The sequence below is a fragment of the Agromyces tardus genome (assembly GCF_003710805.1).
In the GTDB taxonomy this organism is placed as follows: Bacteria; Actinomycetota; Actinomycetes; order Actinomycetales; family Microbacteriaceae; genus Agromyces; species Agromyces tardus.
This window is the reverse complement of the sequence record NZ_RHHB01000001.1, coordinates 279,449-390,567: the sequence shown is the minus strand read 5'-3', so window position 1 is coordinate 390,567 and position 111,119 is coordinate 279,449. Positions and strand designations below refer to the sequence as shown.

111 protein-coding genes, 2 pseudogenes and 1 riboswitch (2 of these 114 running past the window's edge) are annotated in these 111,119 nt (G+C 71.8%); of the genes and pseudogenes, 58 read left to right on the top strand and 55 right to left on the bottom strand.

Features of this window, described 5'->3' with window-relative positions; translation table 11 throughout:
• Positions 1–211: the 5' end (the start) of a BMP family lipoprotein gene (locus tag EDM22_RS01870; protein WP_122935383.1), read on the bottom strand. Its footprint begins 845 nt before the window's first position; the window shows 211 of its 1,056 coding nt (coding positions 1–211); it begins with the start codon at positions 209–211; the stop codon falls past the left edge of the window.
• Between the two features lie 26 nt (positions 212–237).
• Positions 238–1,353 carry a mannose-1-phosphate guanylyltransferase gene (locus EDM22_RS01865; protein WP_122935299.1) on the bottom strand — a complete coding sequence of 372 codons (1,116 nt, stop codon included), beginning with the start codon at positions 1,351–1,353 and terminating at the stop codon, positions 238–240.
• 178 nt (positions 1,354–1,531) lie between these two features.
• Here EDM22_RS01865 and sdhC point away from each other — a divergent pair, with 178 nt between their 5' ends.
• The 8 genes from sdhC (at position 1,532) to EDM22_RS01825 (ending at position 9,340) form a co-directional block, all read left to right on the top strand.
• Entirely contained in the window at positions 1,532–1,954 is a 423-nt protein-coding gene (gene sdhC, locus EDM22_RS01860; protein ID WP_122935298.1) for a succinate dehydrogenase, cytochrome b556 subunit, read from the top strand.
• Positions 1,955–1,964: 10 nt separating this feature from the next.
• Positions 1,965–2,411: a succinate dehydrogenase hydrophobic membrane anchor subunit gene (locus EDM22_RS01855; protein ID WP_122935297.1), complete on the top strand. Its 447-nt coding sequence runs from the start codon at positions 1,965–1,967 to the stop codon at positions 2,409–2,411.
• A 7-nt stretch (positions 2,412–2,418) separates the two neighbouring features.
• Positions 2,419–4,230, top strand: a complete 1,812-nt coding sequence (gene sdhA / locus EDM22_RS01850) for a succinate dehydrogenase flavoprotein subunit (RefSeq protein WP_122935296.1) — start codon at positions 2,419–2,421, stop codon at positions 4,228–4,230.
• A gap of 1 nt (position 4,231) precedes the next feature.
• Entirely contained in the window at positions 4,232–4,999 is a 768-nt protein-coding gene (locus EDM22_RS01845; protein WP_122935295.1) for a succinate dehydrogenase iron-sulfur subunit, read from the top strand.
• A gap of 187 nt (positions 5,000–5,186) precedes the next feature.
• Positions 5,187–6,662, top strand: coding sequence for a YihY/virulence factor BrkB family protein (locus EDM22_RS01840; protein WP_122935294.1), 1,476 nt, complete (start codon positions 5,187–5,189; stop codon positions 6,660–6,662).
• A gap of 46 nt (positions 6,663–6,708) precedes the next feature.
• On the top strand, positions 6,709–7,548 hold the full coding sequence (locus EDM22_RS01835) for an exodeoxyribonuclease III (RefSeq protein ID WP_122935293.1): 840 nt from the start codon (positions 6,709–6,711) through the stop codon (positions 7,546–7,548).
• A gap of 17 nt (positions 7,549–7,565) precedes the next feature.
• Entirely contained in the window at positions 7,566–8,576 is a 1,011-nt protein-coding gene (gene trpS / locus EDM22_RS01830) for a tryptophan--tRNA ligase (RefSeq protein WP_122935292.1), read from the top strand.
• A gap of 17 nt (positions 8,577–8,593) precedes the next feature.
• Positions 8,594–9,340 carry an HAD family hydrolase gene (locus EDM22_RS01825; RefSeq protein ID WP_122935291.1) on the top strand — a complete coding sequence of 249 codons (747 nt, stop codon included), beginning with the start codon at positions 8,594–8,596 and terminating at the stop codon, positions 9,338–9,340.
• 160 nt (positions 9,341–9,500) lie between these two features.
• Here EDM22_RS01825 and glpK read toward each other — a convergent pair whose 3' ends face one another.
• The 3 genes from glpK to EDM22_RS01810 all read right to left on the bottom strand — a co-directional run bounded on the left by glpK (position 9,501) and on the right by EDM22_RS01810 (position 13,883).
• A complete protein-coding gene (gene glpK / locus EDM22_RS01820; RefSeq protein WP_122935290.1) occupies positions 9,501–11,015 on the bottom strand; it encodes a glycerol kinase GlpK in 1,515 nt (504 codons plus the stop codon).
• Between the two features lie 91 nt (positions 11,016–11,106).
• A complete protein-coding gene (locus tag EDM22_RS01815; RefSeq protein ID WP_122935289.1) occupies positions 11,107–11,865 on the bottom strand; it encodes an MIP/aquaporin family protein in 759 nt (252 codons plus the stop codon).
• A 251-nt stretch (positions 11,866–12,116) separates the two neighbouring features.
• Positions 12,117–13,883: a glycerol-3-phosphate dehydrogenase/oxidase gene (locus EDM22_RS01810; protein WP_122935288.1), complete on the bottom strand. Its 1,767-nt coding sequence runs from the start codon at positions 13,881–13,883 to the stop codon at positions 12,117–12,119.
• Positions 13,884–14,005: 122 nt separating this feature from the next.
• Between EDM22_RS01810 and EDM22_RS01805 the strand changes: the two genes are divergently transcribed.
• From EDM22_RS01805 to EDM22_RS01780, 7 genes and pseudogenes are all read left to right on the top strand, one after another.
• Entirely contained in the window at positions 14,006–15,037 is a 1,032-nt protein-coding gene (locus EDM22_RS01805; RefSeq protein WP_122935287.1) for a sugar-binding transcriptional regulator, read from the top strand.
• A gap of 95 nt (positions 15,038–15,132) precedes the next feature.
• Positions 15,133–15,277: riboswitch (FMN riboswitch) on the top strand.
• 108 nt (positions 15,278–15,385) lie between these two features.
• Positions 15,386–15,853 (top strand): annotated as a pseudogene (gene ribD / locus EDM22_RS19935) (bifunctional diaminohydroxyphosphoribosylaminopyrimidine deaminase/5-amino-6-(5-phosphoribosylamino)uracil reductase RibD); the annotation flags it as partial.
• 1 nt (position 15,854) lies between these two features.
• Positions 15,855–16,565, top strand: a pseudogene (gene speB / locus EDM22_RS19930) (agmatinase); the annotation flags it as partial.
• 40 nt (positions 16,566–16,605) lie between these two features.
• On the top strand, positions 16,606–17,034 hold the full coding sequence (locus tag EDM22_RS01795) for a YybH family protein (RefSeq protein ID WP_122935286.1): 429 nt from the start codon (positions 16,606–16,608) through the stop codon (positions 17,032–17,034).
• Positions 17,035–17,092: 58 nt separating this feature from the next.
• Positions 17,093–18,481 carry a purine-cytosine permease family protein gene (locus EDM22_RS01790; RefSeq protein WP_122935285.1) on the top strand — a complete coding sequence of 463 codons (1,389 nt, stop codon included), beginning with the start codon at positions 17,093–17,095 and terminating at the stop codon, positions 18,479–18,481.
• A complete protein-coding gene (locus tag EDM22_RS01785) occupies positions 18,474–19,115 on the top strand; it encodes a cyclase family protein (protein ID WP_122935284.1) in 642 nt (213 codons plus the stop codon). The genes EDM22_RS01790 and EDM22_RS01785 overlap by 8 nt, the downstream gene beginning before the upstream one ends.
• A 395-nt stretch (positions 19,116–19,510) precedes the next feature.
• Positions 19,511–20,581, top strand: a complete 1,071-nt coding sequence (locus tag EDM22_RS01780; protein WP_122935283.1) for a PHP domain-containing protein — start codon at positions 19,511–19,513, stop codon at positions 20,579–20,581.
• A gap of 2 nt (positions 20,582–20,583) precedes the next feature.
• On the opposite strand, the gene EDM22_RS01775 is transcribed toward EDM22_RS01780, so the two are convergent.
• A complete protein-coding gene (locus EDM22_RS01775; protein WP_122935282.1) occupies positions 20,584–21,441 on the bottom strand; it encodes an alpha/beta fold hydrolase in 858 nt (285 codons plus the stop codon).
• Between the two features lie 28 nt (positions 21,442–21,469).
• Positions 21,470–22,411, bottom strand: coding sequence for a cytochrome b/b6 domain-containing protein (locus tag EDM22_RS01770; RefSeq protein WP_122935281.1), 942 nt, complete (start codon positions 22,409–22,411; stop codon positions 21,470–21,472).
• A 223-nt stretch (positions 22,412–22,634) separates the two neighbouring features.
• On the opposite strand from EDM22_RS01770, the gene EDM22_RS01765 reads away from it, so the two are divergent.
• On the top strand, positions 22,635–23,453 hold the full coding sequence (locus tag EDM22_RS01765) for an EI24 domain-containing protein (protein WP_245989099.1): 819 nt from the start codon (positions 22,635–22,637) through the stop codon (positions 23,451–23,453).
• On the opposite strand, the gene EDM22_RS01760 is transcribed toward EDM22_RS01765, so the two are convergent.
• Together EDM22_RS01760 and EDM22_RS01755 are read right to left on the bottom strand one after the other, a co-directional pair.
• On the bottom strand, positions 23,440–24,150 hold the full coding sequence (locus EDM22_RS01760) for an NAD-dependent deacylase (RefSeq protein WP_245989097.1): 711 nt from the start codon (positions 24,148–24,150) through the stop codon (positions 23,440–23,442). The genes EDM22_RS01765 and EDM22_RS01760 overlap by 14 nt on opposite strands.
• 34 nt (positions 24,151–24,184) lie before the next feature.
• Positions 24,185–24,379, bottom strand: coding sequence for a hypothetical protein (locus tag EDM22_RS01755; protein WP_122935280.1), 195 nt, complete (start codon positions 24,377–24,379; stop codon positions 24,185–24,187).
• Between the two features lie 101 nt (positions 24,380–24,480).
• Here EDM22_RS01755 and EDM22_RS19400 point away from each other — a divergent pair, with 101 nt between their 5' ends.
• Together EDM22_RS19400 and EDM22_RS01750 are read left to right on the top strand one after the other, a co-directional pair.
• Positions 24,481–24,618 carry a hypothetical protein gene (locus tag EDM22_RS19400; protein WP_170963971.1) on the top strand — a complete coding sequence of 46 codons (138 nt, stop codon included), beginning with the start codon at positions 24,481–24,483 and terminating at the stop codon, positions 24,616–24,618.
• A gap of 363 nt (positions 24,619–24,981) precedes the next feature.
• Positions 24,982–26,163 carry a phage tail sheath family protein gene (locus tag EDM22_RS01750; protein ID WP_122935377.1) on the top strand — a complete coding sequence of 394 codons (1,182 nt, stop codon included), beginning with the start codon at positions 24,982–24,984 and terminating at the stop codon, positions 26,161–26,163.
• Here the strand turns inward: EDM22_RS01750 and EDM22_RS01745 are convergent, their stop codons facing one another.
• The 4 genes from EDM22_RS01745 to EDM22_RS01730 are packed head-to-tail and all read right to left on the bottom strand — an operon-like array spanning position 26,164 to position 31,064.
• A complete protein-coding gene (locus tag EDM22_RS01745) occupies positions 26,164–27,828 on the bottom strand; it encodes a glycoside hydrolase family 13 protein (protein WP_122935279.1) in 1,665 nt (554 codons plus the stop codon). It abuts the gene before it with no gap.
• Positions 27,828–28,766 carry a carbohydrate ABC transporter permease gene (locus tag EDM22_RS01740; RefSeq protein WP_122935278.1) on the bottom strand — a complete coding sequence of 313 codons (939 nt, stop codon included), beginning with the start codon at positions 28,764–28,766 and terminating at the stop codon, positions 27,828–27,830. Before EDM22_RS01740 ends, EDM22_RS01745 begins: the two co-directional genes overlap by 1 nt.
• Positions 28,766–29,731 carry a carbohydrate ABC transporter permease gene (locus EDM22_RS01735; RefSeq protein WP_122935277.1) on the bottom strand — a complete coding sequence of 322 codons (966 nt, stop codon included), beginning with the start codon at positions 29,729–29,731 and terminating at the stop codon, positions 28,766–28,768. Before EDM22_RS01735 ends, EDM22_RS01740 begins: the two co-directional genes overlap by 1 nt.
• A gap of 37 nt (positions 29,732–29,768) precedes the next feature.
• The gene (locus EDM22_RS01730) at positions 29,769–31,064 is read right to left on the bottom strand and encodes an ABC transporter substrate-binding protein (RefSeq protein ID WP_245989095.1); all 1,296 of its coding nucleotides are present in this window, start codon (positions 31,062–31,064) and stop codon (positions 29,769–29,771) included.
• A gap of 134 nt (positions 31,065–31,198) precedes the next feature.
• On the opposite strand from EDM22_RS01730, the gene EDM22_RS01725 reads away from it, so the two are divergent.
• Positions 31,199–32,455 (top strand): ROK family protein, encoded by a 1,257-nt coding sequence (locus tag EDM22_RS01725; protein WP_122935276.1) that lies wholly within the window; start codon positions 31,199–31,201, stop codon positions 32,453–32,455.
• A 111-nt stretch (positions 32,456–32,566) separates the two neighbouring features.
• Here the strand turns inward: EDM22_RS01725 and EDM22_RS01720 are convergent, their stop codons facing one another.
• Positions 32,567–33,751, bottom strand: a complete 1,185-nt coding sequence (locus EDM22_RS01720; protein WP_122935275.1) for an epoxide hydrolase family protein — start codon at positions 33,749–33,751, stop codon at positions 32,567–32,569.
• Between the two features lie 127 nt (positions 33,752–33,878).
• Between EDM22_RS01720 and EDM22_RS01715 the strand changes: the two genes are divergently transcribed.
• Entirely contained in the window at positions 33,879–34,829 is a 951-nt protein-coding gene (locus EDM22_RS01715; RefSeq protein ID WP_122935274.1) for a helix-turn-helix transcriptional regulator, read from the top strand.
• 40 nt (positions 34,830–34,869) lie between these two features.
• On the opposite strand, the gene panD is transcribed toward EDM22_RS01715, so the two are convergent.
• Positions 34,870–35,286: an aspartate 1-decarboxylase gene (gene panD / locus EDM22_RS01710; RefSeq protein WP_122935273.1), complete on the bottom strand. Its 417-nt coding sequence runs from the start codon at positions 35,284–35,286 to the stop codon at positions 34,870–34,872.
• Positions 35,287–35,368: 82 nt separating this feature from the next.
• On the opposite strand from panD, the gene EDM22_RS01705 reads away from it, so the two are divergent.
• Positions 35,369–35,827: an SRPBCC family protein gene (locus EDM22_RS01705; protein WP_170963970.1), complete on the top strand. Its 459-nt coding sequence runs from the start codon at positions 35,369–35,371 to the stop codon at positions 35,825–35,827.
• Between the two features lie 38 nt (positions 35,828–35,865).
• On the opposite strand, the gene EDM22_RS01700 is transcribed toward EDM22_RS01705, so the two are convergent.
• Positions 35,866–36,402 (bottom strand): hypothetical protein, encoded by a 537-nt coding sequence (locus EDM22_RS01700; RefSeq protein ID WP_122935271.1) that lies wholly within the window; start codon positions 36,400–36,402, stop codon positions 35,866–35,868.
• Between the two features lie 120 nt (positions 36,403–36,522).
• On the opposite strand from EDM22_RS01700, the gene EDM22_RS01695 reads away from it, so the two are divergent.
• Entirely contained in the window at positions 36,523–37,224 is a 702-nt protein-coding gene (locus tag EDM22_RS01695; protein ID WP_122935374.1) for an endonuclease/exonuclease/phosphatase family protein, read from the top strand.
• 67 nt (positions 37,225–37,291) lie between these two features.
• On the opposite strand, the gene EDM22_RS01690 is transcribed toward EDM22_RS01695, so the two are convergent.
• From EDM22_RS01690 to EDM22_RS01680, 3 genes are all read right to left on the bottom strand, one after another.
• On the bottom strand, positions 37,292–38,179 hold the full coding sequence (locus EDM22_RS01690; RefSeq protein WP_122935270.1) for an intradiol ring-cleavage dioxygenase: 888 nt from the start codon (positions 38,177–38,179) through the stop codon (positions 37,292–37,294).
• 104 nt (positions 38,180–38,283) lie between these two features.
• Positions 38,284–38,913: a class I SAM-dependent methyltransferase gene (locus EDM22_RS01685; protein ID WP_170963969.1), complete on the bottom strand. Its 630-nt coding sequence runs from the start codon at positions 38,911–38,913 to the stop codon at positions 38,284–38,286.
• A 43-nt stretch (positions 38,914–38,956) separates the two neighbouring features.
• On the bottom strand, positions 38,957–39,553 hold the full coding sequence (locus tag EDM22_RS01680; RefSeq protein WP_212591857.1) for a histidine phosphatase family protein: 597 nt from the start codon (positions 39,551–39,553) through the stop codon (positions 38,957–38,959).
• 228 nt (positions 39,554–39,781) lie between these two features.
• On the opposite strand from EDM22_RS01680, the gene EDM22_RS01675 reads away from it, so the two are divergent.
• The 5 genes from EDM22_RS01675 to EDM22_RS01655 all read left to right on the top strand — a co-directional run bounded on the left by EDM22_RS01675 (position 39,782) and on the right by EDM22_RS01655 (position 44,170).
• On the top strand, positions 39,782–40,657 hold the full coding sequence (locus EDM22_RS01675) for a class I SAM-dependent methyltransferase (RefSeq protein ID WP_122935268.1): 876 nt from the start codon (positions 39,782–39,784) through the stop codon (positions 40,655–40,657).
• Between the two features lie 74 nt (positions 40,658–40,731).
• Complete coding sequence (locus EDM22_RS01670) at positions 40,732–40,971, top strand: hypothetical protein (protein ID WP_122935267.1); 240 nt, start codon at positions 40,732–40,734, stop codon at positions 40,969–40,971.
• A 59-nt stretch (positions 40,972–41,030) separates the two neighbouring features.
• A complete protein-coding gene (locus EDM22_RS01665; RefSeq protein WP_170963968.1) occupies positions 41,031–43,415 on the top strand; it encodes an ATP-binding protein in 2,385 nt (794 codons plus the stop codon).
• A gap of 13 nt (positions 43,416–43,428) precedes the next feature.
• The gene (locus EDM22_RS01660) at positions 43,429–43,845 is read left to right on the top strand and encodes a phage baseplate assembly protein V (protein ID WP_122935265.1); all 417 of its coding nucleotides are present in this window, start codon (positions 43,429–43,431) and stop codon (positions 43,843–43,845) included.
• Positions 43,846–43,858: 13 nt separating this feature from the next.
• Positions 43,859–44,170: a hypothetical protein gene (locus tag EDM22_RS01655; protein WP_122935264.1), complete on the top strand. Its 312-nt coding sequence runs from the start codon at positions 43,859–43,861 to the stop codon at positions 44,168–44,170.
• 30 nt (positions 44,171–44,200) lie between these two features.
• Here the strand turns inward: EDM22_RS01655 and EDM22_RS01650 are convergent, their stop codons facing one another.
• The 5 genes from EDM22_RS01650 to EDM22_RS01630 all read right to left on the bottom strand — a co-directional run bounded on the left by EDM22_RS01650 (position 44,201) and on the right by EDM22_RS01630 (position 49,908).
• Positions 44,201–44,656, bottom strand: coding sequence for a VOC family protein (locus EDM22_RS01650; RefSeq protein ID WP_122935263.1), 456 nt, complete (start codon positions 44,654–44,656; stop codon positions 44,201–44,203).
• A gap of 87 nt (positions 44,657–44,743) precedes the next feature.
• Positions 44,744–46,510, bottom strand: coding sequence for a glycoside hydrolase family 35 protein (locus EDM22_RS01645; RefSeq protein ID WP_122935262.1), 1,767 nt, complete (start codon positions 46,508–46,510; stop codon positions 44,744–44,746).
• Positions 46,511–46,590: 80 nt separating this feature from the next.
• On the bottom strand, positions 46,591–47,925 hold the full coding sequence (locus EDM22_RS01640; protein ID WP_170963967.1) for an ABC transporter substrate-binding protein: 1,335 nt from the start codon (positions 47,923–47,925) through the stop codon (positions 46,591–46,593).
• Between the two features lie 94 nt (positions 47,926–48,019).
• Positions 48,020–48,973, bottom strand: a complete 954-nt coding sequence (locus tag EDM22_RS01635; RefSeq protein WP_122935261.1) for a carbohydrate ABC transporter permease — start codon at positions 48,971–48,973, stop codon at positions 48,020–48,022.
• Positions 48,970–49,908 carry a carbohydrate ABC transporter permease gene (locus tag EDM22_RS01630; protein WP_122935260.1) on the bottom strand — a complete coding sequence of 313 codons (939 nt, stop codon included), beginning with the start codon at positions 49,906–49,908 and terminating at the stop codon, positions 48,970–48,972. Before EDM22_RS01630 ends, EDM22_RS01635 begins: the two co-directional genes overlap by 4 nt.
• 118 nt (positions 49,909–50,026) lie before the next feature.
• Between EDM22_RS01630 and EDM22_RS01625 the strand changes: the two genes are divergently transcribed.
• The 3 genes from EDM22_RS01625 (at position 50,027) to EDM22_RS01615 (ending at position 52,802) form a co-directional block, all read left to right on the top strand.
• Complete coding sequence (locus tag EDM22_RS01625) at positions 50,027–51,067, top strand: LacI family DNA-binding transcriptional regulator (protein ID WP_245989092.1); 1,041 nt, start codon at positions 50,027–50,029, stop codon at positions 51,065–51,067.
• A gap of 168 nt (positions 51,068–51,235) precedes the next feature.
• Positions 51,236–51,958, top strand: a complete 723-nt coding sequence (locus EDM22_RS01620) for a histidine phosphatase family protein (protein WP_342768485.1) — start codon at positions 51,236–51,238, stop codon at positions 51,956–51,958.
• On the top strand, positions 51,942–52,802 hold the full coding sequence (locus tag EDM22_RS01615) for an NAD(P)H-hydrate dehydratase (protein WP_122935259.1): 861 nt from the start codon (positions 51,942–51,944) through the stop codon (positions 52,800–52,802). Before EDM22_RS01620 ends, EDM22_RS01615 begins: the two co-directional genes overlap by 17 nt.
• Before the next feature lie 14 nt (positions 52,803–52,816).
• Here EDM22_RS01615 and EDM22_RS01610 read toward each other — a convergent pair whose 3' ends face one another.
• Positions 52,817–53,569, bottom strand: a complete 753-nt coding sequence (locus EDM22_RS01610) for an SDR family oxidoreductase (protein ID WP_122935258.1) — start codon at positions 53,567–53,569, stop codon at positions 52,817–52,819.
• Positions 53,566–54,027, bottom strand: coding sequence for a hypothetical protein (locus tag EDM22_RS01605; RefSeq protein WP_245989091.1), 462 nt, complete (start codon positions 54,025–54,027; stop codon positions 53,566–53,568). Before EDM22_RS01605 ends, EDM22_RS01610 begins: the two co-directional genes overlap by 4 nt.
• A gap of 57 nt (positions 54,028–54,084) precedes the next feature.
• Between EDM22_RS01605 and sigJ the strand changes: the two genes are divergently transcribed.
• The gene (gene sigJ, locus EDM22_RS01600) at positions 54,085–55,035 is read left to right on the top strand and encodes an RNA polymerase sigma factor SigJ (protein WP_122935257.1); all 951 of its coding nucleotides are present in this window, start codon (positions 54,085–54,087) and stop codon (positions 55,033–55,035) included.
• Between the two features lie 79 nt (positions 55,036–55,114).
• On the opposite strand, the gene EDM22_RS01595 is transcribed toward sigJ, so the two are convergent.
• The 3 genes from EDM22_RS01595 to EDM22_RS01585 all read right to left on the bottom strand — a co-directional run bounded on the left by EDM22_RS01595 (position 55,115) and on the right by EDM22_RS01585 (position 61,246).
• Positions 55,115–58,792 carry a glycoside hydrolase gene (locus EDM22_RS01595; RefSeq protein WP_122935256.1) on the bottom strand — a complete coding sequence of 1,226 codons (3,678 nt, stop codon included), beginning with the start codon at positions 58,790–58,792 and terminating at the stop codon, positions 55,115–55,117.
• Positions 58,793–58,961: 169 nt separating this feature from the next.
• Positions 58,962–60,590, bottom strand: coding sequence for a carboxylesterase/lipase family protein (locus tag EDM22_RS01590; RefSeq protein WP_122935364.1), 1,629 nt, complete (start codon positions 60,588–60,590; stop codon positions 58,962–58,964).
• A 98-nt stretch (positions 60,591–60,688) separates the two neighbouring features.
• On the bottom strand, positions 60,689–61,246 hold the full coding sequence (locus EDM22_RS01585) for a CGNR zinc finger domain-containing protein (RefSeq protein WP_122935255.1): 558 nt from the start codon (positions 61,244–61,246) through the stop codon (positions 60,689–60,691).
• A 90-nt stretch (positions 61,247–61,336) separates the two neighbouring features.
• Here EDM22_RS01585 and EDM22_RS01580 point away from each other — a divergent pair, with 90 nt between their 5' ends.
• Entirely contained in the window at positions 61,337–62,623 is a 1,287-nt protein-coding gene (locus EDM22_RS01580; RefSeq protein WP_122935254.1) for an MFS transporter, read from the top strand.
• A 6-nt stretch (positions 62,624–62,629) separates the two neighbouring features.
• On the opposite strand, the gene EDM22_RS01575 is transcribed toward EDM22_RS01580, so the two are convergent.
• From EDM22_RS01575 to EDM22_RS01565, 3 genes are all read right to left on the bottom strand, one after another.
• Positions 62,630–64,153, bottom strand: a complete 1,524-nt coding sequence (locus tag EDM22_RS01575) for an ATP-dependent DNA ligase (protein WP_122935253.1) — start codon at positions 64,151–64,153, stop codon at positions 62,630–62,632.
• 148 nt (positions 64,154–64,301) lie between these two features.
• Positions 64,302–65,477, bottom strand: a complete 1,176-nt coding sequence (locus tag EDM22_RS01570) for an adenosylhomocysteinase (protein ID WP_122935252.1) — start codon at positions 65,475–65,477, stop codon at positions 64,302–64,304.
• Positions 65,478–65,483: 6 nt separating this feature from the next.
• Complete coding sequence (locus EDM22_RS01565) at positions 65,484–65,933, bottom strand: VOC family protein (protein WP_122935251.1); 450 nt, start codon at positions 65,931–65,933, stop codon at positions 65,484–65,486.
• Positions 65,934–66,177: 244 nt separating this feature from the next.
• Between EDM22_RS01565 and EDM22_RS01560 the strand changes: the two genes are divergently transcribed.
• Entirely contained in the window at positions 66,178–66,861 is a 684-nt protein-coding gene (locus EDM22_RS01560) for a hypothetical protein (RefSeq protein ID WP_122935250.1), read from the top strand.
• Positions 66,862–66,885: 24 nt separating this feature from the next.
• Here the strand turns inward: EDM22_RS01560 and EDM22_RS01555 are convergent, their stop codons facing one another.
• Complete coding sequence (locus tag EDM22_RS01555; RefSeq protein WP_122935249.1) at positions 66,886–67,518, bottom strand: dihydrofolate reductase family protein; 633 nt, start codon at positions 67,516–67,518, stop codon at positions 66,886–66,888.
• A 132-nt stretch (positions 67,519–67,650) separates the two neighbouring features.
• Here EDM22_RS01555 and EDM22_RS01550 point away from each other — a divergent pair, with 132 nt between their 5' ends.
• Positions 67,651–68,136 (top strand): DUF3806 domain-containing protein, encoded by a 486-nt coding sequence (locus EDM22_RS01550; protein WP_170963966.1) that lies wholly within the window; start codon positions 67,651–67,653, stop codon positions 68,134–68,136.
• Between the two features lie 38 nt (positions 68,137–68,174).
• On the opposite strand, the gene EDM22_RS01545 is transcribed toward EDM22_RS01550, so the two are convergent.
• Positions 68,175–68,996: an alpha/beta fold hydrolase gene (locus tag EDM22_RS01545; RefSeq protein WP_122935247.1), complete on the bottom strand. Its 822-nt coding sequence runs from the start codon at positions 68,994–68,996 to the stop codon at positions 68,175–68,177.
• Between the two features lie 70 nt (positions 68,997–69,066).
• Here EDM22_RS01545 and EDM22_RS19285 point away from each other — a divergent pair, with 70 nt between their 5' ends.
• From EDM22_RS19285 to EDM22_RS01510, 6 genes are all read left to right on the top strand, one after another.
• Positions 69,067–69,672, top strand: a complete 606-nt coding sequence (locus EDM22_RS19285; RefSeq protein WP_170963965.1) for a TetR/AcrR family transcriptional regulator — start codon at positions 69,067–69,069, stop codon at positions 69,670–69,672.
• A gap of 60 nt (positions 69,673–69,732) precedes the next feature.
• Complete coding sequence (locus EDM22_RS01530; protein ID WP_122935245.1) at positions 69,733–70,413, top strand: GntR family transcriptional regulator; 681 nt, start codon at positions 69,733–69,735, stop codon at positions 70,411–70,413.
• Positions 70,414–70,424: 11 nt separating this feature from the next.
• Positions 70,425–71,447 (top strand): 1-aminocyclopropane-1-carboxylate deaminase, encoded by a 1,023-nt coding sequence (locus EDM22_RS01525; protein ID WP_122935244.1) that lies wholly within the window; start codon positions 70,425–70,427, stop codon positions 71,445–71,447.
• Positions 71,448–71,500: 53 nt separating this feature from the next.
• Positions 71,501–72,460 carry an NAD(P)/FAD-dependent oxidoreductase gene (locus EDM22_RS01520; RefSeq protein WP_122935243.1) on the top strand — a complete coding sequence of 320 codons (960 nt, stop codon included), beginning with the start codon at positions 71,501–71,503 and terminating at the stop codon, positions 72,458–72,460.
• Positions 72,461–72,539: 79 nt separating this feature from the next.
• Complete coding sequence (locus tag EDM22_RS01515) at positions 72,540–73,397, top strand: 3-methyladenine DNA glycosylase (RefSeq protein WP_122935362.1); 858 nt, start codon at positions 72,540–72,542, stop codon at positions 73,395–73,397.
• A gap of 41 nt (positions 73,398–73,438) precedes the next feature.
• The gene (locus EDM22_RS01510; RefSeq protein WP_122935242.1) at positions 73,439–73,789 is read left to right on the top strand and encodes a hypothetical protein; all 351 of its coding nucleotides are present in this window, start codon (positions 73,439–73,441) and stop codon (positions 73,787–73,789) included.
• A 25-nt stretch (positions 73,790–73,814) separates the two neighbouring features.
• On the opposite strand, the gene EDM22_RS19395 is transcribed toward EDM22_RS01510, so the two are convergent.
• Together EDM22_RS19395 and EDM22_RS01505 are read right to left on the bottom strand one after the other, a co-directional pair.
• On the bottom strand, positions 73,815–73,985 hold the full coding sequence (locus EDM22_RS19395; RefSeq protein ID WP_170963964.1) for a hypothetical protein: 171 nt from the start codon (positions 73,983–73,985) through the stop codon (positions 73,815–73,817).
• Positions 73,986–74,133: 148 nt separating this feature from the next.
• Entirely contained in the window at positions 74,134–75,318 is a 1,185-nt protein-coding gene (locus EDM22_RS01505; RefSeq protein WP_170963963.1) for an MFS transporter, read from the bottom strand.
• Positions 75,319–75,447: 129 nt separating this feature from the next.
• Here EDM22_RS01505 and EDM22_RS01500 point away from each other — a divergent pair, with 129 nt between their 5' ends.
• A complete protein-coding gene (locus EDM22_RS01500) occupies positions 75,448–75,921 on the top strand; it encodes a winged helix-turn-helix transcriptional regulator (protein WP_245989090.1) in 474 nt (157 codons plus the stop codon).
• A 96-nt stretch (positions 75,922–76,017) separates the two neighbouring features.
• Here the strand turns inward: EDM22_RS01500 and EDM22_RS01495 are convergent, their stop codons facing one another.
• Both EDM22_RS01495 and EDM22_RS01490 read right to left on the bottom strand, forming a co-directional pair.
• On the bottom strand, positions 76,018–76,950 hold the full coding sequence (locus tag EDM22_RS01495; protein WP_122935240.1) for an aldo/keto reductase: 933 nt from the start codon (positions 76,948–76,950) through the stop codon (positions 76,018–76,020).
• Between the two features lie 24 nt (positions 76,951–76,974).
• Positions 76,975–77,850, bottom strand: coding sequence for an aldo/keto reductase (locus EDM22_RS01490; protein WP_122935239.1), 876 nt, complete (start codon positions 77,848–77,850; stop codon positions 76,975–76,977).
• Between the two features lie 133 nt (positions 77,851–77,983).
• Here EDM22_RS01490 and EDM22_RS01485 point away from each other — a divergent pair, with 133 nt between their 5' ends.
• Complete coding sequence (locus EDM22_RS01485) at positions 77,984–78,868, top strand: LysR family transcriptional regulator (RefSeq protein WP_122935238.1); 885 nt, start codon at positions 77,984–77,986, stop codon at positions 78,866–78,868.
• 30 nt (positions 78,869–78,898) lie between these two features.
• On the opposite strand, the gene EDM22_RS01480 is transcribed toward EDM22_RS01485, so the two are convergent.
• From EDM22_RS01480 to EDM22_RS01470, 3 genes are read right to left on the bottom strand one after another with little or no spacing between them, the layout of a single operon-like run.
• Entirely contained in the window at positions 78,899–80,149 is a 1,251-nt protein-coding gene (locus EDM22_RS01480; protein WP_122935237.1) for an alpha/beta fold hydrolase, read from the bottom strand.
• 45 nt (positions 80,150–80,194) lie between these two features.
• On the bottom strand, positions 80,195–80,701 hold the full coding sequence (locus tag EDM22_RS01475) for a GNAT family N-acetyltransferase (RefSeq protein WP_245989089.1): 507 nt from the start codon (positions 80,699–80,701) through the stop codon (positions 80,195–80,197).
• Between the two features lie 50 nt (positions 80,702–80,751).
• Complete coding sequence (locus EDM22_RS01470) at positions 80,752–81,330, bottom strand: TetR/AcrR family transcriptional regulator (protein WP_245989088.1); 579 nt, start codon at positions 81,328–81,330, stop codon at positions 80,752–80,754.
• Between the two features lie 112 nt (positions 81,331–81,442).
• Here EDM22_RS01470 and EDM22_RS01465 point away from each other — a divergent pair, with 112 nt between their 5' ends.
• Together EDM22_RS01465 and EDM22_RS01460 are read left to right on the top strand one after the other, a co-directional pair.
• The gene (locus EDM22_RS01465; protein WP_122935236.1) at positions 81,443–82,882 is read left to right on the top strand and encodes an MFS transporter; all 1,440 of its coding nucleotides are present in this window, start codon (positions 81,443–81,445) and stop codon (positions 82,880–82,882) included.
• Between the two features lie 222 nt (positions 82,883–83,104).
• Positions 83,105–83,407, top strand: coding sequence for a DUF1905 domain-containing protein (locus tag EDM22_RS01460; RefSeq protein WP_122935235.1), 303 nt, complete (start codon positions 83,105–83,107; stop codon positions 83,405–83,407).
• Positions 83,408–83,598: 191 nt separating this feature from the next.
• On the opposite strand, the gene EDM22_RS01455 is transcribed toward EDM22_RS01460, so the two are convergent.
• Both EDM22_RS01455 and EDM22_RS01450 read right to left on the bottom strand, forming a co-directional pair.
• A complete protein-coding gene (locus tag EDM22_RS01455; protein ID WP_170963962.1) occupies positions 83,599–84,390 on the bottom strand; it encodes a bestrophin-like domain in 792 nt (263 codons plus the stop codon).
• A gap of 136 nt (positions 84,391–84,526) precedes the next feature.
• Positions 84,527–85,867 (bottom strand): serine hydrolase domain-containing protein, encoded by a 1,341-nt coding sequence (locus tag EDM22_RS01450; protein ID WP_245989087.1) that lies wholly within the window; start codon positions 85,865–85,867, stop codon positions 84,527–84,529.
• A 68-nt stretch (positions 85,868–85,935) separates the two neighbouring features.
• Between EDM22_RS01450 and EDM22_RS01445 the strand changes: the two genes are divergently transcribed.
• Positions 85,936–86,148, top strand: coding sequence for a hypothetical protein (locus EDM22_RS01445; RefSeq protein ID WP_122935232.1), 213 nt, complete (start codon positions 85,936–85,938; stop codon positions 86,146–86,148).
• Here the strand turns inward: EDM22_RS01445 and EDM22_RS01440 are convergent.
• The 3 genes from EDM22_RS01440 to EDM22_RS01430 are packed head-to-tail and all read right to left on the bottom strand — an operon-like array spanning position 86,145 to position 87,452.
• Positions 86,145–86,672, bottom strand: a complete 528-nt coding sequence (locus tag EDM22_RS01440; protein WP_122935231.1) for an SRPBCC family protein — start codon at positions 86,670–86,672, stop codon at positions 86,145–86,147. The two genes, EDM22_RS01445 and EDM22_RS01440, sit on opposite strands and share 4 nt — an antisense overlap.
• A 3-nt stretch (positions 86,673–86,675) precedes the next feature.
• Positions 86,676–87,002, bottom strand: a complete 327-nt coding sequence (locus tag EDM22_RS01435; protein WP_122935230.1) for an ArsR/SmtB family transcription factor — start codon at positions 87,000–87,002, stop codon at positions 86,676–86,678.
• Between the two features lie 60 nt (positions 87,003–87,062).
• Positions 87,063–87,452 (bottom strand): hypothetical protein, encoded by a 390-nt coding sequence (locus EDM22_RS01430; protein WP_245989086.1) that lies wholly within the window; start codon positions 87,450–87,452, stop codon positions 87,063–87,065.
• 156 nt (positions 87,453–87,608) lie between these two features.
• On the opposite strand from EDM22_RS01430, the gene EDM22_RS01425 reads away from it, so the two are divergent.
• Genes EDM22_RS01425 through EDM22_RS01415 form a run of 3 tightly spaced genes read left to right on the top strand, consistent with a single transcriptional unit; the run spans position 87,609 to position 90,313 of the window.
• Entirely contained in the window at positions 87,609–88,421 is an 813-nt protein-coding gene (locus EDM22_RS01425; protein ID WP_245989085.1) for a DUF2306 domain-containing protein, read from the top strand.
• A 4-nt stretch (positions 88,422–88,425) separates the two neighbouring features.
• On the top strand, positions 88,426–89,640 hold the full coding sequence (locus EDM22_RS01420; protein ID WP_122935229.1) for a sensor histidine kinase: 1,215 nt from the start codon (positions 88,426–88,428) through the stop codon (positions 89,638–89,640).
• 19 nt (positions 89,641–89,659) lie between these two features.
• Entirely contained in the window at positions 89,660–90,313 is a 654-nt protein-coding gene (locus tag EDM22_RS01415) for a response regulator (RefSeq protein ID WP_122935228.1), read from the top strand.
• Between the two features lie 309 nt (positions 90,314–90,622).
• Here the strand turns inward: EDM22_RS01415 and EDM22_RS01410 are convergent, their stop codons facing one another.
• The 4 genes from EDM22_RS01410 to EDM22_RS01395 all read right to left on the bottom strand — a co-directional run bounded on the left by EDM22_RS01410 (position 90,623) and on the right by EDM22_RS01395 (position 93,660).
• Complete coding sequence (locus EDM22_RS01410) at positions 90,623–91,273, bottom strand: GyrI-like domain-containing protein (protein WP_122935227.1); 651 nt, start codon at positions 91,271–91,273, stop codon at positions 90,623–90,625.
• Positions 91,274–91,330: 57 nt separating this feature from the next.
• A complete protein-coding gene (locus EDM22_RS01405; protein ID WP_122935226.1) occupies positions 91,331–91,897 on the bottom strand; it encodes a dihydrofolate reductase family protein in 567 nt (188 codons plus the stop codon).
• 71 nt (positions 91,898–91,968) lie between these two features.
• Positions 91,969–92,889: an RNA polymerase subunit sigma-70 gene (locus EDM22_RS01400; protein ID WP_122935225.1), complete on the bottom strand. Its 921-nt coding sequence runs from the start codon at positions 92,887–92,889 to the stop codon at positions 91,969–91,971.
• A 147-nt stretch (positions 92,890–93,036) separates the two neighbouring features.
• The gene (locus EDM22_RS01395) at positions 93,037–93,660 is read right to left on the bottom strand and encodes a VOC family protein (protein ID WP_122935224.1); all 624 of its coding nucleotides are present in this window, start codon (positions 93,658–93,660) and stop codon (positions 93,037–93,039) included.
• 151 nt (positions 93,661–93,811) lie between these two features.
• Here EDM22_RS01395 and EDM22_RS01390 point away from each other — a divergent pair, with 151 nt between their 5' ends.
• From EDM22_RS01390 to EDM22_RS01380, 3 genes are read left to right on the top strand one after another with little or no spacing between them, the layout of a single operon-like run.
• A complete protein-coding gene (locus EDM22_RS01390) occupies positions 93,812–94,423 on the top strand; it encodes a TetR/AcrR family transcriptional regulator (RefSeq protein ID WP_170963961.1) in 612 nt (203 codons plus the stop codon).
• A complete protein-coding gene (locus EDM22_RS01385; RefSeq protein ID WP_245989084.1) occupies positions 94,420–95,622 on the top strand; it encodes a glycosyltransferase in 1,203 nt (400 codons plus the stop codon). The genes EDM22_RS01390 and EDM22_RS01385 overlap by 4 nt, the downstream gene beginning before the upstream one ends.
• Before the next feature lie 49 nt (positions 95,623–95,671).
• Positions 95,672–96,076, top strand: a complete 405-nt coding sequence (locus tag EDM22_RS01380) for a nuclear transport factor 2 family protein (RefSeq protein ID WP_122935222.1) — start codon at positions 95,672–95,674, stop codon at positions 96,074–96,076.
• Between the two features lie 179 nt (positions 96,077–96,255).
• On the opposite strand, the gene EDM22_RS01375 is transcribed toward EDM22_RS01380, so the two are convergent.
• Entirely contained in the window at positions 96,256–96,975 is a 720-nt protein-coding gene (locus EDM22_RS01375) for a hypothetical protein (RefSeq protein ID WP_138708000.1), read from the bottom strand.
• Between the two features lie 201 nt (positions 96,976–97,176).
• On the opposite strand from EDM22_RS01375, the gene EDM22_RS19925 reads away from it, so the two are divergent.
• Entirely contained in the window at positions 97,177–97,959 is a 783-nt protein-coding gene (locus tag EDM22_RS19925) for a hypothetical protein (protein ID WP_245989083.1), read from the top strand.
• Between the two features lie 132 nt (positions 97,960–98,091).
• On the opposite strand, the gene EDM22_RS19390 is transcribed toward EDM22_RS19925, so the two are convergent.
• On the bottom strand, positions 98,092–98,835 hold the full coding sequence (locus EDM22_RS19390) for a helix-turn-helix transcriptional regulator (RefSeq protein ID WP_170963960.1): 744 nt from the start codon (positions 98,833–98,835) through the stop codon (positions 98,092–98,094).
• Positions 98,836–98,973: 138 nt separating this feature from the next.
• Between EDM22_RS19390 and EDM22_RS19385 the strand changes: the two genes are divergently transcribed.
• Positions 98,974–99,663: a hypothetical protein gene (locus EDM22_RS19385; protein WP_170963959.1), complete on the top strand. Its 690-nt coding sequence runs from the start codon at positions 98,974–98,976 to the stop codon at positions 99,661–99,663.
• A gap of 28 nt (positions 99,664–99,691) precedes the next feature.
• On the opposite strand, the gene EDM22_RS01355 is transcribed toward EDM22_RS19385, so the two are convergent.
• Both EDM22_RS01355 and EDM22_RS01350 read right to left on the bottom strand, forming a co-directional pair.
• Positions 99,692–102,970 carry a glucan 1,4-alpha-glucosidase gene (locus EDM22_RS01355; protein ID WP_138707999.1) on the bottom strand — a complete coding sequence of 1,093 codons (3,279 nt, stop codon included), beginning with the start codon at positions 102,968–102,970 and terminating at the stop codon, positions 99,692–99,694.
• Positions 102,971–103,050: 80 nt separating this feature from the next.
• Positions 103,051–103,605 carry a hypothetical protein gene (locus EDM22_RS01350; protein WP_245989082.1) on the bottom strand — a complete coding sequence of 185 codons (555 nt, stop codon included), beginning with the start codon at positions 103,603–103,605 and terminating at the stop codon, positions 103,051–103,053.
• A 117-nt stretch (positions 103,606–103,722) separates the two neighbouring features.
• Here EDM22_RS01350 and EDM22_RS01345 point away from each other — a divergent pair, with 117 nt between their 5' ends.
• From EDM22_RS01345 to EDM22_RS01335, 3 genes are read left to right on the top strand one after another with little or no spacing between them, the layout of a single operon-like run.
• Positions 103,723–104,589: an alpha/beta fold hydrolase gene (locus EDM22_RS01345; RefSeq protein ID WP_122935216.1), complete on the top strand. Its 867-nt coding sequence runs from the start codon at positions 103,723–103,725 to the stop codon at positions 104,587–104,589.
• Between the two features lie 32 nt (positions 104,590–104,621).
• A complete protein-coding gene (locus tag EDM22_RS01340; RefSeq protein ID WP_122935215.1) occupies positions 104,622–105,419 on the top strand; it encodes a strictosidine synthase in 798 nt (265 codons plus the stop codon).
• A gap of 33 nt (positions 105,420–105,452) precedes the next feature.
• Positions 105,453–106,052, top strand: a complete 600-nt coding sequence (locus EDM22_RS01335; protein WP_122935214.1) for a TetR/AcrR family transcriptional regulator — start codon at positions 105,453–105,455, stop codon at positions 106,050–106,052.
• 87 nt (positions 106,053–106,139) lie between these two features.
• On the opposite strand, the gene EDM22_RS01330 is transcribed toward EDM22_RS01335, so the two are convergent.
• Positions 106,140–108,740: an ATP-dependent Clp protease ATP-binding subunit gene (locus EDM22_RS01330; protein WP_122935213.1), complete on the bottom strand. Its 2,601-nt coding sequence runs from the start codon at positions 108,738–108,740 to the stop codon at positions 106,140–106,142.
• 414 nt (positions 108,741–109,154) lie between these two features.
• Here EDM22_RS01330 and EDM22_RS01325 point away from each other — a divergent pair, with 414 nt between their 5' ends.
• Both EDM22_RS01325 and EDM22_RS01320 read left to right on the top strand, forming a co-directional pair.
• Positions 109,155–109,763: a hypothetical protein gene (locus EDM22_RS01325; RefSeq protein WP_138707998.1), complete on the top strand. Its 609-nt coding sequence runs from the start codon at positions 109,155–109,157 to the stop codon at positions 109,761–109,763.
• Positions 109,760–111,119, top strand: partial view of a hypothetical protein gene (locus tag EDM22_RS01320; protein WP_122935211.1) — the 5' portion only. The gene runs 230 nt beyond the window's last position; the window shows 1,360 of its 1,590 coding nt (coding positions 1–1,360); the start codon lies at positions 109,760–109,762; its stop codon lies off the right edge, out of view. Before EDM22_RS01325 ends, EDM22_RS01320 begins: the two co-directional genes overlap by 4 nt.

The window sequence follows — 111,119 nt, the reverse complement described above, 5'->3', positions numbered from 1 at the left end:
CCTGCACGCCGAGCTCGTCCTCGGCCTGCTGGAGGCCCTCCCATGTCGACTGGTTGAAGGAGCGGTCCTCGAGGCCACCGGAGTTCGTGACCATCCGCACGCAGCCGTCGGCCTCCGCGCCGCCGGATCCCGCCTCGGGTGCGGGCGCGCACCCGAAGAGCACGACGGATGCCGCGACCGCGACCGCCCCGATGAGAACAGCCCTGCGCATCGACATCCGTGTCCCGCTTCCTGTGCCTACAGCACGTCGCTCGAGCCGCCGAGCCGGAGGGCGTCGACGACCGCCTTCACCCGCTGCGCGTGCTCGCTCGTGGTGACGAGCAGTGCGTCGGGGGTGTCGACCACGACGATATCGCGCACGCCGATGAGGCTGATGACCCGATCCGATCGGCTCACCACGATGCCGCTCGACGCGTCGGACAGCACGCGCGCGTTCTCGCCGAGGATCGCGAGCTCCCCGGAGCGGCCCGCGGTGTTGAGCTTGGCGAGGGACGCGAAGTCGCCGACGTCGTCCCACTGGAAGTGACCGCGGATGACGGCGAGTCGCCCGGCCGCGGCTGCGGGCTCGGCGACCGAGTAGTCGATCGCGATCTTCTCGAGGCCCGGCCAGATCCGGTCGACGGCGGGGCCGCGGGTGGCCGGATCGTCCCAGGCCTCGGCGAGCTCGACGAGCCCCGCGTGCAGCTCGGGCTTCGTGCGCGCGAGCTCGGCGAGCAGCCGGTCGGCGCGAGCGATGAACATGCCCGCGTTCCAGAGGTGGCGGCCGCCCGCGAGGTACCGCTTGGCCGTCTCGAGGTCGGGCTTCTCGACGAAGCTCGAGACCGCCTCGGCGTGCTCGGCGCCCTCGATCGCGAGCGGCTCGCCGCACTCGATGTAGCCGAACCCCACGGCGGGCTCGGTGGGCGTGATGCCGATCGTGGCGATGTAGCCGGCGTCGGCGGCCGCCACGGCCTCCGCGACGGCGGCGCGGAAGAGCACGCTGCCGGAGATGACGTGGTCGGCGGCGAACGATCCGATGATGACGCCGGGCTCGCGACGCTCGAGGATCGCGGCGGCGAGGCCGATCGCCGCCGTGGAGTCGCGGGGCTCGCTCTCGAGCACGATGTTCTCGTCGCTCAGCTCGGGCAGCTGCGCCTCGACCGCGGCACGGTGCGCCCGGCCGGTCACGACCATGATCCGCTGTTCGCCCGAGAGCGGCGCGAGCCGGTCCCAGGTGTCGCGCAGGAGCGTCTGGCCGGAGCCGGTGAGGTCGTGCAGGAACTTGGGCGCGTCGGCGCGGGAGAGCGGCCAGAGGCGCGAGCCCACACCGCCGGCAGGGATGACGGAGTAGAACCGATCGATGGGTGCCTGCATCCGTTCAGGATAGCGAGGCGGCGGCGACGGACCCGCCGACCGGGGTGCGCTGTGCACGACGGCCCGGTTAGGTCGACCTAAGGAGCGAGCCCGCGCCGGGCGGGATTAGACTCGATCCCGGGCCATGTCGCCCATCACGCCCGCTTCCGGGCACAGCTCGCAACCAGGAGGGTTGTTCATGCCAGAGAACCCGGCAGGAACCCTGACCGCACCCGAGAAACCGGCGAAGCAGAAGCCGGGCGGCACGCTCTACCGCGGCCGCGAGGGGATGTGGTCGTGGGTGCTGCACCGCATCACCGGTGTCGCGATCTACTTCTTCCTCCTCGTGCACATCCTCGACACGTCGCTCGTGCGGGTGAGTCCCGAGGCCTACAACGCGGTGATCGGCACGTACCAGACGCCGATCATGGGCCTCGGCGAGGTCGCCCTCGTCGGCGCGATCGTGTTCCACGCCTTCAACGGCCTGCGCATCATCCTCGTCGACTTCTGGTCGTGGGCGACGCGCAACCAGAAGGTGCTCTTCTACGTCGTCATCGCCCTCTGGGTGCTCACGATGCTCGCCTTCGTGCCGCGGCACCTCATCAACGTCTTCAGCCACTAGGAGCGCCGAGATGACCGTCATCGACTCCCCGCGCACCCCCGCCCGTCCCGCACGCCGCTCGGGCGTCAACCTCGAGAAGTGGGGCTGGGTGTACATGCGCGCCTCGGGCGTGCTGCTCGTGGTGCTCATCTTCGGCCACCTCTTCGTCAACCTCATGGTCGGCGAGGGCGTGCACGCCATCGACTTCGGCTTCGTCGGCGGCAAGTGGGCGGACCCGTTCTGGCAGTGGTGGGACGTGCTGATGCTCTGGCTCGCACTCATCCACGGCACCAACGGCATGCGCACCCTCGTGAACGACTACACGAACCCGGGCATGGTCCAGAAGGTGCTGAAGGGCGCGCTCCTCGTCTCGGCGGTCGTGCTGCTCGTGCTCGGCACCCTCGTGGTGTTCACCTTCGAGCCCTGCCCCGCCGGCGCACCGGCCGACCTCCTCCCCTCGTTCTGCCCCGCAGCCTAGGAGCCACGTGAATTCCGACACCGCCAGCGCTGAGACGACGATCGTCGACGGCGTGCACCACCATCAGTTCGACATCGTCATCGTGGGCGCCGGCGGCGCCGGCATGCGAGCGGCCATCGAGGCCGGCCCCGGCGCGAGGACCGCGGTCATCTCCAAGCTGTACCCGACGCGCTCCCACACGGGGGCGGCGCAGGGCGGCATGGCCGCCGCGCTCGCGAACGTCGAGGAGGACAGCTGGGAGTGGCACACCTTCGACACCATCAAGGGCGGCGACTACCTCGTCGACCAGGATGCGGCGGAGATCCTCGCCAGGGAGGCCATCGACGCGGTCATCGACCTCGAGAACATGGGCCTTCCGTTCAACCGCACGCCGGACGGCAAGATCGACCAGCGCCGGTTCGGCGGCCACACCCGCGACCACGGCAAGGCTCCGGTGCGACGTGCGTGCTACGCGGCCGACCGCACGGGCCACATGATCCTGCAGACGCTGTTCCAGAACTGCGTGAAGCTCGGCATCAACTTCTTCAACGAGTACTACGTGCTCGACCTCGTGATGACCGACGTCGACGGCGTCCCGCAGCCGTCGGGCGTCGTCGCCTACGACCTCGCCACCGGCGAGCTCCACGTGTTCCAGGCGAAGGCCGTGATCTTCGCCACGGGCGGCTTCGGCAAGATCTACAAGACCACCTCGAACGCGCACACCCTCACGGGTGACGGCGTCGGCATCATCTGGCGCAAGGGCCTGCCGCTCGAGGACATGGAGTTCTTCCAGTTCCACCCGACCGGCCTCGCCGGCCTCGGCATCCTCCTCACCGAGGGCGCCCGAGGCGAGGGCGCGATCCTGCGCAACGCGAGCGGCGAGCGCTTCATGGAGCGCTACGCCCCCACCATCAAGGACCTGGCGCCGCGCGACATCGTCTCGCGCTGCATGGTGCAGGAGGTCGCGGAGGGGCGCGGTGCCGGCCCGCACAAGGACTACGTGCTCCTGGACTGCACGCACCTCGGTGCCGAGGTGCTCGAGACGAAGCTCCCCGACATCACGGAGTTCGCACGCACCTACCTCGGCGTCGATCCCGTCTACGAGCCCGTGCCGGTCATGCCGACCGCGCACTACGCCATGGGCGGCATCCCCACGAACGTCAAGGCCGAGGTCCTCCGCGACAACACCACGGTCGTGCCGGGCCTCTACGCCGCCGGCGAGTGCGCGTGCGTCTCGGTGCACGGCTCGAACCGCCTCGGCACCAACTCGCTGCTCGACATCAACGTGTTCGGCAAGCGTGCCGGCCGCAACGCGGTGGAGTACGTCAACAGCGGCGTCGACTTCACGCCGCTCCCCGACGACCCCGCAGGCGCGATCCGCCGCATGCTCCAGGAGCTCCGCGACTCCAACGGCACCGAGCGCATCGCCGCGATCCGCAAGGAGCTGCAGGAGGAGATGGACCGGAACGCCCAGGTGTTCCGCACCGAGGAATCGCTCACGCACGTGGCATCCGTCATCGCCGGCCTGCGCGAGCGGTACAAGAACATCGCCGTGCAAGACAAGGGGAAGCGGTTCAACACCGACCTGCTCGAGGCGGTCGAGCTCGGCTTCCTCCTCGACCTCGCCGAGGTCGTCGTCGAATCCGCCCGCAACCGCCAGGAGAGCCGCGGCGGCCACATGCGCGACGACTACCCGAACCGCGACGACGAGAAGTACATGCAGCACACGATGGCCTACCTGTCGGGCGACGCCCACTCGTCGGTCGTCTCGGATCACATCCGGCTCGACTGGAAACCGGTGACGATCACCCACTACCAGCCCATGGAGAGGAAGTACTGACGTGACGACCGCCACGCTCGAGAACACGTCGGCCGGCACGGCGGATGCCGCGACGCGGTCGTTCACCGTCACGTTCCTGATCCGCCGCTTCGACCCCGATGTCGACACCGAGCCGCGCTGGCAGGACTTCGACGTCGAGATGTACGCGACCGACCGCGTGCTCGACGCGCTCCACAAGATCAAGTGGGAGCAGGACGGCTCGCTGACGTTCCGGCGCTCGTGCGCCCACGGCATCTGCGGCTCCGATGCCATGCGCATCAACGGCCGCAACCGCCTGGCGTGCAAGACGCTCATCAAGGACCTCGACATCTCGAAGCCCATCTACGTCGAGGCCATCAAGGGCCTGCCGCTCGAGAAGGACCTCGTCGTCGACATGGAGCCCTTCTTCGCGAGCTACCGCGAGGTGCAGCCGTTCCTGCAGTCGACGTCCGCGCCCGCGCCCGGCAAGGAGCGCGTGCAGTCGGTCGCCGAGCGCGCCCGCTTCGACGACACCACCAAGTGCATCCTTTGCGCCGCATGCACGTCGTCGTGCCCGGTGTTCTGGACGGACGGGCAGTACTTCGGCCCGGCGGCCATCGTCAACGCGCACCGGTTCATCTTCGACTCCCGCGACGACGAGGCGAAGGTGCGTCTCGACATCCTCAACGACAAGGAGGGCGTGTGGCGCTGCCGCACGACCTTCAACTGCACCGACGCGTGTCCGCGTGGCATCGAGGTCACGAAGGCGATCGCCGAGGTCAAGCAGGCCATCCTGCGCGGCAAGCCGTAGGCGGGTCCGATTCGTCGAGGGGGCCGGTGCGACCGCACCGGCCCCCTCGCCATGCGCGGCGAGCGCCTCGCGCCCCGCGGGGGGCGCACCGGGCGATGCGGGGCCGCGTCCCGGCCGCGTCGCGGCATCCGCTCGCTATTGTGAGCAGGTGGGCGAACGCGGGCGTGGGCGCGGCGACGGTCGAGCCGTGGATGCGACGGGCTCGCGCCCGGCCGCGCCCGCGCATGACCCGCTCGCATCGGAGCCGCCGATCGGCGAGGCGCCGCAACAGGGCTCCATCGACGCGGCGGGCGCGCGGGGCCGGTTCGACGAGGTGAGCGCGCCGATCCGGGAGGCACTCGACGAGCCGATCGCGAAGGTCGGCGACCTCACGCGACGCACCATGGAGCTCTTCCCGGTGCGGGTCTGGCGGCACTTCCTGGCGCGGAACGGCTTCCTGCTGACGGCGGGGATGAGCTACCAGTCGCTCTTCGCGGTCTTCGCTGCGGTGTACGTCGTGTTCGCGGTCGCCGGGATCTGGTTCTTCAACGCCCAGCAGGCGCTCGAGGCGCTCGTGCTGCTCATCAACACCCTCGCCCCGGGCCTCGTCGGCGACAACGGCGTGATCACGACGGACACGCTGCAGGAGGTCTCGACGACGAGCACGAGCCTCTTCGGGTGGACCGGCGCCGTCGCCCTCGCCGGCCTGATCTGGACCGCCATCGGCTGGGTGACGTACACGCGCATGGCCGTGCGCAGCACCTTCGGCCTCCCGAAGGACGATCGCGCGTACCTCCTGCTGAAGGCACGCGACTTCCTCGCCGCGCTCGCGTTCGGCGCCGCGATCCTCGTCGCCGCGGTGCTCTCGATCGTCGCGACGGGCTTCCTCGACTGGTTCTTCTCGCTCTGGGGCGTGAACGTGTCGGGCGAATCCCCCTGGGTGACGTCCACCATCCAATGGGGCGCGCTGGTGGTGGTGTTCATCATCGACACCCTGGCCCTCGCCGTCCTGTTCCGGTTCCTGTCGGGGGCCGCGGTGCCGTGGTACCGCATGTGGCGCGGCTCGCTGCTCGGCTCGTTCGCGCTCAGCGTGCTCCAGCTGCTCGGCGGCACCGTGCTGTCCTTCGCGAGCGGCAACCCGCTGCTCGCGACGTTCACCGTGTTCATCGGCCTCCTGCTCTGGTTCCGGATCTCGAGCATCATCACGCTCGTCGCGGCCGCGTGGATCGCGATCGAGGCGGCCGACGCGAACGAGTCGCTCCGCAAGGTGACGCCCGAGCAGCTCGAGGCGGAGCGGCGCGCACGCGAGCACGAGGCGCTCGTCACCGCTGCGCGCGTGAAGGTTCGGCACGCGAACCAGGAGCTCGCCCGCGCGCGGTGGTTCGAGCGGATGGGCGCGCGGCGGCAGCTCGGGCGGGCCGAGCGCGAACTGGCCGAGCTCGAGGCATCCGCGCCCCCGCCGCCGCCGGCGAGGCCGACGCACCCGAAGCCGACGCACCCGAAGGCGACGCAGACCGGCACGAGCGCCGGGGGCGGTGCGAGCGGCACCGGCAGCGCGAAGAGCGGCGCGAACGGGAACGGGAAGGGCACTGCGAACGGCGACGGGACGGGGAGTGCGAACGGGAAGGGGAACGGCGCGGGGCAGCCGAAGGGGAACGCGGCGGGCCGCTCGACGGGCGGCTGAACCCCGGGCGCACGGCGACGTCGGAGGGCTCGCCTAGGATCGAATCATGCCGTCGGACTCCCCCATTCGCATCGCCAGCGTCAACGTCAACGGGGTGCGTGCCGCATTCCGCAAGGGCATGGGCGAGTGGCTGGCCGGGCGCGACGTCGACATCCTCGCACTCCAAGAGGTGCGCGCCTCGACCGACGACCTCACCGCCCTCCTCGGTGACGAATGGAGCGTCGTGCACGACCCGGCCACGGCCAAGGGCCGCGCGGGCGTCGCGATCGCGAGCCGCAGTGCGGCGCACATCCATCGTGTCGAGCTCGGCCACGACGACCACGACACGGCCGGGCGCTGGCTCGAGGCCGACTACGAGGTCGGCGACCGCATCATCACCGTCGTCAGCACGTACGTGCCCTCGGGTGAGGCCGACTCGCCGAAGCAGGTCGAGAAGTACCGGTTCCTCGATGCGATGAGCGAGCGGATGTCGCAGCTCCCGCGCGAGTCCGAGCTCGCCGTGGTCGTGGGCGACCTCAACGTGGGCCACCGCACGCTCGACATCAAGAACTGGAAGGGCAACGTGAAGCGCGCCGGCTTCCTGCCCGACGAGCGCGCGTACTTCGACCGGTTCATGGGCGCCGAGGGCGACGAGGGCTACAACGCCGGCGCCGGCTTCGGCTGGGTCGACGTCGGCCGTCGCTTCGCGGGCGAGGTGCCCGGGCCCTACACGTGGTGGTCGCAGCGCGGCAAGGCCTTCGACACCGACACCGGCTGGCGCATCGACTACCAGCTGGCCACCGGGCCGCTGGCCGCCGCGGTCACCTCGTACGCGGTCGACCGCGCTGCGGCCTACGATGAGCGATGGTCCGACCACTCCCCCGTCGTCGTCGACTACGCCATCTGAACAGGACTCCCGCACCCATGAACTCCTCCCGCCCGGTCGTCTTCTCGGGCATGCAGCCCTCGAGCGACTCGCTCCACCTCGGCAACTACCTCGGCGCGCTCGTGAACTGGGTCGCCCTGCAGGACGACTACGACCCCATCTACTGCGTGGTCGACCTGCACGCGATCACCGTCGCGCAGGATCCCGCCGCGCTGCGCGCCAACGTGCGGGCGACCGCCGCGCAGTACCTCGCCGCGGGCGTTGACCTCGAGCGATCGACGCTCTTCGTGCAGTCGCACGTGCCGGCCCACGCCGAACTCGCCTGGGTGCTCAGCACCATCACCGGGTTCGGCGAGGCGAGCCGCATGACCCAGTTCAAGGACAAGTCCGCGCGGCACGGCGCCGACGCGACGACGGTGGGCCTGTTCACCTATCCCGTGCTCATGGCCGCCGACATCCTGCTCTACGGCACGCACCTCGTGCCCGTCGGCGACGACCAGCGCCAGCATCTCGAACTCACGCGCGACCTCGCGGGGCGCTTCAACTCGCGCTACGGCGACACGTTCACAGTGCCCGAGGCCATGATCCCCGCGCAGTCGGCGCGCATCTACGACCTGCAGGAGCCCACCGCGAAGATGTCGAAGTCGGCGGCCTCGCCGGCGGGCCTCGTGAACCTGCTCGACGAGCCTTCCGTCACCGCCAAGAAGTTCAAGAGCGCCGTGACCGACACCGAGCGGGAGATCCGCTTCGACCCCGAGACGAAGCCGGGCATCTCGAACCTGCTCGGCATCTACGCGGCGATCAGTCGGCGCTCGATCGCCTCGCTCGAAGGCGAATACGCGGGTCGCGGCTACGGCGACCTCAAGAAGGACCTCGCCGAGGTGGTCGTCGAGGCGGTGTCGCCGATCCGGACACGCACCCTCGAGCTCCTGCAGGATCCGGCGGAGCTCGACCGGCTGCTCGCGGTCGGCGCTCAGAAGGCCACCGAGCGCGCCGAGCGCACGCTCGCGCTCGTGTACGACCGCGTGGGCTTCCTGCGCCGTCGCTGACGGGAGTCCGTGACCTCGTGACCGCACCGCCCGTCGTGCTCTTCGACCTCGACGACACGATCATGGCCCACCGGGAGGCGGTCGAGGCCGGCATCCTGCTGCACATGCGGCGGCGCGGCTACCGGGGCGACGTCGCCACGGCGCAACGCCACTGGTACGAGCTCGAGGAGCGGCACTACCACGAGTACCTCGCCGGGCTGCTGAGCTTCGAGGGGCAGCGCCGAACGCGTGCCGCGGCGTTCGCGGGGGCGTTCGGCGAGACGCTCGACGATGCCGAGGCGAGCGCCTGGTTCGCCGAGTACTTCGAGGGCTACCGAGCGTCGTGGAGCATGCACGACGACGCGCTGCCCGTGCTCGAGCGCCTCACCGAGGCGGTCCCCGGCGTGCGGCTGGGCATCATCACGAACGGCGAGCTCGACTACCAGCAGTCCAAGCTCGCGCGTCTGGGCCTCGACGGGCGCTTCGAGCACGTCGTCGCGTCGGGATCGGTGGGGGCCACGAAGCCCGACGCCGCCATCTTCGAGGCGGCGCTCGCGCGCTTCGACGACACTCCTCCGGAGCAGGCCGTGTACGTGGGCGACCGGCTCCGCACCGACGCGATCGGCGCCGCGCAGGCGGGGCTCCTCGGCGTGTGGCTCAACCGGCGCGGCGAGCGAGCCGAGGCCGGCGAGTCCGACGAGGCGCGCGCGCTCGGCGTCCGGGAGATCCGCGGCCTCGACGAGCTCGTGCCGATCGCGACCGAGCGGCTCCGCGGCATCCGCTGACGGCCGACGGCGGACGGCGGGCGTTCACCTGCACGTCTGCTGGCGGCCGACCGATCGGCCGCACGGCGCATCCGCGTGCCCGGATACGGAGACGGGCCGGGCCGGGTGCACCCCCATGCACCCGGCCCGTCCCGTTCACGCCGGCATCACGCCGACGGGCTCACAGCACGTCGTCGTCGACCCAGTCGAGGGTCTTCGTGACGGCCTTCTTCCAGTTGCGCACGAGGCGCGCCTGCTCGGCGTCGTCCATCGACGGCGTCCACCGGCGGTCCTCCTGCCAGTTCTTCGCAAGGTCGTCGAGGTCGGCCCAGAAGCCGACCGCGAGGCCCGCGGCGTAGGCAGCGCCCAGCGCCGTGGTCTCCGCGACGACCGGGCGCACGACCGGCACGCCGAGGATGTCGGCCTGGAACTGGAGGAGCGTGTCGTTGGCGGTGGCACCGCCGTCGACGCGCAGCTCGGTGAGGTCGATCCCCGCGTCGGCGTTCACCGCCTCGACGACGTCGCGAGTCTGGAACGCGATCGCCTCGAGGGCCGCGCGCGCGATGTGCCCCTTGTTCACGTAGCGGGTGAGGCCCACGAGCGCGCCGCGGGCGTCGGGGCGCCAGTACGGCGCGAAGAGCCCCGAGAACGCCGGCACGAAGTACGCGCCGCCGTTGTCGTCGACGCTCTTCGCGAGGGTCTCGACCTCGGCGGCCGAGGAGATGATGCCGAGGTTGTCGCGGAGCCACTGGATGAGCGACCCGGTCACGGCGATCGATCCCTCGAGCGCGTAGTGCACGGGCTGGTCGCCGAGCTTGTACCCGACGGTCGTGAGCAGGCCGTTCTTGGAGTGCACGATCTCCTCACCCGTGTTGAAGATGAGGAAGTTGCCCGTGCCGTACGTGTTCTTCGCCTCGCCCGCCTCGAAGGCCGCCTGGCCGAAGGTCGCGGCCTGCTGGTCGCCCAGGATGCCGGCGATCGGGGTCTCGCGGAGCAGCGAGTGCTCGTTCGCCACACCGTAGACCTCCGACGAGGAGCGGATCTCGGGGAGCATCGAGCGCGGCACGCCGAACGCGGCGAGGATCTCGTCGTCCCACTGGAGGGTCTCGAGGTCCATGAACATGGTGCGCGAGGCGTTCGTGACATCCGTCGCGTGCACGCCGCCGTCGACGCCGCCGGTGAGGTTCCAGAGCACCCACGTGTCGGTCGTGCCGAAGAGCAGGTCGCCGGCCTCGGCCTTCTCGCGTGCGCCGGGCACGTTCTCGAGGATCCAGACGATCTTGGTGCCCGAGAAGTAGGTGGCGAGCGGGAGCCCGACCTGCTGCTTGAACCGCTCGACGCCGCCGTCGGCCGCGAGCCGGTCGACGATCGACTGGGTGCGGGTGTCCTGCCACACGATCGCGTTGTAGACGGGCTCGCCGGTCGTGCGGTCCCAGACCACGGCGGTCTCGCGCTGGTTGGTGATGCCCACCGCGGCGATGTCGTGCCGGGTGAGGTTCGCCTTGCCGAGGGCCTGGCCGATCACCTCGCCCGTGTTGCGCCAGATCTCCTTCGGGTCGTGCTCGACCCAGCCGGCCTTGGGGAAGATCTGCTCGTGCTCGAGCTGCCCGGTCGAGACGATCGAGCCCCTCTTGTCGAAGACGATCGCGCGCGACGAGGTCGTGCCCTGGTCGATCGCGAGGATGTAGTCAGCCATCTGAGAACTCCGTTGCTGTCAGTTGCGTGAATGGGTCGGGTGTTGCGGTGAGGTGGTGTGGTGTCGTGCTGGGTGTGCGGATGCCGCGGGCTCAGCCGAGCAGCGGCAGCAGCGGGATCGCCGCCCAGCCGGCGAGCAGGCCGCCGATGATCGGGCCGACGACGGGGACCCACGAGTAGCTCCAGTCGCTCGCGCCCTTGCCCTTGATGGGCAGCAGCGCGTGCGCGATGCGCGGACCGAGGTCGCGCGCCGGGTTGATCGCGTAGCCGGTCGGGCCACCCAGGGAGGCGCCGATGCCGATCACGAGCAGGGCCACGGGCAGGGCGCCGAGCGCGGCCAGGCCGGACGCGTCGCCGTTGCGGCCGAAGCCGATCACCACGAAGACGAGCACGAACGTGGCGATGATCTCGGTGACGAGGTTCCACGCGTACGAGCGGATCGCCGGGCCGGTCGAGAACACCGCGAGCTTCGTGCTCGGCTCGGCTTCACGGTCGAAGTGCTGCTTGTAGGCGAGCCACGTGAAGACCGCGCCGAGGAACGCGCCGAGCATCTGCGCGCCGATGTACGTGAGCACGCTCAGCGCGTTCACGGGGACCCCCTGCCCGAACTCGGTCGCGCCGTTGGCGACGAGACCGAGGGTGACGGCCGGGTTGAGGTGCGCACCCGAGGCGTAGGCGACGATGACGCCGGCGAAGACCGCGAAGCCCCAGCCGAAGTTCACCATGAGGAAGCCGCCGTTGAAGCCCTTCGTCTTCGCGAGCGCGACGTTGGCGACGACGCCGCAGCCGAGGAGCACGAGCATCGCCGTGCCCACGAGTTCCGAGAGGAAATCGATTCCGAGATTGTCCACATTGACCTTCTTTCACTTGGGTTGCAGGACGGCCGAGGCGACTCGTCCACGAGGCTCGGGCCTGTCGGCCCCGATGAAACGTACCGGGCGATTCGGCCGATCAGACGTCGATCGGCGTGCACATCCGTGCAGATTCCCCATGCGGGTCGAGGATCGCCGTCGGGTCGACCGAAGCGTGTCGAGAGCCGATGCGCAGCGGTCTCGATACGCGTGCGGCTCCGCCGCGCGCTCCTCCACCCAGCGGGTCCTCGTCAGTCGACCGGCACGGCGACGGCAGGCTCGCCGAGCACGACGCCGTGGCGCTCGGCGAGCACCGCGCGCGTGGCCTCGACCTCGGCGCGGCGGGTCGCGGCGCTCCAGCGCAGCTCGTCGCCGACGACCTCGGCGAGCTCGTCGAGCAGCGGAGCCGTGACCGTGCCCGTGAACGCCAGGCTCGTGCGCCGGAAGACGACGTCGGCGAGGTGCACGACGTGCTCGGTGCGGGCGATCCAGGCGATCTCGCCGCGCGTGTAGCCGTCGTGGCCCGCGAGGGCGGTGTCCTCCTCGCCGTCGATCTCGGCGAGGAGCGCCTCCGCGCGCGTGCCGTAGCGCTCGAGGAGCACCTCCGCGCGCTCCCGGCCGACCTCGTCGCCGTGGCCCACGATCCACACCCGGCGGGCGTCGTCGGTGGTCGGGTAGCCCGCGCCGCCGCCGATGGGGAGCCCCCACGTCGAGCGGGTCCGGGCGCGCCCGAGGATCCCGAGCACCTCGTCGGAGAGGTGCTCGGCGAGGGCGCGGAAGGTGGTCCACTTGCCGCCGACGAGGCTGAGCAGCGTCGTTCCCGGGCGCTCCGCGACATCCGCCCGCTCGATGCGGTAGTCGCGGCTCACGAAGCCGGGCTGCGTGTCGTCGTGGCGCGGCAGCGGCCGCACCCCCGAGAAGCGGTAGACGATCTGCGAACGGTCGACCCGGATGGCTGGGAAAACGTGCGCGATGAGGTCGAAGAAGTAGTCGACCTCCTCCTCGGTGCAGACGGCGGGCTCGCGCATGTCGTGCTCGAGGTCGGTCGTGCCGACCATGACGCGGCCCTTGAGCGGGTAGATGAGCACGATGCGGCCGTCCTCGTGCTCGAAGAAGATCTCGCGTCCGCCGGTCGCGGCGAGCAGCTCGGGGTGGTCGAGCACGATGTGCGAGCCCTTGGTGCCGCCCATGTATCCGGAGGGCCGGCCGAGCTGCTCGTTGGTGAGGTCGGTCCAGGGGCCCGAGGTGTTCACGACGACATCGGCGGCGAGGTCGAACTCGTCGCCCGTGACGGCGTCGCGCACCCGCACGCCGCGCGCGCCGAGCCCGACTGCCTCGAGGTAGTTCACTGCGCGCGCGTGCGTGCCCGCGGCCAGGCCGTCGGCGAGCACGTCGAGGGCGAGGCGCTCGGGGTCGTGCATGCTCGCGTCGTAGTAGGTCGCGGTGTACTTGACGCCGGGGTTGAGCGCGGGCAGCTCGGCGAGCGACTGCTTCGCTCCGAGGAACCGGTGACGCGGCACCGAGCCGCCGTCGCGCGAGAACGCGTCGTAGATCGTGAGGCCGGTCTTGATGAGCGCCGCACCGCGCTCGGTGGGCTTGCCCTGCCGGTGGGTGAGGAAGCGCAGCGGCGCCGAGAGGATGCCCGCGAAGGTCGAGTAGATCGGCACGGTCGTCTGCAGCGGCTTCACGTAGTGCGGCGCGATGCGGATGAGCGCGTTGCGCTCGCGCACCGACTCGCGCACGAGACGGAACTCGCCGTTCTCGAGGTACCTGATGCCGCCGTGGATCATGTGCGACGAGGCCGACGACGCCCCCGAGACGAAGTCGTCGCGCTCGACGAGCACGACGTCGACGCCCTGCAGGGCGAGGTCGCGGAAGGTCGCGATCCCGTTGATGCCGCCGCCGATGATGACGACGGATGCCTCGGGGCGGGCGCGCAGCGCGGCCACCTCGGCGCGGGTTCCGGGGCGGGCGGATGCGTTGCGGGAGTTCGTCTGCGTCGACGTGGTGGGCGACATCGCTGTCCTTTCGAGCTGGAGCACGGCGGGCTTGCATGTCCGGGCCGGCTGTGGATGAATACATCGTGCGGGCGAGCGAACATGCTTTCAAGCCGCGTGAACAAACGTGCAAGGGGTGCGAGATGGTTGGAATCGGGATCGACGGGGCGGGGCGCGAGGGCGATACGCCCTCCGGGAAGACGCGTGACGCGCTCCGCGCGGCCCACCTCTACTACCTGCAGGACCTCACGATGGACGCCATCGCGAAGGAACTGCACACGTCGAGATCCTCCGTCTCTCGCCTGTTGAGCCACGCCCGCGCCACGGGGCTCGTCGAGATCTCGATCCACTCCCCGCTCGACCTGCCGAGCCGGCTCGAGCAGGAGATCCTCGCGCGACACGAGGTCTCGGCGCACGTCGTGCCCGTTCCCGACCACGCGAGCGACGTCGACCGGCTCGAGCGCGTGGCCCTCTCGGCTGCACGGATTCTCAGCCGGTTCATCGACTCGAACCAGACGATCGGCGTCGCGTGGGGGTCCACCATGAGCGCCATGAGCCGCCACCTCGCCCCGAAGGCGACGCACAACTCCGAGATCGTGCAGCTGAACGGCGCCGGCAACCTGCGCACCACCGGCATCCTCTACGCGAGCGAACTGCTGCGCCGCTTCGGCGACGCCTTCGGCGCACGCGTGCAGCAGTTCCCCGTGCCCGCCTTCTTCGACGACCCCGCCACCAAGGAGGCGTTCTGGCGCGAGCGCAGCACCCGGCGCCTGCTCGACCTGCAGGCGGCCATGGACGTCGCGATCTTCGGCGTCGGCTCGCCGTTCGCCGAGGTGCCGAGCCACGTCTACCAGGGCGGCTACCTCGAGCGCGCCGACTTCGAGGCGCTCAGCCGCGAAGGCGCGGTCGGCGACGTCGCGACGGTGTTCTACCGTGCCGACGGTTCGACCGACGGCATCACCCTGAACACGCGCGCGACCGGCCCCGACTTCGCGGTGCTCCGTCGGGCGCCGCGGCGCATCTGCGTCGTGTCGGGACGCGCGAAGCTGCCGAGCCTGCGCGGCGCGCTCGCCGCGGGGCTCATCACCGACCTCATCGTCGACGAGGGCACGGCGCGCGCCCTCGTCGAGACCTCCGCCGGCGCGCCCGCCGCGACATCCGCGGACCCGGCCTGACCGCGTCGCGCCGGCCCGCGGTCTCGCCGGCAGGTGACGGCATGCGACCGGGGAATACGCCCGCGCATCCTGCGTTGACCTAGAATCGACACGAGAAACGTGCTCCGGGGTCGGTGTAATTCCGAACCGGCGGTGACAGTCCGCGAGCCGGGAGCGTGTGGCCATCGGCCATTCGCGAACGGTTGAACCGGTGGAATTCCGGTACCGACGGTGAAAGTCCGGATGGGAGGCGGCACGTGTCGGCTGCGCTGTGCGCTGCCGACGATTCCGGCCATGCCGGAGCCCCCGGAGCCTGAGAGGCAGGCACCGATGACCACGGCGGCACGCACGGCGACGGATGCCGCGGCGATGCGCCGGGCGTTCGAGCTCGCCGCGCGGGGGCCCGCGCGGGGCGTGAACCCCCGGGTCGGCTGCGTCATCCTCTCGCCCGGCGGCGAGACGCTCGCCGAGGGCTGGCACCGCGGTGCCGGCACGGCCCACGCCGAGGTCGACGCGCTCTCGAAGCTCGCACCGGGCGCCGCGCAGGGCGCCACCGCGATCGTCACCCTCGAGCCCTGCAACCACACGGGACGCACCGGTCCCTGCGCCGTCGCGCTCATCGACGCGGGCGTCGCCCGGGTCGTCTACTCCGTGGCTGACCCCGACCCGCACGCCGCGGGAGGCGCGGCGACGCTGCGCGACGCGGGCGTCGACGTCGAAGGCGGGCTCCTCGCCGCCGAGGGCGAGTCCTTCCTCGACGACTGGCTGTTCGCCGCGCGGCACCGCCGCCCGCGCATCACCGTCAAGTGGGCGTCGAGCCTCGACGGGCGCGCCGCAGGATGCCGGCGACATCGTCGCCAACCCCTTCGACATCGCCGAGGCCGTGCGACAGGTCGAGGCCGGCGCCAGGGCGCTCGCCGAGCACGCCGACCGGCTGGTCGTCATCGGCGGCGACCACACGATCGCCCTGCCGCTGCTGCGCGCCGTGCACGCGAAGCGCGGTCCGGTCGCGGTGCTGCACTTCGACGCGCACCTCGACACGTGGGACACCTACTTCGGCGCGCCCACGACGCATGGCACGCCGTTCCGTCGCGCGTCGGAGGAGGGCCTCATCGACCTCACCGCGAGCATGCACGTCGGCATCCGCGGCCCGCTCTACGCCAAGAGCGACCTCGAGGACGACGAGCGCCTCGGCTTCTCGATCATCACGAGCGAGTACCTCGAGGAGCACGGCCTCGCCGCGGCGATCGACCGCATGCGTGCCCGCATCGGCGACGCGCCCCTCTACATCTCGATCGACATCGACGTGCTCGACCCCGCGCACGCCCCCGGCACCGGCACCCCCGAGGCGGGCGGCCTCACGAGCCGCGAACTGCTGCGGATGCTGCGCGCCCTCGCCGACCGCGACATCGTCGGCGCCGACATCGTCGAGGTCGCCCCCGCCTACGACCACGCGCAGCTCACCGCCGTGGCCGCGAGCCACGTCGCGTACGAGCTGCTGAGCGCGATGGCGCCGCGCGCGGAGCGCGACTCCACGACCGCCCCATGACCCCACCCCAGCGCAGACCCGAGGCGAAGGAGCCGACCCGATGACCACCCAGACCGAACCGAGCCGCGACGAGGTGCTGGCCGCGGCATCCGAGATCGTCGACGCCTTCGCCGCGACCGACGGCGACCGGTACTTCGCGACGTTCGCGCCCGACGCGACCTTCGTGTTCCACACCGAGCCCGAGCGCCTCGCCGACCGCGCGGCCTACGAGCGCCTCTGGGCCGGATGGGTCGCCGACGGCTGGCGCGTCGTGTCGTGCACGTCGACCGACCGGCTCGTGCAGCCGTTCCCCGGCGGCGCGGTCTTCACCCACTCCGTCGAGACCACCGCCGAGACCGGCGACGGCCCCGAGACCTACCGCGAGCGCGAGACCATCGTCTTCCGCGTCGACCCGGCGACGGATGCCGCGGGCCCGCGCCTCGTCGCCGTGCACGAGCACCTCTCCCCCCTGCCCGGCACCGCGGCCTGATCCACCCATCCGCCTCCCCGTTCCCATCCCCCACCCCGAATCCCAGGAGAACCCAGCAATGTCGCTCTACTCCCGTCTCGAGCACTACCTCGAGGAACACTCCGACGACGCCGGCCCCGTGCGCGGCACCCTCTCGCTGCCGCGCATCGGCATGATCTGGCTCGCCGCGAACCTCGTCGTCACGACGCTGCTCACCGGCACGCTCTTCGTGCCCGGCGTCGACTACGGCCTCGTGGTCGTGCTCATCATCGTCGGCACGATCGTCGGCGCCGCCGTGCTCGTGACCGTCGGCAACATCGGCACCCGCACGGGGCTGCCGACGATGGCGCTCACCCGCGGGCCGTTCGGCACGCGCGGCAGCCTGCTCCCGGTCGCGGCCAACGTCGTCATCCTCATGGGCTGGAGCTGGGTCCAGGCGATGCTCGCCGGCATCGCGCTCGACTTCCTCGTCTCGTCGGTCACCGGGTTCTCGAGCCCCGTGCTGTTCGCGGTGCTCTGCCAGACCCTCGTCGTGATCCTCGCCATCTTCGGCCACACGGGCATCGCCCGGGTCGAGCCGTGGCTCGCGGTGCTCATCCTCGGCATCGTCGCCTACATCTTCGTCGTCGCGTTCACGACCTACGCGCCCGCCGAGTTCGCCGCCATCCCCGCCGACCCGTCGCTGGGCTACTCGCCCATCCTCGTGCTCGACGTGGTCATCGCGACCGCCATCTCGTGGACGGTGCTCTCGGCGGACTTCAACCGCTTCGCGAAGTCGAGCCGTGCGGGCATCATCGGCTCCGGCATCGGCTACACGCTCTCGACGGTCGTCTCGATGACGGTCGGCGCCACCGCGATCGGCTACGTCGTGCTCTCGGGCGGCGAGGCGATCCCGTTCGACCCGGTGACGATCGTCACGCCCTTCGGCGCTCCGCTCGCGATCGTCATCTTCCTGTCGGTGATGGCGACGAACACGATGGTCGTCTACGGCATGGTCACCTCGATCGTGAACGCGCAGCCGGGGCGGCACGTGAAGTTCCTGCCGACCGCGCTCATCGTCGGCGTGATCTCGATCATCGGCTCGACGTGGTTCGGCCTGCTCGGCCAGTTCACGACGTTCCTCGTCACGATCGGCGCCCTCTTCGCGCCCGTGTTCGCGATCATGATCGCCGACTACTACATCGTGAAGCGGGGCGCGTACACCGCCGACATCCTGAAGGCGCGCGACGGCCGCTACTGGTACCTCGCGGGCGTCAACTGGGCCGCGATCGCGGTGTGGCTCGTCGGCGCCGTCGCCGCCTACCTCTTCACCTGGGTGTGGCCGACGCCGATCGGCGCCACCATCCCGGCGTTCGTGCTGACCTTCGTGCTCTACCTGCTCGTCTCGCTTTCGGAGCGCTCGACGACGCCGGTGGCCTCGAGCGAGCACCTCTCGGATGCCACGCCGGAGCCGGTCGCGCATGCGTGACCTCAGCCACCCCATCCGCTCGGGCATGCAGGTGTACCCGGGCGACCCGGCGGTCGACCTCGAGCCGGCCCTGGAGCTCGACCGCGACGGCGCCGCCGTCACGACGCTGCACCTCGGATCGCACTCGGGCACCCACGTGGACGCACCCGCCCACACGGTGGCCGGCGGCCGTACGATGGACGCGGTCGCCCTCGACGAGCTCGTGGGCGACGCGCTCGTGCTGCACGTGCCGGGGCTCGCCGACCACGCGACGATCGGCGTCGACGACCTCGGCGAGCTGCCCGGGCGGGTGCCGTCGATCGTCGTGGTCGACACGGGCTGGGCCGTGCACTTCGGCACCGAGCGGGCGCTGCGGCATCCGGCCCTGGGCGTCGAGGCCGCGCGGCTGCTCGTCGAGCGCGGCATGCACGTGCTCGGCGTCGACACGCTGAGCCCCGACCCCACGGATGCCGCGGGCACGACCGACTTCCCCGTGCACGAGGTCGTGCTCGGCGGCGACGGTCTCATCGTCGAGAACCTCGCGGGACTCGACGCGCTGCCCGCACGGGTGCGCCTCGGGATCTTCCCGCTGCGCCTCGCGGGCGACGGGGCGCCGGTGCGCGCGGTCGCGTTCGACCTCCCGCCGGTCGAGTAGGGCGAAGCCCGTCGCCGGTCGAGTAGGGCGCAGCCCGTCGCCGGTCGAGTAGGGCGAAGCCCGTATCGAGACCCCGCCGCTCTCCCCCGGCAGGGGTCTCGATACGTCGCTACGCTCCTACTCGACCGGCGAACGGGTCTCGATACGTCACTGCGCTCCTACTCGACCGGCGAACGGCTCTCGATACGTCACTGCGCTCCTACTCGACCGGCGAACGCGTCTCGATACGTCGCTGCGCTCCTACTCGACCGGCGAACGGGTCTCGATACGTCGCTGCGCTCCTACTCGACCGGCGAACGGGTCTCGATACGTCGCTGCGCTCCTACTCGACCGGCGGGTGCACTCGACCGGCGGGTGCCCTCGACCGGCGGGGTGGCGCGCGGCAGACTGGGGCGATGGATCCGGTGGAGGCGCTCGAGGAGATCGCGCTGCTGCTCGAACGAGAGCTCGCGTCGCCGTTCAAGGCGAAGGCGTTCCGCAAGGCCGCCGCCGCGATCGAGGGCGTGCCGGTCGACGAGCTGCGCTCCCGGGCGGCCGACGGGCGCTTGAAGCGCACGCCCGGCATCGGCGACTCGAGCTACACCGTGATCGCCGAGGCGCTCGCGGGCGAGGTGCCCGCCTACCTCGCCGACCTGCGGCAGCGGGTCGGGGCGGATGCCGCGCCCACGGGCCTGCGGGCGCAGCTCCGCGGCGACCTGCACGCGCACAGCGACTGGTCGGACGGCACGACGAGCATCGCCGCGATGGCGCGCGCCGCGGCATCCGCCGGGCTCGAGTACTTCGCCCTGACCGACCACTCGCCGAGCCTGCGGGTGGCGAACGGGCTCTCGCCCGAGCGCCTCGAGTCGCAGGTCGAGATCGTGGCGGCGCTCAACGCGGGCCATGGCGAGGGCGACGCGGATGACGACGCGGTGGATGCCGCTGCGGCCGGCGCGGGCCTCGGCGTGCGGATCCTCACGGGCATCGAGGTCGACATCCTCGCCGACGGCGTGCTCGACCAGCGCGCCGACCTGCTCGACCGGCTCGACATCGTGGTCGCGAGCGTGCACTCCAAGCTGCGCCTGCCCGCCGCCGAGATGACCCCGCGGATGCTGCGCGCCATCGCCGACCCGCGCACGAACGTGCTCGGCCACTGCACCGGTCGGCTCGTGCAGGGCTCACGGGGCACGCGGCCGCAGTCGGAGTTCGACGCCCGAGCCGTGTTCGCCGCGTGCGCGGAGCACGACGTCGCGGTCGAGATCAACTCGCGACCCGAGCGGCAGGATCCGCCCGACGAGCTCATCGCGCTCGCACTCGAGGCGGGGTGCTGCTTCTCGATCGACACCGACAGCCACGCGCCGGGCCACTTCGGCTTCCTGGCGCTCGGTGCCGCTCGCGCCGAGGCCGCGGGCATCCCGCCGGAGCGCATCGTCACGACGTGGGCCGCCGACCGACTGCTGGAGTGGGCGGGCGCGAAGAAGCGCTGAGCTCAGGAACGAGCCGGCGCGGCGGCCTCGAGCAGCCAGTCCAGCGCGTCGGGCACGACGTCGAGCACCGAGACGTGCCCGTCGTCGAGGCGCGCCCAGAGCTTCGCGCCGGGGATGCGGCCGAGCAGCCACGACGCGTGCCGCCGAGGGATCATGCGGTCGAGCTCGCCGTGCACGAGGAGCGTGGGCGCCGCGACATCCGACACCTCGAAGCCCCACGGCGACGCCAACGCGACGTCGTCGTCGATGAGGCCGTCCGGCCCGAATGCGTCGGAAGCCTGCACGTCGGCGAGCACGGCCGACCACCGCCCCTCGAGGGCCGCCCAGTCGGTCGGCACGAAGACCTCGGGGTCGAACTCCTCCTCGTCGGCGAACGCGGCACGAGCAGCGCGACCCTTGCGAGCCGCCCGCAGCGCGCCGGGCGATCGCATGCCGTCGAACCAGTCGAACGCGTCGGTGTACGGCGCGGGCGAGGCGAGCGTGACGACGCCCGTGACCCGTTCCGGCACGAGTGCCGCGCAGGCGAGGGCGTGCGGCCCACCGCCCGACGTGCCGATGACCGCGAACCGGTCGATGCCGAGCGCGTCGGCCACCGCCACGACGTCGGCGGCGGCCGACGTCACCGAACGCCCGGGCTGCGGGGTCGACCCTCCGTAGCTCGGGCGGGCATACGAGACCAAGCGGATGCCGCGCGCCGCCGCCGCGCCGAGCAGCGGCTCGTACAGCGCGCCCGTGTGCGGCGACCCGTGGTGCCACACGACCGTGAGGGGTGCCACCGCACGCGGGCCGCCGGCCTCGCCGGTGTCGGCGGCGCGCACGCGTCGTCCGTCGGGCAGCTCCACGTCCAGTTCCGTGATCACCCGCGCAACGCTAGGGCATCCGCGCGCTTCAGCCCTGCACGCGGCCCGACTTCGCGGCGATGCGCTTGAGCAGCGGCGGCTTCGCGAGCACCCAGGCGACGGCCATCACCGCGACCGAGAGGGCGAACACCGCGAACCCGAGCCAGTCGTCGGCGTCGCGGGCGGTGTACATCTGGTTGAGCTTGGCCAGGGCGCCGGTGGTGAACACGAGCACGACGTGCACGAACGTGAACGCGAGGAAGAACAGCATGACCGGGTAGTGCACGGCGCGGGCGAGCTTCTCGGGGAAGGCGCGCACGAGCGGCCCCTCGAGCGGCCAGATCGACGAGAGGCGCAGCCCGGTGAGGATCGCGAGCGGCGAGGCGATGAACACGACCGTGAAGTACGCCAGCTGCTGCAGCGAGTTGTAGACGACCCACGAGTTCTCGGTGGGCCAGTCGAGCGACGCGTACTGCAGCGCCGCCGAGATCGCGTTGGGCACGACGGCCCAGTCGGTGGGCACGATGCGCAGCCACTGCCCGGTCGCGAAGAGCAGCACGACGTACGTCAGGCCCACCAGCACCCAGAGCGCGTCGAGCCACAGGTGGAACCAGAGGAAGATGCCCATGCGGCGCGGCTTGCCCGCGGTGCGCGGCCAGCGGGTGTTGTCACGCGTCCAGAAGCCCGGGGGACGTCGCTTGCTGCGCAGCTCGAACCCGGTGCGCACGATGAGCAGCAGGAAGAAGGCGTTGAGGAAGTGCTGCCAGCCGAGCCACGCCGGAATGCCGACGGGCGTGCCCTCGGGCGGCGGCACGATCCCGGGGTACGCCTCGATGAAGGCCTCCACGGCGGGCAGTCCCCGCAGCAGCCGGGCGACGACCACCGCGATCGCGAGCGCCACGACGGCGATCGCGACACCCCCGAGCACCCGCCTGCGCTGCGCCTTCCACCACTCGGCGGCGCGAGCGGACTTCGTCGAGGTCACGGTCATCTCGGGTGGCGGTTCCTTCTGGGGCGAGTGGCGCGGCGCGGGCGGCCATGCGCGCGAGGGCGTGCGGGCCGCCGCTGCGGCGAAGATCGGATGCCACGACGATAGCGCCGCCCGCTGGGAGCGCGCAGCCGGTGCGCAACAACCCGCCACAGAAACGTCCTCGCGCTCGCTCGCGCGCGGCCACGGCTCGGACACGTCGCACGCCCCGTCTAGGCTGGCACGCGTGGTGCGCGGCTTCGTCTCGGGTGTGCGGATGCTCCTGCGGGGGTTCGGCTACTGGCGCCGCGACCCCGGCGTGATGCTGCTCGGGCTCGTTCCCGCGGTGCTCGTGTTCGCGGGCATCGTGGCCGCGCTCGTCGCGCTCGGATTCGGCCTGCCGGCGCTCGTCGACTGGGCGACGCCGTTCGCCGACGACTGGCAGGCCGGCTGGCGCACGGCGTTCCGCATCACCGTCGGCGCGATCACCTTCACCGCGGCCGGACTGCTCGCGGCCGTGACCTTCACGGCCGTCACGCTCGCCGTGGGCGATCCCTTCTACGAGCGCATCTGGCGCTCGGTCGAGCTCGACCTCGGCGGCGACGTGCCCGCTGAGGGCGCGGGGTTCTGGCGTGCGGTCGTCGACTCGCTCGGGCTCATCGGGCTCGGCCTCGTCGCGGCGATCGTCGTCGCGCTCGTCGGCTTCATCCCCGTGGTGGGCGCCGTCGCGGCGCCGGTGCTCGGCGTCGTGCTCTCGGGGCGGCTCCTCGCCGCCGAGCTCAGCTCCCGGGCGCTGCAGGCCCGGGGGCTCCCGGCCGACGTGCGGCGCGCGATCCGCCGCGCCCACCGGGGCGAGCTGCTCGGCTTCGGCGTCGCGACGCAGCTGTGCTTCATGATCCCGCTCGGTGCGGTGTTCACGATGCCCGCCGCGGTGGCGGGCTCGACGATGCTCGCGCGATCGGCGCTCGACGCGGTGCAGCCCGCGCCGGCGGTCGGCCCGGTCGGCCCCGCGCCCGCGGCCGGACCTGCAGCCGGCCCTACCGCGACCGACGTCAGCGCGAGCTGAGCAGCTCGTCGACCCACTCGGGCACGAGCACGCTCGCGGGCCCGAGTCGCGTCTCGTCGAAGAACGGCGTGATCTCGCTCTCGGCGAGGTTGAGCTCGGTCGTGCGCGCCCCGAGGGCGGCCGCCGTGAGCACGAACCCCGCGGCCGGGTACACCGCGCCCGAGGTCCCGATCGCCGCGAAATGCGCGCATCCGGCGAGCGCCGCGTCGATCTCGTCGAGCCCGTACGGCACCTCGCCGAACCACACGACGTCGGGGCGCAGCATCCGCTCGCCGCACGCCGTGCACGCCGGCTCGTCGAGGAGGTCGCCGGGGGCGGGCGATCGGTCGCCGCAGGCGGTGCAGCGCGCGAGGCCGAGCTCGCCGTGCATGTGCAGCACGCGCCGCGACCCGGCCCGCTCGTGCAGGTCGTCGATGTTCTGCGTGACCACGAGCAGCTCGTCGCCGAGTTCGGCCTCGAGCCGGGCGAGCGCGTGGTGCGCGGGGTTCGGGGCGACGGATGCCACGGAGCGCCGCCGCGCGTCGTAGAACCGCTGCACGGTCGCCGGGTCGAGCTCGAACGCCTCGGGCGTCGCGACGTCCTCGACGCGATGGCCCTCCCACAGCCCGCCCGCATCGCGGAACGTGGGCACCCCGCTCTCGGCCGAGATGCCCGCGCCCGTGAGCACGACGAGCCGGATGCCGTTCGAGGAGGTCACCCCTCGATTCTCGCGCGCGAGCGTCGCGATCGCGTCAGCGATCGATCGACTTCTGCTCGCCCGACGGTTTCAGGAGCGAACGCAGCACGGAGTACACGACGACGACGACGACCGCCACGATCACGAGCTTCACGATGAACCAGAGCACGCTGAAGACCACGTCGACGAGGACCCAGGCGATGACCACGGCGGCGATCACACCGAGGACGGTCCAGATGGTGCGGCTCATCCTCCGAGGCTAGCCGACCGCGCGCGCCCCACCGGCTCACAGCCGGCGGCGCTAGTCTTGCGACACGGGGCCGTCCAGGCTCCCGAACAGAGGGCGTCACCGTGTCAGACAAGTCACCGAAGAAATCGTCCAGCAAGACCGCAGCCTCCAAGACGCTCAAGGAGAAGCGCGCCGACAAGAAGGCCAAGGTCGCCGGCCGCGCCGGCAACGACGTCACCGACGCCACGCACCGCAAGTAGCAGGCTCCATCGACGAGCGATCCGCTCGAAGGTCGAATCGCGCCGGTCATCCGCCGGCGCGATCGTCATGTCCGGACCCGGGCCGGGGATGCCGCGGGCGACCACGCGCGCGACGCCGAGGGCGAGGAAGTTCGGCGCAGGTGCATCCGATCGGCCCTCTTCGGCGGAAGTAGGTGATGACGGATCGCAGCGCACAGACCGCGGATGCCGCGGGGCCGGGATGACGACCTCCCCCCGCGGCATCCGCCTGTTCGGCCGCAGTCGGCTCCCCCGCGCCCCGGATGCTTGACACCCGCCGCCCGGAGCGGGAGGCTCGCAGCGAGTCATCCGTCACCACGACGTCGTGAGGCAGGAGGCATGCGCATGACCCCTCCCGATCCCGAAGCGCCTGCCGGCCCGTTCGAGGAGATCGCGAGCGGCGCGAGGCCCATCGAGGGCGTCGGCACGGCCGTCGCCGCGTTCGTCGGCCTCGCCGAGGCCGGTCCCATCGACGTCCCCCTGCTCCTCTCGGACTGGTCCGCCGTCGAGCGCGAGTTCGGCGGCCTGTCGGGCGGGTCGCCACTCGCGCGCGCAGTGCACGACTACTTCGAGAACGGCGGGCGATCCGCCGTGGTCGTGCGGGTCGGCGCATTCGGGGCCGAGGCCGAATGGCAGGGACTCGCGGCCCTCGAGTCGCTCCCCGACGTGAACCTGCTCGTGCTGCCGGATGTCGCGGCTCCGGGGACTCGGATGCCGGCCGAGGCGGCGCGCGCTGTCGTGTCGGAGGCGGCGGCATTCTGCGAGCGCCACCGCGCGATGCTGCTGCTCGACGCCCCCGCCGACTGGACGGGCGTCGACGCCATCGAGGCCGCCGCGGCATCCGACGACGGCCTCGCGGGCGCACTCGGCACCGACAGCGCGAACGCGGCGGTCTACTTCCCCCGCGTCCGCACCGCGGATCCCCTCGGCGGCGCTCCCGTCGCCGTGGGCGCGGCCGGTGCCGTCGCGGGCGTCATCGCGCGCACCGACGCGACGCGCGGGGTCTGGGCGGCACCGGCCGGCACCGACGCGGCGATCCGCGGCGCCGCGGGCCTCGACGTGTCCCTGAAGGACGACGAGCTCGACCGGGTGAACCGCCTCGGCGTGAACTGCCTGCGCGAGCTTCCCGGCGGATCGACCGTGGTGTGGGGCGCACGCACGCTGCAGGGCGCCGACGCGGCGGGGAGCGAGTGGAAGTACGTCCCCGTGCGCCGCTTCGTGCTCTTCCTCGAGGAGAGCATCGACCGCGGCCTGCGCTGGGCCGTGTTCGAGCCGAACGCCGAGCCGCTGTGGCAGTCGGTGCGGCGCGACGTCACGGCGTTCCTCCACGGACTGTGGCGCGACGGCGCGTTCCCCGGGCGCACGCCCGACGAGGCGTTCTTCGTGCGCTGCGGCGAGGACACCATGACGCAGAACGACCTCGACAACGGACGCCTCGTCGTGGAGATCGGGATCGCGCCGGTGCGTCCGGCGGAGTTCGTGATCCTCCGCATCCGGTCGCACGCGAAGCCGGCCGACGACGACTGATCACACCCGCAGCCACACCGCCGTCTCGCCGGGGAGGCGCCCGTCGGCGAGCGGCCCGCTCGCCACGAGCACCTCCCCCGGAGGCAGCGCCGCGGGCGCGGTGCCGAAGTTCATCGCGACCTCCCAGCCGCCCGGGCGCCGGAAGCGCACCACGTCGGCCTCGGCCGACGGCACCCACTCGAGCACCTCCGGCCCCCGCAGCTCGTCGCGCACGGAGAGCGCCCGCCGGTAGAGCGAGAGGGTCGAGTCGTGGTCGCGGTCCTGCACGTCCACGGCGACGTCGCCGAACCACGCCGGCTGCGGCAGGTGGGCGCCGCCATGGCCGAAGCCGAAGGAGGCGCCGGTGCTCGTCCAGGGCAGCGGCACGCGGCATCCGTCACGGCCGATGTCGACCCCGGGGTTGCGGAAGAAGGACGGGTCCTGGCGCTCGTCGGCCGGGATGTCGCCGACCTCGTGCAGGCCGAGCTCCTCGCCCTGGTACAGGTAGGCGGACCCGGGCAGCCCCAGCATGAAGAGCGTCGCGGCGCGGGCTCGGCGAAGGCCGCGCTCGCGGTCGAGCACGGGCTGCGTGCCGCCCGAGAGCAGCCAGGCCGCGCCGTGCCGTTCGCCCGGCTCGGCGGGCTCGGGCAGACCGTAGCGGGTGGCGTGCCGCACCACGTCGTGGTTCGAGAGCACCCACGTCGTCGAGGAGCCCGACTCCGCGGCGAGCGCGAGGTTCGCGTCGACGATGCGCCGGAACGCCGCGGCGTCGAACGGTGCCTCGAGCAGGTCGAAGTTGAACGCCTGGCCGAGTCCGTCGATGCTCGCGTAGCGCGGACGCCGCGACGGGTCGACCCACGCCTCGGCCACCGCCGTGCGGGGCGGTGAGTACTCGTTGAAGACCGCGCGCCACTCGGCGTAGATCTCGTGCACCTCGTCCCGGTCCCAGAGCGGGTGGCCGCCGTCGCGCGGGAGGGCGTCGAGCGTCGCCTGGTCGGGGAGCTCGTCGCCCAGCAGCTTCGCGAGCCCGTGCGCCACGTCGATGCGGAAGCCGTCGACGCCGCGGTCCGCCCAGAAGCGCAGGGTCGTCAGGAAGTCGTCGCGCACCTCGCGGTCGTCCCAGTTGAGGTCGGGCTGCTCGGTCGCGAAGTAGTGCAGGTACCACTGGCCGTCGCCGACGGGCTCCCACGCGGGCCCGCCGAACGCGCTCGTCCAGTCGGCGGGCGGCGACGCGCCGTCGTCGCCGAGTCCGTCGCGGAAGATGTAGCGGTTGCGTGCGCGCGAGCCCTTGGGCGAGGCGAGGGCCTCGCGGAACCACTCATGACGGTTCGACGTGTGGTTCGGCACGATGTCGATGATCACGCGGATGCCCGCGCCGTGGAGCGCGTTCACGAGGTCGTCGAAGTCGTCGAGCGTGCCGAGCCGCGGATCGACGTCCCGGTAGTCGTCGACGTCGTACCCGCCGTCCGCGAGCGCCGAGGGGTAGAACGGGCTGAGCCACACCGCGTCGATCCCGAGGCGCCGCAGGTGCGGCACACGCGAGCGGATGCCGCGCAGGTCGCCCAGCCCGTCGCCGTTCGCGTCGGCGAAGCTGCGCGGATACACCTGGTAGACGGCGGCCTGCCGCCACCAGTCGGCGTCGTGGCGGAGGTGGGCGAGGTCGGAGTGTGCGAGCACGTCGGTCATCAGCCCTTCACCGCTCCCTGGGTCACGCCTTCCATGACCCAGCGCTGGGTGAACAGGTAGACGACGATCGCGGGCGCCATGGCCATCAGGTACGACGCGAACGACACGTTGTAGTTGTTGCTGAACTGCGTCTGGAAGATCGACTGCACGACCGGCAGGGTCTGCTGGGCGGAGTCGGCGATGATGAGCGACGGCATCATGAAGTCGTTCCACGAGGCGAGGAACGCGAAGATCGCGACCGTCGCGCTCATGGGCGCGAGCAGGGGGAAGATCAGCTGGCGGAACGTCTGCCACGTCGTCGCGCCGTCGATGCGGGCGCTCTCCTCGAGCTCGAGCGGGATCGACCGCAGGAAGGCCGTGAACAGCAGGATGCTGAACGAGAGCTGGAACATGATGTGCAGCAACGTCACCCCGACGGGGTTGGCGAGCCCGAGGAGGCCGGTCAGCTGGATCTGGGGCAGGGCGACGACCGGGAACGGCAGGAACATCGCCGCCAGCAGGTAGAAGAACGACCAGCGGAACAGCCGGTGCTCCCAGTTGCGCACGATCGCGTAGGACGCGAGCGAGGCGAGGAGGACCGTGCCGACGACCGTGCCGGCCGTCACGAGGATCGAGATCGTGAAGGCGACCGGGAAGTTCGTCAGCTCCCACGCCTGCGTGAATCCGGAGAAGTCGATGGGCGACGGCAGCGAGAAGGCGTTGCCGTCGACCGCCTGCTCCGTCGTCTTCAGCGACATCGAGACGGTGACGTAGAGCGGCAGGAGCACGGTGAGCGCGCAGAGGAACAGGATGACCATCGTCGTCCAGTTCGTCCGCTCCTGGCCGACCCGACCGCGCCGGCGGCGGGTGGGGGCGGCGACGGCGTCGCGGGTGCCGCGGCCGGCGGCCGGGGCCGGGGTGGTGGAGGCCGGAACGGGCCTCGCTGCTGCCTGGGTCATCAGATCGCCGCCTTTCCGCGGGTGAGTCGGAGCTGGAGTACCGAGATGAGCACGGCGATGACGAAGAAGATCGTCGCGTTGGCCATCTGGTAGGCGTAGTCGCCGCCGGTGAAGCCGGTGAAGATCGTCATCGCGATGCTGCGGGTGGACGTGCCGGGGCCGCCGTTGGTGAGGCCGACGATGACGTCGTACACGTTCAGGTAGTTCTTGAAGCCGAGGATCACGTTGATCACGACGTACCCCGCGACGAGCGGGAAGGTGACCGACCGGAGCTTCACCCACGGCGTCGCGCCGTCGATGTCGGCGGCCTCGTACACGTCGCCCGGGATGGAGAGCAGGCCCGCGATGTAGATGAGCAGGGTGCCGGGGATCGACTGCCACGCAGTCACGATCACGATCGCGAGCCAGGCCAGGTCGGGGTTGGCGAGGATCGACTCCGACAGCCAGGGGATGCCGGTCGCGGCGCCGAGTTGCGGCAGCGAGTTGGAGAACAGGAAGTTGAAGACGTAGGCGATGACGATGCCCGAGATCACCATGGGGATCACGAAGACCGCGCGCAGGCCGGTCTTGAGCCGGATCCGGCTCGTGAGTCCCACCGCGAGGAGGAACGCGATGAGGTTCACGAGCAGCACCGTGACGATCGCGAACCCGAACGTGAAGGCGTAGCTCGCGAGGATCGCCGGGTCGGAGAACGCGGCGATGTAGTTGGTGAGCCCGATGAACTCCCAGTCGCCGAATCCGATGAAGTCCGTGAACGAGTAGAAGATGCCGAGCGCCGCCGGCACCGTGATGGCGAGCGTGAACAGCACGAGGGTGGGGATCAGGAACAGGTAGTACACCGGATCCACCCGGGGCCGCCCCCGGCCGTCGTGGGCGGCGCCCGCGAGGTGGTCGGTGCGGCCGTGCTCCGCGTCGTCGACGAGCGAGCCGGCGGATGCCGCGGCGGGTGCGATGGGAGTCGACATGTCGAACGTCCTCTCGAGTCGTGGTCGGATCGTCGGGTCAGCCGCGCAGCGCGAGGCGGGCCCAGTCGGCGTCGATCGTGGCGAGCGTCGCGGGGATGTCGCCGCCCGTCGCCATCGTCTGGATGTAGTTGTCGATCGGGATGGTGAGCGGGATCGACCGCGAGAGGCCCTGGTAGAACTTGCCCTCGTCGTAGTACTCCTGCATCGGGAGGATGCGCGGGTCCGTGACGGGGGCGGCGTCCGTCGTGGTGCCGAAGCCGAGGAACTGGGCGTTGAAGTCGTCCATCACCTGCTGCTGCATGAGGTACGAGACGAAGGTGCGGGCGGCCTCCTTCTGGTCGCTCGCCTCGGGAACCCAGAGCGCGAGGTCGAGGTTGACCCGCACCTTCAGGTCCTCGGGGTCGTTCGTCACGGGCAGCGGGAAGGTCGCGAGCTCGAGGTCGGGGTTCGTCTTGGCGATCTCGCCGAGCGCCCACGGACCCTGCATGTACATGGCGCCCTCGCCGTTGGCGAAGGCGACGTTGCCGTCGCCGTAGCCTCGGCTCGCGGCATCCTCGTTGGAGTAGTCGGCGAGCTGCTTCATCTGCTCGGTCGGCTCGAGGATCGTCTTCTGGAACGACACGGCGGAGTCGGGTCCGACCTCGGTGCCGAGCTCGTGCATCCGGTCGAGGAAGTCGGCGACGTCGAGCCGGCCGCCGACGCTGTAGTCGAAGAGGCCCTGGCCGAGCGTCCACGGGTCCTTGAACGTGCTGTAGATGGGCGTGACGCCTGCGGCCTCCAGCTTGTCGCACGCGGCGATCAGCTCGTCCCACGTGGTCGGCACCGCGATGTCGTTCTCCTCGAAGATCTCGACGTTGTAGATCACCGATTCGGCGGCCACCGAGTAGGGCAGCACGCTCGTGCGTCCGGGGTAGGTGGCGTACTGGTCGACGAGCTCCTGCACCTCGGGGCGGATGCGCTTCGCCTCGGGCATGTCGGAGAGGTCGGAGAGGGCGCCGCGCTCCATGAACCGGGCCATCTCCATGTTGTAGTTCAGGAGGCCGACGTCGGGCGGGTTGCCGCGGAGGAATCCGGCCGACAGGTTCGAGGCGGAGTCGAGCGTGACGTGCACGTCGGACTGCTCGCTGTTGAACTGCTTCACGACGTCGCGGAAGTACGGGATCGCCTCGGGCTTCGACATGAGGAAGGTGATCTCGGTCGGCCCGCTGCCCGAGACGCCCGCGCAACCGGCGAGGGCGAGGGAGGCGGCGACGACCGCGGCGGCGGCGAGCGCGAGGCGCGCGCGGCGGCGTGAGGGCCGGCCGGCGTCAGGGCTGGTTGGTCTGTGAGGCACGTCGTCTCCCCTGGGAATCCGGACCGCCGACGCCGCGCGAGCACCGCTCGTCAACGCTGACGGAGTATATTTAGGGTGTAGATTTATTTTCTGTCGTAAATAATGACGGAGAGTCCGAGAAAGGTCAAGCGTCGATGGAGAAGACCACCGCAGCAGCGTCATCACCGCAGGTGCTGCGCAGGGCGAACGCCCGCCGCGTGCTCGAGTACGCCTGGCGAACCGGCCCGTTCACGGCATCCGAGGCGATGGACGCGAGCGGGCTCACGCGCTCCACGGTGATCGGCGTGTGCGACGACCTGGTCCAGCAGGGCTGGCTCGACGAACTCGGCGACGCGCGCGCCGCGGGGGCCGCCGGGGCCTACACCAAGGGACGCCCTGCTCGGCGGTATGCCCTCCGGGCGCGGGCGGCCGTCGTCGTCGCGGTCGATGCCGGGGCCGAGCGCATCACCGCGACGGTCGCCGACCTGCGCGGGCACGTGCTCGGCAGCGCTTCCGTCGAGATCCCGGTGAAGAGCCCGCATCGCGTCGAGCGCCGCGCCGACGCCGAGGCCCGTCGCCGTCTCGCTCGCTCGACGGTGCGTGACGCGCTGGCCGCGTGCGACGGCGGCGGCGCACCGGTGCTCGCGATGACGGTCGGGGTCCCGGCGCCCGTCGATGCCGACGGCGGCTCGCCCGCCGACGACTGGTTCTGGGCGCTCATGAACCCCGGGTACGCCGAGCTGTTGGCCGACGAGGCGGGCATCGTGACCATCGAGAACGACGCCAACCTCGTCGCGATCGCGGAGCGGCGCTCTCCGCTGGGCAGCGGACGCACGGTCGACTCGTACGTCGCGATGCTCGCCGGGGAGGGACTCGGGTCCGGGCTCATGATCGACCGGCGCCTCGTGCGCGGCCGACGTGGCGCCGCCGGCGAGATGCGCTTCCTCGATCACGTCGAGGGCGTCGGCTCGGCCGACGGATTCGCGCTCCTCGCCCGGCAGTGGGCCGTCGACGCCATGCGCGAGGGGCTGCCCTCGGGGAGCCCGCTCGACCAGCTCGACCCCCGCACGCTCGGCGAGGCCGACGTCGCGCGCGCCGCGGCCGCCGGAGACCCCGTTGCGGGGGGCATCATCGATCGACTGGCGGAGCGGCTCGCGCGCATCTGCCTCGTGCTCGGCGACCTGCTCGACGTGGACCGCGTCATCGTGGCCGGTGCGACGGTCGCCTCGCTGCCGGCGGTCATCGACCGGGCGGCCGCGATCCTCGACGCGAGCGACGACCCCACGGCACCCGACCTCGTGGCCTCCGCGCTCGGCCGCGACGCCGTCACGGTGGGAGCCATCGAGCACGCGCTCGACCTCGTCCGCGACCGCGCGCTCGACCTGGTCCCGGCGGCGCGGGACGTCGCCTGAGGCTGGGCTGCCGGACGCGGCGGAGGCGACCGAGCGGCAGCATCGGCCCGGTTGCGGCGCACGCCGCCGGGCCGCCATTGCGACCCCGCGGCATGGCCCCGCGGCATCCGCTCAGCACAGCGACGCGAAGAACGCGCGGAGGTCGCCCGCCACGACGGCGGGCACCTCGAGCGCAGCGAAGTGGCCGCCCCGCTCGAAGCGGCTCCAGTGCACGATGTTCGCGTTGTCGCGCTCGGCGAAGACGCGGATCGTCTGGAAGTCGTCGGCGAAGACCGCGACACCGGTCGGGGCGGTGTTCACCCGCGGCTCCGCGGCCGCGGCATCCGCTCGCGCGTTCTCGAGGTAGCTGCGCCCCATGCCCGACGCCGCGTTCGCGAACCAGTTGACGCTGACCTCCATGAGGATCGCGTCGAGCGGCACGAGCGAGGTGCCGTTGCCGAACGAGTTGAACAGCTCGCTGTAGGCCAGGAGCCCGACGGGCGAGTCGCTGAGGCCGACGGCCACGGTCTGCGGGCGCGACGCGTTCATCGCGTTGTAGCCGCCGACGGACTGGAACCACTGCATGTGCTCGAGGCCCGCATGGTCCTGCGGCTCGAGGTGCTCGAACTCGGCCGGGTCGCCCGACGGGAAGGAGAAGAGCTGCAGCACGTGCAGTCCGAGGAAGCCGTCGGGGTTCAGCAGCCCGAGCTCCCGGGCGACCATCGCGCCGTTGTCGGAGCCGTGGACGCCGTAGCGCGCATAGCCGAGCCGGCGCATGAGCGCGTCGTAGGCCGCCGCGACCCGCGCGACGGTCCAGCCCGCCGAGACCGGCTGGCTGAAGCCGTAGCCGGGCGCGTCGGGGATCACGACGTCGAACGCGTCGTCGGCGCTGCCGCCGTGGGCGACCGGGTCGACGAGCTCGTCGATCAGGTCGAGGTAGTCGACGGCCGAGCCCGGGTAGGTGTGGGCGAGCAGCAGCGGCGTCGCGCCGGGGTGCGGCGAGCGCACGTGGATGAAGTGGAGCGGCTGGCCGGCGACCTCGGTCGTGAAGTGCGGCACGGCGTTGATGCGCGCCTCGACCTCGCGCCAGTCGAACCCGTGCTGCCAGCGGTCGATCGCCTCGCGCAGGTAGCGGTTCGGCGTGCCCGCGTCCCAGTCGTCGCCGGGGGCCGGCTGCGGGAGACGCGTGCGAGCCAGGCGCTCCATGAGGTCGTCGAGCTCGGCCTGGGCGATCTCGACGCGGAAGGGACGGATCTCGGCGACGTCGTCGGCGGAGATCGCGGCGGGCTGGGACTGGGGTGCGGTGGTGTTCGTCATGACACTCACGCTATGGTCGAACTAGGAATGTTCGATTCCTAGTTCTGAAGATCGCCTCGACGACCTCGTCCCACGGCGTGGGCGTCGCCCATGCCCGCCCGAACACGCCCGACCGGCAGGAGGACCCGTGCTCGAGACCTCCGCTCGGCTGCTCGCCCTGCTCTCCCTCCTGCAGTCGCGACCCGACTGGACCGGCACCGAGCTCGCCGCCCGACTGGACGTGTCGACGCGCACCGTGCGCAACGACATCGAACGCCTGCGCGCGCTCGACTACCCCGTCGATGCGACGCTCGGAGCCGCTGGCGGCTACCGCCTGGGCGCCGGCGGCAAGCTGCCCCCGCTCCTCCTCGACGACGAGGAGGCCGTCGCCGTGGCGATCGGCCTGCGCGTCGCGACGGGCGTCGCCGGCGTCGCGGAGTCGAGCGCGCGTGCCCTCGCGAAGCTCGAGCAGGTGCTGCCGCCGCGATTGCGGCCCACGGTCGAGGCGCTCGCCACCGTCGTCGACCGAGCGCCCGAGAACACCGGCACGGATGCCCCCGACCCCGAGGTCGATCCGGCCGTGCTCGCGGCGATCGCGGCGGCGATCCGCGACGTCGAGTGGCTGCGCTTCGACGAGCGGGGCGAGCCGCGGCTCGTCGAGCCGTACCGGCTGCTCAGCTGGCAGCGGCGCTGGCACCTCGTGGCCCGCGACCCCGCGTCGGGCCAGTGGGGCACGCACCGCGTCGACCTCCTCACGCCGCGGATGCCGACGCGCCGCCGCTTCTCCCCCGTGCCGCTGCCCGGCGGCGACTACACCGCATTCGCCATGCGCTCGATCGCGGCGAGCGGGTGGAAGGTGCACGCCCGCCTGCGCATCGCGGCGTCGGCGGAATCGGTGCTCGCGCGCATCAACCCGGCCGTCGGCGTCGTCGAATCGATCGACGCCGATGCCTCGGTGCTCGTCACGGGCGCCGACAGCCTCGACACCATCGCCGCCTACATCGGCATGCTCGGCATGGACTTCACCGTCGAGTCGCCGGCGGAGCTGCGTCCGCTCCTGCGCACCCTCGGCGAGCGGTACGCGCGAGCGGCGGGCTGACGCAGGACGGGCCGACCGCCCGACGCCCGCCCGCCCGCCGTCAGACCGCGAGCGGCGGGCGGCTCAGCCAGTCGAACCCGTCGGGCACGTCCGCGGCATCCGCGCTGAGCCCCGTGATGCCGTTGCCCCGGTCGACGTGCACGATCCGGGGCCGCCAGGCCCGGGCCTCGGCCTCGTCGAACTGCGCGTAGGAGATGACGATCACGAGATCGCCCTCGTGCACGAGGTGGGCGGCGGCGCCGTTGATGCCCAACACGCCGCTGCCGCGCTCGCCCTCGATCACGTAGGTCTCGAGGCGGGCGCCGTTGGTCACGTCGACGACGGCGACCTGCTCGCCGGGCAGCAGCTCCGCGGCATCCATGAGGTCACGGTCGATCGTGATCGACCCGACGTAGTGCAGGTCGGCGTGGGTCACCGTGGCGCGGTGGATCTTCGACTTCAGCATCGTGCGCAACACGGCCCCGAGCCTAACGCGCGTCGGAGCCGCGGATCCTCCGTATGACGCTCCGCGGCGGCCGGACCGCGCGACAATGAGGGCCATGACGACGATCGAGCGGCACGAGGACGTGCGCGCCTCCCGCGAACGGGTGTTCGAGCTCATCGCCGACCTGCACGGGTACGACCGGTGGCTGCCGTCGTCGGGCGACTACCGGGGGACGAGCGAGATCTCGCCGCCGCCCGTGCGGGTCGGCACCACCTATCGCGAGACGAGCCCGAGCGGGGTGCGCACGGGCGTCGTGACGGCGCTCGACCCGCCGCGCGAGGCGGTCTTCCGCCAGCCCATGGCACTGCGGCCGCGCTTCGCGGGCACGATCGACTCGACCGTGACGATGCGCGTCTCCGAGCCCGACGCGTCCACGGGAACGGTGCGGGTCACGCGGCTCGTCGAGCTGGGCATCCCGCGACGGCTCGCGCTCCTGCGCGGAATCGTCGTGCGCCGCTACGCCGCCGAGAGCGAGCGGATGCTGCGCGCGCTCGCGTCCGTCGCGGAGGACTGACCGGCGCCTCGCCCGCCCCGCCCACCCCGGCCCGCGCACTACCCGGCGCCGGGCAGTCCCACGCGATCGGGGATCGCCGTGACCACCCGCGGCAGCCACCGGTCGACCTCCGGCCAGGCGCGACCCGTCGGCAGGTGCCGCAGCAGCTCGGCGAGCGATGCGTCGGCCGCCGGCCACGGGATGACCCGGGTCGGCGACGCGCTCGCGAGCACGCCGAGCCACCAGTGCATCCACGTGGTCGGCATGGTCTCGGGGCTCAGCACGACGTAGTAGTCGGGCACGGTGATCTCGTGCCGCCCGACGGCCTCGACCGTCATGGCGATCTCGAGCTGCAGCACCTCGAGCGTCGACTGGTCGTCGAAGAACTCCACCCACGCGGATGCCACGTGGCCGAGCGGGTCGCGGTCGTGCACGACGTACGGCGCGGCCGAGGTCGCCGACCACTTGGCGATCTCGGCGTCGGTCGCCTCGAGGAAGGACGCGCTCTCGACGTTGGCGAGCCCGTCGAGGGCGGTGATCGCGGTCGTCGCGTCCTCGCCGACGACGACCAGGGTGGTGCTTCCCGGTGCCTCCATTTCCGGATTGTACGTCCGCCGGCCGGGATCGGGGCCGCTCCGTTCCCAGCGGGTCGTGGTCGTGTCCGACCCGTGACCTCCGTCCCATCGGATCCCCTCCGATCCGCTTAGGCTGTGACGGTGAAGGTCGTCAGCTACAACCTGCGGAAGCACCGGGCCGTCAGCGAGCTCGCGGCGCTCAACGAGCGATACGCCCCCGACCTGCTCTGCCTGCAGGAGTGCGACACGGCCGACATGCCCGAGCACCTCGCCGACCTCGAGCTCGCCACGGCGACCACCGGCAACCGGCTCGGCCTCGCCGTGTACTACCGGCCCGACCGGTTCGAGTTCCGCGCGGTCCGTTCCTTCGCCCTGAAGAAGTCGCTCCACGACCACGTGCTGCGGCCCGCGAACGAGCGCCTCATCGGGGTGCGCCTGCACGACCTGCAGGCCGAGCGGGAGTTCATGGTGGCCTCGTTCCACGCCGCGCCGCTGACCGCCCTCAACTCGCTGCGCCGCCACCAGATCAAGTCGGCCCTCGACGAGCTGCAGCTGATGGGCCCGGGCCTGCCCACCCTCATGGTGGGCGACTACAACTACCCCCTGTTCAAGGAGAACCTGGCCGAGAAGGTGCGCGAGCACGGCTACGAGCTCACGCTGAGCGACAGCCGCACCTACACGCGCTACAAGTTCTTCCGCGGGCACTTCGACCTCGCGACCTCCGTGGGCTTCGACATCGAGAACGTCGAGACGCTGCCGCGCGGCTCGTCCGACCACCTGCCGATCCTCGTGACCACCTCGTACGCCGTCGCTCCGGTCGAGGGCATCGACGCGTCGATCTGAGCGCAGCCGGCGCTGCCCGACCCGCCGACCCGCCGACCCGACGACCCGCCGGCCCGGCCGACCGGGATCACACCCCGATCGTGAGCGCCGCGGTGTAGCCGTTCGCGACGGATCCCGACATGCTCGCGATCTGGTGGATGCCCTGGTCGTCGCCGAACACGTTGTCGCTCGCGAGGCTCACCTGCGACACGTTCCGCACGCTCGACTCGTAGCCCCCGGTCGCGTAGACGACGTCGTTCACCTCGGCCGGCAGGGCGATCTGCGAGGTCTTCACGATCGGCCCCGAGGCCACGGCGTTCGCGACATCCGAGTAGACCTCGAAGTGGATGTGCGGCCAGCGGCCCGCGTAGCAGGCCGGGTAGATCGACGTGAAGCGCACGGTGCCCATCGCGTCGGTCTCCTGCACGCCGCGCAGATAATTCTCGTTCGCGAGCCCGTCGCTGTAGAGCGAGTACCCGCCGTCGCGATCGCAGTGCCAGAGGTACACGCCGGCGCCCACGAGCGCGCTGCCGGTCGCGGCATCCCGCACCGTGAGCTCGATCGTGAGGGGCACGCCCTCGGCCACCGTGGTCGACGAGCCGAAGCTCGAGCGGATGTCGCTGCGCACGATCCCCGAGTCGTCGAGCACGTTCACGCCGTTCGACCCGTCGCCCGGGTAGGGGCCGCCCGTCTCGTCGGGCACCTCGGCGAGGGGGCCGGATGCCGCGGCCGACGCGCTCGCGGAGGGGCTCGCCGTGGCGGTCGCCGACGCCGAACCGGTCGCGCTCGCGCCCGGCTCGGGCGACGCCGACGAGCAGGCCGCGAGCAGGGCCGTGAGGCCGACCCCGCCGAAGATGCCGAGCGCGAGGCGCCGGTCGACGAGCGTGCGGATGTCGTACACGAGGCCGCGGTGGTCCTCGTCGATCTCCTCGCCGTGCTCGTCGATCCATCGGGGGTCGGTCGGCTTCGTGGTCATGGTGGCTCCCTCTCGTTCGGCCCGCCGCTGCTCGACGCGGGTCTCGTCGGACACCACGCTGCCGGGGCCGCCCCGGCCGCGCCGATGCGTGGGCTGTGCCTCGCCTATGAGTCCTCCGTGTGCGCGGTGGGAGGGTCGGCGGGGCCCGTGTGCCCGCCGAACAGCAGCACGCGCGTCGGTCCGAACGGGAACGACGGCACCCGCACCCGCCGCACGTCGTCACCCGTGAAGCCCGCTGCGACGAGGGCCGCCTCGGTGTCGCGGTCCCAGTGGCATCCGTGACAGCAGCGCCGGGTGATCGGCGTGGCGATGCGCTGCACCGCGCGCTTCAGGGTGTGCGGCGGCGCCGCGACATGGTCGACGAACAGGATCCGGCCGCCCGGCACGAGCACGCGCCGCACCTCGGCGAGCGCGGCGGACTGGTCGTCGACCGAGCAGAGCACGTAGGTGCCCACGACGGCGTCGACCGAGTGGTCGGGCAGCGGGATGCGCTCGGCCTTCGCGGCGAGCGGCTCGGCGCGGTGGCCCCACGCACGAGCGCGGGTGGCGAGTTCGGCGCGGCGCTCGTCGTCGGGCTCGAGGCCGATCCACTCGACGTCGGCGTGGAACGCGCCGAAGTTCTCGCCCTCCCCCGCGCCCACCTCGAGCACCCGCCCGCGGAGCCGCCCGACGGCCTCGCGCTCCAGGTCGTCGAGCGCGTCGTCGTCGATGAGCTCCGGCAGCGCGTCGTCCATGCGGTCATGCGACCACGCACGCTCGCCCGCGTCAAGGGCGCGACTACGCGGCGGCGGCCTCGAGCTCGGGCAGCACCGCGTCGAACGGCGTGCCGCCGACGGTGAGCACCTGCCACGCGGCATCCGCTCGCCGAACGAACGACGACGACAGGTTGTCGAGCCGCGGGTAGTCGCGCGCCTCGTGGCCCGTGATCTCGGCGAGGGTGTGGCGGATGAGCGTGCCGTGCGCGACCGCGAGCACGCGCGCGCCGCCGTGGTCGCGCACGATGCGGTCGAGGCCGCGCAGGCCACGCGGGCCCACGTGCGCGTCGGGTTCCTTGCCGGCGAAGTCGCGGTCGGGCCAGCGGGTGAGCAGCTCGGAGACGGGCGTGCCCTCGGCGGCGCCGAAGTCCTGCTCGGCGAGGTCGTCGTAGCTGCCGCCGAGCGGCAGGCCGAGGGTCGACGCGAGGATCTCCGCGGTCTCGCGGGCCCGCACGAGCGGCGAGCTCACGACCACGTCCCACGGGTCGGCTGCGAACGCGGATGCCGCGGCGAGCGCCTGCCCGCGACCCGTGTCGTTGAGCGGGATGTCGGTGCGCCCCTGCATGAGTCCGTTGAGGTTCCAGTCGGTCTGTCCGTGGCGGATGAGGGCGAGCAGCATGCCCTCCAGCCTAGGCGAGCCCTGCTGGACGGGCGCCGGGGGCCGGGCGGGTGACGGTCCCGCGCGCGGGCGGTCGGGCGGCGGCTGGGCCCGCGTGGACCTCCGCATGCGCGTCCGTGATCTCGGTACCGCTCCGTGCAGATCTCCGTGGAGCACACGGATGACGCGACACGGCGGCGAGCGCACGCTGGGGATACCGAGACATCCGCTCACCCGAAGGAGACACCGATGACCGACATCGCGACCCCCGCCGAGACCGGCACGGCCCAGCCCGTGCGCGTCACCGACACCGACGCCGACCGTGCGCTGAAGGCGAAGCACCGCGCCATGTGGGCGTCGGGCGACTACCCGACACTCGCCTCCGAGCTCATCTGGAGCCTCGGCCCGATCCTCGTCGACGCCACCGGCGTGCACCCGGGCGACCGGGTGCTCGACGTGGCCGCGGGCTCGGGCAACGCCGCGATCCCCGCCGCCCTCCGTGGCGGCGCGGTCGTGGCGAGCGACCTCGCGCCCGAGCTCTTCGAGGCCGGCAGGCGTCGTGCCACCGAGGCGGGAGTGGAGCTCGAATGGCGCGAGGCCGACGCGGAGGCGCTGCCGTTCGCCGACGACGCGTTCGACGTGACGCTCTCGTGCGTCGGCGTCATGTTCGCGCCCCACCACCGGCAGGCTGCCGACGAGCTCGTGCGCGTCACCCGCTCGCACGGCCGTATCGGCCTGCTCAGCTGGACGCCCGAGGGCTTCATCGGCCAGATGTTCAAGACCATGAAGCCGTACGCGGCGCCGCTTCCCGAGGGCGCCCAGCCGGCGCCGCTCTGGGGCGACGAGCAGCACGTGCGCGAGCTGCTCGGCGACCGCGTGACGGATGTCACCGCCGAGCGCCGCACCATCGGCATGGACGTGCTCGCCACGCCCGAGGCCTTCCGCGACTACTTCAAGACGCACTACGGGCCGACGATCGCGGTCTACCACCGCATCGCCGACGACCCCGCACAGGTCGAGGCCCTCGACGCGGCCCTCGCCGAGCTCGCCCGGCAGCACGGCGCCGGACACCCCGGCACCGCCTTCGAGTGGGAATACCTGCTCGTCACCGCGCGGGTGCGCTGACGTGCCCGCCCCGCGCGCCACGCACCCGCACCGCGCACCACGCACCACGCACCACGCACCACCAGGAGAATCCGATGTACCTGAGCGAGGACTACTTCGTCTTCCACATCCATGAGCAGGGCGAGCAGCGCCTGCTGCAGGAGCTCGAGCGCCGTCGCGTCATCGCGGAGCGCGCCACCGAGCGTGCCGCCGAGCTCGCCGCGGCACGCGAGGCCGAGCCCACCGACCCGGCGCAGGGGGTGACGGATGCCGCGCGCCCGCGCCGCGGCATCCGCGCCCTGCTGCCCCGCCGGCCGAGGCCCGCGACGGCGTGAGCGTCATCTCGGTGTCCGCCCCGGTGCGGCGCCGCCGCCGCGCTCCTACAATCGGCACTGTGCCGGGGCAAGCACTGACGCCGCGCGAGAGCGCGATCCTCGCCGCGGTCGGACGGCGGCTGAGCAACCCCGAGATCGCCTCGGAGTTGTTCATCTCGGTGCGCACGGTCGAGAGCCACATCGCCGCACTGCGCCGCAAGCTCGGCGCCGAGCGCCGTGCCGACCTCATCGCGGCGGCCGGCGAGCGGCGCGAGCACGAGGTGTCGGTGCGGGTGCCGCACAACGCGTTCGTCGGTCGCTCCGGCGACCTCGAGCGGCTCGCCGCGGCCGTCCAGCGCCACCACTGCGTGACCATCGCGGGTCCGGGCGGCGTGGGCAAGACGCGGCTCGCCCTCGAGTTCGCGCGGACGGGCGACCGCGTGCCGATCGTGGTCGAGCTCGAGCACGCCGATCCCGACGACGTCGTCGCCCGCATCGCGCGGGTGCTCGACCTCGAGGCGGGGCCGGGAGCCGACGTGATCTCGTCGATCGCGGTCGCACTGGCGTCGCATCCGTACCTGCTCGTGCTCGACAACGTCGATCGCGTGGGGCGCGCGGTGCGCGACGCGGTCTCCCGCCTGGTCGTCGCCGTGCCCGGCCTGCGGGTGCTGAACACCTCGCGCACGCCCATCGGCGACGGCGACGAGTTCGTGTTCCCGCTCGCCCCGCTCGACGTGGGCGGCGCCGACGCCCCGTCGGTGGCCATGTTCCTCGACCGCCTCGACGCGACGGGCACGGCGATGCCCTCCGCCGCCGACCGCGAGCTCGCCGCCCGGGTGTGCGCGCGGCTCGACGGACTCCCGCTCGCGATCGAGCTGGCCGCCGCCGTCGCACGCCACCTCTCGCTCGACGAGCTCAGCGAGCGGCTCGACCGGGACTTCGCGACCCTCGACCGCGCCGAGCCGGAAGGGCGGCACCGCACCCTCGAGACCGCCTTCGACTGGACCTGGGACCTGCTCACCGACGAGGAGCGCGACGTGCTCTGCCGGCTGGGTGCGCTCCCCCGCAGCTTCGACGTCGACCTCGCCACGGCCGTCACGCACGCGGGCGCCGAGGGCGTGCTGCTGCGCCTGCTCGACCACTCGCTCATCGTGCCCGCCGGCGGCACCCCCCGGCGGTTCCGGCTGCTCGCCGTGATGCGCGAGTTCGTGCGGGCCCGCACCGATCCGGGCGTGATCCGGGAGGTGCTCGCCCGGCACGCGGACTACCACGCCGCCGTCGCGTCGGACTTCGCCTCGCGAGCGCGCGTCGACGACAGCGTCGACGCCATGCGCGAGTCGATCCGGCTGTGCTCCGAGGTGAACGCGGCGCTGCGCTGGTCGATCGCGGCCGGGCACCCCGCGGCGCTCCCCCTCGCGACGGCGCTCTCGATCGGCGTCGAGCAGTACGGCTCCGACGTCGACAGCGTGCGCACGATCGCGATGGCGGCGCGCGACGAGCGCGTGCTCGCCGGGGCCGACCCGCAGCAGCTGCTGGTGCTCGGGTTCGCGATCGTGTTCCTCGAACTGCCGCTCGTCGACGACCTCGCCGAGCGCGCGCTCGCGATCGCCGGCGACGACTCGCGCTCCCGGATGGCGGCGCACCACCTCGCGGGCGTCGCCGACGCCTACCGCCACCGCGTCGAGTCGGCCCTCGAGCATCTCGACATCGCCGAGCGCCTCGCCGTGCGGGTCGGCGACGACTGGGACCTCGCGGCGATCCACCACATGCGCGGCATCGCACTGCACGATCCGACGATCGGCGACGACGACGCGGCGCTCGCCGAGCTCGAGACGGCCGTGCGGCTGTACGCGGCCGTCGGCGACGGCATGCACGTCAACAACGCGCGGTACATGATGGCCGCGGTCGCCGAGCAGTCGGGGCGCGAGGTCGATCGCGCGGCCCGGTGGGCGGCGGAGTGCGTCGACTACGCGAGCCGGGTCGGCAACGAGCACGAACTCGCGCACGCGGCCCTCGTGCAGCAGCGGCTCGGGGTTCCGGATGCCGCGCTCACCCTCGATGAGCTCGTCGCGACGTTCCGGCGGGTGGGCGACGCCCGTTGCGCCGTACGGAGCCTGCTGCTCGCCGCGGACCGCGCGTCGGGCGCCGCGGACACCGCGGGCGCCGGCGCGGCCCGCCGCGGCGACCCCGGACGCGCCGTGCCGCTCCTCGAGGAGGCGCTGTCGTTCGCCGACGACGCCGACGACCACGCGCACCAGTCCGCCGCGCTCGGACGCCTCGTCGGCGCCTACTGGTCGCGCGGCGACCGCGTGCGCACCCTCACGACGCTCGGCCGGCTCGCGGCGGTCGCCGGGCCGGATGCCGCAGCCGCCGCCTGCCCGCCCGAGCTGCTCGGCGAGCTCCCCGTGCACGCCGACGCGGGCGCCACCGCACCCACCGCGACCGCGGTCGGGACCCCCAGGTGAACGGAGCCGAGACATGAATCCTCCCGACCCGCAGCTCCGGTTCTTCGGCAAGCACCGCGGTACCTGCGTCGGCAACCTCGATCCCCTGCAGCGGGGGCGGATCCAGGTCGAGGTACCGGCCGTTGCGGCCGGTCCCCTCGGGTGGGCGCTCCCCTGCCTCCCGATCGGAGGCACCTCGGCCGGCGTGTTCGAGCCTCCGGCGATCGGCACGGGGGTCTGGGTGGAGTTCGAGCAGGGCGACGTCGACTTCCCGATCTGGGTGGGCACGTGGGAGCCGCTCCCGGCCGACGAGGTGCGCCTGGCCACCTCGGGCGGCGCGAGCATCACACTCGGCGCCGCCGGCGTCGTGATCGCGAACGGCCTCGGCGCGGTGGTCGAGCTGGCCGGGCCCTCGGTGGACCTCAACAACGGCGCCCTCACCGTCACGTGAGGGCGCGACGATCATGGGTCGGATCATCGACGTCTGGGCGGTGCTCATGTGCCCGCACGGCGGATCGGCCGCACCGACGACGCCGAGCGCCCGGGTGCTCGTCGGGGGCCGTCCGGTGGTCACCGCCGACTCCGCCTACGTCGTCACCTCCTGCAGGCGAGCGGACGCGGCGCCACCGTGCACCTCGGGCCGCTGGGTCACGGGGGCGGCCCGTGTGCTGGTCGGCGGGGTTCCGGTCGCGGTCGACACCGGCGCGTCCGCGACCGATCCCTCGGGCCTGCCCATGCACGTCGTTGCGGTGCAGCACCGCGTGACTGCGCGCTGATCGTCGCGCGCCGCGGCATCCGCGCAGCGCTCAGTCGAGCTCCTCGAAGAGGGTCAACTGCAGCGCCGCCGGCCCGCGGAGGCGCGAGTTCATCGAGCGCCACGGCGTCTCGCGAGGTTCGGCGATGAGCTCGGCTCCCGCGTCGACGAGTTCGGCGGTGACGGATGCCGCGTCGTCGACCTCGAGCGCGACGCGCAGCCGGTCGCTGCGCTGCCCCTCCGCCTCGACACGGTCGATGAAGCGCACCTGTGCCGGGTTCGAGAGCTCGAGCGTCGCACGTCCGGCGTCGAGGATCACGACCTGGGCGCCGTCGTCACCGCTGTACGCCTCCTGCTGCGGCATGCCGAGCACGTCGCGGTAGAACGCGAGCGCCTCGTCGAAGTCCGCCGCCTCGACGACCAGCCGCAACTGGCGCACCCGGCCCCCGCCTGCCTGCGCTGCCGCAGTGCGATCCGCCTGCCCCGTGTCATCCGTGTGCTCGGTCATGCGATATCCCTCCTCGTCGAGCGGCCACGTCATCGGCCATGTGAGGGGAAACACCGAGGCGACCCGTGCTCTTCCGTCTGATCTCCGTCAGATCTCGGTGTGCCCCAGTTCCGGCGCGGCGAGCGTGCGGATCTCGGGCGCGGCGATCGCCTCGAACTCGAGCAGCACGACCTCGTTGGCGCCCGCGCGCGTCACGGGCGCCGGCACGATGAGCGTGCGCTGCGGTCCGCGCCGCCAGTAGCGACCGAGGAGGAACCCGTTGACCCAGGCGAGGCCCTTGCCCCAGTGCAGGGTGTCGAGGAACAGGTCGGCCGGTGCGTCGAGCTCGAGTTCGCCGCGGGCGAGCACCGGCCCGGCGGGGAATCCGGTCGCCGTGCCGTGGGCGGCGAGCGCGGGCACGCGGTCGAGGTCGACGGGCCGCACCGACCAGCCGGTGAGCTCGACGCCGTCGAGCTGCACGCCGCCGATGAGGCCCTTGTGCTCGCCGATGCGCGCGCCGTAGTCGACGCGCCCCTGGTCCTCGACGAGGATCACGAGCTCGCCTCGAGCGTCGGGCAGCACGACGGCCCGCTCGTGCGCGTCGCGCGCCAGCACGCCGACGGGCACCCCGTCGAGCAGCACCCAGGCTCGGTCGCGCACCTCCTCGCCCACCGTGAGCACGCCGGGGCCGCCGCGTACGAGCCGGGTCGCGAACAGGGCGATGCCGCGGTCGTGGCCGAGCTCGTCGAAGGTGGGCACGCGCTCGTGGCGGGTCTCGTCGCCGAGGCGCCCCGCGACCTCGAGCAGCGCGGGTCCGACGGCGAGCGGCGCGACGAGCTCGGGCGCGCTCACGGCGGCATCCGGAACCTCATCGGGCACGTCGGCGTAGCGGGAGATGACCTCGCGGAACGCCCAGTACTTGGCGGTCGGGTTGCCCGCCTCGTCGAGCGGGGCGTCGTAGTCGTAGCTCGTGGTGATCGGCGCGTAGCGCCCCTTGTCGTTGGCGCCGTTCGTGAGCCCGAAGTTCGTGCCCCCGTGGAACATGTAGACGTTCACGGATCCGCCGGCCGCGAGCAGCGCGTCGAGTTCCGCAGCGGATGCCGCGGCATCCGTCGTGTGGTGGTGCGAGCCCCAGTCGTCGAACCAGCCGCACCAGAACTCCATGCACATGAGCGGACCGGTGGGCTGGAACTCGCGCAGCGTCGCGAGGCGCTCGGCCGCGCGCGAGCCGAACGAGGCCGTCAGGTGGAGGCCCGGCAGGCTGCCGTCGCGGAGCATCTGCGGGGTCGGCTGGTCGATCGTCGTGAGGGGCACCGTGACGCCGGCGTCGCGCGTCACGCGCACGAGCTCGGCGAGGTACTCGGCGTCGGAACCGTACGCGCCGTACTCGTTCTCGATCTGCACGAGGATCACGGGACCGCCCGCGTCGACCTGCCGCGGCACGACGATGTCGTAGACGCGACGCAGGTACTCGCTCACGGCGGCGACGTACCGCGGCTCGAAGCGGCGCACGCCGACCCCGGGGTCGCGGAAGAGCCACGCGGGCAGCCCGCCGTTGTCCCACTCGGCGCAGATGTAGGGGCCGGGCCGCACGATCGCGTGCATGCCCTCGGCCGCGACGAGGTCGAGGAAGCGCCCGAGGTCGAGGCCGGCGTCGGCGCGCCAGTCGCCGGGGCGCTGCTCGTGCGCGTTCCACGCCACGTAGGTCTCGATCGTGTTGAGGCCCATGAGCCGGGCCTTGCGGATGCGGTCGGCCCACTGGTCGGGGTGCACGCGGAAGTAGTGCAGTGCCCCCGCGAGGATGCGGTGGGGCCGGCCGTCGAGCTCGAAGTCGGTGGCGCCGATGGCGAAGCGGGAGGGGGCGGTCACTGGCATCCGTTCTGGGGTGTTCTGAGTGTGATCGTGGAATGCGGGAGGCCGGCCGAGCTCGCCCGGCCGGCCTCAGGCGGATGACGCTACTTGTCGACGGTGAAGCCCTGCGAGTTGCCGTACTCGACGAGCTGGTCCTGCCAGTCGGCGAGGCCCTCGTCCAGGTCGACCTTGTTCGCGTACGACTGGCCCACGGTGTCGCCGAAGATGCTGTTGGCGTACACCTGGTAGGGCAGGTACGACCAGCCGGATGCCACGTCCTTCGAGGCCTGGGTCAGCACCTCGTTGATCTTCTGGCCGCCGAAGTAGTCGTAGTCGAGGCCGACGAAGTCGGGGTCCTCGAGGTCGGCCGTGGTCGACGGGAAGCCGCCGCTCTCGAGGAAGATGTCGATCGACTCGGGGTCGCTGTTGAGCCAGCGGAGGAACGCGGCGGCGAGCGCCGGGTTCTTGCTCTGCTTCACGACCGACTGGCCGCCGCCGCCGTTCTCCGCCGCGACGGGGGTGCCGTCGTAGGTCGGCATGGGCGCGACGCGCCAGTCGCCGGCGGCGTCGGGCACGCTCGACTCGAGCACGCCGGGCATCCAGGCGCCGATCACGAGTGAGGCGATCGAGCCGTCGGCGAGGCCCTTGAACCACTCGTCGCTCCACCCGGGGGTGGTCGCGAGCAGGTCCTCCTGCACGAGCTGGTTCCAGACGCCCGTCCACTTCTGGGTGCCCTCGTCGGCGAGGTCGATCGTGATGTCGGTGCCGTCGATGCCGAAGGGGCGGCCGCCGGCCTGCCAGATCATGCTCGTCGTGAAGCCCGAGTCGCCGGTGTCGCTCGCGATGTACTTCGTCGGGTCGGCGGCGTGCAGGTCGCGGGCGGCCTGCACGTACTCGTCCCACGTGGTGGGCACCGCGATGCCGTACTGGTCGAAGACGCTCGCGTTGTAGAACAGGGCCATGGGGCCGGAGTCCTGGGGAAGGCCGACGAGCTTGCCGTCGACGTTGACGCTGCCCCACGTGGAGGCGCTGTACTGGTCCTCCAGGTCGTCGAGCCCGTACGCGCTCAGGTCGACGAGGGAGTCGGCGAGGGCGAACTGCGGGATGGCGTAGTACTCGATCTGCACGACGTCGGGTGCGCCCGAGCCCGCCTTGATCGCGTTCTGGAGCTTGGTGTACTCCTCGGTGTTGGTGCCGGCGTTGACGAGCTCGACGTCGACGTTGGGGTACGCCTTCTCGAACGCGGCGACCTGCGCCTCGGCGCTGGGGGTCCAGCTCCAGTAGGTGAGCTTGCCGCCGGCCTCGAGTGCGGCGTCGAGGTCGGTGGCCGAGCCGGCGGCGTCGGAGCCTCCGGCCGAGCACGCGGCGAGCGAGCCGACGAGGGCTGCGGCCGCGACGACCGACAGGGTCCGCCGGGCGGCGGAACGAGCGATGCTCATGTGATGTTTCCCTTCACTTCGTTGTGCCATGCGATCCGGGGCAGGACGCTCCGGGTGAGCGGTGGGTGGTGGGCCGCCGCGCAGTGCCGCTCGGTCACTGCTTGACGCTTCCGGCGCTGAGCCCCGACTGCCAGAACCGCTGCAGGCCGAGGAACGCGACGACGATGGGGATGATCGTGAGCAGGGAGCCCGTGATCACCAGGTTGTAGATGGGCTGCGCGCCGACGCCGGTCGCCTGCGCGTTCCACTGGTTGAGGCCCACAGTGAGCGGGTACCAGGTGGGATCGCTCAGCATGATGAGCGGCAGGAAGTAGTTGTTCCAGGTCGCCACCACCGTGAAGAGCAGCACCGTGACGATGCCGGGCGCGAGCAGCCGGATCGAGATGGTGAAGAAGGTGCGGAACTCCCCCGCGCCGTCCATGCGGGCCGCCTCGAGCAGCTCGGTGGGAACGGAGTCGACTGCATAGACCCAGATCAGGTAGAGGCCGAACGGGCTGATGAGCGACGGGATGATGATCGCCCACGGCGTGTTCGTGAGCCCGAGCTGGCTGAACATGAGGAAGGTCGGCACGGCGAGCGCGGTGCCGGGCACGGCGATCGCGCCGAGCACGACCGCGAAGATCGCGCGGCGTCCGGTGAACCGGAACTTCGCCAAGCCGTAGCCGGCGAGCGTCGCGAGCAGCGTCGCGCCGCCCGCGCCCAGGACCACGTAGAGCAGCGTGTTGCCGAACCAGCGCACGAAGATGCCGTCGCGGTAGGTGAGCGTCTCCCAGATGTTCTGGAAGAGCACGAAGTCGTCGTCGAACCAGAGACCGAAGCTCGAGACGAGTCCGCTCTGCGTCTTCGTCGCGTTGATGACGAGCCAGGCGAGCGGCACGAGGCTGTAGATCACGAAGATCGACATCATGAGCGTGAAGGCGACCGACTTGCGGGGGCGCAGCGGCGAGTTGCGGTGGCGCCGGGTGCGGCGCGGCGTTCGGCGAGCGGATGCGGCATCCGCTCGCGTCTCGTCGGACGGCCGGACCTCGGGGGCGACGGTCGTGCTCATCGCTCCTCCTTCCGCGAGCCGCGCAGTTGCACGACGTAGGCGATGACGGCGGTGATGAGGCCCATGACGATCGCGACGGTGGCCGAGGCGTTGTACTGCTGGCCGGCGAAGGAGAGGTTGTAGGCGTACATGTTCGGCGTGAAGTAGGTGGTGATGATGTTCGGCGCGAGGGTGCGCAGGATGTTCGGCTCGTTGAAGAGCTGGAAGCTGCCGATGATCGAGAAGATCGTCGCGATCACGATGGCGCCGCGCAGGGCGGGGAGCTTGATGCCGGTGATCACCCGCATGGGACCGGCGCCGTCGAGCTCCGCCGCCTCGTAGAGGTCGGTGGGGATGACGCGGAGCGCCGAGTAGAAGATGAGCATGTTGTAGCCCACGAACTCCCAGGTGACGATGTTGCCGATCGAGACGAGGATCCAGTTGCGGGCGAACGGCGTGACGACCTCGCTGCCGAGCCAGTCGTTGAGGTTCGCGGCGAGCCCGAAGTTGTCGCCGTAGATGAAGCCCCACATGAGCACGGCGACGACGGCCGGCACCGCGTACGGCAGGAAGATCACGATGCGGAAGAAGCCGGAGGCGTGCAGCCGGGCGCTGTCGATCGCGAGGGCCGCCACGAGCGCGAGCCCGAGCATGATCGGCACCTGCACCAGGAGGAAGAGCACCACGCGCCCGAAGCCCTCCCAGAACTGCGGGTCGGCCAGGAGCGCGAGGTAGTTGTCGAGCCCGACGAAGGCGTTGCCGCCGATGAGCTGCTCGCGGAACAGGCTGAGGTACACCGAGTAGACGACCGGTGCGATGAAGACCAGCAGGAACACGATCAGGAACGGCGCCACGAACGCGAGGCCCTTCCACTCGCTCCGGTTGCGCGTTCGGCTGCGCCGGGCGCGCGGCTCGGTGGGCGCCGCCAGTTGCGTCGGAGGGGACGTCGTTGTCATTCGGGATTCCAATCGGGTTGCATGTTCACGTCAACATGCGATGCGGCCACCGTAGCATGTTGACGTCAACATGCGCCAGTCGACGCGTATGATCGCCACAACAGCGAGGGAGACCGCGATGACGACCACCAACCCGACCGAGGCGCCCGCCGGCCGCCGACGCGGGCCGTCGATGGCCGACGTCGCCCGCGAGGCCAACGTCTCCGGGCAGACCGTCTCCCGCGTCTCCAACGGCCGCACCAACGTCGACGCCGAGACCCGCGAACGCGTGCTCGCCGCGATGCGCAAGCTCGGATATCGGCCCAACAGCGCCGCGCGGGCGCTGCGCACCGGCCGCTTCCACAGCATCGGCGTGATCATGTTCACCCTGTCGACCTACGGCAACATGCGCACGCTCGACGCGATCGCCGTCGCCGCGACCGACGCCGGGTACTCCCTCACCCTGATCCCGGTGCCGCATCCGACGCAGGGCGAGGTCTCGGTCGCCCTCCACCGCCTGAGCGAGGAGGCCGTCGACGGCGTCATCATCATCGTGGAGGCGCACCTGCTCGACGAGACCGACGTCGAGCTGCCGCCCGACCTGCCCGTCGTCATCGTCGATTCCCGGGGACGCGACCGCTACCCCGTGGTCGACACCGACCAGGCGCACGGCGCGAGGCTCGCCACCGAGCACCTCCTGGGTCTCGGTCATCGCACGGTGTGGCACGTCGCCGGCCCCGAGCGCTCCTACTCCGCCGAGCGGCGGCGCGAGTCGTGGGAGTCCACGCTCCGCGCCCACGGCGCCGAGGTGCCGCCCGTGCTCGTCGGCGACTGGTCGAGCGAGTCGGGCCACGCGCTCGGGCTCGAGCTCGCCCGCGACCCCGAGGTCACCGCGGTGTTCGCGGCGAACGACCAGATGGCGCTCGGCGTGCTGCGCGCCATGCACGAGTCCGGCAGGGCGGTGCCCGACGAGGTGAGCGTGGTCGGATTCGACGACATGGCCGAGTCGGCGAGTTTCTGGCCGCCGCTCACCACGGTGCACCAGTTCTTCGGCGAGGTCGGCCGGCTGTCGGTCGAGGCCCTCGTGCACGAGGTCGAGGCCGGCGAGCGACGCGGCACGACGCTCGTGTCCACCGAACTCGTCGTGCGCGAGAGCACGGCTGCGCCCCGGCGCGACTGAGCCGCACGGCGGTCCGGCCCTCGGCACGCGCTCGCCCCCGCGGCATCCGGCATCCGGCATCCGGCAGCCGGCAGCCGCCCTACCCCGTCACGGCGCCCAGCGCCATGGGGTTCCGCCGCCCTCCCGGCCGCGAGAGGATCGGAGCGATCTTCGCGAACGGAGGACCACGTGGTGCGAGAGCTGTGGCTGGCCCGGCACGGGGAGAGCGTCGGCAACGTCGCCGCCTCCCGCGCCGAAACCGAGGGCGCGGAGGTGATCCCGCTCGACCTCCGCGATGCCGACGTGCCCCTCTCGCCCACCGGCGTCGAGCAGGCGGAGGCGCTCGGTCGCTGGCTGCACGACCGCCTTCCCGGGATCGACACGCTGTGGAGCTCGCCGTACGCGCGCGCCCGCGAGACGCTCGCGGTGGCACTCGGCGAACAGCACGGGGCGAGCGTCGTGTACTCCGATGAGCGCATCCGCGATCGCGAGCTCGGCGTGCTCGACCTGCTGACCCGCACGGGGGTGCAGGCGCGGTTCCCGGGCGAGCTCGCCCGCCGCCGGCATCTCGGCAAGTTCTACCACCGGCCGCCCGGCGGCGAATCGTGGGCCGACGTGGCGCTCCGGCTGCGCACGTTCTTCGCCGACTTCGAGGCCACGGCGGGCGAGCGGGCGTTCATCATGGCGCACGACGCGGTGGTGATGGTGTCGCTCTACGTGCTCCTCGGGCTCACCGAGGCGGAACTGCTCGAGTTCGCGCAGGCGAACGTGGTGGGCAACGCCTCGGTCACGCACCTCGAACGGGTCGACGGCCGCTTCCGCCTGGTCGAGTTCGGCATGGTCGGGCACCTGCGGGTCGAGGGCGCACCCGTCACGGCGCATCCGGGAGACGAAGATGTCGCCCCGCAGTGAGCCCGTGCGCGTCGACGAGCGGATGCTGCGCGGCTGGCCGCTCCCGCCGCCGGGCGACTCGAAGAACGCCCGCGGCCGCATCGTCGTGGTCGGCGGCTCCGAGCAGTCCCCCGGCGCCGTCATGCTCGCGGGCCTCGCGGCACTGCGCGTGGGCGCGGGGCGGCTGACGCTCGTCACGCCGGAGTCGATCGCCGTGCCGGTCGCGGTCGCGGTGCCCGAGGCGGGCGTGCTCGCGATGGGCGAGGAGCCGAGTCCGCGGCGCCTGCTCACCGACGAGGTGCGCGAGGAGCTCGCGACGGCTGACGCCGTGCTCGTGGGCCCGGGAATCGCGGACTCGCGGCTCGCCCGGCTCCTCGTCGAGGCGGTCCACGTCGCGATGGGCGAGCGAACCGGCCTCGTGCTCGACGCGTTCGCGCTGGGCGTGCTTCCCGAGCTCGACGACCTCGTGCTGCCGCGCCGGGCGGTGCTGAGCCCGAACACGGAGGAGGCGGGGATCCTGCTCGGCCGCGACGTCGACGACGTCGCCGAGGCGGTGGCACGGATCGCCGCGCGGTACGGCGCGGCGACGAGCTGCTACGGCGAGATCGCCGCACCGCACGGCGACGGCCCGTGGCACGTCGATGCGGGCGGCCCGGGACTCGGCACCTCGGGCAGCGGCGACGTGCTGGCGGGCGCCGTCGCCGGGCTCCTCGCCCGGGGCGCCGACGCCGCGCAGGCCGCCGTCTGGGCCACGTACCTGCACGCCGACGCCGGCGACCGCCTGTCGCAACGGATCGCGCCGCTCGGGTTCCTCGCCGGCGAGCTCTGCGCGGAGCTTCCGCACGCCCTCGCCGCCGTCGGCTGACGTCGACGCGCGCCTCACACGGCGGCCGGGACCGCCGCCACCCACTCGTCGAACGTCTGCACGCCGAGGTCCGCGCCGGGGCGCGGCAGCAGCGTGCCGTCGCGCATCGCCCTGCCGTAGGCGCCGGGCAGCGGCACCTCGACGACGCGCTCGCGGCGCCCCGCGCCGGTCAGGTACCGCCGCACCATGTCGGCGAGCCGCTCGACGCGCGGCCCCGCGAGATCGGCCGCCCTCGCCGCCGGTGCGCCCGTCGCGAGGGCGACGAGCCGTTCGGCGACCTCGCGCGCCGCGACCGGCTGGGTCTGCATCCGGGGCACGACGACGACGGGGCCGACCTTCATCCGCCCGACGAGCTGCGCGCAGAACTCGTGGAACTGGGTGGCGCGCAGGATCGTCCACGGCACGGGTCCGGCCGCGACGAGCTGCTCCTGCAGCAGCTTCCCCGCGTAGTAGCCGTAGGGCGCCAGGTCGGTCCCCACGATGGAGAGCGCGACGTGGTGGCCGACACCGGCGTCGACCTCGGCCGCGAGCAGGTTGCGCGTGACCGCTCCGAAGAACGCGCGGGACGCGGCATCCGACAGTGTCTCGGTCGACGACACGTCGATCACCGTGTCGACGCCGGCGAGGGCGTCGGCGAGTCCGTCGCCTGCGACGAGGTCGACGCCGGTCGACCTCGTGAGGATGACGCCGTCGTGGCCGCGCTCGCGCACGATGTCGACGACGTGTCGTCCGACGGTTCCGGTTCCTCCTGCGACGGCGATCTTCATCGGATGGTCTCCTGTTCGGGTTGGGTGGTGCGAATCGATGCGGTGCGGTTGCTTCGCGATCGGGGCGGCACGACGAGCGGCACCGCGAGCACGATGGTCGCCGCGAGCGCGATCGGCTGCCCGATCGCGTCGAGCGGCGGCAGTCCCTGCAGGTGCGCCGCGTGGTAGGCGAGGTGCGGCACCGAGAACACGAGCCAGGCGACGCCCACGGCGACCCCGGCGTCCGCGCGCCGATTGAGTGCTGCGACGATACCCGCGCCGACGAGCGCGAGGTACAGCGCCCCGACGTCGCGGAGGAGGTGCTCGTTGAACGGCCCGTCGGCCGCGACCCACGCACCGAAGCCCAGCCCGGGGAACGATGCGTGGAACTCGTGCGGCAGCAGGAGCGCCCAGACGCCCACGAGGGCGCCGATGGCGTTGAGGATCCAGAGGATGACGCGTCGCGATGTCGTGTTCACACTTGATACGACCGGGTGGCGTCGTGGAATGTGAGGTGCAGGCAGGTGGGAGGAACCATGCGCGAGTCCGAGACCGGGTCCGAGTCCCTCGGCGAGCTCCTCGACGAGCGGAGCCACCTCATGAACCTCGCGGTGCGCATGCTCGGCTCGGCGAACGACGCCGAGGACGTGGTGCAGCAGACGTACGTGCGCTGGTTCCAGCTCAGCGACGACGAGCGGGCGGCGATCGAGCGGCCACGTGCCTGGCTCACGACGGTGGCCTCGCGGATCTGCCTCAACATCCTCGACTCGGCGCGGGCCCGGCGTGAGCGCTACGTGGGCGAGTGGCTGCCCGAGCCCCTGCCGACGGCGACGGATGCCGCGACCGCGTCGGCGCCGGCGATCGATCCGCTCGACCGCATCACCCTCGACGATTCGGTGAGCATGGCGCTGCTCGTCGTGCTCGAGTCCCTGACTCCGGCGGAGCGCGTCGCGTTCGTGCTCCACGAGGTCTTCGCGGTGCCGTTCGCCGAGATCGCGGAGATCGTCGGCCGCTCCCCCGATGCGACGCGACAGCTCGCCTCCTCGGCACGGCGGCACATCCGCGAACTGCGCGTCCGGCCGGCCGAGGCGTCCGAGCACGCACGGCTCGTGCGCGCGTTCCGCCTCGCGTGCGAGCACGGCGATCTCGATGCGCTGGTCGCCCTGCTCGACCCCGAGGTCACGTCGGTGAGCGACGGCGGCGGCAGGGTGCGCGCCGCGCTGCGGCCGATCGTCGGCGCCGACAACGTCGCACGGTTCCTGCTCGGCGTGCTGCGGAAGGCCCCCGACCTCGCGGTCGAGGAGCTCGAGGTCAACGGGGAGCTCGGGCTCGTCGTGCGCGCCGGCGACCTCGTGGTGGGCACCGTGTCGCTCGGCACGGAGTCGGGCGCTGCCGGCGTCGCCGACGGCGAGTGCCGCATCCGCAACGTGTGGATCACGGTGAACCCCGACAAGCTCGTGGCCTGGAACCGCGGCGCCGCGTCCTGACAGCGCGGCGGGCGGCCGCCGCGACGAACGCGACGACCGCCCGATCACCCCGCGGCATCGGCCCCGAGGCATCCGCTCGCTACGGCTCGCGCGAGTGCAGCGACACGATGCGCTGGGCATCGCTCTCGGCCGTGGCCGGCTCCACGCCCTCGGCCGAGACGGTGACGCGCACGCTGAGCTGCTTGCCCGCGTCGTTCGTCTGCGGCGTGTAGGCCTGCGCCGTCGCACCGGCGATCGGCTCGCCGTTCAGGAACCACTGCCACGAGATCTCGCCGTCGCCCGGGTCGATCGTGGCCGTCGCCGACATGGGCGTGCCCACACGCGGTCGCGCGACGAGCGCCAGGCCGTCGATCACCGCGTGCCTGCGGATCGTGACGGTGACCTCCGTGCGGGCGCTGCCGTCGGCCGAGGTCACCGCGATCGTCGCGACCCCGCCGTTCGCGGTGGTCGGCTGCGTGACGCGCACGGTCGCCGCCGAGTCGACGGCGATCCCGTCGACGACGGGCAGTCGTCCGCCGGCGACGTCGACCTCGTACGAGGTGCGCGCCGGGTCGAAGCCCTCGATCGACTCGCCGTCGAGGCGCAGCACCGCGAGGTCACTGACCGCCGCGGGCGAGGGCACCGACTCGAACACCTGCACCTCCGAAACGATCAGGTGCGTCGCCGGGTAGGCGTTCATGATCACGCGCACGCCGGTGGCGGTCACGGGCGCGAACTCGGCCGTCACGATCGGCGCACTGCCGTCGGCGGGCGACGCGACCGGCTTCGCGGTCTCCCAGCCGGGGGCCGCCACCCAGGCGCCGTCGGTGCCGCGAACCTGCACCTGCATCGACTGCGCCCAGCTCGTGGTGCCGTCGCGGTAGAACCGCACCGTCACCTGCTGCACCTGGTGGGGCTTCGCGTACTGGTACGTCAGCGTGCTCTGCGCCGGCTTGGTGCCCGACACCCAGTTCGACCAGCCCTTGTCGTCGAGCACGCCGTTGCGGGTGCGGTCGATCGGGTAGCCGGGCTCGGTCGAGCTCGCCGAGGCGGTCGTGCCGGTGTCGGGGTTGAAGTTGCGCAGGGTGCCCTCGGTCACGAGCACCGCGAGCTGTGCGGGCAACTGCGCGTCGTCGGCGGTCGCGGTTCCCGAGACCCGCACGACGCCGACCTCGGCGAGGTCGTCGGCCGTGAGGGTCGACCAGTCCCACGTGACCGGCACGTCGAAGGCGTTCTCCGAGGCGCCGACCCGGGCCGGCACGGTCGCGGGCGCCGCAGCCTGCACGCCCGCGAGCGAGGCGCCCGCCGCGACGGTGATCGACACGGGATCGGTGGCGGTGAGCCCGCCCACGTCGACGAGCGCGGTCACCGCGATCGGCTGGCCGAAGACGTCGGTCGCGGTGCCGGGCACCTCGACGCGTCCGCGTTCGGCCCACGCCGCGGCATCCGGCAGCTGCCACTCGACCGCGACCGGCGCGCCCGCGCCCCACGGATATCGCGGCACGATCGTCGTCGGCAGCACCGGTTCCACGCCCACCTGGGTGCGCGCGGCGACCGTCTGCTCGTCGAGCGGGGCGAGGTCGAGCGGGGCCCACGACTGGTTGGCGCCGCCGTTCGAGCCGTACACGCCCACGGTCGCGCCCTCCGCGGTCGACTGGCCGCCGACGTCGAGCGCGAGTCCGAGCGCCTCGTTTACGAGCGAGTAGCGAACGCCGTCGGTCGTGTTCACGATCCAGCGGGTCGCGGGCGTCGCGGCTGCGGCATCCGCCGTCACCTGGCGCAGGTCGGTGCCCGCACTCGTCGCACCCAGCACACGGCCGTCGGATGCCTCGAGCACCACGCGTCGCGTCGCCTCGCGGTCGCCCGCAGCCACCTCGTGCACGGTCCACGCCTGACGCGCGGCGAGCGCGGGGTCGGTCGCGAGTCCGGTGATGGTGGTGGCGACCCCCGTCGCACCCGCCGCGGCGGTGAGCGCCTTGCCGCTCTGGCCGCCGACGAGCTGGTAGCGGTGCCCGTCGTTCAGTGCCGGGGCCTCGGCCGCGACCCCCGAGACGCCGTCGATCACGAACGTGGTCACCGACTTGGCCGGCACCGTGAGGGTCGCGGTGCGCGCCTCGCGGTCGATCGCGACGGCGGCGCCCTCGACGAGGGCGTTCGACGTGGGGTCGTCGAGCGAGGCGGCCTGGGTCGTGACCACCGGGGTCACCGTGGCGCCCTCGGCGATATCGCCGAAGTTCGACAGGTCGATCGTGACCTGCTGCGCGGATGCCGCGGTGTTGCGGTGCACGATCGTCGCCCCCGTGCCGTCGCCGCGCACCGCGGCGGTGCTCGAGACGTCGTCGACCGCCATGAGGTGGTCGCCCTCGTGGATGAACTTCGTGAAGTTGCGCAAGGTGTTGAACTTCGAGTTGATCGAGACGCCGCATTCGGGCGCCTTCGTCGAGTCGCCGCCTGCCGCCGCGACGCGGCGCGCGGACTTCCACACCGTGGTGCCAGCCTCGTCGTAGGGCGTGCAGTCGAGGTCGAGGTAGATCGAGCCCCAGTTGGAGTTCTCGCCCTGCGGCTCCATGTTGTAGAGGTCCTCGACGGGCTGCCACAGCACCCACGCCTTCGGCTCGAGCTCGCGCAGGTCGTCCATGACGCGGCCCGCGATGCCGAGGCCGTTCTCGATGCTGAGCGGGTTGTAGCCGGTCACCCAGTTGCCCTCGATCTCGCTCATCCAGAGGTCGGTGTCGGCCTGCTTGGCGAGGTCGCGCACGGTGAGGCGCCCCGAGGTGCCGTACGTGTGCACGTTCATGCGGTCGACCTTCGCGCGCGTCGCGGCGGGGTAGGCGGCCCAGTTCGTGGCGAAGATGCCGGGGTTCGTCTCGTCCATCGCGGCGATCCCGGCATCCGTCGTCGTGGCGGCCGCGTCGAGCTCGGCATGCACCGCGTCGATGAGCGACGCCTGGCGAGCCGGGCCCACGTGCATGCCCTCCTGGCGCCCGCCGACCGGCTTGCCGTTGCTGAGCGTCGTGCCCCAGTAGTTCGTGTTCGGCTCGTTGAGCGGATCGATGGTGTCGACCGAGATGCCGTACTCGTCCTCGAGGTGCTCGGTGACGTTCACGAGGTACTTCGCGAACTGCTGCTGCGCCGCCGGCTTGAGCTGCTCGGACGACGAGTTGAACCCGCCCGAGACGTAGCCGCTCTCGGTCATGAAGTAGGGCGCGGAGTTCGCGAACGTCTCCCAGTGCGTGATCTGGTCGTCGGCGGCGAGCCGCTCGACCCACCAGCGCTGGGTCGCGTCGGCCGACCAGTCGTAGGAATCGGGGTCGTCTGCGTTCCAGGCGGCGAGCAGGGCGCTGCGGTCGGCGTACGTCGTGGCGACGCCGCCGTAGGTGCCCGCGGAGCCGTCGGCGTCGGCAGCCCACCAGCCCTCGACCGCGCCACCCGGCCGCAGGTAGTCGGCCACGTCGGAGGCGTTGCCGCCGCCGATGTTGTAGCGCGCGATGTTCAGGTCGAGTCCGTCCTCGCCGAACACCGCCTGGTAGAGCTCCTCCCGCAGCGCGTCGGGGTAGCCGCCGGTCGCGTTCGCGAACCAGACGAGGCTCGTGCCCCATCCCTCGAACGACTCGCCCTGGTACGCCGGGTTCGGCGTGATCGTGAGCCCGTCGGCGGCCGTGGCCGGTTCGGCCTGCCCGATCGGGGAGGCGAGCAGCGCGCCGGTCGCGAGGGCCGCGCCCGTCGCGAGGGCGGTGAGTCGCCTGAGTGGTCGGAACCGTCTGCCGTGCATCGTCATTGACGTCGTCCTCTTTCGCCGTTGGAAGGTCGGTCGGTGGGTCATGGAGGCATGTTGACGTCAACATGCCCCGCGGTTCGACCTTATATGTTGACGTCAACATTGGGAAGGCCCGGCCGGCCCGGACCCTCGTACGGTGCCCGGCGCCGGCGGCAGGCGCTCGGCGGAATCAGCCCGCGAGCCAGGGGAGGAAGCGATTCCACGCGCGGCGCCGCTCGCGCCGGGGGTCCTCCTCGATCCGATCCTCCTGGTCGATGACGAGCGTCTGCCGCATCCGCTCGTCGTAGCGCGGCCACGTCGCGGTCGGCGTGAGGCCCTCGGCGAATCGCAGCCACGGCTCCCGCATGCGCTTCCCCGCCGCAACGTAGGCGCGGGAGCCGCCGAACGCGGTCATGAGCCGGGCGAGCGGCCGGTCGGTGCTGTCGAACAGGGCGAACATCTCGACGCCGTGGGTCGCGTCGAGGCCGAGCACCTTGAGCAAGCGGGTCGCGAGGTCGAAACGGTACGACCACACCGGGGCGTGCCGCGAATGGAAGTCGGCCACGCGCGTGCTCGGATACCAGAAGCCGAAGTCCCCGCCGAAGTCGGCGGCCGGCCGCCGGGCCGGCAGCCCCGGGTAGGCGCGGTGCATGCTCGCTCGCGCTGGCGCGGGCGCCCGTGCGAACAGCGCCTCGATCCGATCGGGCGTGCGCGGCAGGATGTCGATGCGGCCTCGGAAGATCGAACCCTCCCGGTCGTTCGTGCCGATGATGAGCGGCACCCGATGGGCCCGTCCGTCCCGGAACGCGCGCATCGGATGTCGCGGCAGGAAGTCCCCGTCGACCACCGGTGCCAGGCAGAACGCGCCGGGGTCGGAGTCGGGGGTGCGCGCCTGCAGCACGGCGCACGCCGCGACCAGGTCGATCGTGGAGGCGCCCGCGAGGAGCAGTTGCGGCGACGGCGGAATGACGTGAGCGACGTCGCCCGCCGCACGCGCCGCCCGATCAGCCGCCGTCGCTCCGCCCGCGTCGGGCTCGGCGGCCCCCGACACGATGCCGCGCAGGATCTCCACGTAGTCACCGGCCCAGCGTGCCGTCAGCGACGGCGGGTAGACCGCGTTCGGCGGCGGGCTCTGCGCGATCGCGCGGGCGAAGAGGCCGGATGCCGCGGGCGTCGCCAGGAGGGTCGTCACGGCATTGCCGCCGGCCGACTCCCCGAACACGGTGACGTTGGCCGGATCGCCGCCGAAGGAGGCGATGTTGTCGCGCACCCAGCGCAGGGCGGCGACCTGGTCGCGGAGTCCGAGGTTGCTGACGAACGCGTGCTCCTCGGTGGCGTAGCGGGTGAAGTCGAGGTACCCGAGCGCACCGAGCCGGTAGTTGAAGCTGACGTAGACGATCCGGCCCGTGCGCACGAAGCTCTCGCCCTGCCCCGCGAAGTCCTGCGACGATCCGGAGCTGTAGCCGCCGCCGTGGATGAAGACCATGACGGGTAGCGCGGACGACGTCGACGATGACGACGTGGGGGGCGCCGAGACGTTCACCGTCAGGCAGTCCTCCGCGGCGGCGGAGATCGTCGACGTCGCACGCACCAGCGGATTCGGGTGCGTCTGCGGCGCGACCGCGCCGAACGCGACCGCCGGCCGGATGCCGCTCCATGAGACGACCGGCGCCGGAGCCGCGAATCGCAGCGCGGCCACGGGCGCGGCGGCATAGGGGATCCCGCGCCAGGCGAGCATGCCGCGATCCGCGGCACCGCGCACCGAACCGCCGGTCACGCGGACGTCGAGGTCGTCGCGCGGCCGGCGCGGGTCGGTCATGGCCGCACGCTGCTCACCCTTCCAGTCCACCACGGATCCACGTCGCGCGCGCCGAAGCGTTCCGATCGTGCAGGTGCGGCCTCCGGCCGGTCGGCCGTTCAGTCGCTCGCGCCGGCCCGCTGCCGTCGATAGTGGCGGAGCGCCTTGTCGCGGCCGCCGCACATCTCCATCGAGCACCAGCGTCGGCTGCGGTTCTTCGTGGTGTCGACGAAGAGCCACCCGCAGCTCGGGCACTGTCCGACCCGATCGAGCCGTGGATCGGTGAGGAGCTCGACGGCCGAGCCCGCGAAGGCGGCGCGCAGGGAGGGGCCGTCCCACACGACCGGCCAGTCCCGGCGGAAGGCGCCGCCCTCGGCGACGTACCCGTGGCGCCCGAGCCCCCGCGTGTGCTCCCGCGTCAGGGCGCCCAGCGCTCGGGGATCGATCGGAGCCCCCTGCACGTGCGCTCCGAAGACGGCGACGATCGCCTCGCGCAGGTCGATGAGCGCCGCGCGGTCGGGCCCGGTGAGCGGCTCGACCCGCCCGAGGCCGAGGGTCGCCGCCCACGCATCGGCGGTCTCGGCGTCGGCGAGCCAGTCGCGATCGCCGTCGTGCCGGTCGGGCACCGAGTTCGCGAGCTCGAGACACCGGGCGTTCGCGACATGCTCGAACACCATGCACCCTCTCTTGACCACCGAACGCCTGTTGACAGGATACACAGACCGGCCTACTCTCACCAGTGAAATGACGTTGATTGGTGAAGTGTCGTGACGGCCGCCTTCCGCTGGCTCTGGTTCGGCGCGGGCGCGGCGAACCTCGGCGACGGGCTCGTGCTCACCGCCCTGCCCCTCATCGCGCTGGGCGCGGGAGCGTCGCCCGGCGAGATCGCGCTCGTGACGACGCTGATGACGATCGCATGGCCCGTGTTCGGCCTCCACGCGGGGTGGCTGGTCGACCGCTTGCACGTTCCGCGTGTCCTCGTGCTCGCGAATGCGGGGCGCGCGGTCGCCGTGGGGGCACTGGCCCTCGGCATCGCGCTCGGCGGCCCGATCGTGCCGCTCGTACTCGGCGCCGCGGTCGTCTACGGCGTGGCCGAGACGCTCGTCGACACCTCCCTCATCGCGGTGGTCCCCGCCGTGGTGCCCCGCTCGGCGCTGACGTCGGCGAACTCGCGCATGGAGGCCACCGTCAACGCGGCGAACCAGTTGGCCGGGCCGCCGCTCGCGGGGCTGCTCGTCGGCACCTCCGCCGCACTGGCCGCGGGCACCGGCAGCGCGTTGTACGCAGTCGCTGCGGTCGCCGCGCTCATGCTCGTGCGCCGCGTCACGCGGGGAGCGCCAGCGCCCGCGCCCGCACTTGCGCGCGAGCCCGTGCCCGAGCCCGGGCCTGGGCCCGAGCCCGCGCTCCAGTCCCAGCGACCGCGTGGCCGCGTGCGCGAGGGACTCGCGTTCCTGTGGGGGCATCCGCTGCAGCGCGACCTCACCCTGCTGACCGCGGCGATGAACCTCGTGTGGAGCGCCTGGGCCGCCGTCTTCGTCGTCCACGCCGTGGCGCCGGGCCCGCTCGCGCTCACGCCCGCCGGGTACGGCTGGCTGCTCGCGGCGATGGCCGCGGGTGGCGTCGCCGCCTCGCTCGCGGCGAGCGCGCTTCGCCACCGCGTCGGCACCGGCGCGCTGCTCTTCGCCGATTGCCTGGGCACCGTCGCACTCGTGCTGCCGTCCGCGCTCGGCGCCGACCTCTGGGTGGTGGCGACGGGGCTCGTGGCCGCGGGCGCCGGATCGAGCGTGTGGCGCATCCTCGTCGCCGTCATCCGCCAGCAGGGCACGCCGCCCGCCTTGCTCGGCCGTGTGCACTCCGCGTCGCGCGTCATCAGCTGGGGGGCGCTGCCACTGGGGTCGGCCCTTGCGGGTCTCATCGCGACCCTGGCCGGCGTGACGGCGGCGCTCCTCGCCGCCAGCGCCGTGGCGGTCGCCGTCGCTGCGGTGTTCGTGCCGGTCTGGCGGCGCAGCGCGCGGCTCCCGAGTCCGGAGCCGGCCGAACCCGTTCGGCAGTGATCCCGTTCAGTCGCGCAGCAGCCCGCGCAGCGTCTGGATGGTGTCGGCCTCGGCGGCCGGCTTGTCGTCGCGGTAGCGCTTGACCCGCGCGAAGCGCAGCGCGATGCCGCCCGGATAGCGGCTCGACCGCTGCACCCCGTCGATCGCGATCTCGACGACGGTGACCGGCTCGACCCACACCGCGTGCGCGGTGCGACGCACCTCGATCTGCGGGAACCGCTCGGTCTGCCAGCGCAGCAGCTCGTCGGTGAGACCCTTGAACGTCTTGCCGACCATGACGAACCCGCCCGGCTCGCCGAACTCGCCCGCCGGGTCGAGCGCACCGAGGTGCAGGTTCGACAGCCACCCGGTGCGGCGGCCCGATCCCCACTCGCATGCGAGCACGACGAGGTCGTACGTGTGCACGGGCTTCACCTTGATCCAGCTCGAGCCGCGCCGGCCGGCGGCGTAGGGCGACCCGATCGCCTTGACGACGACGCCCTCGTGGCCCGCGGCGAGCGCGTCGCGCGACACTCGCTCGGCGACCTCGGGATCGGAGGTGACTTCGCCGGGGATGCGGTGCTCCCCCGCGATGCGCTCGAGCTCCGTGCGCCGCGTCGCGAGCGGCTCATCGAGCAGGTCGCGCCCGTCGGCGTGCAGCACGTCGAAGAACCACGGCCGCAGCAGGGCTTCGCGCGCGGCATCCGCCCCGAATCGCGACATGGTCTCCTGGAACGGGCGGGGCGCGCCGTCTTCGTCGAGCGAGAGCGTCTCGCCGTCGAGGATCACGTCGTGCACCGGCAGGCCCCGCACGACCTCGACCACCTCGGGCACGCGGTGGGTGATGTCGGCGAGGTTGCGGGTGAAGACGCGTACGTCGTCGCCCGTGCGGTGCACCTGGATGCGCGCCCCGTCGAGCTTGTATTCGACGGATGCCTCGCCCGTCGCCTCGAGCGCGGCCGCCGCGGTGGGCGCGGTCGCCGCGAGCATGGGCAGCACCGGACGCCCGACGACGAGCCCGATCGCGCCGAGCTCCTCGGCGGAGCCCGTGAGCGCGACGCGCGCCGTCTCGCCGAGGTCGCCCGAGAGCATCGCAGCACGGCGCACCACGTCGCCGGGGCGATCGGCCGCCCGCGCGATCGCATCCGTGAGCACGCCCTCGAGCGCGCCCGTGCGCACCTCGCCGAGCAGCATGCCGCGCAGGTAGCCCTGCTCGCGCGCGGTGGCCCGCTGCGTGATCTCGCGCAGCTCGCGCGTGCGCTCGCCCGCCGATCCGGCGCCGGATGCCGCGGCGAGCCGGTCGAGCATGGCGTCGACGTCGGCGATCGTGAGCGTCGCGGCATCCGCAGGTTCGCCCATTGCCGACGACAGCCCGCGCCACCCGACGCCGACCCGCCCCTGCCGCGGCTTGCCGACCAGGAACCCGACCGCGGTGGCGATCTCGTCGGGCTCGAGCCGTGCGAGGAGGCCGGCGAGCGCGTCGACCTTCGCGAGCCGCGACCGCGTGGCAGCGACCGCCTCGGAGGTCGTCACGAGCTCGTCGAGCAGCATCCCGCCAGTCTGGCACCCGCCGCCGACACCCGGCACGGGCGTGCCCGCGTTCCCTCTCCGGCCGGCTCGCGTCGCAGGGGCAGGCGCCCGCACGCCGACCGCGCAGGCACGCGCGCATCCGTGCCGCGCCCCACTCCCTCCCGACGCGCTAGCGGTCCGCGCCGAGCGCGTCGAGGAACCGTCGCGCGATCAGCCGCTCGAGGTCGCGCGGTACGGGCTGCGCCCCCGGCACGAGGCCGGCGGCCGCCGTCGCGACGCGCTCGAGCGAGAGCGCCTGCAGCAGGAAGCCGAGGTCCATGGCCTCGAGCGAGTTGCCCTTGGGCTCGCGCCCGGCGAGGTTCACCATGCGGCCCTCGGCGAGGAGCGTGATCTCGCGACCGTCGGGCAGGTCGAACCGTTCGATGGCGGCGTCGAGCTGCGAGACGGCGCTCGCGGCCGCGCGCAGGTGCGCGGTGTCGATCTCCCATGGGAAGTGGCCGGCGTTCGCGAGGATCGCCCCGCCCTGCAGGCGCGCGATCACGTCGGGCCCGATGACGTTCGGCGCTCCGGTCGCGGTGATGAAGAACTCGCCCCACTCCGCGAGCTGCGCGAGGTCGCCGACACGGTAGCCGTCGAGGGCCGCCTCGAACGCCTTCAGCTCGTCGACCTCGGCCACGGCCACCTTGCCGCCGAACGCCCGCAGGTACTGGGCGATGCCGCGCCCGCACCATCCGTACCCCGCGACGACGAATCGCCGCCCGGGGATCATGAGGTTCGTGATGCGCATGACGCTCTCGACGACCGACTGGCCGACGCCGTGCCGGTTCTCGCCGATCGCCTTGAGCATGCTGTCGTTGATCACGATCACGGGGAACGGCACCTGCCCGGCGAGTTCGTCCCGCAGTCGGATGCCGCCGCTCGTCGTCTCCTCGGTGCCGCCGACGACCGACTCCGCGTGACCGCTCGCGACCACCCCGGCGGCGAGGTCGGCGCCGTTGTCGAGCAGGATGTCGGGCTTCGCCTCGATGACGGATGCCACGTTCGACATGTGCTGCTCGATCGTGTCGTCGCGGGCGCCGAACACGGTCATGCCCGTGGAGCGCAGGAGCGCGACGATGTCGTCCTGGGTCGACCCGTGGTTGCCGGTCGCCACGACCTCGGCGCCGCCCGCGGCGAGCACCTCGAGCAGCACGGCGGTCTTGGGCTCGAGGTGCAGCGACATCCCGATGCGCCGACCCGCGAACGGCTGCCGTTCTGCGAACTCGCGGCGCGCAGCGGCGAGCAGGGGCATGCGAGAGCGGATCCAGCGCGTGCGCGCCGCGCCCTTCTCCAGAAGCTCGGACATGCTCGCTCAGGCCGCCGGCGCCCCCGGCCCCATCGTGTTCGAGCCGTCCGACATCACCGGCGAGATGAGGCCGAAGAGGTTGCCGTCGGGATCGTGCAGGTACCCCACGCGTCCCACGCCCGGCATGTCGGTGGCGGCCATCGCCTCGGTGGCGCCGAGTTCCTCGGCGATGCCCATGAGCTTGTCGACGCTCCCGTCGATGCCGACGACCATGTTGCATCCGTTCACCGGCGCACCGGCTTCGGGCGCGGGGCCCTCGCGCTGGGTGAGGCCGCCGTTGATGCCCATGCCTGCCGCGCCCTCGACGTTGCCGATCGCACCGTCGCCGGTGTCGATCGACCAGTACGGCATGTCGCCGAACTGCACGAACTTCCACCCGAAGAGTCCGGAGTAGAAGCCGATGAGCCGCTGCGGCTCGGTCGCGTGGATCTCGAAGTGCACGACGAGGTTCGCCATGATGCCTCCCTGAATCGGATGCCGCTCACGGTACGCCCGCCGAGCGGCATCCAGCCACCCCCTTGCGCACGGAATTGGCAGCCTGGGCTGCGGCATGCCACGCATATTCGAGCCTTGCTCGGTATCGCTCAGTGGGAATAGTCTCCTGTCATCCTGAGGCGGCACGGACGGGGGCCCGATGGACGTGGATGGCGACGGTGAGGCCCCTGCCCCGCCGACCGGCCGGCACCGTCGGCCGACCCGCATGGTCTATGCGGTCGGCGGCGCCGTCGGCCTTGCCGTGATCGGTGCGACGGCGAGCGCCTTGATCACGCCCGAGCGCATCGACGCGTTCTTCGGCGCCTTCGGCAGTCATGCGCCGCCGACGGAGACGGCGACCTCCGACGCCGTCGCGTACAAGACCGTGGTGAGCAACGACAAGGCCATCACCGTCGACATCCCCGCGGAGTGGGGTGCGAACCTCTCGAAGTGGGACTGGACGATGGACCCCGGCTCCGCGGTCCGTACCGGAGTCGACACGACCGGGGTGATCGACTTCGCGCAGGACACCGCCTATCTCGGCGCCTCCGCGGCCGCAGCCGAGGCGGAGGGAGCGCCGGCGATGACGGCCGCAGAACGGCGCGATTGGCTTCGGTCGTATGTCGAGCTGGACTGGACCATCGAGGGCTGCGTGCGGGAGCCCGACCCCGTCTGGGAGCGGGCCGGCTGGACGATCGAGGCGACACGGTGGAAGGACTGCGCCACCTACCCCGGTCAGCGCTACTTCGCGTTCGCCGCGACCGACGAGCACGGTGACGTGCTCGTACTGGCCCAGATGTCGCTGACCGACGGAACGCCCGACGAGATCGCCGTGCGGTACGCGGAATCCTTCGTCGTGGACGTCGACAAGCTGCCTGCGCCGTCCTCGGGCGACTTCATCGTGCCATGACCTCCGGGCGTACGGAACGCCGGTTCACACGATCACCTCACGGCCGTCCTCGACGACGATGTCGCCCGTCGCGAGCGGCGCGGGACGCAGCACCTCGTACACGGCGCCGGTGCCGGTGACCCGGCTCTCGACGAGCGTGAACCCCGTGGGCGCCGACCCCTCGGGGAAGAGGCGCTTGCCCGTGCCGAGCACGATCGGGAAGACGATGAGGCGGTACTCGTCGATCAGCCCGGCGTCGTGCAGCGTGTGCAGCAGCGCGCAGCTGCCGTGCACCTGCAGCTCGCGTCCGGGCTGATCCTTGAGCGCCCGCACCGCGTCGACCACGTCGGCCGCGATCACCGAGGTGTTCTGCCAGGTCGGGTCGGTGAGCGTCGTGGAGGCGACGTGCTTCGGCAGGGTGTTGAGCGCGCGCCCCACGTTGTCGTCGGGGTCGGTGATCTGCGACCAGAACGCCGACATCATGTCGTACGTCGTGCGTCCGAGCAGGATCTCGTCGGCCTGCGAGAACCAGCCGTCGACGATGCGACCGAAGTCCTCGTCGACGAGCGGCACCACCCAGCCGCCGGCGGTGAATCCTCCCGTGGTGTCCTCGTCGGGGCCGCCGGGCCCCTGCATGACCCCGTCCAGGGTGACGAAGGTGTGCGCGGTGAGCTTCATGATCGTGTCCTTCCGAGTTCGACTTCGATCCTTCACTCATGCGTCGAATGGCGCCACGCCGGATCGACATGTCCCTCGAACTGAGTGCGGCGGATGTCGCGTGGCGCCGCGGCATCCGGAGAGAATGATCGAATGGCCCTCTTCTCGAGACGTTCGGCGCGCGCCGACGCGCCGACGCCGACGCCGCCGTCGATGCCGCGCCTGCGCGACCTCGACGAGCGCGAGCTCGAGTGGATCGCCGCCCATGTGGAGCTCCTGACGGACGCGGGCACCGACATCGACGACCTCGCGCAGGTACGGGCGGCCTACGACCGGTCGGCCGCGGCGTGGCGGCGCATCAATCCCCCCGAGCGCGACGACCCCACGGTGACCACCAACGCGATCGGGCTCGCGTTCGGCGAGCACCTGGTGCGCCGCACGCCGCTCCGATGGGTGATCGCCGAGGACGAGCACGGCATCGAACTGGCGCTGCACGACGCCCGCACGCGCACGATCCTCTACCCCGCGAAGCTCGTCGCCGAACGCTGGATGGCCGAGGAGCCCGGCGACTTCCTCACCGCGACCGGCGAGCAGCTCGTCGCGAAGCTCCCCGACACGCGTCGCGGCCGCCGCCACTGAGCCCGACGGGCGGATGCCGCGCCCCTACGGGCGACGCATCACAGCGAGGCCCAGAAGCTGCGCAGGTGATCGGCGACCACCGCGGGCTGCTCCAGCGGAATGAGCGTGCGGGCGCCCTGCACAGTGACGGCGGTGGCGTTCGGCGTGCGTGCGGCGGCCTGCAGCGCCTCGTCCTCGCTCCAGTCGCCCCGATCGTCCGACGCGATGTAGAGGCACGGCACCCCGATGGCGGCGAGCTCCGCCGTGACGTCGACCCGTTCGAGGATGAACGAGCGCAGCGCGTTGGTCATGCTTCGGCGGCTCGGGCGCTCGAGGCTCTCGACGACGATGCGGCGGATTCGCTCGTCATGCGCCGATGCGTCGGTGAGCATCGCGCCGACCACGGCATCGCGCACCGGAGAGATCGGGCCGGCAAGGCGCAGCAGGGGCAGCAGCAGGTTGATCTGCGCGCGCTGCGCCTGCGTGATCCGCTCGACCGGCGCGCTGATGGCGACGAGCGAGCGCAGCACTCCCGGCATGGCGGCGAGCTTGTAGCCGACGTGCCCACCGAACGCGTTGCCGACCCAGTCGACGGGGCCCGCCGCTCCGAGGCCGTCGAGCAGGTCGACGGCCGCGTCGGCGGCTTCGGTGATCGTGCTGCGTCTCAGCAGGGCGTCGCTGCGGCCCAGGCCCGGGCCGTCGACCAGCACGTACTCGCGGTCGAGGTCGAGCTCGGGGATCAGGGAATCCCACGTGCTGCTGTCGACGAACATCGACGGCCACAGCACGGTCATGGGGCCGGCTCCGATCCGCCGGATGCGGAGCGCGCCCAGGCGGGTGCGGACTCGCTCATTGCGCTCGATGGTGCTCGGGTCGGTCATGGTGCACTCGATTCTTCTCGTCGGCAATATTGATGTTAATCTCTATCACATGAATGCACGAGCGTACGACATGACTTCGCGTGCCGACGAGGCGCAGCGCACGGGCGACCGCATCGTGGATGCGATGCTGCAGCGCTTCGCTCGGCTGCCGTTCGGTCAGATCCGCCTCGAGGATGTCGCCGCCGACGCGGGCGTCACCGTGCAGACGGTCATCCGCCGGTTCGGCAACAAGGCCGGCCTGCTCGTGGCCACCGTCGAACGGGAACTGGGCAGGATCGCGGCAAGCCGATCGGCGATCGCCGGCGCATCCGCCCGCGAGACGGTCGAGGCGCTCGGCGACCACTACGAGTTCTACGGTGCGCTCATCCTGAAGACCTACGCCGAGGCGGACCTCGTCGACGGAATGGTCGAGCTGGCGAAACGGGGCCGGGAGTACCACGTCTCCTGGTGCCGCAGCGCGTTCGCGGTCGACTCGCCGCCGGGCGCCGTCGGCAGCGCGCAGCGAGAGCGGCGGCTGGCGCAGATCGTCGCCGTCTGCGACGCCCGCACCTGGAGCATCCTGCGACTCGAATCGGGCCTGAGCGCCGAGCAGACCACGCACGCCCTGCTCGAGATGCTGATGCCCCTCATCGCCGACGAGCAGGCAGCGGTGCCCACGGGTCCGGCGCCCGCCTGACCCGGGCCGCTGCCCTTCGTCGACTTGACAGCGGCCGCGGCATCCACTGCAATATATTGCATGCCGCTGCCTGTCCGCTCGAGTGCCGAGCGCCCGAAGTCGCTGCGCGACTACGCCTACGGGCAACTGCGCGACGCGATCGTCTCGGGCGAGCTCGCCCCCGGCGAGCGGCTGCGCGATCCCGAGCTGGAGCAGTGGCTCGGCGTGAGCCGCACGCCGATCCGCGAGGCGATCGCCCGGCTCGAGGCGGCTGGGCTCGTGCACACCCGGCGCGCGAAGCAGACCGTGGTCGCTCCGCTCGACACCCGCACGGCCCTCGCCGCCCAACGCATCGCCGCGGCGCTGCACGAGTTGGCGGTACGCGATGCGGTGGCGCAGCTCACCGCGGCCGACCTCGACGAGATGCGCGCAGCGAACGCCCGGTTCGCGTCGGCGCTGCGGGCGCGCGACGTGGGCGCCGCGATCGCCGCCGACGACGAGTTCCACGACGTGGCAGTGCGGGCGAGCGCGAACCCCCTGCTGCCCGGCCTGCTCGAGCAGGTCACGCCGCTGCTGCGGCGCCTCGAACGCGCCCGCTTCGGATCGCTCGCCGGACGCGGCTCGGTCGCCGACCACGACCGCATCATCGAGCTCTGCGCCGCCGGCCTGCCCGCAGAAGCCGCCGCGGCGGCGCGCGACAACTGGTCGACGCTCGGCCGGCTGCTCCACCTCGACGACGAGTCCACGACCACCCCCACCTGAGGAGCATGACCATGGCACTCGCCGACTTCCCCCGCCACCGGCTCACGTTCGGACCGAGCCCGATCCACCCGGTCGACCGGCTGAGCGCCCACCTCGGCGGCGCCCGCGTCTGGATGAAGCGCGAGGACGTGAACAGCGGACTCGCCTTCGGCGGGAACAAGACGCGCAAGCTCGAGTACCTCGTGCCCGACGCCCTTGCGAAGGGGGCCGACACGCTCGTCTCGATCGGCGGGGTGCAGTCGAACCACACCCGCCAGGTCGCGGCCGTCGCGGCGCACCTCGGCATGAAGGCCGTGCTCGTGCAGGAGCACTGGGTCGACTGGCCCGACTCGGTGAACGACCGCGTCGGCAACATCCTGCTGTCGCGCGTGATGGGGGCCGACGTGCGCCTTTCGCCCGCCGGGTTCGGCATCGGCTTCAAGGAGTCGTGGAAGCAGGCGATCGCCGACGTCGAGGCCGTCGGCGGCACGCCGTACCCGATCCCGGCCGGCGCATCCGATCACCCGCTCGGCGGGCTCGGCTTCGCGAACTGGGCCCATGAGGTGGCCGCGCAGGAGGCCGAGCTCGGCGTGTTCTTCGACACGATCGTGGTGTGCTCGGTCACCGGGTCGACCCATGCGGGCATGATCGCCGGCTTCGCCGACCTCGAGCACAACTTCGGCGGCCGTCCGCGCCGGGTGCTCGGCATCGACGCGTCGGCGAAGATCGACGAGACCCGCGACCAGGTCGCCCGCATCGCCCGCAACACGGCGTCGCTCATGGGGCTCGGTCGCGAGGTGCACGACGACGAGATCACCGTGCTCGAGGGCTGGGCCGGCGACCTCTACGGCATCCCGGTCGAGTCGACCGACGAGGCCATGTTCCTCACGGGCCGCCTCGAGGGCGTCATCCTCGACCCCGTGTACGAGGGCAAGTCGATGGCGGGCCTCATCGACCTCGTCTCGAGCGGCGAGATCCCCCGCGACTCGAACGTGCTGTACGCCCATCTCGGCGGCCAGCCCGCGATCAACGCCTACAGCGGCCGGTACCACTGATCGCCGTCGTCGGCGCGGATGCCGCCCCGGCGGACTCTTGGCATAGTTGACGCATGCAGCGAACCGAATGGGACGTCATCATCGTCGGCGGCGGCAGCGCGGGACTCAGCGCCGCGCTCATGCTCGGCCGCTCGCGCCGCCGCGTGCTCGTGGTCGACGGCGGCGAGCCGCGCAACCGCTTCGCGGCGCACATGCACGGCGTGCTGGGCCGCGATCACTCGTCGCCGCTCGACCTGCTCGCCGCCGGGCGCGCCGAGCTCACGCGCTACGACGACGTCGTGATCGAGTCGGGCACCGTCGTCTCGGCAGCCCCGCTCGACACCGAGGCCATCGGGTTCGAGGTCGTGCTCGAGTCCGGCGAACGGCACACGGCACGACGGATGCTGGTGGCCACGGGCCTGCGCGACGACCTCCCCGATCTGCCCGGTCTCGCCGAGGAGTGGGGTCGCAACGCCGTGTCGTGCCCCTACTGCGACGGCTGGGAGGTGCGCGACCGCCGGATCGCCATGATCGCCACGGACGCGTCGAACACCCACCAGGCGCAGCTCCTGCGGCAGCTCTCGCCGCACGTCACGTTCTACACCCAGGGCGCGAACCTCCCCGACGCCGCGCGCGCCGGCCTCGAGGCCCGCGGCATCGCGATCGAGACACGCGCCGTCGTCGAGGTCGTGGGCGACGACGAGGGCGGTCTCCGCGGCATCCGCCTCGACGACGGCACCGAGCACGAGGCCGACTCGATCTTCGTGGCCCCGCGCCCCGTGCCCAACGATCGCCTGCTGCGCGAGCTCCGCGCGCGCACCATGCGGCAGAACGGCGTCGACTGGGTGCTCGTCGACCCGTCGGGCCGCACGAACGTGCCCGGTCTCTGGGCAGCCGGCAACATCGCGACCGCCGCGTCCTCGGTGCCCGTCGCGATGGCGGCCGGCAACGTCGCGGGCACGGGCATCAACGGCGACCTCGTCGAGGAGGACATCCGCGAGGCGGTCGCTGCCCGGGCATCCGACGACGGCTGAGGCGATGGCGGGCGACGCGCACCGGCGCGCCGCCTACCATCGAGGGGTGACCACGCTCGCCGCCACCACCGCGCCCGTCATGCTCGACGCGCACGACTGGGGCGCTCGCGAGCAGGCGCACGCCGCACGGGCCGACGCCCTGACGGCGGCGCATCGCGAGCGCGCGGCGCGGGGCGAGCGGCATCCGATCGAGGACTTCCTCTTCACCTACTACTCGTACTCGCCCGGTCTGCTCCGGCGCTGGCACCCCGGCGCGGGCATCGAACTGGCGGATGCCGCGGGCACGCCCCGCGCGGAATGGCGCTGGTACGCGGCCGGCACCACCCCGGGCGGCCTCGTGGTCGATCGCGGCGGGATGGAACGCGAGAAGTCGGCGATGCTCGGCGTCGTCGAGCGCATCCTGCGGAACACCGCCGCACGGCCCGGGTCGTATGGATGCTTCGGCCTGCACGAGTGGGCGATGGTGTACCGCCAGCGCGAGCACCGGCATCCGGTGCCACTGCGCCTCGGGCAGGCGGCGACCGACGAGGTCGTCGAGGCGCACGAGCTGCGGTGCACCCACATCGACGCGTTCCGCTTCTTCACGCCGGATGCCACGCCCCGCAACCGCTTCGCCCCGACCCGTGAGACGCAGCCCGAGCTCGAGCAGCCCGGCTGCCTGCACGCCGGCATGGACGTCTACAAGTGGGCCGTCAAGCTCGGCCCGCTCGTGCCGGGCGAGGTGCTGCTCGACGCGTTCGAGCTCGCCCGCGACATCCGGTATCTCGACATGCAGGCCTCGCCCTACGACATGGAGCCGTGGGGCGGCGAGCCCGTGCGCATCGAGACGCCCGAGGGCAAGGCCGAGTACGTGCGGCGCCAGCGCGCCTTCGCCGAGCGTTCGAACGCGTTGCGCCGGCGCATGCTCGAGGCGTGGCTCGGGGCCGATCACGGCTGACCGCCCTTGCCGCTGTCGGCGGCCGGTCGTAGCGTCAGGGCATGGGACAGGACGACCGCGCTCGCGGGCGTGAGCTGCTCGACGAGATCGCGCCGGGGCTGCTCAGCCGGGCGGATGTCGCGAAGGGGCGCATGTTCGGCTCCGAGGGCCTCTCGGTGCGGGGCAAGTTCTTCGCGTTCACGTCGAGCCGGGGCGACCTCGTGGTGAAGCTCGACGGGGAGCGCATCGAGCAGCTCGGGCTCGACAACATGGTCATGCGCGGCCGACCGATGCGCGAGTGGGCGGTCGTGCCCCTCGCCGAGGGCGCCGACCGGTGGCGGGCGGTCGCCGAGGAGGCGTACGGGTTCGTCGACTCGATCACGCCGGGAGGCGATGCGGTCGGGTCGGAGTGAGTCGCGGGCCGCGGGGCGCGCTGGCCTAGAAGTCCTCGTGCGCCTCGCGCAGCTGCCGCAGGTCGTCCTCGGTCGCCTGCCAGCCCTGGAGGGCCGAGTGCAGCTGGCGCTCGAGCCATGCCGCATCCCGCGCTCCCCCGTCCCCGCCGCGCAATTGCGCGAGCCGCTCGGTCGCCGTTCCGCTCAGGTCGTCCATCGCTCCGCCCTCCACGAGCCTGCGTGCCCGGCGGCGGCAGGATGCCGCGGACCTGGGGCCCGCACGAGAGTCATCCTGCCAGCCGCGAGCCCGAAGGTCGATGCCCGGGTGCGACCGGACCCGCCCTCCGAGCCGGAGCTCGCCTCACCTACGCGGCGACGGGCACGCGCTGCGGCGCGTTCGCGACCACGAGCGCTCCGATGCCGAGCAGGAGGATCACCGGGACTCCGAGCTCGAGCGCGAACTGCAGGCCCGACGAGGTGGCGATCACGCCGAGCCCGAGTGCCGCAACGGCCTGTACGAGGTAGCCGACGACGTAGGCCGCGGAGATGACGCTCGCGCGGTGGTGAGTCGGCGCGCTCGCCGTGACGAGGCCCAGGCCGCCCGAGAACATGAGGGCGTAGCCGGCTCCGGCCACGAGCGACGAGGCGATGAAGGCCGGCAGCGAATGCGCGAGCCCAGCGACCACGAGGAGGCCGAGTCCCACGACGGCGAGCAGCGGACCGATCGTGACGGATCGGCGCGCAGGAACGCCGCGCGCGGCGACCGCCACCACGCCGATCGTCACGGCCGAGAGCGAGATGATGGCGCCGTCGACGAACGCGTTGTCGCTGCGCACGAGTTCGCGGGCGATCTGCGCGCCGAGCGCGAGGAAGACCGCGCCCATCGCGTAGGCCGCGGAGACGCCGAGCGTGCCCGCGACGAACGCGGAACGACCCGCCCGCGGCATCCGGGGCAGTCTCGGGCGCCACGGGCCGGCGCTCTCGTCGCGGGTGTGGCGCGGGAGCAGGAACGCGGCGACCCCCACCGCGACCGTGATGGCCGTGAGCACCCAGAAGCTGAGCCGCAGGGGCTCGGGCGCATACTGCACGAGCGCACCGCCCACGATGGTCGCGAGCGCGAGCCCGGTCGCTGTCGCCGCGGTGGTGGCGGGACCCGCTCGCCGCGCGCCGTCGCGCCCGCCGAACTCCACCATGGCGGCCGTCGCGGGACTGAGCGAGAGGCCCACCCCCACCCCCATGAGCGCGCGTCCGATGAACACCCACGTGAGGTCGGGCGCGAGCCCGAACGCGACCGAGCCCGCACCGAGTGCGGCGAGGCCGAGGAGGATGACGGCGCGGCGGCCGATCACGTCGGACAGGTTGCCGAAGACGATGAGCACGGGCACGAGCACGATCGGGTACACGGCGAAGATCGCGGTGGTCACCGCGGGCGGCAACGCCCATTGCTGCGCGTACAGCGGGTACACGACGGTGGGCGCAGCGCTCGCCCACAGTGCGAGACCGGCGACGGATGCCGCGGTCCAGAAGCTTCCACGTTGCGAGAGGGTCACGACGACCGCCTTCCGATCCACCTGAGTTGGTTTCGCCAACTTAGCATGCTGAATCCGTATATCCAACTCAGGCTGCTATGATCGGGCGATGCAGCACTGGGCGAACGGCTGATCAGAGGAGGACGACCGGTGGACGAAGGGTCGGGAACCGGAAGCGTCGAGCGCTGCTCGATCGCGCGCAGCCTCGAGGTACTGGGGCTGAAGTGGTCGCTGCTGATCGTGCGCGAGGCGATGTGGGGCCGAACCCGCTTCGCCGAATTCCGCGCGCGCCTGGGCGTGGCGCCCGACGTGCTCACGGATCGGCTCGGCCGGCTCGTCGACGCGGGCATCCTCGAGCGGCGCCCCTACCGCGAAGACGGTGAACGCGAACGCGAGGAGTACGTGCTCACCGACGCAGGTCGTGCCCTCGTGCCCGTGCTGGCCGCGATGAACGCCTGGGGCGACGAGTACCGGCCGAGCGGGTTCGGGCCGGCGGCGATCTACACCGACCGCGAGACCGGCGAGCCCCTGCGGCTGGCGTTCCTCGCCGCCGACGGCTCCGAGCGCGAGGTCTCCGACGTCGCGGTCGTGCGCGGGCCGGGCGCGCTGATGGCCGCTCCGTAACCGGCGACGCCGACACGGGTCCACCGCCTCGGGAACGACGAACGCCCGACCCCCCGCGGGTGCCGGGCGTTCGCGACGTGCGGGCGGACTGCCCGGTCAGGGCACGCGGTATCCGGCGGCGCGGAACAGCTCGTACCACTCCGCACGCGTGAGCAGCACGTCAGATCCCTGCGCGGCGCCGGCCACGCGCTCGGGCGTCGTCGTGCCCAGCACGACCTGCATGTTCGCGGGATGCCGCGTGATCCACGCCGTCGCGATCGCGATGGCGGGCACGTCGTACTTCGCCGCGAGACGGTCGATGGCGGCGTTCAGCTCGGGGTACTCGGGTGACCCGAGGAACACGCCCGTGAAGAAGCCCGCCTGGAACGGCGACCACGCCTGGATCGTGATGTCGTGCAGGCGGCAGTAGTCCACGATGCCGCCCCCGTCGAGGGTGACCGACTGGGCGAGGCCCTGCATGTTCGCGGCGACGCCCTCGGCGATGATCGGCGAGTGCGTGATCGACAGCTGCAACTGGTTCGCCACGAGCGGCTGCGACACCGACTTCTTCAGCAGGTCGATCTGGCGCGGCGTGTGGTTCGAGACGCCGAAGCGCAGCACCTTGCCGGATGCCTCGAGCTCGTCGAACGCCCGGGCGACCTCGTCGGGCTCCACGAGTGCGTCGGGGCGGTGCAGCAGGAGCACGTCGATGCGGTCGGTGCCGAGCGCGCGCAGCGAACCCTCGACCGACTCCATGATGTGCTCGTACGAGAAGTCGAAGTACGGCCCGGGGCCCACGATGCCGGCCTTGGTCTGCAGGGTGATCTCGTCGCGCTGCGACGGAGTGAGCTGCATCGCCTCCGCGAAGCGGAGCTCGCACCCGTGCAGCTCGTCGCCGTAGATGTCGGCGTGGTCGAAGAAGTCGATGCCCGCGTCGCGGGCGGTGCGCACGAGCTCGCGCACCGCGTCATCCGTCATCTCCTGGATGCGCATGAGGCCGAGGACGACGTTGGGCACGGCGAGGTCGCCGCCGAGGGGGATGGTCTTCATGGTGGGTCTCCTTGGGTCGGTCGGTCAGGCTGCGAGTTCGCCCGCGCCGGAGAGCGTGTCGAGCTCGTCGGCGGTGAGCTCGAGGGCGGCGGCCTGCACCGAATCGCGGATGCTCCCGGGCCGCGACGCCCCCGGGATCGGGATCACGACGGGTGCGAGCGCCAGTTCCCAGGCGAGGGCGACCTGCTGGGGGCTCACGCCCCGCGTCTCCGCGACGCGTTGGAAGGCGCCGTGGCGCTCGCCGACCGCCGCCGCACGGGCGATGCCGCCGAGCGGCGACCACGGCAGGAACGCGATGCCGAGCTCCGCGCAGTGCTCGAGCTCGCCGAGGCTCGACCGGAACGCCGGCGAGAACTGGTTCTGCACCGACACGAGCCGGCCGCCGAGGATCTCGTTGGCCTCGTCGATCTGCGCGACGTTCGCGTTGGAGATGCCGGCGAGCTCGATGACGCCCTCGTCGAGCAGGTCGCGGACGGCGCCGATCGAGTCGGCGTAGGGCACGCGGGGGTCGGGCCGGTGGAACTGGTACAGGCCGATCGCGTCGACGCCGAGGCGGCGGGCCGAGGCCTTCGCGGCCTCCTTCACGTGCTCGGGCCGGCCGTCCTGCGTCCACGAGCCGTCGCCCGGGCGCAGGTGGCCGCCCTTCGTCGCGACGAGCACGCCGGACGTGTCGCCGCCGAAGGAGCGCAGCGCCCGGCCGATGAGCTCCTCGTTGTGGCCCACCTCGTCGGCGTGGAGGTGGTAGGCGTCGGCGGTGTCGATGAGGGTGACGCCGACGTCGAGGGCGGCGTGGATCGTGGCGATCGAGCGGGCCTCGTCGGGCCGGCCCTCGATCGACATCGGCATGCCGCCGAGGCCGATCGCGCTCACGGAACGCGGGCCGATGGTGCGTTGCTGCACGTGGATTCCTCTCGTCTGAGGGTCGTGGCGCGCGCCCGCGGGTCGCGGGCGTGGCGTGCGGATTCACCCTAGGCAGCATCGATTGAGAAGTCCAACGACTTTCGCTCATGCGATTGAGAAGTAGTGTGTATATATGGACCTGCGTCAGATGGAGTACCTCGTCACGCTCGCCGACGAGCAGCAGTTCACGCGAGCCGCGGCGGTCTGCGGCGTGTCGCAGTCGGGCCTGTCGGCGGCGATCCGCAGCCTCGAGGACGAGCTCGGCACCACGCTCTTCAACCGCACCACGCGCCGCGTCGAACCCACCGAGGCGGGGCTCGCCCTCCTCCCCCACGCCCGCACGATGCTCGCGCAGGCGGGCGCCGCGCGCGACGCCGTGCTCCGCGCGACCCACGAGCTGAGCGGCAGCCTGCGCGTCGGCGCCGAGCAGTGCCTCGGCTTCGTGGATGTCTCGGCGCTGCTCGAGCGCGTGCGCCGCCGCTATCCGCTCGTCGACCTCGACTTCACGCAGGCCGGTTCGCTCGACCTGGTGGCCGGGGTGCGCGACGGGAGCATCGACATCGCGTTCGTGGCCGCGGGCGACCACCTCACCCGGGTGCGCCGTACCGAACTGGGCCGCCGGCCCGTCGTGCTGCTCGCGCCGCCGCAGCATCCGCTCGCCGCGCTCGACGCCGTCGACTGGGCCGACCTGCGCGAGACCGACTTCGTCGATTTCCAGGACTCGTGGGCGGTGCGCTCGCTGAACGACGAGATGTGCGCGGCGCACGGCGTGACCCGGCGCGTGGGCTGCACGGTGAACGACGTGCACACGCTGCTCGACCTCGTGCAGCGCGGGCTCGGCGTGGCGCTCGTGCCGCAGCACGTCGCCGCGAAGCCGCAGGCCGCCGGGCTCGCGGTGCGCCCGCTGCCCGCGTCGGCGCCGCCCTGGGTGGTCTCGGTCGTCACGGGCGAGTCGTCGCCGGCGTCGGCGTCGCTGCTGCTCGAACTGCTCGACGCGGAGCTCGCGCTCAGCGCGTGAGCCGCCCGGCGGCGGTCGCAGGGCCCGGCCTCAGCCGAGGAACTCGCGTGCCGGCTCGAGCACCTGCTCCGGGCGATCCTCGAGCAGGGAGTGGCCGGAACCCGCCACGCGAACGAGCCGCGCACCGAAGACCTCGACGTATTCCTCTGCGAAGCGCGCGGCGATGTAGTCGCAGTCGCCGCGGAACACGAGCACCCGCAGATCGGCCGCCCCGGCCTGCGCACGGGTGATGCCGGTGAGATCCGGATGCAGCTGCGGTACCTGGTTCGCGTAGTAGCCCACGCCCCGCGGCGGCGCCCCGACCTGCGACGCCGCGCAGTGCAGGCCGGCGGCCGTGGTGTCGTAGAGCTGCGCGAATCGGCCGTCGAACTCGTCGTCGCCCGCGAACCAGTGCGCCGCTCGCGGATCGACGGCGGTGAGCGCGTACCCGAACAGGTTGCGGGGCGCGAGCGCGAGCAGGTACGTGCCGATCCGGCCGGCGGTGGTGAGCCGCGACTGCGGGGCCTGCGGCGGGGCGACCTCGCCCGCCCAGGGGATCGACCCCGGCGAGAGGAGCACGAGCCGATCGACGCGCTCGGGGTGCTCGACGGCGTACGCCGTCGCGACCGCCGACCCCCACGAGAACCCGATGAGGTCGACCCGCTCGGAGCCGGCCGCGTCGACGACCGCGGCCAATTCGTCGACCGACCGCGCGAACGTGTACCCGGTCGGGTCCGCCAGCCGATCGGATCCGCCGGTGCCGACCTGGTCGTACACGACGAGGGGCCGGCCGTCGGCCAGTCGCTGCAGCATGCGCTCCTCGGCGGCCGACCAGGGCACCCCCGGGCCGCCGGGCACCGCGACGATCGGCACGGCCTCCGCCTCGGTGGCCTCGGTGCGGCGGATGTCGATGAGCGGTGCGTCGGATGCCGCGTCGCCGGCCATGGGCGCGAGATCCAGCCGCAGGAACGACAGCTGCGCGAGCACGACCGCCGCCAGCCAGACGGCGACGGCCCAGCCGAGCACGCGTCGAACGTCACGCCTGCCGGCGTCATCCGCGTCGGGCCGCGCCGCGCCCCGCTGCATCCACCGCCGTCGCCGTCGCCGGAGCACGACGAGCCAGCCCACCGTCACGCACGACGCCCCCGTGAGGAGCAGCGCGCCCGCGATCGCGGCAGTCGGACTCCACCCCGACGCGACGAATGCCACGATCAGCGCGCCCTGCACCGCGGTGACCGCCAGGCAGGCCAGCGCCAGCCCGAACCCGCGCCGAACCCGGCCGCCGCGTGACCGCTCGTGCATGCCGTCCTCCCCGATCCACCCTCGCAAATCGGGCGGCCGGCGGCATCACCCCGTCGGGTGAGCCTCGCGTGAGGAGTCGGTGACGGGGAGCTCGAGCGTCATGAAGACGCTGTTCGGGTCGAGCACGTACTCGGCGAACGGGCCGCACTCGCGGAACCCGTACCTCTCGTAGAGCCGGCGGGCGGGGCGGAAGAACTCCTGCGACCCGGTCTCGAGGCTGACCCGCCGGTAGCCGCGGCGGGCGGCCTCGCCGAGCACGTGCTCGAGCAACAGGGCGCCGAGCCCGCGGCCGCGGGCCGCGGCATCCGTTCGCATGGATTTCAGCTCGCCGTGCTCGGGGTCGAGCTCCTTGAGCGCGACGCACCCGACGAGCTCGTCGCTGTCGGCGATGGTCCAGAAGGCGACCCCGGGAGCCGAGAGGCCCGAGACGTCGAGCGCGTGCACGCTCTCGGCCGGCGAGGTCGCGAACATGTCGGCCAGGTGGTCGGTGAGCAGGCGGATCACGCGTTCGTCGGCGAGGTCGCCCGGGCGGATGGAGGCGGTGGTCGTCACCCGACCATCCTCGCAGCCCCGGCTGCCGGAGACGGCCCCGAAGCCGGGGCTCAGCCCGTCGGCCGCGCGCGCAGCCCGTCGAGCGCCAGGTCGACCACCCGCTCGCGCTGCTCGGCGATGGGGAAGGCGACCCCCGCGACCCCCGCGACGAGGCGCACCGCGTCATCGATCCCGATGTCGTCGCGCACGACCCCGGCGGCCTGCGCGCGACGGAGCAGGGGCTCGCCCGACTGGTACATGACGTTGCGGCAGGTCTGCAGCAGCTCGGAGTCGCGGTTGAGGCCCTCGAGCAGCACGCGCTTCCGGCTCGCGTAGTCGGCGAATCGCCGCAGCCACGCGGCGAGCGCGTCGAAGGGCGGCAGGTCTCCGAGCTCGTCGGCGAACGACGCGACCCCGGCGACCTCGTCGAGGTAGACCGCCTCGACGAGCGCGTCGCGCGTGGGGAAGTTGCGGTAGAGCGTGCCGATGCCCACGCCCGCCCGGCGTGCGATGTCCTCGAGGGATGCGTCGACCCCGTGCTCGGCGAAGGCGTCGCGCCCGGCAACGACGAGCGCGTCGAAGTTGCGGCGCGCATCGGCGCGCGTGGGGCGACGCGCGTCGAGCAGCGCGCTCAGCGTCGGATCGGTCACGGAAGACACCTCACTTGCAAAGTGGAGGCTACCTCCGGTAACGTAACCGGAGGAGGCCTCCGATCGGAGACCCCCTCCAGTATATTCCACTCGCCTGAACGGAAGGCGTTCGATGTCCCCCTCCCGCATCACCTTCATCGCGGTGGCCACGAGCTTCACCGCCGTCGCCAGCCTCCAATCGCTCATCATCCCCGTGCTCTCCACCATCGGCGCCGACCTCGGCGCCGATGCGGTCGGCCAGACGTGGATGCTCACCGCCTGGCTCATCTCCGCGGCGGTCGCCACTCCCCTCCTCGGCCGCGCCGGCGACCTCGTCGGCCGGCGCCGCATGTACCTCGTGGCGCTCGGCGCGGTCGCGCTGGGCTCCGTGCTCGCGGCCTTCGCGCCGAACCTCACCGTCATGCTGCTCGCCCGCGTGCTGCAGGGCCTCGGCGGCGCCGTCTTCCCGCTCGGGTTCGGCCTCGTGCGCGACGCCTTCCCCGCCGCGCGCCTCGCGGGCGCCATCGGCGCGCTCTCGGCGATCATGGCCGTGGGCAGCGGCCTCGGCACGGTCATCGCCGGCCCCGTCTCGGCCGCGATCGGCTGGCGCGGCCTCTTCGCGCTGCCCCTCGTGCTCGCCGTCACCGGCCTCGCGCTCGGAACGTTCGGCCTGGCGCGCTCCGCGGCAAGGGCGACCGGCCGCATCAACGTGCTCGCCGCCGTGCTGCTCTCGGGGTGGCTCGTCACGCTGCTCCTGCCGCTCAGCTCGGGCAACCAGTGGGGATGGGGGTCGCCGCTCGTGATCGGCCTGTTCGCGGCATCCGCTGCCCTCGCCGTCGCCTGGGTCTCCGTCGAAGTGCGCTCGACCGCGCCCCTCGTCGACATGCGCGTGATGCGACTGCCCGCGGTGTGGACCACCAACCTCACCGCGGCGCTCACGGGCGCGGCGATGTTCGGCGTGTGGGCGTACCTGCCGCGACTCGCCGAGACGCCGGCCGGAAGCGGCTACGGACTCGGCATCGACGCGAGCGCGGCCGGGCTCATGATGCTGCCGATGCTCGTGACCATGGCGTCGGTGGGCTTCGTCGCCGGCCCGCTGAGCCGCGTGCTGCCGTTCGCGGCACAGCTGACGATCGGCGCGTTCATCTCGGGCGCGGCATCGCTCTCGATCGCGCTGTTCCACTCCGACGTGCTGCAGCTCGCCGCGGCGGCGGCGGCCCTCGGACTCGGCACGGGCCTCGTCACCTCCTCGACGCCCAACCTCATCGTGCGCAGCGTGCCCGCCGACCAGGTGGGAATCGCCACGGGCATGAACGCCAACATCCGCACGATCGGCGGAGCGATCGGCACCACGGTGTTCGCGGCGGCGATCGGCGCGACGCTCGGCGCCGCCGGACTGCCGGCCGAGTCGGGCTACGTCGCCGCGTTCGTGCTCGGCGCGGTGCTCGCGGCGATCGCCGGGCTCGTGCCGTTCCTCGACCGCACCCGCAGCCGCGGGCGCGCATCGACCGCCGACGTGCGCGCGATCCCGGTCGTCGAGTCCCCTCTCGTGGAGGTCGCCGAGGCGGCCTGACCCGACCCGTGCGAACGCCCGGCCCTCCCGATGGAGGGTCGGGCGTTCGCTCGTCGAGGCCGAGTTGCGGATGCCGGAGGCGACGCGGCGGCCGAGCGGCCGGGCCGGTGCGCCGCAGGCCGACTGGTCCGGGTCGAGCGGCAACGGCGTCGGCACCCCGACAGCGCGCGCTCGTGGCGGGACGGGCCTGCGCGCGCCGGGGCGAGCTCGTATCCTGAGCGGGTGGAGTTCGAGTTCCGCGGCGAGGTGTGGTTCTGGCGGGGGCCGGCACCCTGGCACTTCGTGACCGTGCCCGATGACGAGTGCGACGCGATCCGGGAGCTCGCACCGGCGGTCACGTACGGGTGGGGCATGATCCCCGTCGCAGCACGAATCGGATCGAGCGAGTGGACCACCTCGCTCTGGCCCAAGGACGGCGGCTACATCGTGCCCGTGAAGTCGTGGGTGCGCGCGGCCGAGGGCCTCGAAGTCGGCGACGAGGCGCGCGTGCGCCTCGTCGTGGGCGGCGCCTCGCCGGTCGAGTAGCGCAGCGTATCGAGACCCCGGCTGCCGACGGCGCGGGTCTCGATACGGCGCTGCGCGCCTACTCGACCGGCGACCTCCATACCGACGGCGCGGGTCTCGATACGGCGCTGCGCGCCTACTCGACCGGCGACCTCCATACCGACGGCGCGGGTCTCGATACGGCGCTGCGCGCCTACTCGACCGGCGACGAGTCAGCGATCGTCGATGATCTGCTCGTACACGCGCTGGTACGCACCCGCATTGACGGCGACGTTGCCCGCGTAGGGGCGGTCCATGTCGGCCGTGACGAAGATCACCAGCCCGATGAAGAGCGCGAGCAGCCCCGCCATGAGCAGGTGCATCCGCAGGCTCTTCACCGACATGAACGCGATGAGCACGGCGTTGACCGCAGCACCGACCCAGATGACGAGCCAGAAGAGCCCCGGCAGGGCGAGCGCCGTGGCATCGATGCGCGCACGCCGGGCGTCGATGAAGCCCTCGAACGAGTCGAGCACCTGCTTCAGCTCGGCCTGCTGGGTCAGCGTGTCGGCTTCGACCTCGTGCATGAGCTCGTCGAAGGCGTTCACCTGCACGAGGCTCGCCTCCGGCAGCGTGCCGGCCTGCTGGTCGGGGAAGTCCTGCTCGATCACGGTCTGCATGTAGTCGTCGAGCACCGCGCGCATGGGCTCGCCCACGTCGTCGGGCAGCCCGGTCGTGGCGCGGTAGAGGGCGCCCACCTTCCCGGCCTCCTCGACCGTGATGCTGCGGGTGTCGGAGTAGTTCTCGTACACCGAGACGGCCACGAGCGCGAGCAGGATGCCGAAGAACATCCCGAAGGTGCCGATCACGTGCCCGAGCGTGCGGTCCCACTCCTCGGTGTCGCTGATGCGCCGCAGCACCAGGGGACGCACGGCGACCACGATCAGGCACGACACGAGCACGAACCCGCCCACGAACAGCGGCAGCGTGAACCACGCATCCGTGCTGTAGAACCAGTCGACCATGCCCGCTCCCCCGCCCGCCGGTCTGGCACAGCCTACGGATGCCGCGGTGCCGGCGCCACTGGTCGGCCTCCCGCGACCGGCGGGTCGGGGCGGGGGTCTCGAACCGCGCTTCGCGCCACTCGACCGGCGAGTGGGCTCAGCCGAGCGCGGCGATGGCGTCGGCCACGAGCCGCACGACCGACGGCTCCTCATCGGCCTCGGGGGTGAAGCCGAGCCGCACGACCACGAGGTCCTCCGACGGCACGACGATGACCTTCTGGCCGTCGTGCCCGCTCGCGTAGTAGGTGTCCTCGGGCAGGTCGGGCCAGCGCAGGCTGCCGTCGGGCAGCACGTTGACCCGCCAGCCCATGCCGTAGCCGGGGTCGTCGGTCTCGTCGACGTCGACGACGGTGAGGCTCCGCGCCATCCAGTCCTCGGGCAGCAGCTGCTCGCCGTTCCACTCGCCGTTCTGCAGCGCGAACTGCCCGATGGCGGCCCAGTCACGCGGGGTCGCCCACAGGTAGGAGGAGCAGACCGCCGTGCCCGCGGCATCCGGTTCGAGGATCGCCGACGTGAGGCCGAGCGGGCCGAGCAGCGCCTGCCGGGGCAGGTCGGTGCCGAGGCCGGTGCGCTCGGCGAGCACCGAGCAGAGCAGCGTGGTGCTGCCGCTGGAGTAGAGCTGCACGGTGCCGGGCTCGTGCGCGAGCGGCAGGCTCGCGACGTAGGCGCCCATGTCGGGCTCGAGGTAGAGCATGCGCGTGATCGGGGTGCCGAGGTCGTAGGTCTCGTCCCACTCGAGGCCGCTCGTCATGCGCAGCAGCTGCTCGACGGTGATGTTCGCGCGCTCGTCGGTCCACTCGGGCCGCAGGTGGTCGTCGTCGAGCGAGACGACGCCCTGCTGCACGAGCACGCCGGCGAGCAGGTCGGTGACGCTCTTCGACATCGACCAGCCGAGCTGCGGGGTCTCGGCGTCGAAGCCGTCGGCGTAGCGCTCGGCCACGAGCTCGCCGTTCTTCACGACGACGACGCCGCGCGTGCCGAGCGCCGCGGCATCCGCGTCGGAGAGGTCGTCGCCGAAGGCCTGCCCGACCGCGGCGTCGAGGGCGGGGTCCGGCGCAGGGGTCGGCGCGCCGGTGAACGGGTTGGCGCCGGCGTCGATGGCGGATGCCGCGCCGAGCTCGGGTCGCTCGTTCGCGAGCGTGCAGCCGAAGCCCTCGGCGTACCACCCGTGCTGCGTCGCGAGATTGCCCGGCAGCGATCCGGTGGTCGGATCGCCTGCCCCGCTCACCTGCAGGTACGGCACGAGCGGGTTCGGCGGCAGGTCGGTCGCAGGGTCGTCGCGGCCGGCCACCTCGCCGACGGCGCACGCGTTGTGCGCGGCATAGCCCGTTGCGGTGAGCAGGATCGGCTGCTGCCAGAGGTACACGCCCGCGAACGCGGCGATGAGCACCAGCGCGAGCACGGCGACGACGACGATCACACGACGGAGTATGCGCACGAGCGCGAGCGTAGCAGCGTGCTGGGCCATCGATCCGCGATGTCGGTGGTTGCTGAGACACTCTCACTATGGACGAGATCGAGCTGACGCAGACCCGGCACCTCGCCGTCGGCGACACGCTCGTCAGCGCCTCGGGGGCCACGTACGAGGTGACCCGCCTTCTCAGGGTGGGCCGCGGCATCCGCGTGCACTACGTGACCGCCGACGGGCGAGCCGGCAGGTTCACCGCGGCGCCCGAGGCCGTGAGCCGGGTGCGCCGGCAGTACGCGGCGGCGAGCTAGTTCCGGCCCTGCCGGTCCGCGGCCGGCACGAGACGAGCAACGGTGTCGCGCCAGCCGCCCTCGATTCCGTAGTCGAGCCAGCGGCGCGCGTCGGCATCGCCGAAGTGCGCGGGGAGGGTCACGGTGACCGTCATGACCGCGCCGCCGTCGGCCACGTCGCCGTCGCGTCCGTCGCCCTCCGCGTCATCGAAGTCGACCGTCACGACGGGCGCGTCGCCGAGACCCTCGGTGAGGTCGGGCCAGCCGCCCACCGCGCCCCAGACGAAGACCAGCCGGCGGTCGGGCACGATCTCGCGGTAGACGCCGCCCGTGAGGTAGTCCGTCTGCTCGTCGATGACCATTCGCAGGCGCCAGGCGCCGCCGACCCGCAGGTCGACCTCGATCGGCTCGTGGGGTCGCGGCTGGTCGGGGTTGAAGAACCAGGTGAGGCGCGCGGGTTCGGTCCAGGCGCGGTAGAGCGCACCTCGCGAAGCTGCGAAGCGCTTGCGGATGGTGAACTCGCGGGTGGTGGCGACCTCGGCCATGACTCAGTCCTCCTCGTCGGACGTCTGGTTGAGTTGCTGCTCGAGCGCGTCGAAGCGGCGCTCGAAGAACCGCCGGTACTCGGCGATCCACTGCTCCGCCTCGCCGAGCCGACCTGGTTCGAGCGTGCACGAGCGCTGTTGGGCGTGCCGGGTCTTGCGCACGAGCCCGGCGCGTTCCAGCACGGCGACGTGTCGCGACACCGTCGGCACCGAGAGCGCGAATGGCTCGGCGAGCTCGGTGACGGTCGCATCGCCCCGGGAGAGCCGCTCGACGATCGCGCGCCTGGTGGGATCGGCCAGCGCGGTGAAGATCGTCGAGAGTGCATCCATAGTTGCACTATATTGCAATTACGCGTTTACGTAAATACCGGACCCTCCTCGGAGCCCGGGCTACCGGCCGAGCAGCTCGTTCAGCCAGCTCGGCCCGGCGACCGCCACGCCGTGGGCGAGCCGGGCGCGCAGGCCACGATCGGCGGTGACCACGAGGACGCGGGCACCGGTGTCGGCGTACTGCTGCGCGGTCGACACGGTGGTGCTGTCGCCGTCGGCGGGCGCGCGCACCACGAGCACGCCGTCGGGCGCGGTGACCGCCTTCGCCACCCCTTCGACCACGGCGACGATCTGCGCGATGACCGCGGTGCCGCCCTCGGGGGCGGCGACCGCCCGGCCGACGAGCCCCGGCATGCCCGTGAGGAGCCGGTTCGCCGCGGCGGCGCGGTCCCTCCACCAGCCGTCGGGGCGCGAGCCCATCACGTTGGCGACGTCGACCACGACGATCACCGGCTCCCCCGAGCATCCGTCGACCCGTCGCGTGGCATGTCGCGATCATCCCATGCCGGCCCGCGCGACCACCGGGCCGGGACTCGGCCGATCGGCCGAGGGAGGTCGAGCCGGGCGGCCGATGCCGTGCGGCGAGGGGGCCGCGAGCATCGAGGTATGACCGAGACATCCGCCCGCGCCGCAGCAGCACCGGCCGCGTCAGCCGCGGCCTCCGCCCCCATCCGCACCCCCATGCCCATCCCCGCGGCTTCCGGCCCCGGGCCCGGAAGCGCCGCGCGCACCCCGCGCTCGCGGCGTCGCCCCGAGTGGCTCGTTCCGGCGGGGCTCATCGCGCTGAGCCTCGTGCCGATGGCGGCCGGGGCCTTCCGGCTCACCGACTTGGCCACGGCCACGACCGTGACGCCCGACAACGCCCGTTTCTTCGCCGCGCCGGTGCCCATCATCCTGCACATCGTCGGGGCCAGCCTGTTCCTGCTGCTCGGCGCCCTGCAGTTCGCGCCCTCGCTGCGTCGCCACCGGTGGCACCGCCTGGCCGGCAGGGTCGCGGCCCCGGCGGGACTGGTCGGGGCGCTGTCCGGCATGTGGATGGCGGTGTTCTCCGACCTCCCGGCGAGCAACGGCACCGCGCTCATGGTGATGCGGCTCGTCTTCGGCGCCGCCATGGCGGGCGGGATCGTCGCCGCGTTCGTGGCGATCCGCCGGGGCGACGTTCGCACGCACAGCGCCTGGATGACGCGCGCCTATGCGATCGGCCTCGGCGCCGGCACGCAGGTCTTCACGTTCCTGCCGTGGACGCTCGTGTACGGCGCGCCCGACGTGGCGACGCACGCGGTGCTCATGGGGGCGGGCTGGGTGATCAACCTCGCCGTCGCCGAGGTCGTCATCCGTCGCAGGACACGCCGCTCCCCTCGCCGGACCGGCGCGACCCCGCGAACCGAGTCGGCCGCCGCACGTGCCCGCCTATCATGAGGGCATGACGAGCCCCGTGCGCGCGCTGTGGGACGCACCGGCCGCGTCGCCGCCCCCGCCGCGCCGGGTCTGGCGGGACTGGGTGCTCGTCGCCGTCATCCCGGTGCTCGCGCTCGTCGAGGCGGCCGTGCGCCCCGACGTGCCCTGGCGGTGGCTCTGGGCGGTCGTGCTCATCGCGCTCGCGCCGACCCTGCTGTGGCGCCGCATCCGCCCGCTGTCGATGCTCGCGATCGCGTTCGCCGTCGGCACGATCGTCGGCCTCGTGGTCGCCGGCGAGTCGCAGCTCTTCACGACGGCGTACTTCCTCGTGCTCGTCTACGCCGTGATGCGCTGGGGCACGGGCCGCGCGATGCTCGCCGGCGGCGCACTCGTCATCGCAGGCACACTCCTCTCGCCGCAGCTCGGCACGACGACGGTGAGCGACATCATCGGCGGCATCGCGGTGGTGGTGATGACGAGCACCCTCGGCATCGCGTTCCGCTGGCGGGCCGGTGCCCGGGCGCGGGAGCTCGACCGCGCGCGTCTCCTCGAACGCGAGCAGGTCGCGCGCGACCTGCACGACACCGTCGCCCATCACGTGTCGGCGATCGCGATCCAGGCGCAGGCGGGCACCGCCGTCGCGGCCACCGATCCCGAGGCGGCCGCCCAGGTGCTGCGCGTGATCGAGGGCGAGGCCTCCCGCACGCTCGACGAGATGCGCTCCATGGTGCGGGTGCTGCGGCGAGCGGATGCCGCGGAGCTCGCGCCCACGCCCGGCATCGCCGACCTGCGACGCCTCGCCCAGCCGGGGTCCGCCCGGCCGGAGCCGGCCCAGCCGGGGTCCGCCCGGCCGGAGCCGGCCCAGCCGGGGTCCGCGCAGCCCGACGCCGGCGGCCCCGCGGTGGAGGTGCACGTCGAGGGCGACGGCGACGCACTGCCGCCGATGGTCGCCGCAGCGGTGTTCCGCATCGCGCAGGAGGCCGTGACGAATGCCCGTCGACACGCACGCGACGCCACCCGCATCGAGGTGCGTGTGCAGGTGGACGCCACCGGCGTGCGGCTGCACGTGCGCGACGACGGCGTGCCCGCGGCATCCGCTGCACCCGGGTTCGGCATCACGGGCATGGTCGAACGTGCCGCGCTGCTGGGCGGCACCTGCGAGGCGGGGCCGGTGCCCGCCGGCGAGGGCGGCGGCTGGGCGGTCACGGCGGTGCTGCCGCGGGCGGGGTGGGCGGCATGAGCGCGGCGGGCTGGTCGACGTGAGCGTGCGCGTGCTCATCGCCGACGACCAGGACCTCGTGCGCACGGGGCTGCGGATGATCCTCGACGCCCAGCCCGACATCGAGGTGGTGGCCGAGGCCGCCGACGGCGCCGAGGCGGTGGCGCTCGCGCGCAGCATCCGGCCCGACGTGTGCCTCATCGACATCCGGATGCCCGTGATGGACGGCCTCGAGGCGACGCGCGAGCTCGCGGGGCCGGGGGTCGCCGACCCGATCCCGGTCGTCATCATCACGACGTTCGACCTCGATGAGTACGTCTACGGGGCACTGCGCGCGGGCGCGCGCGGGTTCCTGCTGAAGAACGCCGGGGCGACGCTGCTCGGCGAGGCGGTGCACGCGGCCGCCCGCGGCGACGCGCTCATCGACCCGAACGTGACCTTGCGCCTCATCGAGGCGTTCGCGGGCGCGGCGCCCGAGCCGCCCGCCCGCCCCGCCTCGCCGCTGACCGACCGCGAGGAGGACGTGCTCGCCGCGCTCGCGCGCGGCCTCGGCAACACCGAGATCGGGAGCGAGTTGCACATCTCGCTCAGCACGGTGAAGACGCACATCGCGAGCATCATGACGAAGATCGGCGCCCGCAACCGCGTGGAGCTCGCGATCTGGGCCCACGAGCGCGATCGCGGCGGTCGCTGACCCGCGCCGGTCGAGTGGCGCGAAGCGCCGTATCGAGACCCCGCCGGTCGAGTAGGCGCGCAGCGCCGTATCGAGACCCCGCCGGTCGAGTAGGCGCGAAGCGCCGTATCGAGACCCCCGCCGGTCGAGTAGGCGCGAAGCGCCGTATCGAGACCCCCGCCGGTCGAGTAGGCGCGAAGCGCCGTATCGAGACCCCCGCCGGTCGAGTAGGCGCGAAGCGCCGTATCGAGACCCGCCACCCGTCGCGTCGCGAACTGGTCTCGATACGCGCTGCGCGCTACTCGACCGGCGGACGGTGAGCGCTCCGCGCTACGCGACCGGCGGGCGGTCGACGGAGCGCACCGGCTGCCGCAGGATCGTGCGGAGCTTCTCGGGCGCGGTGCGGCGGGCGTCGCTCAGGTAGATCTCGTGGTGGTCGCCGTTGAAGGCGAGGCCGTGCTGCGGCATCCACTCGTGATGCAACCGCGCGAGCGTCGGCGTTTCGTCGTCGTACGAGCCGACGTGCAGGATCTGGGCCGAGCGGCCCTCGCGGAGCTCCCGCAGCCGCACCCGGTCGAGCGCCGCGCGATCGCCCTTCGCCCGCACGGCCGCGATGCCGTCGGCGACCACCTCCTCGTCGATCCAGTCGGGCTGGTTGATGAGCATCGTCCATCCCCACGCATCCTTGTCGCGCGTCACGAACGCCTCGGGGTCGTCGGCGCGCCAGAGCCCCTCGAGCGGTGCGACGACGAAATCCCGACCGAGGTGCTGCTTGCTGCGGAACTTCACCGCGTACGCGACGGCGAAGAGCGCCTCGACGGCCTCGGCGTACTCGGGCGCGGTGTTCGGGTCGCCGTGCCCGTCGACCGCGAGGTAGCGCATCGGCGGCACCTCGACGATCGTGAATTCGCGAGCGGATGCCGCGTAGAGCTCGCGCCGCTCGCGCTTGACGTCGTACTTCTCGCTCGCAGGTGTGCCCATGGGCGTACGGTACGACACGACGCGGTCGGTTGTCAGGGTCCCGAGACCCGCGCCGAGCTACTCGACCGGCGCGGCCGACAGCACGGTGAGGGTGGCGGGCCCGGCCGCGTCGACCGAAGCGAGCTGCAGCTCGACCGAAGCGTCGAAGAGCCGCACCGCGTCGGCGTCGCCGATCACCGTGGGGAAGGTGAGCAGACGGTACTCGTCCACGCGGCCGGCCGCCTGCAGCGCGCGCACCACGCTCGTGCTGCCGATCACGACCACGTCCTGGTCGGCGGCGAGCCGGTCGATACCGTCGACGAGGCCGCCGTCGAGTCGCTCGGAGTTCGCCCACGCCCCGAGGTCGGGCGCTCCGGCCGACACCACGACCTTCCGGGCCCGGTTCATCGCGGCCGAGAACGGGTCGGTGCGTTCCGGCCACAGCCGGGAGAAGTGCTCCCACGTGCGGCGGCCGAACAGCAGCACGCCGGTGTCGAGCACCGGCCCGAGACGGAACTTGTCCCCCGCGATCGCCTGCGGCCCGAAGCGGAACGCCCACCCGCCGAACGTGGCGCCGCCGCGGCCGTCGGGGTCCTCGACGACCCCGTCGAGCGTGACGAATTGGATGACGATGACCTTGCCCATGTGCACTCCCGCTTCTGGAGGACCGGCCGCGTGCCGATCTCACTCGTACGTACCGGCGGGAGCACACCGATTCATCGCTGGGCGGGAAGAAGTCCGAACAGCGCGAACACCTCCGGCGACTGGAAGACGGTCGTGCGGGTCACCCGGCCCTGCTCGACGGAGAGGACCTGCACCGTGTGCAGGGCTCCGTCGACGTAGGCCGCGAAGCCCGGCTCGCCGTTCGCCCACAGGGGCTCCGTGTGCCAGTCGGTGCCGCGCAGGCGGTACACCCGCCGCATGAAGCCGGCGTAGTCGTCGCGTCCGAGGTACCAGTTGGCCATCGGCGGCATCTCGAGCACGACGTCGTCGGCGAGCAACGCGGTGAGCGCCGCGACATCCGCTCGCTCGAATGCGTCGACGTACCGGTCGACGATCGCGCGCTGCGCGGCCGGCGGCTCCGCGGCGGCCTCGGGATCGACGCCGGCCTCGGCGAGCCGGGCGCGCGCCCGTTGGAGTGCGCTGTTGACGGCCGCGGTGGTCATGCCGAGCGAGTCGGCGACCTCGGCGGCCGGCAGGTCGAGCACCTCTCGCAGGATGAGCGCCGCCCGTTGCCGCGCCGGGAGCAACTGCAGCGCCGCGACGAGGGCGAGCCGCAGGCGGCTCCGCTCCACTGCGGCGCTCTCAGGATCATTGGGGAACGGGAGGAGCCACGGCACCTCGGACGCGGGTACGAACGCCGCATCCGGGTCGTCGAATGCGGGCCCGGCACTCGAGGGGAGCGGCCGCGAGGCGCGGGATTCCAAGGCGTTAAGGCACGCGTTCGTGGCGATGCGGTACAGCCAGGTGCGCAGCGATGCGCGCGTGGGGTCGAATCGATCGAAGGCGCGCCAGGCCCGCAGCATCGTCTCCTGCACCACGTCCTCGGCATCCTGCAGCGAGCCGAGCATCCGGTAGCAGTGCACGAGCAGTTCGCGCCGGTGGGGCGCCACTGCGCGCTCGAATCCTGCCTCCATACCGAACATCCTGACACTGCGCGGCGAACGCCCGGCCCTCTCGGGGAGGACCGGGCGTTCGGGTCTCGATACGCGCTTCGCGCTACTCGACCGGCGAGGTCGGCGAGCGGGTCTCGATACCCGATTCGCTCCTCGACCGGCTGGCCGCTACTCCCAGGCGAAGCCGTCGGGGTCGGTGAACGACCCGCCGTCGCCGTCGATCCGGATGCGGTGCGAACCGGTGCCCTCAGGGGCGACGCCGGCGTCCTTGGCGAGGGCGCGGCGCTTGTAGAGGCCCAGGCCGATGGGGCTCGACGGCATGGCGAAGTCGACGTAACTGCCGAAGCTCTTGCCCACGGCGAGTCCGCGCTCGGTGTAGAACCGCTTCGTCGCGGACACGTCGTCGGCCCCCAGGAGCAGGACGATGCTGTCGATCTCGCGGCCGGCCGGTCGGGTGTCCTTCTTCGCGGAGGTCGCGACCTTCCAGATCGCGCCGTCGGGCGCCTGCACGACGCATCCGACGCCCCACAGGGACTTCTCGACGGGCTTCAGCCCCGTCGCGCCGGCGGCGACGGCCGAGTCGAACAGTGCGCGCACGTTCGCCGGCTGCGACACGATGAGCGACAGGGTGTACCCGCGGAACCCGCTGGTCGCGGCATCCGATGCGCGCACGCGCACCTGCGAGGTGAGCCCGAAGGCGTCGGCGTAGAACCGCCGGGCCGCGTCGACGTCGGCGACGTCGAGCGTGACGGAATCGATGGACGTGAGAGTGGTGATGTCGGTGGTGTTCATGTCCTCGACGCTATTCACGCCCGTCGGCCCACGCTTCTCGATTCCTGCTCGATCGGGCGGATGCCGCGGGGGGTCGTTCGGGTGCAGTCTCGATACGCGCTCCGCGCTCCTCGACCGGCGGAAGACTGTACGTTGTGACAGAATGCTGTACATGCGTACAGCCCCGGTCGTCGACGGCGACCTCACCGCGCGAGCGCGCATCGTCGCGAGCGCGCTCGACCGGTTCGCGGCCCACGGCTACGACGGCGCCACGATGCGCGACATCGCGGCGCACGCGGGCGTGAGCACCGCCCTCGTGACCCACCACTTCGGCACCAAGCAGGCGCTCCGCGAGGAGTGCGACGCGCGCGTCGTGGGGTTCATCGCCGAGAAGCAGGATGCCGCGGCGTCGCCGTCCGACGTGCTCGGCGAGGTGCTCGGCACGTTCGGCCCCTACGTGGCGCGCATGCTCGGCGACGGCGGCGCAGCATCCGAAGCGCTCTTCGACCGGCTGCTCGAGGTGGCTCGCGCGATGATCGCCGAGGGGTCGGCGAGCGGATGGCTCCGCGCCTCGCGCGACCCCGACGCGCAGGCCGCCGCGCTCGTGCTGCTCGGCGTTGCGCCGTTCCTGCTGCTCGACCGGCTCACCGCGTGGGCCGGCGGCGACGCCGGCGCCGCCCTGGGCCGCATCGCAGTACCCCTCGCTGAGCTCTACACGGACGGACTCACCACCGACGAACGGCTCCTCGCCGCCGCCGGCCTCGCCGCCGAGGAGGCATCATGAGGATCCTGCTGGTGACCGCAGGGTCACGCGGCGACGTCGAGCCGTTCGTGGCGCTGGCACGCCGCGCCGCGGCATCCGGTCATACGGTGCTCGTCGCGGCGCCCGACCGCTCGGGCGTCGACACCAACGGCGTCGACGTGCGCAGCCTCGGCGTGGACTTCTCGGCGATGATCGAGTCGCAGGGCGTGTCGCCGATCGCGGCGATGCGCAACCTGCGCGAGGTGGTGCGCCCGGTGATGCGCGGCGTGATCGTGAACGCGGCGCACGCCGCGCAGGAGTTCCGGCCCGACGCGATCGTGGCCCATCCGAAGGTGCTCTCGGCGCCGCTCATAGCGGACGCGCTCGGCATCCCGCACGTGCTCGTCGAGATGGTGCCCGCCATGACGCCGACTCGGGAGTTCCCCGCGGCCGGCACGGTGACGCGCGGCCTCGGACCGTTCAACCCGCTCACCTACCGGGCGGCATCGGCGGCCGGCGCGATGTTCCGCCGGGAGGTCGACGATGCAGCCGCGGTGATGCGCGTACGGCGGCCCCGGCACTCGTCACCGCCGGCCGCCACGCTGCTCCCGATCAGCCCCGCGATCCTGCCGCGCCCGGCCGACTGGCCCGACTCGGTCGTGCTGACCGGGCCCTGGCGGGCCGCGCCGACGACGACGGATGCCATGACGCCCGACCCGGCCGTCGACGCCTTCGTGCACGGCGGCGCGTTCGCCTACGCGGGCTTCGGCTCGATGGCCGCGGGCGACCCCGCGGCGCGCGGGCGTGCGCTCGTCGCGGCGGCGCGGGCGCGCGGACTGCGGCTCCTCGTCGCGACCGGACTCGGCGGCATCGCCGTGCCCGATGACTCGCGCGGCGCCGACGTGCTCGTGACTCGCTCGGTCGACCACGCCGCCGTGCTTCCGCGGGCCGCCCTGGCCGTGCACCACGGCGGCATCGGCACCGTGCAGGCCGCGCTCGCGGCGAGCACCGTCTCGGTCGTGGTGCCGTTCATCGCCGACCAGCCGTTCTGGGGTTCGCTGCTGCAGCGCCGCGGGCTGGGTCCGGCTCCCATCCCGCAGCGCCGGCTCACTGCGGGCCGACTCGCGGAGGCGTTTGCGGAGGCACCCGAGCACGCGGCGGCCGCGGCATCCGTCGCCGAGCGGATGTCGCAGGAGGACGGCGCCGGCGCAGCCCTGCAGGTGCTCGAGCGTCTCACCTGAGCGCAACTGCCCCTCGCGCGGCACCGTCGGTGAGGAGCATGCTGATCCCATGAATGACCGCGAGGAGTTCCTGACCTGGGTGCACACGTCGCTCGCGCGGGCCGAGCGAGCCCTGTTCAACGGCGACGACGGACCGAGACGGGCGATCTGGTCGAGCGAGGAGCCGGTGAGCGTGCTCGGCGCCTGGCGCAACGCGACGAGTCGCAGCGAACTGGTGGAGGCGTTCGACGCGGTCGCGTCGAGCTTCTCGAACTGCACCGACTACGAGTTCGACCTGATCTCGTTCGACGTGCGCGGCGACATGGCGTACACGGTGGGGTACGAGCGCGTCGCGACCTCGATGGATGGCGCGCCGCGGACGTTCACGCTGCGGGCCACGCAGGTGTACCGCCGCGAGAACGGCGACTGGCGGGTCGTGCACCGCCACGCCGACTCGATCTCGTCGGCGGGCTGACGCATCTCGCCGGTCGAGTAGGCGCGCTGCGCCGTATCGAGACCCGCCAGGTGCGGTCTCCGCACGCCTGATCTCGATACGCGCTACGCGCCACTCGACCGGCGACGCGCGAGCGGGCGCGTCGCCACGCCTGGACTCGATACGCGCTGCGCGCTGCTCGACCGGCGACGCGCGAGCGGCTAGTGCGTGGCCGCCCAGTTCTTCAGCGTGGTGAGCGTGATGCCCGACTGCTGGTCGGTGCGGCCGAGGCCGAGCGCCTTCACGATCTGCGTCGCGGAGCATCCGCCGGTGTCGATCACCTTGAGGCCCGAGGAGACGCCCGTGCCGTCGAGGAAGCTGCCGGTCGAGCGGGCGGAGTAGCGACCCGAGAGGGGCTTCTTCACGGAGTCGGGCAGCGTGGTCGAGGGGCACGAGTCGCTGCTGTCGGCGACGCCGTCGCGGTCGGCGTCGGCGATGGTCGTCGACGTGCCGCCCGACGAGCAGGTGAACGACCAGGTGATGCTCGACGGGCGAGTTCCGGATGCCTCGAGCGACCAGCCGAGGCCGTAGCTGCCGTCGGCCGGTGCCGTGAACTTGAGGCCCGACGTGGCTGCGGCCTCGTACATGTTGACGGTGAAGCCGGAGCCGACGCTCAGGATGATCGTGTCGCCGGTGCGCGCCGGAGAGACCGTCACGCCGATGACCTCGCCCTTCTTGAGCGCAACGGGACTCACGCTGACGGTGTCGGCGGTCACCGTGCGGCCGCTGAAGTAGCTGCAGCTGTACGTCGCCGTGGTGGTCTGGCTCGTGCCCGACATGGGCTGTGCCGATGCCGGCGCGACGGCCGTCAGTGTCGCCAATGCCAGCCCGATCACGGCCCCGACGGTGGCCAGTCTGGTGGTGAAAGCGCGTGCGCTCATGGCTGTCTCCTCGCTCTTCGGTCGCGATATCGCCATTGATACCGTGCCCAAGGAGCGGGCTCGACTCATGCCTTGCCTATCATATGTACCTGCATAATGCCACCCGAAGGGGGCACGAACGGCGCGGTTCCGCGGACGATGGGGGACATTCGGTCCACGCCACACTGGCAGAATGCCCACGAGGGTCCGAACGGAGGCGCGGTGCGCGACGACGAGTACATCGAGCAGGAGCTGCGGCGCGAACCCGGCCTCGCCGACGAATGGCTGCGGCAGAACAACCTCATGTACGGCGGCCTCGTCGGCATCAGCGTCGTGCTCGCGCAGCCCCTGATCACGGATGCCGCTCCGTCGCCGCTCGGGCTGACGAGCCTCATCCTCTTCGCCGTCGCCATCCCGATGCTCGCCGCGCTGATCATGCTGAACGGGCAGGAGCTGTACCGCCATCGCCTCGCGTCGTCGCGCAGCGTGACCGTGGCGCGCTCGCTCGCGATGGGCACCGCGTTCGCCGGCATCGTCACGACGTTCTGGGACGTCAGCTGGATCGCCGGGGCGGTGCTGCTCGGCAGCGCGTTCGTGGCGATGCTGGTGCACGGCGCGGGGTACTCCGGCGTCGAGGGAGTGCTGCGATGGGGCGACCGATCGTGGCGCCCAGCGGGGCGGAAGGCGGCCGGCGCCCCCGTCGGCGAGGGAGCTGCCGGCTCGTTCACCCTGTGCTGCCTGCTCTGGGCCCGGCCGGGACTCGAGGACGACCTCGTCGCCTACGAGGATCGCGTGCTCGCACTGCTTGCGGACTACGGCGTCCAGGTGATCGAGCGGCTGCGCAGCGATCGCGGGCCGGAGCATCCGACCGAGGTCCAGCTCTACGCGGTCCCGAGCCAGGAACTGCTCGACGCGTACCTCGCCGACCCCCGGCGGCTCGAGCTCACCGCAGAGCGCGACCGGGTGGTGGCACGCACCGAGCTGTTCCGCGTGCCGCTCGGGTAGCGCCGCGACGGCGAACGCCCGGACTCGGGGCGAGCGCCTGACGGGTGAGCGTGGTCTCGATACGCGCTGCGCGCTCCTCGACCGGCAGGGGCCTCGATACGCGCTGCGCGCTCCTCGACCGGCGAGCGGTGTTCAGGACGGTGCCGCCGCGCGCCAGCGCACCGCGATCAGGGTGCGACTGTCGCACTCGAGCGCGACGAACAGGTCGCCGACGTGCTTGCGGACCGTCCGCTCGGTGAGGCCCAGGCGAGCGCCGATCTGCCCGTTCGTCAGGCCGAGCTCGACGAGCGCGGCGACCTGCCGCTGTCGCGGCGTGAGGCGTCGGGGTGCGGCGTCCGTCACTCGGGCACGCGACTGCAGCGACTCGATCGCGGCGCGGAACGCGAGTGCCGCGGCGACCGCGGTGCGGAACAGTTCGAGGGCGACGACCTCGTCGTCGGTGAAGTCGGCCCGATCGCGCCAGAGCGACATCAGCACCATCCGGTGCGGCGTTCGTTCGAGGGGCAGCGCGACCTGGTACCGCGAGGCCCTCGGCTGCAGCAGCCGCTCGTAGACCTCGCTGTGCTGGAACCGCTCGAGGTCGACCACGTCGGTGAGCCGCGACGTGCTGGGCGTGCTCGTGACGATGTGCGCGAAGTACGGGTGCGTGCCGATGAGCCGCTGCCACTCGGCGGTCTCGGCGGCGGTGAGCGGGGCGGAGCCGCGCAACGCCACCTCGGCAGGAACCTCGCTGCCGAGCGACATCATCGAGACGCTGAGCACCGTCGCACCGATGTGGCGGTCGAGGAGCGCGAGCGCCTCCGGCATGACCTCGGCTCCCTCCGCGCCAGCGCGGGCGAGACTGATGACGTCGGCTTCGAAACGGGCCCCCACCATGCGCGTATTCTCCTCCCCTCGCGCGGTGATCGCCTTCAGGGCCAGCACCGAGCACCTCGTGTCGTGCCGTGAGCCGTCGGGCGACAGTGGCGGAAGCGCCACCAGACAGGGGCCTCCAGCCGGATCTAGGGTGCGACCATGTCCAGCATCGAGATCCGAACGGTCCTCCTCGCCGCGACCGGCTGCCTGCTGCTCGCGACCACCGCCTGCGCTCCCTCCGGCGCCGCCGGCGAAGCCCAGTCCACCGCCGACGCGTCGGCGTCGCCATCCGCGAAGGCACCGGAGAGCGCCGATGCGGCCGCGCCGGCGACGGTCGAGGGCACCTTCGCGTTCACCGACGGCACGACGATCGGCATCCTCGCGGCGCCGTGGAACACGACCGACCGCATCCAGGGCCAGCTCGTGCATCAGCTCCCCGTCCCGCCCGGCACGCCCCCCGACGACGAGGTCTGGAGCGACCTCATCGCCTACGTACCCGACGTGGCATATGCGCCGGGGTCGACGGAGCCCGAAGCCGTTCCGGCCGACCCAGTGGCGTGGACGCTGTCGCACCCCGACCTCGAGATCCTCGACCAGCGCGAGGTCATGGTCGACGGCGTGGCCGCCACCCAGATCGACGCCAGGGCGAAGACGGAGACGGGCTGGCTGGCCGTCGAGGCGATGCCGTTCGGGTGGGGCGGCGACGAACGCGTGGTGCTGGTGCCGCTCGACGGGTCGTGGCTCGTGGTGCGCGGCAGCACCTTCCAACCGGATGTCTCCTTCGCCGACGACCTGCCGCCCGGTGATGGCTTCAGCGTGGCGCTCGAGTCGATCGACCTGCCCGACTGAGCGTGTCCCCGGTTCCTCGGCTCGAGGACTACCCCAGCGGCACGTACGGCAGCACCACGGGCGACCCTGCGCGCCAGTCGAGCACCGTCGACTGTGTCGCGCCGTCGGGCACGAGCACGTCGATGGTGTTGGGGTCGCGCGTGTCGGTGTCGTGCGCGTCGGTGTCGCCGGTCCACACGCCGGCGCCGCCGCCGAAGCGGTACTCCTTGATCCAGCCGAACCCGATGTCGGGGCTCGTGTTCCAGTAGTCGAAGTCGTAGACCGGCCGGATGCCGCCGGTGCCCTCGCCGTTCGGATCCGCGTGCGACATCAGGGCGACCTGGTACGTCGCGCTCGCGAGGTCGACCCCGTCGAACACGCCCTTCGGCACCGACATCGCGATCTGGTGCGTCGCGGGCAGCACGAGCAGGGTGGCGTTCGCGAGCACCGCGTCGGTCGCATCGCGCACGGCAGGCTGGATGAATCCCGATCCGCCGACGACGAAGTCGTACGGGTGGGCGAGGTTCGCGTTGGTGCCGGGCCGGGCCGCGACGGCGGCGCCCGCGGCATCCGTGCTCACGTAGACGTCCACCCGCTGCACCGACATCTGGTTGCCGCCCCACGGGTTGTTGATCTCACCCGCGAGCGTCGTGACGAAGTTGATCGAGTTGCCGTCGTCGTAGACGCCGAGCTGGGTGAGGTCGAACGCGCCGGGGTTGAAGGCGCCGTTCGTCGGGTACACGTAGTCGCCCGGGCCGTTGTCGTCGCCCGTGGGGTCGTCGACCGTGCCGACCGCCGTGCCGAAGTTCGTCGACGTGATCCGCACCTGCACGGCCGTCGTGCCGCCGTCGGCGCCCACCGCCACCACGGTGATGGTGTTCGCGCCGAGCACGACGGGCACCTCCGCGGTGAAGGCGCCCCCGATGACGGATGCCTCGACGGCGTGCCCGCCGACCGCCACCCACACGGATGCCGCGTCGGTCGAGCCCGCGACCGTGACGGTCGACTCGGTGGTGACGGCGCCGGCGACCGGCTCCGTGACGGTGAGGCTCGGTCCGGCCGGAAGCGCGCCGCCGGCGTAGCGGTCGGCGACGACGGAGGGCGTCGCGACCGGCCTGCCTGCGTCGATCGACTGGGCGAGCCGCACGAACGCGGCCATCGACCAGGCCAGCGGCGTCGCCGAGCCGGTGCCCTCGCCGAGCACGAAGCCCGCGGCATCCGGCTGGTCCCAGACCTGCTCGGGGATCATGTACCCGTCGTTGGCGGTTGCGGCCATCGTGTCGAGGAACGTCGTGGCCGAGCGGCCGTTCGCGAGCTCGTACTCGCCCCGCTCACCCGACAGGAGCGGCCAGAGCCGGCCGATGCCGGTGCCGTCGTAGGGCGACCCGTCGGCCTTCTCGCCGTAGCCGTCGTGGTTGTAGCGGTACCAGAGCGCGCCGTTCGGGGTGTCGACCTTGATCGTCGCATCGACCTCGGGGAGCGATTCGATGATCGCGGCATCCGCGGCCGGCTTCACGCCGAGGCGCACCAGGTCGAGGAACCCGGCATCGACGATCGTGCGCTCGTCCCACGCGCCGCCGCCGTTGTTGATGTCGAGCGTGTGCCCGTCGTTCGGGTCGCCGTTGTCGTCGATGCGCTCGTAGTACTGCCCGTTGCCGAGCGGGCCCGTGGTGGTGAACGTCCAGCCCTGCACCTTGCGCTGCCAGTCGTCGGCCACGCCCGTGTAGATGGCGGCGGATGCCTCGTCGCCGTTCGTCTCGGCGATCGACGCGGCGGCCGTGAGTCCGGCGATCTCGGCGGCGATGGTGCTCGGCGAGTAGCCGCCCTCCTCCTCCCAGCGCTCCTGCGGCGTCGACGGGCCGTGGGCGACCAGGAAGTCGGCGGCGGTCTTCACGTGCTCGGCCCAGGTCGTGGCATCCGTTCGCCCGAGCGACCAGGCCAGCACGATCGGGAACGCGACCTCGTCGAGCTGCAGGCCACCCCAGTACGGGGTGCCGTCGAGCAGCGAGTTCTGCGGGAACGACCCGTCGCTCTTCTGCTGCACGTCGAAGAGGTAGTCGAGGGAGCGGTTCGCGGCATCCGAATCGCCGAGTGCGATCTGCGCGGTCGCGACCTGGTAGAGGTCGCGCGCCCACACGAGGTGGTACCCGCCGACGCCGGCCTCGTTCGCGTTCTGCGCCTGGCCCCACGGAATCGTGAGCGAGGCGATGTTCGCGCCCCGGTAGGTCTTGTCCTCGTGCGCCTTCAGCGTCATCGCGGCGACCTGGTACTGGGTGGTGAGCCCGGCATCGCCGACCACGCTCGCCGGCGGCGCGCTGACGCTGTCGAGGTAGGCGTGCCAGCCGTCGGCGTAGGCCGCGGCGGCTGCGTCGGCGCCCTTGCCGGCCGTGCCGAGGCTCGCGAGGGCGGTCTTGCGTGCAGCGTCGGCGGATGCCCCGAATCCGAGCACGAGGGTCGCGGAGGCGTTCTTCGCGGGCCCCGTGAGCTTCAGCTCGGCGGTCTGCACGACGTTGCCGTCGAGCGCCTGCGCGTAGCGATTGTCGAGGCGGCGATCGCCGGCGAGGTCGGTCCAGCCGTCGCTGACGCCGGCGAACCCGTTGGACGTCGCGACGAAGCCCTTGTCGGCGACGAGGGCGCTGGCGATGGGGTCAGCACCGGTGCCGGGGTCGCCGGCCAAGTCTTCCGCGACGAGGGCTCCGCGCCAGAACCGCGCCGAATCGTGCCGGCCGCTGTTGGCCAGCGACGGGTCGTACTGGGCGAACACCCGATAGGTGCCGCCGTCGAGCGAGCGGACCGACAGGTCGATGATCACGCTCGAGCGCGCGGGATCGGTGAACGTCGTCTTGACGATCTGGTACCGGCCGTCCTTGTCGGTATTGGTCTGCGTGTACACGAGCGCCCGCGGGTCGGCGAGGCTCACCTCGTGCGTCGTGTCGCGAGACTCGAGGTCGGTGAACGTCGAGCCGTCGGTGACGATGAGCTCGAGGCTGCGGCTGTTCGCCACGTCGACCCGTGGGTAGTAGACCTCGGCGAGCGTGCCCTCCGAGAGGGTGTACCAGACCTTGGAGTCCGGGGTCGTGGAGGTGCCGACCCCCTGCTTGGCTCCCGTGGTCCAGGTCGCCTGGGCGCCTGGGGCACCCGGCGCCTGCGTCGGTTGTGGCGCGGCGCTCGCGGCTGCGGCCCCACCGAACAGCGCGGCGCCGACGAGCGCCATCGCGGCGACGGATGCCGCAGCGCGGCGCCTGCGCCCGCTGCCGATCCCCCGGCTGCTGGTCCCCCGACCCGCCGATTCCGATCCCGCACCTGCCGACCACCCCGTCGAACGCATCGTCACTCCTCATCGAGTTCGCTGTGACCCGGTCAGCATAGGCGCGGCCAGAGGCGACCGCCAGAGGCGACCGCCAGAGGTCAGAACCGCGCCGGGAAGGTGAACAGCACGATGAGCCCGCTCACGGCGATGAGGCCGGCCAGCCCGAGCATGATCCACGCGGCGACGTGGTGGATGTCGCGCTGGGCCATCGCGGTCAGGAAGAGCACGAGCGCGAACAGCACGGTCAACAGCGAATAGTTGTCGCCTCGCTCGGTATCTTCGAGCGCGTCCGCGAAGCACGCCTCCGCGTACGCGGAGCGTTCCGCGCTCTGCTCGGTGCCCGGCGGCACGTACTCGGCCATCGCGAACGGGCCGGGCTCGGACTCCCCGTCGGCCTGCCAGGCGTCGAAGGCGACCCGGAAGTGCGGCGTGAACCGGGCCTCGATCTCGTCGGCGAGCGCAGTGTCGCCCTGCGCGGTGGCGGTCACCCATTCGGCGTAGATGATCAGGTCGACCACGCGGGCCTCACGGGCCTGACCGTCGGCGTCGGTCGCCTCGACCCGGGCGGCGGATGCCTCGGCGAACGCGATCGCACGCTCGCCGCTCCACTTCGAGGCCTGGAAGCCGCACCACGCGGTGAGGATGGCGGTCACCGATCGGATGCCGCGCCCACCATGAACCGGGCGACTTGCTTGACAACTTTACTGAGTTGACTCATAATTGAGCGTACTCGGCTTTATGGATCGAGACTCATCAGAAGGAGCACGCTCATGAGCATCACGGATACCCCGAACGCCCCGGTCAACACCTCGTACGCACAGGCGCCTGCCCGCACCGTCGACGTCGGCGACGTCACGTACACCTACCGCGAGCTGGGACCGAAGGGCGGCATCCCCGTCGTCTTCTTCGTCCACCTCGCCGCGAACCTCGACAACTGGGATCCCCGCATCGTCGACCCGATCGCCAAGGACCACCACGTCATCACCTTCGACAACCGCGGCGTCGGCGCGTCCAGCGGCGACGTGCCCGACACCGTCGAGGCGATGGCCGACGACGCGTACACCTTCATCCGCGCGCTCGGGTTCGACAAGATCGACGTCTTCTCCTTCTCGCTCGGCGGCATGATCGCCCAGGCGCTCGTGGCCAAGCATCCCGAGCTGGTGCGCAAGCTCATCCTCACCGGCACCGGCCCCGCCGGCGGCACGGACATCGACAAGGTCGCCGGCACCACCTACTTCGACATCCTGCGTGCCGCGCTGACCCGGTCCGACCCGAAGGAGTTCCTGTTCTTCAACCGCAACGCCACCGGCAAGCCCGCCGCGAAGGCATTCGTGAAGCGGCTCCAGGAGCGCACCGTCGACCGTGACACGCCGGTCACGGCGAAGGCGTTCCAGACGCAGCTGAAGGCGATCAAGAAGTGGGGACGGTCGGCACCCGCCGACCTGTCGAAGCTCACCCAGCCCACCCTGATCGCCAACGGCGACAACGACCGCATGGTGCCCTCGGTGCTCTCCGAAGACCTGCACCGCCGCATCGCCGGATCCGAGCTGATCATCTACCCCGACTCCGGACACGGCGGCATCTTCCAGTTCCACGACAGGTTCGCCCCCATCGCGGTCGAATTCCTCGCCCGCTGACCGGCATCCGAAACCACCAGAAAGACCGGACCATGACCATCAGGACCCAGTACACGAAGAAGCCCTTCGCATCATCGATCCTGCTCTGGATGCGCACTGACCAGCCCCGCCAGCAGGGAATGGACTACTGGAAGGGTCCGCACTCGAAGATCATCTCGGCAACCCCCGGGATGGACGAGTACCGGCAGATCCATCTCGCCGCCATCAACCCCGGCCTGTGGCCCGCCACACCGGGCGTCGAGACGACCATCCCCACCGATCGCAGGATCGACGGGGTCGCCGACGTCACATTCCAGTCGGTCCTGTCGCCGCTCCGTGGCCGCAAGCAGACCCGACTCGCCTACGAAGACGAGATCAACGTGTTCCGGCGCACCCTGCTCTACGCCGGCCCGCCGAACTCGATGCGCTGGTATCACGTCGCGCGACCTGGCGAGCAGACCGGGGCTCGAGTCCTGGTCTACCTCAGGAGACGAGAGGGCGTCGGCGGCCGACAATTCCGCAAGCACCTCACCGACGAGCTCGTGCCCGCTCTCGCGAACACGGGCGCGCTGACCGAGTTGCGAACCCAAGTGTTCATGCCCTGGAACGAGAGGCTCTGGGACACACCGAACGTCGCCCACGACAACCCCGCCGACCAGCGGTTCCACGCCTCGCTGATGCTGGGCTTCCCTGGCGCATCCGAGCGGGCGGCCTTCTTCGACAGCGAGGAGCTCGCGAAGCTCTCGGACGGGCTCCCGGAGTTCGCCTCCGCCATCCACGCCTACGAGGTCTCCGAGGCATTGACGTATGTCCGCGAGAGCCGAGTCCTCCCCGACTATGTTCGTAACTGAGCACAGTCAGATCGAATCGCTGGAGGACCCGACATGGCACTGGCCACCCCACCGGTCGGACGACGCGAGCGGAACAAGCAGGCCAAGCTCGAACGCATCACCGCCGCGGCGCGAGAACTCTTCGCCGAGCACGGTGTCGACGAGGTGACCACGCAGCAGATCGCCGAGAAGGCCGACATCGGCACCGGCACCTTGTTCCTCTATGCCAAGACCAAGGGCGAGCTGCTCCTGCTGGTGCAGAACTCCGGCTACGTCGACGCGCTCGAAGAGGGAAGGGCCGCCGCCCAGAGCATCCCCGATGCACTCGACGCGGTGATGGCGATCATCCGTCCGATCGTGGAGTGCAACCGCATCCAGGTCGACAACGGGCGCACCTACCTTCGTGAGCTCGTCTTCGGCGACCCAGAGGAGCCGCACCACCGCGACGCCCTCGCGCTGACCGTCCAGACCGAGGAGGCGATCGCCGGCGTGCTGCGACGCGACGACCTGGTCGACTCTGATGACGCTGCGACGCTCGCCCGCGTCATCTCGGCGATCATGTTCATCAGCATGGCGACCCCGGCGAATGTCGCCAGCACCGTCGACGACATCCTGCAGGAGATCAGCGACCAGGTGCGGGTTCTCCTCCCCTGAGCAGGACGAAGGCCCGGCCCTCGTGATGAGGACCGGGCCTTCCGTGCCGGTTCGTCCGGTAGCTCGGTACCGCCGGAAGCCGCGGAACTATGCCGCGATCGGCAGCTCCACGGTCGCCCGCGGCACCGGCACGACGACGAACGCGCCGTCGGCGGCGTCCACGCGCACGCCCTCGCCGTCGCCGAGCGCACCGCTCACGAACAGGTCGCTGATGCGGTCGTCGATCTCGCGCTGGATCACGCGACGCAGCGGACGGGCACCGTACTCGGGCTCATATCCGAGCTCCGCGAGGAGCTCCACCGCGGCATCCGTCACCTCGAACTCGACCTCACGAGCGGCGAGCCGCTTCGAGGTCGCGCCGAGCATGAGGCGCACGATCTGGGAGAGCTCGTCAGCGCCGAGCTTCTGGAACAGCACGATCTCGTCGATGCGGTTCAGGAACTCGGGCCGCATGGCCTCGCGCACCTTGCCCATGACGCGGTTGCGCACGTCATCCGCAGACGAGAACCCGGAGCCGTCCGTCGAAGCGACGAAACCGAGCGCACCCGATCGCGACGCGAGGAACTCCGAACCGAGGTTCGAGGTCATCACGATCACCGTGTTGCGGAAGTCGACCGTGCGACCCTGGCCGTCGGTCAGGCGTCCGTCGTCGAGCACCTGCAGCAGCAGGTTGAACACGTCAGGGTGCGCCTTCTCGATCTCGTCGAACAGCACGATCGAGTACGGGTTGCGCCGAACGCGCTCGGTGAGCTGCCCGGCCTCGTCGTAACCGACATAGCCGGGAGGGGCGCCGACGAGCCGCGAGACAGTGTGCCGCTCGCCGAACTCGCTCATGTCGAAGCGCACGATCGCCTGCTCGTCGTCGAAGAGCGACGACGCCAGCGCACGCGCCAGCTCGGTCTTGCCGACACCCGTCGGCCCGAGGAACAGGAACGATCCGACGGGACGCTTGGCGTCGCCCATGCCGGTGCGACTACGGCGCACGGCCTTCGCGACCGCGGTGACCGCGTCGTCCTGGCCAATGACGCGCGCGTGCAGCTCGCCCTCGAGGTCGCCGAGACGCTCGCGCTCGCTCTCGGTGAGGCGGTTCACCGGAATCCCGGTGGCCCGCGAGATCACCGCGGCGATCTCGGCCTCGTCGATCACGGTCGAGCGGTCGGCAGGGTCAGCGGATGCCGCGGCGCGGCCGGAAGCCGTCACCTCGTCGAGCTTCGCCTGCACCTTCGAGATCTCGTCACGGATGCGCGACGCCTCCTCGTAGTGCTCGGCGCCGACGGCGGCGTTCTTGTCCGCCTCGAGGTCGGCGAGCCGCGCGATGAGCGCGGAGACATCCGTCTTCACGCCGAGCCGCAGGCGCAGCCGCGCCCCGGCCTGGTCGATGAGGTCGATGGCCTTGTCGGGCAGGACCCGGTCGGTGAGGTACCTGGCCGAGAGCTCGACGGCCGCCCGCAGCGCGGCATCCGTGTACTCGACGCCGTGGTGCTCCTCGTAGGCGGGCTTGAGTCCGTGCAGGATGAGCACGGCGTCCTCGATCGAGGGCTCGCCGACCTTCACCGGCTGGAACCGGCGCTCGAGCGCGGGGTCCTTCTCGATGGTGCGGTACTCCTTGAGCGTGGTCGCACCCACGAGGTGCAGCTCGCCGCGCGCGAGGCGGGGCTTCAGGATGTTGCCCGCGTCGGTGCCGCCGTCGCCCGAGCCGCCCGCGCCGACCACGGTGTGGATCTCATCGATGAAGATGATGAGCTCGCCCTTGTGCGCGGCGATCTCCTCCATAGTCTTGGTGAGGCGCTCCTCGAAGTCGCCGCGGTAGCGGGTGCCGGCGAGCATGCCGGGGAGGTCGAGCGAGATCACTCGCTTCTCAAGCAGCGCCTCGGGCACGGACTCCTCGACGATCGCGCGGGCGAGGCCCTCGACGATCGCGGTCTTGCCGACGCCGGCCTCGCCGATCAGCACGGGGTTGTTCTTCGTGCGGCGGCTGAGGATCTCGATGGTCTGCTCGATCTCGTCGACGCGTCCGATCACCGGGTCGAGCTCGCCGTTCTCGGCGAGGGCCGTGAGGTCTGTGCCGAACTTGTCGAGCATCGGCGTCTCGCTCTCCCCCGCCCGTCGAGTAGGCGCGCCAGCGCCGTATCGAGACCCGTCCTCGTCAGCGTTGTCGCCCATGACCGTCTCGCGCACGCTCTGCGTGAGCGCCTCAGCGGTCACGCCTGCGCGCGCCAACACCTGGCCGGCCGGCGCATCCTGTCCCAGCACGAGCGCGAAGAACAGGTGCTCGGGGTCGATGTACGTCGACCCGCTCGACCGCGCCACCTGGTACGCGTGGAACAGCGCCCGGCTTGCGCTCGGCGTGATCGTAGCAGCGTTGATATCCGCCACATCGGATGCCGCAGGCAGCCGCGCCTCGGTCGCCGTGATGATGCGCTCGGGGGCGACGCCGATGCGGCTGATCGCCTGCTTGACGCTCTCGTCCTCGACGATCACGCGCAGGATGTGCAGAGCGTCGAGCTCGGTCTGGCCGCGCTCGAGCGCGAAGCGTCCTGCCTGCTGCAGGATGCCTTGCGTGCGGGCGGTCAGGAACCGGCTGAGGTCGATCGACCGAGCCTGACGCGCCTGCTCACCCGCAAGGTACCGGCTGAGGAACTCGTCGAACGAGCTCGCGCCGGCTTCGGGGTTGAAGTCTTCGGGCACCAATCCTCCTGGGGACTTGAGTTGGGTACGCTCAAGTTCAACGCGGAGGCGGCGCGGGTATTCCATGCACTGGAATTCCGGCTGTAGCGAGCAACGACGATGGTCTCGGCATCGCAACTCGTCTGTCTTCCCGCCACTTGCCGTCGAGGTTTTCGCGCTCGCGGCCCAAGCCCACACCGCGCCCCGATCCGGACGAGGTGTTCGAGTGGATCACTGAGGGCCAGAAGCCGAAGCCCGGCACGGGCGGCTCCACCAACACGGGCGACTAACCGTCATACCGACCGCAGACGGAGTGTGTTAAGTGGAACTGACCCGCCCCTCCTCGCCCGCCCGCCCGCCGCCACAATGGAATCGGGACACCCCGAAGCCATAGCCTGACCGACCGTCATCTTGAACCGCAGTAGGGTACGGATCATGGCCGGAATGCAGGGTGAGGCTTTGCATGCTAAGGGGGCGGACGGCGCTCGGCGTGCGAAGCGGTGGTTGGAGTCAACAACTCGGGTCAATGCCCAATGGGTGAACCCCAATGCTGCTGCGATTCCAAAGTTGGAGTTCTCGTGGCCTGAAGGGGGTCGGACCTTCAGCTTTGACCTCGGCGGTCTTTTCAAGTACGACGAGTTCGACGGTCAGACGTTCTATGCCGAATCCAAGATGTATTCGGACTCCAGCAACCTTCCTGGCCATTACGAGGAGTTCCTCGCAAAGTGCTATGTCGCGTATCTTGACCGCGCGATGTTCTGCGACCACTTCATGTGGATCTCATGGAGTCCACACACTGCATCGAGGTGGTCCACGCACACGAGCGAGGAGACGGTTCGTGCTGCTGTGATAGCCCAACGCAAGCGGATCTTTGGGGATTTGGACGAAGCCACTGCCGAAGGGTTGGTCGATGACGCCGTTGTGTCGGAGGTCGCGAGCAGACTCTGGTTAATCATCTTGTCCGAGCGGCAGGAGCAGTTGGTGATCACACCCGGGCACCGTGGCCTGATCGAAGCCTACGAAGCTGAGAAAGCGTCGTCATGACTAAGACCGCCCTCGATTACTCGCAGATGATTCGTGAAGCACTGGCCGATCCATCGCCGCGGGATTCCGTCGACCGAGTGAAGACCGCTGTAGCCAAGGAACTCGAGGCGCTCGACGCATCTGCTCAGGTCAAGTCGACGAACTACTTCAACCACACGTTCGCGCCCGACTTCGTGTTGCGGTGGAGGGACAACACGGAGCGCAGCGTCTTCATACGCATCACCGATGAGCCGGAGTGGCTTGCAGAAGACATCAGCTATGTAACGGCGCATGCGCCCCTTGTGCTCGACCTCTCGCAACGTCCGAAAGACACCGACCTCGGAGTGCTTCGCGACGCAGCAGCAGAGCATCAAGCAATGGTGAGCGGGCCCGAGGCCCTCGAACGGTTGATCGACCGAAAGCCGGACGACTCAACTGCGACCATGGTGTCCAACGCATTGGCGCAAGGTGGTCGCGGGCTCTTCGTTCAAGATGAAGCGGTCGAGTTCGCGCAGGCTGTCGCGTCCGGTTTCGATGCCGCGGCTCAGGCAGAAACAGCACGCACCGCCTCGGCTGTCGAAGAGATCACAGAGAATCTCGGAGAGGTCCAGGCGTCGCGGATGACGCGCGTCCTGCAAGCAGTGTGGGAGGGCAGTGACGGAAGACTGGAGGATTTCCCCGGAACTCGTGACCTCAGTGGCCGGCTTAACCTCGATTCCCTGCGCTACTTGCTGAATTACATGGACAGTGGCGACCGAACTTTCTGGCAGCGAATTGGTCGGGGGGTCAGGCTCCGTGACCTAACAGAGCTTGGTATCGAACTGCCCAACCCCAACGTCTCACGTCTCATTCAGGCTAACCTCGACGTGCTCCAGGCGCGGGCGTGTGCCGTCTTCGGCAACCCGATGGCGATCGACGGTGCGGACGCAGTGGAGCTTACGTGGTCGATACGCGACCGATTCCTAACCCTCGAAGGACCGAGCTACTTCGTTCTCACCAGCGAGTCGAAGGAAGAAATCGAACCCAAAATCAGGCCGGGGCAACCTGTGCCCAGCATCGATGACTTTATTGAACGAGCAGACCCCGATGCATTGGATGAGGTCACCCTCCGTACTGGAACCGAACTCGTGATCGTCCATAACGAGGAAGGTCCAATCAATGGTGACCGGCTGACGGAGGTTGCGGGTCAGCGTGCGACCACAACAGGAGTCGAGAAGGCAAAGGTCAAGTCCCCCACGGGTCGCGTGACGGTCGATTTCAGAACCGCAACAGGAACGCGCCAGACACGATCGAATCTTCTGATGGCGGACCTGCTCCAAGCCACTATCCCTCTTGTCCTGACTCTCGAAGACGATGACCGAGAATCACTGGCCGAGT

Excerpts from the sequence above, each read along its gene's own strand:
- EDM22_RS01485 (WP_122935238.1), top strand. The coding sequence starts at position 77,984 with ATGGACCTGCGTCAGATGGAGTACCTCGTCACGCTCGCCGACGAGCAG.
- EDM22_RS01595 (WP_122935256.1), bottom strand. The coding sequence starts at position 58,792 with ATGACGATGCACGGCAGACGGTTCCGACCACTCAGGCGACTCACCGCC.
- EDM22_RS01770 (WP_122935281.1), bottom strand. The coding sequence starts at position 22,411 with ATGACCGTGACCTCGACGAAGTCCGCTCGCGCCGCCGAGTGGTGGAAG.
- EDM22_RS01410 (WP_122935227.1), bottom strand. The coding sequence starts at position 91,273 with ATGGGCACACCTGCGAGCGAGAAGTACGACGTCAAGCGCGAGCGGCGC.
- EDM22_RS01425 (WP_245989085.1), top strand. The coding sequence starts at position 87,609 with ATGACCGAGACATCCGCCCGCGCCGCAGCAGCACCGGCCGCGTCAGCC.
- EDM22_RS01645 (WP_122935262.1), bottom strand. The coding sequence starts at position 46,510 with ATGCCAGTGACCGCCCCCTCCCGCTTCGCCATCGGCGCCACCGACTTC.
- EDM22_RS01440 (WP_122935231.1), bottom strand. The coding sequence starts at position 86,672 with ATGGCCGAGGTCGCCACCACCCGCGAGTTCACCATCCGCAAGCGCTTC.
- EDM22_RS01810 (WP_122935288.1), bottom strand. The coding sequence starts at position 13,883 with ATGTCGCCCACCACGTCGACGCAGACGAACTCCCGCAACGCATCCGCC.
- EDM22_RS01635 (WP_122935261.1), bottom strand. The coding sequence starts at position 48,973 with ATGAGCACGACCGTCGCCCCCGAGGTCCGGCCGTCCGACGAGACGCGA.
- EDM22_RS01385 (WP_245989084.1), top strand. The coding sequence starts at position 94,420 with ATGAGGATCCTGCTGGTGACCGCAGGGTCACGCGGCGACGTCGAGCCG.
- EDM22_RS01745 (WP_122935279.1), bottom strand. The coding sequence starts at position 27,828 with ATGACCGACGTGCTCGCACACTCCGACCTCGCCCACCTCCGCCACGAC.
- EDM22_RS01625 (WP_245989092.1), top strand. The coding sequence starts at position 50,027 with ATGACGACCACCAACCCGACCGAGGCGCCCGCCGGCCGCCGACGCGGG.
- EDM22_RS01545 (WP_122935247.1), bottom strand. The coding sequence starts at position 68,996 with ATGACCGACCCGAGCACCATCGAGCGCAATGAGCGAGTCCGCACCCGC.
- sdhC (WP_122935298.1), top strand. The coding sequence starts at position 1,532 with ATGCCAGAGAACCCGGCAGGAACCCTGACCGCACCCGAGAAACCGGCG.
- EDM22_RS01550 (WP_170963966.1), top strand. The coding sequence starts at position 67,651 with ATGGCCCTCTTCTCGAGACGTTCGGCGCGCGCCGACGCGCCGACGCCG.
- EDM22_RS01575 (WP_122935253.1), bottom strand. The coding sequence starts at position 64,153 with ATGCTGCTCGACGAGCTCGTGACGACCTCCGAGGCGGTCGCTGCCACG.
- EDM22_RS01525 (WP_122935244.1), top strand. The coding sequence starts at position 70,425 with ATGGCACTCGCCGACTTCCCCCGCCACCGGCTCACGTTCGGACCGAGC.
- EDM22_RS01690 (WP_122935270.1), bottom strand. The coding sequence starts at position 38,179 with ATGACCACGAAGCCGACCGACCCCCGATGGATCGACGAGCACGGCGAG.
- EDM22_RS01420 (WP_122935229.1), top strand. The coding sequence starts at position 88,426 with ATGACGAGCCCCGTGCGCGCGCTGTGGGACGCACCGGCCGCGTCGCCG.
- EDM22_RS01660 (WP_122935265.1), top strand. The coding sequence starts at position 43,429 with ATGAATCCTCCCGACCCGCAGCTCCGGTTCTTCGGCAAGCACCGCGGT.
- EDM22_RS01615 (WP_122935259.1), top strand. The coding sequence starts at position 51,942 with ATGTCGCCCCGCAGTGAGCCCGTGCGCGTCGACGAGCGGATGCTGCGC.
- EDM22_RS19395 (WP_170963964.1), bottom strand. The coding sequence starts at position 73,985 with ATGGACGACCTGAGCGGAACGGCGACCGAGCGGCTCGCGCAATTGCGC.
- EDM22_RS01720 (WP_122935275.1), bottom strand. The coding sequence starts at position 33,751 with ATGACGAACACCACCGCACCCCAGTCCCAGCCCGCCGCGATCTCCGCC.
- EDM22_RS01780 (WP_122935283.1), top strand. The coding sequence starts at position 19,511 with ATGGATCCGGTGGAGGCGCTCGAGGAGATCGCGCTGCTGCTCGAACGA.
- EDM22_RS01835 (WP_122935293.1), top strand. The coding sequence starts at position 6,709 with ATGCCGTCGGACTCCCCCATTCGCATCGCCAGCGTCAACGTCAACGGG.
- EDM22_RS01650 (WP_122935263.1), bottom strand. The coding sequence starts at position 44,656 with ATGACCGAGCACACGGATGACACGGGGCAGGCGGATCGCACTGCGGCA.
- EDM22_RS01790 (WP_122935285.1), top strand. The coding sequence starts at position 17,093 with ATGTCGCTCTACTCCCGTCTCGAGCACTACCTCGAGGAACACTCCGAC.
- EDM22_RS01520 (WP_122935243.1), top strand. The coding sequence starts at position 71,501 with ATGCAGCGAACCGAATGGGACGTCATCATCGTCGGCGGCGGCAGCGCG.
- EDM22_RS01685 (WP_170963969.1), bottom strand. The coding sequence starts at position 38,913 with ATGGACGACGCGCTGCCGGAGCTCATCGACGACGACGCGCTCGACGAC.
- EDM22_RS01325 (WP_138707998.1), top strand. The coding sequence starts at position 109,155 with ATGGCCGGAATGCAGGGTGAGGCTTTGCATGCTAAGGGGGCGGACGGC.
- EDM22_RS01515 (WP_122935362.1), top strand. The coding sequence starts at position 72,540 with ATGCTCGACGCGCACGACTGGGGCGCTCGCGAGCAGGCGCACGCCGCA.
- EDM22_RS01400 (WP_122935225.1), bottom strand. The coding sequence starts at position 92,889 with ATGGAGGCAGGATTCGAGCGCGCAGTGGCGCCCCACCGGCGCGAACTG.
- EDM22_RS01355 (WP_138707999.1), bottom strand. The coding sequence starts at position 102,970 with ATGCGTTCGACGGGGTGGTCGGCAGGTGCGGGATCGGAATCGGCGGGT.
- EDM22_RS01480 (WP_122935237.1), bottom strand. The coding sequence starts at position 80,149 with ATGCACGAGCGGTCACGCGGCGGCCGGGTTCGGCGCGGGTTCGGGCTG.
- EDM22_RS01445 (WP_122935232.1), top strand. The coding sequence starts at position 85,936 with ATGGACGAGATCGAGCTGACGCAGACCCGGCACCTCGCCGTCGGCGAC.
- EDM22_RS01725 (WP_122935276.1), top strand. The coding sequence starts at position 31,199 with ATGGAGAAGACCACCGCAGCAGCGTCATCACCGCAGGTGCTGCGCAGG.
- EDM22_RS01560 (WP_122935250.1), top strand. The coding sequence starts at position 66,178 with ATGGTCTATGCGGTCGGCGGCGCCGTCGGCCTTGCCGTGATCGGTGCG.
- sigJ (WP_122935257.1), top strand. The coding sequence starts at position 54,085 with ATGCGCGAGTCCGAGACCGGGTCCGAGTCCCTCGGCGAGCTCCTCGAC.
- trpS (WP_122935292.1), top strand. The coding sequence starts at position 7,566 with ATGAACTCCTCCCGCCCGGTCGTCTTCTCGGGCATGCAGCCCTCGAGC.
- EDM22_RS01570 (WP_122935252.1), bottom strand. The coding sequence starts at position 65,477 with ATGTCCGAGCTTCTGGAGAAGGGCGCGGCGCGCACGCGCTGGATCCGC.
- EDM22_RS01805 (WP_122935287.1), top strand. The coding sequence starts at position 14,006 with ATGGTTGGAATCGGGATCGACGGGGCGGGGCGCGAGGGCGATACGCCC.
- EDM22_RS01335 (WP_122935214.1), top strand. The coding sequence starts at position 105,453 with ATGGCACTGGCCACCCCACCGGTCGGACGACGCGAGCGGAACAAGCAG.
- glpK (WP_122935290.1), bottom strand. The coding sequence starts at position 11,015 with ATGGCTGACTACATCCTCGCGATCGACCAGGGCACGACCTCGTCGCGC.
- EDM22_RS01455 (WP_170963962.1), bottom strand. The coding sequence starts at position 84,390 with ATGGTCGACTGGTTCTACAGCACGGATGCGTGGTTCACGCTGCCGCTG.
- EDM22_RS01610 (WP_122935258.1), bottom strand. The coding sequence starts at position 53,569 with ATGAAGATCGCCGTCGCAGGAGGAACCGGAACCGTCGGACGACACGTC.
- EDM22_RS01495 (WP_122935240.1), bottom strand. The coding sequence starts at position 76,950 with ATGAAGACCATCCCCCTCGGCGGCGACCTCGCCGTGCCCAACGTCGTC.
- EDM22_RS01565 (WP_122935251.1), bottom strand. The coding sequence starts at position 65,933 with ATGGCGAACCTCGTCGTGCACTTCGAGATCCACGCGACCGAGCCGCAG.
- EDM22_RS01795 (WP_122935286.1), top strand. The coding sequence starts at position 16,606 with ATGACCACCCAGACCGAACCGAGCCGCGACGAGGTGCTGGCCGCGGCA.
- EDM22_RS19390 (WP_170963960.1), bottom strand. The coding sequence starts at position 98,835 with ATGGTGGGGGCCCGTTTCGAAGCCGACGTCATCAGTCTCGCCCGCGCT.
- EDM22_RS19285 (WP_170963965.1), top strand. The coding sequence starts at position 69,067 with ATGACTTCGCGTGCCGACGAGGCGCAGCGCACGGGCGACCGCATCGTG.
- EDM22_RS01735 (WP_122935277.1), bottom strand. The coding sequence starts at position 29,731 with ATGTCGACTCCCATCGCACCCGCCGCGGCATCCGCCGGCTCGCTCGTC.
- EDM22_RS01380 (WP_122935222.1), top strand. The coding sequence starts at position 95,672 with ATGAATGACCGCGAGGAGTTCCTGACCTGGGTGCACACGTCGCTCGCG.
- EDM22_RS01750 (WP_122935377.1), top strand. The coding sequence starts at position 24,982 with ATGACCCCTCCCGATCCCGAAGCGCCTGCCGGCCCGTTCGAGGAGATC.
- EDM22_RS01530 (WP_122935245.1), top strand. The coding sequence starts at position 69,733 with ATGCCGCTGCCTGTCCGCTCGAGTGCCGAGCGCCCGAAGTCGCTGCGC.
- EDM22_RS01340 (WP_122935215.1), top strand. The coding sequence starts at position 104,622 with ATGACCATCAGGACCCAGTACACGAAGAAGCCCTTCGCATCATCGATC.
- EDM22_RS01655 (WP_122935264.1), top strand. The coding sequence starts at position 43,859 with ATGGGTCGGATCATCGACGTCTGGGCGGTGCTCATGTGCCCGCACGGC.
- EDM22_RS01675 (WP_122935268.1), top strand. The coding sequence starts at position 39,782 with ATGACCGACATCGCGACCCCCGCCGAGACCGGCACGGCCCAGCCCGTG.
- EDM22_RS01640 (WP_170963967.1), bottom strand. The coding sequence starts at position 47,925 with ATGAGCATCGCTCGTTCCGCCGCCCGGCGGACCCTGTCGGTCGTCGCG.
- EDM22_RS01705 (WP_170963970.1), top strand. The coding sequence starts at position 35,369 with ATGACGACGATCGAGCGGCACGAGGACGTGCGCGCCTCCCGCGAACGG.
- EDM22_RS01630 (WP_122935260.1), bottom strand. The coding sequence starts at position 49,908 with ATGACAACGACGTCCCCTCCGACGCAACTGGCGGCGCCCACCGAGCCG.
- EDM22_RS01435 (WP_122935230.1), bottom strand. The coding sequence starts at position 87,002 with ATGGATGCACTCTCGACGATCTTCACCGCGCTGGCCGATCCCACCAGG.
- EDM22_RS01345 (WP_122935216.1), top strand. The coding sequence starts at position 103,723 with ATGAGCATCACGGATACCCCGAACGCCCCGGTCAACACCTCGTACGCA.
- EDM22_RS01390 (WP_170963961.1), top strand. The coding sequence starts at position 93,812 with ATGCGTACAGCCCCGGTCGTCGACGGCGACCTCACCGCGCGAGCGCGC.
- EDM22_RS01590 (WP_122935364.1), bottom strand. The coding sequence starts at position 60,590 with ATGACCGACCCGCGCCGGCCGCGCGACGACCTCGACGTCCGCGTGACC.
- EDM22_RS01680 (WP_212591857.1), bottom strand. The coding sequence starts at position 39,553 with ATGCTGCTCGCCCTCATCCGCCACGGACAGACCGACTGGAACCTCAAC.
- EDM22_RS01405 (WP_122935226.1), bottom strand. The coding sequence starts at position 91,897 with ATGGGCAAGGTCATCGTCATCCAATTCGTCACGCTCGACGGGGTCGTC.
- EDM22_RS01700 (WP_122935271.1), bottom strand. The coding sequence starts at position 36,402 with ATGGAGGCACCGGGAAGCACCACCCTGGTCGTCGTCGGCGAGGACGCG.
- EDM22_RS01785 (WP_122935284.1), top strand. The coding sequence starts at position 18,474 with ATGCGTGACCTCAGCCACCCCATCCGCTCGGGCATGCAGGTGTACCCG.
- EDM22_RS01465 (WP_122935236.1), top strand. The coding sequence starts at position 81,443 with ATGTCCCCCTCCCGCATCACCTTCATCGCGGTGGCCACGAGCTTCACC.
- EDM22_RS01555 (WP_122935249.1), bottom strand. The coding sequence starts at position 67,518 with ATGAAGCTCACCGCGCACACCTTCGTCACCCTGGACGGGGTCATGCAG.
- EDM22_RS01670 (WP_122935267.1), top strand. The coding sequence starts at position 40,732 with ATGTACCTGAGCGAGGACTACTTCGTCTTCCACATCCATGAGCAGGGC.
- EDM22_RS01855 (WP_122935297.1), top strand. The coding sequence starts at position 1,965 with ATGACCGTCATCGACTCCCCGCGCACCCCCGCCCGTCCCGCACGCCGC.
- EDM22_RS01395 (WP_122935224.1), bottom strand. The coding sequence starts at position 93,660 with ATGAACACCACCGACATCACCACTCTCACGTCCATCGATTCCGTCACG.
- EDM22_RS01375 (WP_138708000.1), bottom strand. The coding sequence starts at position 96,975 with ATGAGCGCACGCGCTTTCACCACCAGACTGGCCACCGTCGGGGCCGTG.
- EDM22_RS01865 (WP_122935299.1), bottom strand. The coding sequence starts at position 1,353 with ATGCAGGCACCCATCGATCGGTTCTACTCCGTCATCCCTGCCGGCGGT.
- EDM22_RS01510 (WP_122935242.1), top strand. The coding sequence starts at position 73,439 with ATGGGACAGGACGACCGCGCTCGCGGGCGTGAGCTGCTCGACGAGATC.
- EDM22_RS19385 (WP_170963959.1), top strand. The coding sequence starts at position 98,974 with ATGTCCAGCATCGAGATCCGAACGGTCCTCCTCGCCGCGACCGGCTGC.
- EDM22_RS01755 (WP_122935280.1), bottom strand. The coding sequence starts at position 24,379 with ATGAGCCGCACCATCTGGACCGTCCTCGGTGTGATCGCCGCCGTGGTC.
- EDM22_RS01740 (WP_122935278.1), bottom strand. The coding sequence starts at position 28,766 with ATGACCCAGGCAGCAGCGAGGCCCGTTCCGGCCTCCACCACCCCGGCC.
- EDM22_RS01585 (WP_122935255.1), bottom strand. The coding sequence starts at position 61,246 with ATGGTGTTCGAGCATGTCGCGAACGCCCGGTGTCTCGAGCTCGCGAAC.